A 115,343-nucleotide genomic window follows, 5' to 3' on the forward strand; every position below is an offset into this window, starting at 1 on the left:
GAAGTTTTAGAGCTATAATTGACTGATCGAGGAATGATTTTATTAGTCTTCGTCAGTCCATTCTTGATCAGAAAAAACTAGAAGTCTATTTTCATGTAAATAGTCGTATTGTTGTTTTGTGAGATAAACAACTTGTGCGTCTTGTCCCCCTGTAAATAAATCATAGAAATGCCCCTTAATTTTATTTTCGACTAAAACGGATTTTAAAAATTCAAAGAAATCTACATCGATCCAATCATCATTTATTTTGAAAGTTTTAGAATACGATTTATTTCCTATTTTAAATTTTAAAGTTGTTTTTTTACTTTTTTCAATATCAAAAATATTTGAAATGTTTACTGGATTGAATTCATTATTTGAAATTTTGGCTAATTCTTTTAGAAGTTCTGCATAGGGATCTTCAAGATTGGAAAGTTCTGTGTCGTACCAATATATCATGTTTGCAAAAGCAGACAAAACTTCGTTATAACTTCTGTTTTCCTGCATCGAAACTTTTTCTTTTGCTTCATTAATTTGAGTAGGTGACAGATGTGAAAATAGACCAATTTTAGTGTACTCTTCGATTGCCTTTTCAATTTGTTCGGTGGTTGGCTTGCTTTTAAAGTCTTCATAACTAGGTCTAAAATAAGAATCAGATTCCTGAAGGACTTTTTCTTGTTCTCTTGTCAAAGCGATTATTCCAAAAATTTCATCATTAATAGCTCTTCCGTTATAGGTTTTAACCTCATGAAGTCTGTATGCAGAATGCTGATCAGCCAAAATTTTGTTGAATATTTTATAATATTCCTGAGAATCTATTTTACCATTAGAATATTTGTTTTTACTTGGTGTGTAAAGATTATAAAAACTTTTCTGTTTGTATTTTTTCTCATTTGATTGAAGGGAAACAATAAAATTATAAAATTTACTGTCATCATCAGGCATTTCATTATCGAGTTCAATTTGAAAATCAAAATTAGTAAAAGCCAATTCGGGAATTGTCCCTGCTGTTTCTTTATGGATAAGTTCCAGATATTTTACTGGTTCAGTTGGATAATTATTTAAATTAATAATTACCGACTTATTACAATATGAAAGAAAGTCAATTGGATTTTCGATTTTTTCATTTTCTATTGCGATGATGAGATTGTCATATTGAAGGCCAACTATTCCATTATCCCTAAGTTTGTTAGCAAATTTTTTAAGTTTATCAGAAGACATATAATCTGCCTTAAGTGATTGGTTTGCAATTTCATTTATTAATTGAAGTTGGTAGGTATAAAAATTGTCATTTATTTTTTTCTGAAATTCCAAATACTGTTTTTCATTAATAAGTTCGGACTTTTTCAGTTTTGATAAATACGCACTAAGTTCAAGATTTTCTTTTTTCTGTTCTTCTGTCGTTAATTTAGTGTTTTCAAAAATGTTATGGCTAAAAAAATCAGAATAGAAATTTCCTGTCAATTTTTTGTATTCGATTTGAAATAAACAATATAAATAAGTGGCGTTAGTTTTGGTTTCAATTTTCTCCTGAAACTTTTTGAAGTCTTTCAAATCTTTATTTTCAAGCAATTTATTTTCAAGTAAATTTTGTAAAGCACTATTTTCAGATTGCGCATTAAGACCAATTGATTTTAAAAAAATAAGGAACACTATTATCTTAAGCAGATTTGCCATATTGTCGTTAAATGAATAATGAGAATTGTTTCTTTTTACAATTTTCTGAATGAAAAAGTAATATCAAATAAATGAAATAAATGTTTATGTTTTTAATTACTTCTTCAAATGTTTTGGTTCCTGAATTTCGCCATTCCCAAAAGACCAATTCTCAAGTCCATTATTTTCCAGTAAAACAATGATAACATTGTTTATCAAAATTGGGGTTGAAGACGAAATTCTGGTTGCGATTTGATGATACAATTTCTTCTTCTGTTCCAATGTCCTTCCTTGTCCGGCAATGATTTGAACATAAACGATTTGTTCTGAATGTGAAATTCCGAGATAACTCTCCGGATATTTTATTTGATGATTTTCCAGTTCTTCAATAACATGAAAATAATCATCCTTCGGAATATGAAATTCTTCTATTAAGGATTGATGAATCGATTCTGAAATGGTATTTTTTGTTTCCAATGAAAGTTTCTTCGGAAGACTGATTCTGACAAACGGCATTTTTGTGTAGTTTTTGTTTTCTGTAAAAATAAAGAATTATAAACCTTTAAAAATAAGAAATGGATTAAAAACTTAATTCAATCTTAGCGCCTTTATTTTCAATTCTAAGATCTATTTTATTGCTTTTTGAGGGAATTTCAGTTGGATACCAATTTCGATATGGTTTTACTATAATAAGCAAACCTTCATCATCGCCAATCGCAGCAAAATTTTCACTATTGTAATTTTTAGCAAAAAAAAACAACCCATATTCTTCTATTAATTCTGCACCTAATTCCATTGGGTTTTCGTCAATAATACCAATTTCGCTAATGTTTAATATTGATTTAGAACTAAATTCCTTTATTTGAAAATTATCCAGATCATGTCTGGCAATAAACTCCAGTAAATTCCCATTATTATCATAAAAATAAACAGCATTGGCATTCCAGGTTTCAAAGTTGGCAATGATGCGTTTGTCCTGAATGATTATCAAATCGACTTTGTCAGCACACCATTGAATGGCCTCTTCCAGTTTGTTTTCAGGAATATTAAAAGCAAAATGATAAATAGAATCAAATTCAGGGTTTTCAATAAATTTTAAAATCGAACTTCCCGCCTGAATAGTGAGGGAGTCAGACTTTTTTTCAAGGATTTTAAGACCAAGAATATCGTTATAGAATGTCTCAGTATCTTGAATATTGTTGGTTTGAATTTGAATTTGCTGGAGCTTCATAACGGGTCTATTTTGAGAAGAGCAGAGTTCTTTTCGTTTCAAACAAATTTAAAAAATGATAATTTAAATTTTGTTAAGGACCTATTTTAAACTTCAATGCGTGGATAGTAAATTATTATGAAGATGTAGCAAAGAGACAAGAGCTGGCAATGCTATTTTTGAAAAAAGCCTATTTCAAATTAATGAAATAGGCTTTATATCAATTATAATGAACTGAAAAACTTAGAAAATTTGCTTTTTTCTATTGAAGTTTAGCCAGCCAAAACTCATTAAAATTAAATTGAACAGGAGCAAAGGAAGCAACGCTTTTGCAAAATCTAATTTTGAGTTATCATTAAAAGTTTCAATCTTAAATTCCTCCCATTTTTCCTGATTTACGGGAGCATTGTCGAATATTCTAGGATAAAAATGCAATCGCAATTTTTCATGAAATTGCTTGGTTTCCTTTAAAAATAAAAGCTGATTTTCCAGATCAGATTTAGCAATCTCGTTCAGTTGTATTTGCGTATGAAGCGTTGGTACAAACTGCGCTATAAGTTTGCTGGCCCGATTGCGCTGTTTTAGTTTCAACTCCAATTCTCTGGATTGAATTGCCGATTCGTCGTCGCCCATTTGCTGCATCGCGTAATACCAAAGCCAGCTGAATTCGGTGTTTGGTAAAGGATAGTGTTTAAATTGTGGATAATGCGTGTAGAATTTGTCAAGTGTAATTTGTTTATCCATATCCCATTTTTCATGATAGGCGTTTCTTTGTTTTAAAGTTAGTTCTAAAGCCTCCGGAACAGGGTATTTATTGACAATATAAGAGTTAATAACTGCAGGTAATATGATAATCATAAAAAGCCAGATAGTCAATAAAATTACAGCATTGAAGTTTGAATTTTTTTGTAGTGAAACAATAAAGAAACAGACCGAAAACCAAAAAAGAATATATAAAATACCAAGTCCGTAAAAGGCAAGCAACGATTGATCTAACGGAATATTCAGAAAAAACGCTGCAATAGTGAGTACAACGGTAAGCACCGCAATTAGGCTTACTATTCGGATGTAAAACAATTTTAGGATATAGAAATTTATATTGGAACTCTGTGTGGCAACAATTTTCCATGTACCGCTTTCCTTTTCTTCGGAAATGATATTATACGAAAAGGCGATAATCAAAAGCGGAAAAAGATAAATAAGCACAAAACCAAAATCGAGATTTCCCGCCAACAGATTATTTGGATTATTTAACTCCGAATCATATTTCTGTGCTTCCAAACCACGAATCGTGACACTTTGTATCGACGGATTTACATCACGTTGTCCGATGGCCAGACTGTTTATGGGTAATGTTTTATTGACCAGCGAAAATTTTATGTAATACAACAAGAGCCCCATTTCATCTTTATGAAAAGCCGCATTTCGTGCAATGTTTTCTTTTTGATAAAGCGCTGTTTCTGCTATATTTTGCTGCTGTTTTTGTTGGAATTGACGACCAATTAAAAGGCTTATAAAACCAATGAGCAGTAAAAAAAGCAAACCAATTTTGGTTCCTTTCGAGCGTATGAAATTTTTAAATAATAATACTAACATATTAGATGGCTTTAAGGTTTTTAGCTGCTATTTTAAGGAAGATAAAAAGCAGGATAATCCAGAGAATGAGTGAGATAATAGAAAGAATTTCAGTTTTTAAAACGGCCAGAATTCCTTTTGGATCATAATGAAAAGAATCAATATCGGCCCAATGGTCTTTGTCAATTGTGAGTGGTTTATCTGTTGGTTCCGGCTTTTTATTACTGATATATTTAATTTGTAACGCATTCATTTTTTGCGCCATATTATAACGGTAATTTTCGGCTTGTTTTTGAAAATCGATGTAAGAATCGTAATCCGTGTTGGATAATCCCATTGATAAATTTTTCATGGCGATATAAGGGTTTAGGAACGAAACGGCTTTCGAAAAACTATTTTGCCTTTCATAAATTTGAAGTAAATCTTCCAAGTGCTGATTATAAATTTTTGAGCTGATTTTTTCTCCTTCGGTCATAATAAAACCGGAATAATTAAACGGAAGTTTCTGTACCGAATCTACTTTATAAGCACGAAATAAGGAATCTTTGATTGCTTTATAATGCGGATCATTTGGGTTATGGCTGTCGCCCTGTTTCAGAATATCTTTTTCAATATTACTGTTGAATTGCACTTTCGAAGGTGCTTCAAAAATATAAGCGCCAACGGCCTGTGTTGTTCTCGGCAAAATAATAGTAAAGAGTAGCCAAATTCCAATTAAGGAAATCAGCGCTTTTTTTGATGTTTTGCTTAAAGCAGAAATCAGAACAGCAATGGCGCAGAAAAACAACAGGTAAAGAAAATGAAAGAGAATGAACAATAGCAATTTTATCGTTTCATCCGTTGAAATGGTAAAGTTTTGAAGGAGCATCCAAACTAAAATAAGTACTAAAACTGCAGGTATAAAAAGTATCATAATAACGCTCGCTACCCCAAGTATTTTTCCAAATAAAAGCTGTTTCCAACTGATTCCCTGACTTAAAAGAAGTTTCAATGTTCCGTTTTCTCTTTCGGATGCGACCGAATTAAATCCGAGGAAAAAAATCAACAGTGGTAATAAAACCTGAAAAACCATTGCAATACTAATTTCTCCAAAACGCATAATACTGTTGGAGAATCCTGCTTCAGAGAAATTGGCTGTGTTTTGTTTGTGCGCTTCAAGAAATATGGCATTCCCGAAAAAAGGCTCCATTCCAAATTCAAAAACACTTAAAGACGTGCTTTTACGAAAGGCAAAATTTCCATAGTGCGCCATCCGATGGGGATTTTTATCCGGATTGCTCAGCCAGTCTTCCCGCGACTGATGCTGGTATTTTTCACTGGTTTCGTTTTGGCTGTTGTAGTTTTTCCAACCCGATAGCGCTGCAAATAATAAGAGAGCACCAATAAATAGTGAGATTATAAATACGGCCGAATTTTTAAAAACCGTATTTCTTAGATGTTTTGCTATTAAAAGTTCTATATGTATGGATTTCATGCCAATTAAAATTTATAAGTTACAGTCAGGTTTGCGTTTCGCGGACTTCCGGGAAACAATCTCAAATAGTTTTGAGCGCCTAACCAATACGTTTTATTAAATAAATTGCCTGCATTGACCGCAATTTGAATATTGCTATTATTTGGTTTATAATACAAAGCAGCGTCAAAAATCGTAAAATCTGGAAGTGTGAAATCTCTTGTAAACCAAGGTATTTTGCTGCTTTGATATTGCATACCGAAACCAACGCCAAAACCTTTTAAAACAGTCTCTGCAGCAAAGTTGTAGCGTGTCCATAAATTGGCGCTATTTTTTGGTGTATTTTGCTTTCGTGCACCAATAAGTGCAAGGTTCTGATCATTGATTATCTCAGCGTCAATGAAACTGTAAGAAGCATTAATCTGCCACTGCGGTGTAATATATCCAGCCAGATCACATTCAAAACCACGGCTGCGCTCAGCGCCTCTTGTTACTAATAAGTCCGGATTGGCTGGATCATTAGCATTCATCAAAATATTACGCTGATTGATTTCATAAAATGCAGCATTAAAACTCATCGTATTATTAAGAAAGACGGCTTTTAAGCCTACTTCTTTTAAATTGCTTTCCAATGGATCAAATAAACTTCCCGCAGGCAAAGTACCTGTTTGCGGCATTAAAGTAACGGTATTCGATTGTGGCTGATAACCTTCAAGATAAGTAGTGTAAACGTTTATGGCTTTGTTTATGGCGTAAGTGATCCCAACTCTCGGCAGTAAAGCCGATTTCTTTACGGTCAATTCATTATTTGATTCGTAGTTGGTAATATCTTCAAACCATTCTTGTCGCAGGCCTAGTAAAAAGGTAATTCTTTGCCATTGAATCTGATCCTGAATATAAAGGGCGTTTGTTGTGGTTAAAGCCGATGGCAAAGCAGTTCGAACATTTAAAGTATAATCGTCAGCACTTGTGATTTTATAAGACGGATTATTTAAATTAAAATAATCTACATTGGGTTTCGGCATTACAACGCCATCAATAGTGGTAGTCTGGTAATTATCGGCATTTGCCGGAATAAATGAACCGGCTATAGTTCCGTCTTTTAATAGATAACCACGTGCCGCATTTTGCCCGCCGCCTTTATTTTTGTTCCAACTGCTTAAATTATATCCTGTCAGTAGTTTATGGTTCAGTTTTCCCGTTTTAAAATCAAAATTTAAATAAGCACTTAAGTTATCAATATCCCAATTTTGCTCGCGCTGAACAAACTGCATCATGGCCAGACTTGTTACCGGCTTATTATTCATATCAACTGCAAAAGCATTTGTGGTTCTGTGTTCCTGAAGATCTTCTGTCCAGGTTTGTTTCATATAAGAAGCATTAAAACCAATTTTAGAATTGAATTTATGTGCAAAATTGGTCATCAAAATCATTTCTTTTGATTTGAAAAAATCACTCGCAGCACCTAAATTTAAGCTGATTGGCGTTTTGTTTAAATCGGTTTTTCCCGCCACGGCACCAAAAATAGGCTGACCCCGATCCAGATTGCCGTTCATACTGCTTAAAATTAATTCTGTATTAATAGCTGTTTTTTCATTCGGGATATAACTGAAAGAGGGTGATAGCAGAAATGACTTATTGTTGACCAGATCCCGAAACGATTTTGCTTCCTGATAAGCACCATTTACGCGATATAAAAGTGTTTTTGATTCGTTTAACGGCCCTGTAAAATCTAATGTTCCTCGAAGTGTGCTGAAACTGCCAACGCTTAGACTCACTTCTTTTCGATCTGTCGCCAAAGGTTTTTTGGTCACCATATTGATGCTTCCACCCGGATCTACAGACGAGAATGTGGCACTCGAAGGTCCTTTTATAACTTCTATGCGTTCGATATTAGTTGTCAAAGGCTGTAGAAAGTAATATTGTCTGGTTCGCATTCCGTTAATAATTTGGCCCTCTTCATTTTGACTTATACCACGAATCGTATATTGATTGTAATAGCTGGCCGGAATAACACCACTGGCCATTTTTACGGCATCTGCCAAATAAAAAGCACCTTTATCTGCAATTAATTCTTTGGTAATGGTCGAAATAGATTGTGGAATATCTTTATTTAATGCTGCTGTTTTTGTAGCAGAAAAAGAGTAGTCGCTGTTGTATTTTCGTGTCGAACGGCCAATGATTTCGACTGTTTGTAATTCATTTTTTTCCATTTGAATGGAGTCCTGAGCAATGCTGTCTTTAACTTTTTTGCTGATGCTTTGCGAATGCAGGTTTTGCGCACTTATGAATAAGAATAGAAAGGAAAGTAGATTTTTCATTTTAGGTTGATGGAAACTCTTTTCCCTTTAAACAGTTTGTAAATAAAGCGCTTCCAATTCATTTGCAGATATTTTCTCAGCCTCAATAATGGTGACGAGATTACCTTGTTTCATAATTCCAATATGGGTGGCAACTTCACGTGCCCTGAAAATGTCATGTGTAGCCATTAAAATAGCAGTTCCGTCCGCTGAAAGTTCTTTTAGAATCTGGGAGAATTCGTTAGAAGCCTTTGGATCTAGACCGCTGGTAGGCTCATCTAACAAGAGAACCTTCGCTTTTTTGGCAATAGCAATGGCAATGCCCACTTTCTGACGCATTCCTTTTGAATAACCACCAAGAGGTTGCTGATGTGCCGATGCTTGCAGTCCAGCTTTGCTTAGGAAATAAGTTAATTCTCCATTAGAATATTTAAATCCGGCCAAAGACGAGAAAAACTTCAGGTTTTCCATACCGGTAAGATTCGGATAAAGCATTACTGTTTCGGGAATGTATGCAACGAATTTTTTTGTTTCCTGAGCATTTTCAGCTACTGAAACACCATTAATTTCCAGTTCTCCACTCGTAGGTTCAATGAAGCCCAGAAACAGATTGATAGTAGTCGTTTTTCCTGCTCCGTTTTGACCTAAAAGAGCGAAAATTTCTCCTTCTTTAATTGTTAGATTCAGTTTATTAAGAGCGATTTGATCGCCATATTTTTTAGTCAGATTCTCAGCTGTAAGCATAGTTTATTGTTTAAATTATGAGTTTGAATGAATAGAAACCGTAAAATGACAGAAGCATTCTGTTCGTAAACAGTGCTTTATCGTGTTTTTCGGAAAAAGAAGGATGATGTATGAAGCTAATACAATAGCTTTATTTCAACATTTAAAAAATGCCGTTTTATAACTTATCGATAATTTGGATAAGGGGTATAAATACAGTTTTCTTTCGTCCAGATCTAGAAAATGGACAAACAAGTATGGCTTTTATAAAATGTTGAAGGTAATGCTTAAAGAGCAGGAGGTGCTCTTAATGCAAATAGACTGCCTTTGAAGAAAGTTGAAATTGATTTTGTATATAAAAATACTTCAGAAGTTTCAATTTGTACTTTTTCAAAAGATAAGGACTGAAAAGAATTCGGAATAAAAGTACTAAAAGCAAAATGACAAATAGGACATTTAGTATCAACGGAATGGCTGTGCGTTATTTCCTTTTGATTAGCACTGGTATGATGTTCACAGTGCTTTTCTGTTAATTGTGTTAAAAGATGTTCGTAAGAATGGACCGTCTGAAACAGCATTGCGGACAATACCATTAGAGACATCAAAAAATTAATAATAATAACTTTCTTTTTCATTCTTTTTGGGAGAACTATGCGAATTACAACAAACGCAACAGTGTTGCAAATATAGTTATCTTAATTAGAAACGAAAGGAAATCACTTTATCTTTTTGAGATTTTTAAGTTAAGTTTTCAATACTTTTAAAGATTGCTGTACAACAGCTGCAACGTATGAAAGTCTGATGATCCGTCAAAATATTTATGCAATGCCTCCTGAAATATGGGTTCCGAGTTTTGAATGCTGGCAAATAAAGTCAAACATGATTGTAATTTTTCATCATCAGGATTACCGAATATATCCGTTGCTGTTTTTTCTTCGTTTTTGATTAATTCTTCAGTGATTTCAATCAAATGTTTTCCAAGAATGGGATGCTCCAGAAATGCTATTGCTTCATCGGCATTTTTAATTTCGTAGAATTTTGAGGTATCACAAGAGGCCATTCCTTTAATCTGAGGAAAAATAAACCACATCCATGGAGACTCTTTTTTGCCCTTTTTGATTTCAGAAAGAGCCGAAAGGTATAATTTATTCTGCGCGTCTAAAAAACGCATTAATTCGTTGTTATTGTAGGCCATTATGTACTGATTTTGTTTGGGACAATCAGGCCATAAAACTACTTAAAATTTGTTTAGTTGGACATTATGAAATCTTTTTTTTATTGTGGTTTTTCTAAAAATAGGATAATGAAAAATTAAGCACTTTTTAATCTGCTAAATTTGTGAATTCTTTATTTAAAGAAAGAAAATAATAGAAGAGTAATTAATTACGAAATAGGGAAATAAATATTTAGCACTATTATTCTGATTAACTCTGGTTTTAATTGTTACAAATGCCTCTTTTTACTAGTATTCCTGTGATAATATTTCTATTTTAGCAAGAGAGGATAATTATCAGCTTAGATAATAATTGAATTTTAGACTTGACAAAAACTTCAAAAAATGTCAATTTCTGTTAACGGGTATTTCGCCCAAATAAAAAAATAAATTATGAAAATAGGACTAATCGGATTCGGAAAGACTGGAAAATCAGTAGCATCAATACTGCTGGAGAATAAAAATTTCTGCTTAGAGTGGGTTTTAAGACAAAGTACCGTTTTAGAACACAGATCAGTTCCGGAATTTTTCGGAATTCAGTCAGATGAACCCGGATTAATTTATTCCAGTTCCAAAACATCAATAGAAGAGCTTTTAGACAAACATCCTGTTGATGTCATTATTGATTTTTCTTCGAATGAAGGAATTTATGATTATGGAGAACTGGCAGCGACAAGGAATATTAAAATCATTTCGGCTATTTCTCATTATAAAGAAAAAGAACTTCAGTTATTAAAGAAATTGTCGCTTAAAACCACCGTTTTTTGGTCACCAAATATTACACTTGGAGTGAATTATTTACTTTTTGCAGCTAAGTTTTTGAAGAAAATTGCACCCTGGGTTGATATTGAAGTGAATGAAGAACATTTTAAAAAGAAAGAAGGAACTTCGGGAACCGCAATAAAAATTGCTGAAGCATTAGATGTTGAAAAAGAGAATATTAATTCCGTAAGAGCAGGAGGAATAGTAGGCAAACATGAAGTTATCTTCGGATTTCCTTATCAAACCGTCAGATTAATTCACGAATCAATCTCAAGAGAAGCTTTTGGAAGCGGCGTTGTTTTTGTTGCCGAAAACCTTAAAGACAAACAAAAAGGGTTGTATAATTTTGAAGATATTTTATCGCCTTATTTTGCTGTGTGATTTGCCGCTAAGGCACTAAGACACAAAGTTTTTTTAAGTTTTTGAACTTTAGAAAATGTTTTTAATCTCGCAAAGTCGCGGAGCCGCAAAGTTTTTTAAGTTTTATACTTGGCGCCTTTGTGCCTTTGCGTGAAATTTGGAAGGGAATAAAAAAACTGCAGAAATAATCACGCAAAGGCGCGAAGTCGCAAAGTTTATTAATTTTCACCTTAGAAACCTTAGAAACCTTAGAAACCTTAGAAACCTTAGAAACCTTAGAAACCTTAGAAACCTTAGAACCTTAGAACCTTAGAACCTTAGAACCTTAGAAGAACTCACTTTCTAAAAATCAAAGCTTTAGTATATTCAGCATTCATTTTTGCGATTGAAAGAATAGAAATTTCCTGTGGGCATTCGATTTCGCAGGCTCTGGTGTCTGAACAATTTCCAAAACCTTCTGCATCCATTTGTTGAACCATGGTTAAAACCCTTTTTGAAGCTTCAATTTTTCCTTGCGGAAGCAAAGCTAAATGGGTGATTTTAGCACCCGTAAACAAAGCGGCACTTGCATTTTTGCAGGTCGCTACACAGGCTCCGCAGCCAATACAAGCGGCAGCATCAAAAGAAGCTTCGGCGGTTTCGTAAGAGATCGGAATACTATTAGCTTCCGGTGCCTGACCGGTTGAAGCTCCAATGAATCCTCCAGCTGTAATGATTTTATCAAAAGCGCTTCTATCGATTTTTAAATCTCTTAAAACAGGAAAAGCTTTGGCGCGAAAGGGCTCAATATATATGGTATCGCCATCTTTAAAACTTCGCATATGAAGCTGGCAAGTTGTAGTATTTTTAAGTGGTCCGTGTGCTCGTCCGTCAATCATAATACCACATTGCCCACAAATTCCTTCTCTGCAGTCGTGATCAAATTCGATGACACGTTCTTTCTTGTGAATCAGGGATTCGTTCAAAAGATCCAGCATTTCAAGAAAAGACATATGCTCTGAAACGTTGTCTATTTCATAATCTACCATTTCTCCTTTGGAAGAAGTATCAAATTGTCGCCATATTTTAAGGTATAATTTCATAGCTAATTATTAATTGTTAATTATGAATTGCTTGCAAGTTGTAAAATGGAGCCTTATGGATTGTTAATTAATAATTTACAATTAACAATTCACAATTACTTATAGCTTCGCACAGCAAGTTCAACGGATTCAAATACAAGCGGTTCCTTATGAAGTTCAGGCTGCTGTTCTTTTCCTTTCCATTCCCAGGCCGAGACATAACAAAAATCGGCGTCGTTACGAACCGCTTCACCATCGGGAGTCTGATATTCTTCCCTGAAATGGGCACCGCAGGATTCTTCGCGCTGTAGGGCATCATGGCACATTAATTCGGCTAATTCTATATAATCGGCAATTCTTCCGGCTTTTTCTAATTCGCTGTTGAGTTTGTCATCGCCGGTAATTAGTAAGTCTTTTTCAAAAGAAGCTTTCAGTATTTTGATTTCTTCAAGTGCTTGTTCTAGTTTTTCTTTGCTTCTTGAAAGTCCGCATTTTTCGTATAATAAGCGTCCAATTTTTTTATGAAAATAATCGGTAGAAAGTGTGCCTTTACTGCTTAAAAACCGATTTAATTGCGATTGTACTGTTTTTTCAGCTTCTTCAAAAGCGGGATGCGAAGTATCAATTTTTGGAGCATTTAGTTCTCCTGATAAATAATTCGGAATCGTGTAGGGCGCAATAAAATAGCCATCAACACACGCCTGAAGCAAAGAGTTTGCTCCGAGACGATTAGCGCCGTGATCTGCAAAATTGGCCTCTCCTAAGGCAAATAATCCAGGAATCGTAGTCATCAATTCGTAATCAACCCAAAGTCCGCCCATCGTAAAATGTGCCGACGGTGAAATCAACATTGGTTCTTTGTAAGCGTTGATTCCGGTAATTTTCTCATACATCGCAAAAAGATTGCTGTATTTTGCTTCGATTTTATCTTTTCCCTGCGCTCTGATGGCATCTGAAAAATCAAGATAAATGGCATTTTTCATTGGTCCGACGCCATGTCCGGCATCTATTTGCTCTTTTGCAGCTCTTGACGAAATGTCTCTTGGAGCCAAATTTCCAAAGGATGGATATTTGCGTTCGAGATAGTAATCGCGCTCTTCTTCCGGAATTATATTCGGATTTCGGTCGTCACCGGCTGTTTTTGGAACCCAGATTCGGCCGTCATTTCGCAAAGATTCCGACATTAAAGTCAGTTTCGACTGGTTTTCTCCATGTTGGGGAAGTGAAGTAGGGTGGAACTGAATCCAGCTTACACCCGCCATAAAAGCGCCTTTTTTATGTGCTCTCCAAATAGCAGAGCTGTTACAGCCCATTGCCAAAGTAGAAAGATAATATACTTTTCCATACCCTCCCGAAGCCAATACAACCGCATCTGCCGCATGGCGTTCAATCGCTCCAGTTTCCAGATTTCTCGCAATTATCCCTTTTGCTTTTCCATCAATAACCACTAATTCAAGCATTTCATGACGGGTATTCAAATCAACTTTTCCCAAAGAAACCTGACGTAATAATGCCTGGTACGCACCCAGCAAAAGTTGTTGTCCAGTTTGTCCGCGCGCATAAAAGGTTCTTGAAACCTGAACACCTCCGAAAGATCTATTGTTCAAATAGCCGGCATATTCTCTGGCAAAGGGTACGCCTTGCGCTACAGCATGATCGATAAGATGTGCGGAACATTCTGCTAAACGGTAAACATTAGCTTCTCTGGATCTGAAATCGCCGCCCTTAATAGTGTCATAAAACATTCGGAACGTACTGTCGCCGTCATTTTTGTAATTTTTAGCCGCATTAACGCCGCCTTGTGCCGCTACGGAATGGGCTCTTCTGGCAGAATCCTGAAAACAAAATGATTTGACATTATAACCTTGTTCAGCCAAAGAAGCCGCACAGGAAGCTCCGGCAAGTCCTGTTCCAACGACAATAATGTTTAGTTTTTTTCTGTTGGCCGGATTTACAAGTTTTGCTTTTGCCTTGTAATGGCTCCATTTTTCAGCTAGTGGACCTTCGGGTATTTTTGAGTCAATCATTTTTATTGGATTTAAAATGAATTCATACAAAACTTCTAAAAAACTGTGTCAGTTTTTTGGTACACTAATTTAAGATAAAATATTGATTTTCGTGGAAATTAAAAGAAACTATTATTGATCTGGTTCTTTTGATTAACCAAATGAAAATTTTGCTTTTGATAAGAAAAAAACAAAAGCTATTTACCAATAATTTCTTTTCGATGCAATGTTCCCCATTCATTTAATGCTCCAATAACATCGTATAAAGTGTGGCTGTGAGCTGTTCTTGCGTATTCAACAGTTGGTGGAAAAGTATCATAAACCGTTCTGGTAACCAATTTATTTATCTCCAGATCTTTAAGTTCTTTCGAAAGCATTTTATCTGTAATTCCGTTTATGTCTTTAGAGATTTCCTTAAATCGTTTGGGCCTGTTTGATAAGGCAATCAAAATGGGCAATTTCCATCGGCCGCTTAAAACTTCCAATGCATCTCTCACAGGCAGCAATGCTGCCAGACATTCTTCTGGTTCTCCGCACAACTCTTTTTTTAACTCGCTCTTTGTTTTCATATTTATCCTGTTACTATCCTCAAGGATAGCGCTATCCTTGAGGATAGTACTATAAAAGAGATAGCAAATGTAGATAAGTTTGTATCATAAACAAAATAAATACAATCATGAGTAAAAGAATTCTGAATATAGTAACAAGCATCAAAGGAGATGCTTCGTTTAGTAATAAATTATCCAATGCTATTCTGGAGAAACTGAAAGCAGAACACAATGAAATTCAGGTACAAACACTTGACCTTTCAAAAACGCCTTTGCCTTATTTGACTGATCTGCATATAAGTGCAATTTATGTCCCTGCAGAACTTCATACAGAACCACAAAAAGACGCTCTTAAATATTCAGATGCAGCAGTAAAAGATCTTTTAGAAGCGGATATTATTGTAATTGGTGTACCGCTTTACAATTTTGGAATTCCGGCAGTCTTAAAAGGCTGGATCGATCAGGTTGCAAGGGCAGGGAAGACTTTTAGTTACGATGAGAATGGTCCAAAAGGATTATTGACAGATAAAAAAGTATTCTTATCTATTGCTTCAGGGGCTATATTTTCCGAAGGTCCTTATAAAAGTTATGATTTTTCAGAATCGTATTTGCGTACGGTATTAGGCTTTTTAGGAATTACAGATATTACTACTTTTCGTGTAGAGGGAACTGCGATTCCTGATTTTGCTGAGAATGCTTTGCCGAAAGCTCTGGCAAGTGTCGAAGAATTTGCTTTCTAAATTCAAAATGAAAACCTAACAGTCCCGAGGCTTCGGGACTGTTAGGTTTGACTATGTAAGTTATTATTTCTCAATAATCATTGTAATTCCTTGTCCGCCAGCGGCACAAATCGAAATCAATCCTCTTCCGGAACCTTTTTCGTTTAATAATTTAGCCATAACGCCAATGATTCTTCCACCTGTTGCGGCGAATGGATGGGCGGCTGCCAAACTACTTCCTTTTACATTTAGTTTTTCTCTGTCAATAGCGCCAAGAGGTTTCTTTAAACCTATTTGCGCACTCAATTCCGGGCTTTCCCAAATTTTCAGGGTTGCTAAAACCTGTGCAGCAAAAGCTTCGTGAATTTCATAATAATCAAAATCCTGCAGATTTAATCCCGCTTTTTCTAACATTCTGCTGGCAGCAAATAAAGGCGCTAATAAAAGGTTCTGTTGATTTTTGACATATTCAATCGCGGCTACTTCAGCAAAAGTAATATAGGCCAAAATTGGAAGCCCGCGCTCTTTTGCCCATTCTTCGCTGGCTAAAAGTATGCAGGATGCACCATCTGTAAGCGGTGTTGAATTTCCAGCCGTTAATGTTCCGTTTACTTTATCGAAAGCTGGTTTTAAAGAAGCTAATTTTTCAATTGTGCTGTCTTTTCTCAGATTATTGTCTTTGTCTAATCCGTTGAAAGGCGTTATCATATCATCAAAAAAGCCTTCGTCATACGCTTTTGCCATATTCAAATGACTTTTAAGCGCCAGATTATCCTGATCTTCTCTTGCAATTTTATAATGTTTCGCCGTAATTTCAGTGTGTCCGCCCATCGAAAGTCCGGTTTGTGATTCTTCATTTCGCGGAACCAAAGGCGTCAAATCGGCTGGACGAAGTTTTAAAAACGTTTTGATTTTTTCTCCCAATGACTTTGCTTGTCTTGCATTAAGCAGAATTTTTCTCAGTTTTTCACTAACAGCAATTGGCATATCACTAATGGAATCAACACCTCCGGCAATTCCGGATTCAATTTGACCCAAAGCAATTTTATTGGCAACATAAATAGCACTTTCAATTCCGGTATCGCAGGCTTGCTGTACATCACAGGCAGGAGTTGCAGGATCAAGAGATGTTTTCATTACACATTCCCGAATCAAATTGCTGTCGTAAGTGTGTTTGATCACAGCACCGCCCACTACTTCACCTAATAATTGGCCTTTTAAATTGTATTTATCAATAAGTCCGTTTAAGGCCGCGGTCATCATTTCCTGATTTCCAACATTGGCGTAAGCGGTATTGGCACGTGCAAACGGAGTTCGGTTATAACCTACAATGGCGACTTTTCTGATTGTATTACTATTATTCATCTTTAGATTTTTGTTTCAACAGAAATTTAATTTTCCAGTCTAAAGATAATTAGAAAATGTGGCAATTAGATAATTAGATAATGAGAAAATATGGCAATTAGATAATGATATTGGTGCTAATAATTATCTCATTATCTAATTGGTACATTGACACATTGACACATTTACTTATTCATCGCAATATAATCAGACGGCGACATCGAAAAGTGTTTTTGAAAATTTCTTCCAAAGCTTGTCTGCGATTTATAACCGACCATTTCGGCGATTTCATACATTTTATAATTTTCATTTAATAACAATTCTGCGGCTCTTTTTAAACGTACAATATTGATCAGTTCATTCGGACTTAAATTCGAAATATCCTTGATTTTTCGATATAAAGTAGAACGGCTCATGTTCATGATTTCTGCTAATGATTCGACGCTTAAGTCAGGATCTGTGATGTTTTTCAGAATTTCGTCATCCAGTTTCTTTAAGAATTTTTCATCTGTTTTATTGTGCGCAATACTTTTGATGTGCGAAAGCGGAGAACTTGCATAATAGTTCATGATCTGTTTTCTGTTTTCAATCAGATTATTAACCTGAACTTTTAAATAATCCATTGAGAATGGTTTTGCGATATAAGCATCGGCACCCACTTCTAAACCATCAATTTGTGACTTCAGGGAGTTTTTGGCGGTCAATAAAATTACCGGAATATGACTGGTTTCGAGATTTGTTTTAATCTCTTTACACATTGTAATTCCGTCCATAACCGGCATGGAGACATCGCTAATAACGAGCTGAATGTTTTGGTTGTGAATGATTTTTATGGCGCTTTCGCCATTCTCTGCTTTTAAAATAGTGTAGGTTGAAGACAATTCAGAAGTAATAAAATTTAATAAATCTTCATTGTCTTCCACTACTAAAATTTGTGCTTTTTCATTTTTGGATTCTGTCTCAATTTTTTCAATTTTAGTCTGAACCTCTTCTTTCTCAGAGTCGGTGTACAACATAAATTCTTCTTTTTGGTGCAGCGGTACAATCAGCTCAAAAATATTTAATTCTGAATCCGGAATCAGTTGTAAATTTCCATTGTGCAATTGTGTTAGCGAATGCGCCAGCGAAAGCCCAATTCCGGTTCCGGAAGTCGAATCCATATTATCAACCCTGAAAAAGGGTTCGAAAATCTTGTCCTTTAGCTGAAACGGAATCAAATTTCCATCATTCTTAACCACTAAAGTCAGTTTTTTATCATCTCTGAATAAAGAAATAGAAACCTTGTCTTTGGAGTATTTAATAGCGTTACTAATCAAATTGCTCAGGATTTTTTTGAAGGCTTCCTTATCCACAAAAGCAAAAATGTCTTTTTCTCCTAAATTAAGTTCAAAATCGATTCCTTTTTCTTCAATTAACGGACTGAATCTTAAATGTAAATTGCGAACCTGAGACGAGATATTGGCTTCCACGAAAGTGAGTTTCAATCCGCCAATTTCCGATTTTCTGAAGTCTAGCAATTCATTCACCAATTTCAGTAAACGTGAAGTATTCTTCTTCATTATAGAGAGATTCTGAGGTACTTCAGGCGATTGATGTTCCATCACCAAAAGTTTCTCCAAAGGTCCTTTTATAAGTGTCAAAGGCGTTCTGATTTCGTGTGCAACATTGGTGAAAAAGTCAATTTTAGCCTGATAGATTTCTTTTTCTTTTTCGTCATTCAGGTGCTTTATTTTGCGGTTATTTTTAAGCTGTGTCAGATTTTGAGAATAACGAATGATGTAATAAAACGAACCGCAAATCAATAGAAAATAGAAAAAATAAGCATAAGAACTCGCCCAGAAAGGCGGTAGAATTACAATTTTCAGTTTCACTTCTTTACTCCAGACACCAAAACTGTTTAGTGATTTTACTTTAAAAACATAGTCGCCAGGAGCCAGTTCTGTAAAGAAAACTTTATTGTTTCTTTCGAGATAGACCCAGTCATTGTTGACAGTTTCAAGTTTATACCAGTATTCTGTAAGTTCAGGGGCAGTAAAATTTAAAGAAGCGAATTCAAGATTAAACGAAGATTGATCGTTGTTCAGTTCGAGTTCATCAAGATGCGAAATAGATTGTTTTATAGGTGAATCATTTTCATTGGCGTCAATATCTTTATTGTGGATCTGAAGATTCGTGATGAACATCGAAGGTGTATACTTGTTTTTAGTAAAATTCTTCGGATTGAAGCTGATCATTCCGTTTAAATTTCCAAAATACATATCGCCGTTGGTATCTCTAAAAGCCGAACTATAGTTAAACTGATCGCTCAATAAACCGTTGGCAGTCGTGTAAATTTTAATTTTTTTGTGGTTTGGATTAAATTTCACCAAACCTTTAGAAGTGGTTAGCCATAAATTCTTTTCTCCATCTTCTAAAATAGAATAAACCACACTGCTTGGAAGTCCGTTTTTAGTAGTGAATTTTTTGAATGTTCTTGTTTTCTTATCAAATAAATTCAAACCATTTTCGGTAGCAAACCATAAGTTTTTATGGCTGTCTTCAAAAATCGAATTAATCGAATTGTTGCTAATGCCATCCGGATTTTTATAATCATATATAAAAACCTCTTTTTTATGTGTTTTTGAATTGTAGAAAAATAAACCATCTCTATAACTTCCGGCCCAGTAATTCCCATCACTATCTTCTTTAAAAACGGTATAGTGGGTGGTTTCGGGAAACATTTTTAAGATGTCAAAATTGTCATTTTGTTCATTGTACCGATAGATTCCCATCGTGGTAACAACTATTAAATCTTTGTTTTTTGTTTCACCAAAAGAAAAAATAAAATTACTTCTCAAGCCTGTTGAAGGATCATTGGCGCTGTAATGTTTGATAACTAAACCCGATTTTCTATCTAAAACATCTAATCCGTGTTCAAAAGTTCCAACCCAGATTTTGTCTTTTCGAGGCAATAAACCGTGGATGTTATAATAGGAAACACCACTTTTGCTTCCGTTTGGCAAATACGAAGTAAATTTCCCTGTTTTAGGATTAAAACGGTTTAAACCGGCATCTTCAGTACCAATCCAAAAATCGCCTGCGTCATCTTTATGGATTTCCCTAACGGCGCTTCCGGTGATGGAATTCTGGTTTTTCTGCGGAAAATATTTCTTGAATTGGGTGTATTGTTTTTGATGGTAATTGATTCCGCCAAAATAAGTACCAATCCAGATTCCGTTTTCTTTATCAATGGTAATAGAGTAGGCCGCATTGTCTGAAATGGCGTACGGATCATTGTAGTTTTTTTTGAGGTTAACGCTCGTTTTTGTTTTAAGATTATAAACATAAACACCCGATTCGCTCGCAATCCAAAGTTCTGCAGTATCTTTTTTTCTAAACTGACGCACAAAAACGGGCTCTTTGGAACTGAATTTCAAATCAGAAGTCGTTTTGTTTTTTCTGTTATATAGTAGTACACCGTGATCCTGCGTTCCAATCAGAATATTTTCATTGTCTAAAGCATAAATTGTGGTGATTCTGAAACTGGTTTTATTGGAAGGAGGTGTTAAAGCGATATTTTCAAACGACAAACTTTCCTCAGAATAATGATATATTTTGTTCAGTGAAGAAGCCCAGATCTCGCCTTGTGAATCTCTTGCAATTGAGGTTGCCACAAAATATTTGTTAGGACTAAAAGTTTTGGTTTCTTTTTTGGATGGAGCGTATTTGTACAATATATTGCCTGAAATAAACCAGATATTTCCCTTTTGATCATGATTTATATCGTTGATTCTGTCATTTATGGCCTCATTCAGAACAGTAAAATGATCTGTTTTTTTATCATACTGATACAACCCTTTATCAGTTCCCACCCAAATAGCGCCCCGATAGGCGTGCAATGACTGAACATAATTGCTTCCAAGACTATGAATTGGATCGTTTTGGCTTCTGTAAGTTTTAAAATGATAGCCATCGAACCTGTTCAAACCATCTTTAGTTCCAAACCACATAAAGCCGTCCTCATCCTGGATAGAGGTTATCACGGTGTTGTTAGAAAGTCCTTCTTCAACCTGAAAATGTTTAAAATAATATTCCTGTGCGTGAATAAAATTTGTTGAAAAAGTTAAAAAAAATAGTAAAAGAAAGAATTTACGCATTGTTATAATTTTTATTTAAAAAACAGGCTTCAGCAAATCGTCTCAATCTTATTCCAAATGTTGCAAGAATTTTATTTTTAGTCAAAATTGATACAATTTGAATCATTTGAGAGAGATATTGACACAAATGAATCATTTTATTTTGAATTAAAATCATCTACTTTGAATTTTCAAATAAATCATATTGATAATTTTTAAGCAAAAAAAATAAGCTATCAATAAATTAAAGTTTGAAAAAATACATCATTAATAATTTAACAGAAAAATGAACCAATTCTTATTAAAGAACAATATTAATTATTTTTTTGTTCGCATCCCGGACGATTAAAATTTTTAATATGACTTTACAAAACCAACCAAAAAAATGAAAAACTATCTAAAATGAAAAATCAATGAAAACAAAGTTCACTCAAATTTTAAAGCAGAGATATTACCTCTTGTTTTTCTTTAGTTTATTATTACAGCAAACGTATGCGCAGGAGCAGATTACGATCACAGGAACAGTTATTTCTGAAAATGGAGATCCAATTCCTTTTGCGAATGTTTTAATAAAAAACACAAAAAATGGTGTTGCGACCGACTTTGACGGAAAGTATTCTATTGCAGCCAAATCAAACCAAACCTTGATTTTTAGCTCACAAGGATATAAAACCTTAGAAATAGCTATTAACAATCAAACTACTGTAAATGCTTCTTTAACTGAAGATGCAATGAAACTCGATGAGATTGTTGTTGTAGGTTATGGTTCACAGCAGAAAAAAGACCTTACAGGAGCAGTTTCGCTGGTAAAAGCCGACGAAATCACGAAAAGACAGGTTACAACTGTGGCAGACGGATTACAAGGTTTAGTTACAGGTGTAAAGGTTCGTGGTGGCGGACGCCCCGGACAGGAAGCCAATATTGAAATTCGTGGTTTAAAAAATCTTCAGAGTTCTAATCCATTATATGTAATTGATGGTTTAGTGACAACAGCTAACAGAGATTTTAATCCTAACGATATTGAAAGTATTCAGGTTTTAAAAGATGCATCCGCGGCAGCCATTTATGGTTCAAGAGCGGCAAATGGTGTTATCATTATTACAACCAAAAAAGGTAAAAAAGGGCCACTTCAGGTTGAAGTTTCGGCGAAAACAAGTTTTACCACTATGCCAAGATATGATTTAATGGAAACAGAAGAGTTTGCAAAATACAATAATATGGCGTACGATAATGCTGGATTTACAAGACAAAATCTAAATATGGCAGTGAATACAGACTGGCAGGATGAAGTTTTTGAAACCGGAATGATTCAGGATTACAATGCCAGTTTTGCAGGCGGAGGAGAAAATTCTACTTTTTTCATGTCGGCTAATTATTTTGGAAATCAGGGAACTGTCGTAGGGACTGATTTTGACAGAATCTCTTTCCGTGTAAATTCAAGTGGTTCAAAAGGAATTTTTAGCATTGGAGAAAACTTAGCGATCAGTAATTCCAAAACAGATGAAATGTCTGGAAATCCAATTATTGATGTATACAGATTAACGCCTACAATTCCGGTTTACGATCCTTCGAATCCTGGAGGATATGGTTACGGAAAACAAGGTGTTGCAGATACATTCGGTACAAATCCTTTAGCTATTGCAGATTTTGCTAATACTACAAATGAAAATTTCAGAATCAGAGGAAATGTCTGGTCAGAAATAAAATTCGCACCCTGGTTGAAATACCGTTTCAATTTTGGATACGAAACCAGCGTTGATTCTTATGAATTTTTAAGAAAAATTGGAAATTGGTCCTTAAATCAGCCGGTAGATCAATCATACACAGATCAAAATAGAGGAAGATCACAAACAATGCTGTATGAAAACACATTGACTTTCAAGAAAGAATTTGGCAAACATGATATCACTATTTTGGCAGGTCAGACTTTTCAGAAAGATACTTACGACCAAATTTACGGGACAAAGAGAAATCTTCCAATAAATTCAGCAACAGGTGAATATTATACAGTTTTAAATCAAGGGGATTCGCCGGTAGTTGGGGGTTTCATAAACGAAGCAGCTTTGACTTCTTATTTAGGAAGATTAGAGTACAATTATGATAATCGTTATTTATTCAATGCTGTTATTAGACGTGACGGATCATCAAGATTTAGTGATGGCAATAAATGGGGTAATTTCCCGTCGGTTTCTGCAGGATGGAGAATCAGCAATGAATCCTTTTTTAAATCAGAATTCATTAAGGACTTAAAAGTAAGAGCGAGTTACGGAGAATTAGGTTCTGGAAATATTAGAGAATATGAATCTAAAAGTTTTATTAATAATTTCGGACAGGTTGTTTTAGGAGACGGACAAACTTTATATCCTTCTGCAACTCAGGTAAAACTTGCCAATTCTCAATTGCGTTGGGAAAAATTAAAACAAACCAATGTGGGGTTAGATCTTGGCGTTTTAAATAATGATTTGCGTTTTACAGCAGATTATTTTATTGCCCGTACAGAAGATGTATTATTTGGTTTCCCGATCTTATTAACAACAGGAAATGATGGAGGAAACCCAATTTCTAATGCTGCAACTGTTGAAAATAAAGGTCTTGAGCTTGAATTGGCATACAGCAAAAAAATCAATGATTTCTCTTTTAATGCTTCTGTAAACTTCACAAAAGTAAACAACAAATTAGTTGCTTTAGGGAACGGTCAAAATGAAAACATTGTTGGAAACACAATGACCCGCAGCGGAAACCCGGTAGGAATGTGGTATGTACTTCAAACAGACGGCTTATTTCAATCTGCAGAAGAAATTCAGAATTATAAAAATGCAGACGGAAAAGTTATTATGCCAAATGCTTTGCCAGGAGATATTCGCTTTAAAGATGTTAATGGTGATGGAGAAATTACAACTGAAGACAAAGATATCGTTGGAAGTCCATGGCCGGAATTTGAAATGGGTTTAAACGCCGGAGCGGAGTATAAATCTTTTGATTTCTCTATGAACTGGATTGCTTCACATGGAGCTACTGTTTACAACGGATTTAGAAGTGTGGTAGATCGTTTTGACGACAATAGTAACTACAGAACAGGAATTCAGCCGTGGACACCTGAAAACCCAAATACTGATTTTCCTAGAATTACAAAAGGTTCAACTTTAAACTCAAGAGGAGATAGTGATCGTTTCTTGGAAAGCGGTGACTTTATCAGACTAAAATACGTTGGTTTTGGGTACAATTTGCCTGATAGCGTTTTACAAAAATCAGGAATTACCAGAGCAAGATTAACATTATCTGCACAAAATGTAATTACAATTTCTAAATACAAAGGATTGGATCCTGAGTTCAGCAACAGTAATATTTTTGAGAGAGGTGTTGATAATGGCGCTTTCCCGAACCTTCAGACTTATTCTTTTGGTGTTGAGTTTAGCTTTTAATTTTAAAAAAATAGCATAATGAAAAAAATAATAACAATAACCGTAGTTTTTTTAGGTCTCTTTTTCGCATCGTCTTGCGAAAATGAATTAGACCTGAACAGCCAGACTGATATTGAAACAGAACAATATTGGAAAACTGAAAGTGATGCACAAGCCGGAGTCAACTCAATTTATGCCATGTTTTATAAAGATGGATTATGGGCACGATGGATGTATTTTCGTTTAGATTTGACTTCTGATGAAGGTTATAGTGTAAGCCCATGGACAGAATTGGCAGATTGGACAAGATTCAATTACATCAATTATAATTTTTGGGAAGGGAATAATGTAACATGGAGAGATACTTACAAAGCTGTTTTTAGATGCAATCAGGTATTAGCCAATGTTCCCAATATCCCTTTTCAAAATGAAGATGATAAAAAGAAAATTTTAGCTCAGGCTAAATTCTTTAGAGCATTACATTACTACTATGCTGCCATTCTTTGGGAAAATATTCCACTGGTTTTAGAGCCTTCTACGCCAGCTGATTTACCGCAGCAAAGAAATGTAACAGAAGTTTGGGCTCAGATCGAAAAAGATTTGAATGAAGCTTACGCAGATTTACCAAGAGATTGGGCAGGAGACCAGACAGGAAGACCAGACAAAGGAGCTGCAAAAGCTTTTCTTGCAAAAGTTTATATGCAACAGCATAAATGGACAGAAGCAAAAACGGCTTTAGAATATCTAATTTCTGGTGATGGAGCTAAGTACAGCTTAGTATCGAACTACAGAGACAACTTTACAGATATTAATGAAAACAACAACGAATCTGTTTTTGAAATCCAGTTTGGAGATCAAAGAAAAGGAGGAACGGGTGAAGATCCAAATGCTGCAGTTTCAAGTAATCGTGCTCAGTTTTTTGCTCCAAGAAGTATTGGATGGTCTGACGGACAAGCTCGTTTTTGGTTGATCAATGCTTTCAAAGAGGAGCAAAATAAAGATGGTGATCTTGATATTCGTTTAAGATGGACATTATATTATCCAGATTTATTGGCTGATTTTGGAGACAAAACGTATGGTAAAGATTGGGAATGGAACAATAATGAAGCCTGGTTTAGAAAAGGAAGCCGTGACTACTATAGAAATAATGAAGATTATTACAGTCAGGTCAATTACAGACTAATTCGTTATGCTGATGTTTTGTTACGTTACGCAGAAGTTTTAAACGAATTAGGAAATACGGCTGCCGCTTATCAATATGTTGATATGGTTAGAGCACGTGTAAACATGAATACTCTTGCTGCAGCTCATCCCGAAATAGGTAATGATCACGATAAGTTTTTAGAAAGATTAAAAATGGAAAGAGTTTTAGAATTAGCCGGCGAAAGTGTTCGTTGGGAAGATTTAAAACGTTGGGGCGATTTAGATACGCAGGCTTCTGTTGATAAAATTGCACTTCGTGATCCTGATTTCAAAAACTTTACAGTTGGTAAAAATCAAAGATTGCCAATTCCACAGGTTGATGTAGACAATAATCCAAATCTGGATCAACACCCGGAATATTAAACTATTTTTAAGGGAATCAGATCACTCAATTTGATTCCCTTATCATAAAAGAACGATTGTTCATAATACAAAAAGTGATAATGAGAAAAATAAAATTGTACCTAACGCTTACGTTAGCAGGACTTTTATTGCTTAGCTGCAACAAAACAAAAAGCAATTCTGAAGAAAACAAAAACGAAACAGCCACAGTCGAAAAAAGAGAAATCTGGACCAAAGAACAGGCTAATAAATGGTACGCAGAACAGCCCTGGATGGTGGGTGCCAATTATTATCCGAGCACAGCCATCAATCAGTTAGAAATGTGGCAGGCCGATACTTTTAACGCAAAAAGAATTGATCAGGAATTAGGCTGGGCCGAGGGAATCGGAATGAATGTGATGCGAGTTTATCTCCACGATTTATTGCACAAGCAAGATGCCGAAGGACTTTACAAACGCATGGATACTTTTTTAGGAATTGCAGATAAACACCATATCAAAATACTATTTGTTTTGTTTGATTCGTGCTGGGATCCGTTTCCGGTTTTAGGAAAGCAACGTGCTCCAAAACCGCATACGCATAACTCAGGATGGGTTCAAAGTCCGGGACAAAAGGTATTGCAGGATTCAAAAGAATATCCTCGTTTAGAGAAATATGTAAAAGAAACGATTTCTAAATTTAAAGACGACAACCGTATTTTGGGTTGGGATGTTTGGAATGAACCGGATAATATGACGGGACCTTCTTACGAAAAAGTGGAAATTAAAAATAAAGCCGATTTGGTGCTGCCTCTTCTAAAAGACGTTTTTGTGTGGGCGAGAGAAAGCAATCCGTCACAACCATTGACTTCGGGAGTTTGGGTTGGAGACTGGAGTGATGAAGCTAAAATGAAACCAATGCACAAAATGCAGATCGAACAATCTGATGTAGTTTCTTTTCATAATTACAATACTCCTGCAGATTTCGAAAAAGTGATCAAACAATTGCAACGCTACGGAAAACCTTTGTTGTGTACTGAATACATGGCAAGACCAAACGGAAGCACATTTGCAGGTTTCTTACCAGTTGCCCGCAAGTATAATGTTGCTATGATCAATTGGGGATTGGTTGACGGAAAAACGCAAACCAAATACGCCTGGGACAGCTGGACAAAAACGTACACTGCAGAACCAGAAGTTTGGTTTCACGAAGTATTCCACACAGACGGAACGCCATATATCAAAGCCGAAACAGATTTGATTAAAAAGATGACGGCTGAGGCGAATAAGAAGAATTAGATAATTATTTTTTGCCACAGATTTCACAGATTTAAATGATTATTTAAAATATTAAAAATAGCCACGAATTCACGAATTTTTTTTACTGTATTATGCGCAATCATTCGTGAATTCGTGGCGAAAAAAAGTCATTTTAAATTAAAAATAGCCACGAATTCACGAATTTTTTTTCTACTGTATTGTATTCAATCATTCGTGAATTCGTGGCGAAAAAAAAATCATTTTAATCCATTAATCTGTGGCAAAAAAAACATTTTAATCTTAAGTAAAATGAAAAAACATACAATAAAACAGCTCTTTTTTCTGGCAGCAATTCTGATTGGAATTTCTGCGAAAGCGCAACAACCAGATCCGCCGGGACAGGTGAAGGGAAATGAAAAACCTAAAAATGAAGCCTATCTTTTTGCACACATGACGCACAAAGATTATGGCAGATTGTATTATTCCGTTAGTTTGGATGGTTTGCATTGGGATAATCTAAATGATGGAAAAAGGGTTTTTGAAGACTATAAAGGCCATCCGGATATCTGTAAAGGGCCTGATGGGAAATATTACATCGCAGGAAACACGGGTGACGATGCGAAAAGCATCAATATTTGGGTTTCGGATGATTTAATTACCTGGAAAAAACATTCAGATTATACACCTGATTTAAAAAGCACGCCTGATTATGCGAATGCTTTACAGCGAATTGGTGCGCCAAAACTGTATTACGATGCACCTTCAGGAAAGTTCATCATGACCTGGCATACACCGCATCTTGACGGAACAAAAGAAGATCCGGAGCGTTATTGGGCAAGTCAGCGAACTTTATATGTTTTGTCTAAAGATTTAAAAACTTTTGAAGGAACGCCAAAACGTTTATTCGATTGGGATATGGGAACGATTGATGTTTTCATCCGTAAAGTTGGTGATTCCTATTATGCTGTTATTAAAGATGAAACCTATCCAACTTTGTACTGGACAACTGGTAAAACGATTAGAATTGCGAAATCAAAATCGCTTTTAGGACCTTATTCTTTGCCTCAGCAATCTATCAGTCCAAATTTCAGAGAAGCACCAATGTTGATTCCTTCACCGGATGATAAAGCATGGTATATGTATTACGAGCAATATCCAGGAGTTTCCTACGGATTATCAATTGCAGATAACCTAAACGGACCTTGGTTTCAGGCTTCAGGATATACTTTTTTTGCCGATTGGGACAAATACAGTTTCCCTGAAAAAGTGCGCCACGGTTGTATGGTGACCATCTCAAGAAATGAATATGACAGTTTGGTTCAGCAATTTGGCCTGACCAAAACAGAATCAAAACCTAAAAAGTAAATGAAAAATATAAATAGTTTTTTGCTGGGATTAATTTTTATTCCGTTGCTTTCCTGCAGTGATTCGTCAGGCGATCCAATTAAGGAAGAACCGAATGTTACACCAATTGAATCCAAACCTGTAACAGAAGGCATCAGAATAGCCTGGGATTATGCATCTCTGACTCAAATTTCAGATAAAAACAGTTCTGACTATAATGGTTACGCCAGATTAATTCAGTTAGACAGCAAAAAACTAATTTGTACTTATGAAGCTGGAGGAGCCATTTTGGTCAAAATCAGTAATGATTTAGGTTCAACCTGGAGCGCGCCCATTAAAGTGATTTCAGGAACGGCTTCCGTAAATATGACAACGCCTGATATTTTGCAATTAAAAGATAATTCAATTTTGATTTGTTATAATCCGAGACCTATTGCAAATAATAGCGGAGCAAATTTTTCTATTAATACCATTAAAAGTATTGACGGAGGACTGACCTGGACGGATAATAAAATTGTTTATGAAGCAGCAGCAGAATTTGAAAACGGCTGCTGGGAACCTTCGGCATTACAAATTCCGAGTGGAGAAGTTCAGTTGTTTTTTTCTAATGAAAATGTATATAAAAATTCAAACGAGCAAAATATATCATTGCTTCGTTCTTCTGACAATGGTTCAACCTGGTCAGAAAGCCCTGAAATAGTAAGTTTTAGAACTGGAAAAAGAGACGGAATGCCATCGCCAATTCTGTTGAAAAATCAAAGCGAGATTGTATTTTCAATAGAAGATAATGGTACAAACAATCAGTTTAAACCTTATATCATCCGAAATACACTTTCAGAAAACTGGAAAAAAACGGTTGACGCCTCCAGCAATAACAGAAATTATGCTTTAGCAGAAGAAATAAATGTTGCTGCCTACGCAGGTGCACCTTATTTGGCTCAGCTAAGTACGGGAGAGGTTTTAATGTCTTACCAAGGAACTGAAAATAGAGCCACGAACGAACTGGATAACGCTGAAATGAAAGTCGTAATCGGAACGAATCAGGCCAGAAACTTTGACAGAAAATCGGTTCCGTTTTTAATTACTCCAGGGAAATCAGCTTTATGGAATAGCATTGAAGTTTTAGATGACGATACGGTTATTGCACTGACAACGACCAATCAGTTTGGAAATTCATCTCAGGTTTGGATGATTAAAGGCCGTGTTTTAGCAGAAATTAATGCAGTAAATGCAACAGCTGTAATTGATGGACAAAGCAACGAAGCCGAATGGAAGAAAACAGGTCCTGTTTTTATTGGCCAAAACGGAGCAACGCAACTGGAAGCAAATTTTAGTTATGATGCATTGTTTTTGTATGTTTTTGCAAAAGTGAAAGACAGCGAGGTTGTGAACGGAAACAGTATTGGCGAAAGCGATGGTTTTAATCTGTATTTAGATCCAAAGAATCAGAATTTAGTAGCACCCGGAAATTCAATTTTTAAATTAGAATTTGGACAAACAGCTGCATTTTCAATGTCTGAGGGCGAAAATAGTAAATGGAAGAAATCAGATAAGATTCAGGGAATTGTTTCAACAACTGTAAAAACAGCTACGGGATATCAAATAGAAGCAAAGATTCCATGGAGTTTATTAGGAGGGATGCCTTCAAAACAAACAAGAATGGGCTGTAATGTAGAACTAAGAACAAAAGGCGGCACAAGTTATTTAGAAGGTATTTCGAGCAATATAGCTGAAAAACCGTATTCGTGGTCAAGTCTGAAATTGAATAATTAAGAATAAAGAATAGTGAAGTAAAATTCACGTAAAATTGGTTAGTTAAGTTAGTGTTTGGAATTACCAGGCTTTTGTGGAAATAGCCTGGTAATTTATTTAATGTCTAAAAAAGGAAAATTGTAATGAGAAATAAAACAATAATGCTGGTTGCCCTGTTTTTAGGATTTGCAGCAAATGCACAATGGAAGCCACAAGGAGATAAAATCAAGACAAAATGGGCCGCTCAGGTTGATCCGAATAAAGCTTTACCAGAATATCCCCGTCCGATTATGGAGCGCAGCCAATGGAAAAATCTGAATGGTTTATGGAATTACACTATTCAGGATTTTGGAAAAACGGCACCTTCAAAATATGATGGGCAAATTCTGGTTCCGTTTGCGGTAGAATCAAGCTTGTCTGGTGTTATGAAACAAGTGGGAGCAGAGAAAGAACTTTGGTACGAAACTAATTTTTCAATTGAATCAAATTGGGAAGGCCAGAACATTCTTTTGCATTTTGGTGCTGTCGACTGGAAAACAGAAATCTTCATTAACGATATAAAAGTAGGTTCGCATACTGGCGGTTACACTCCGTTTACATTCGATATTACGCCTTTTATCAAAAAAGGAAGTGCACAAAAATTGGTGGTAAAAGTTTGGGATCCTTCAAACGATGGCCCACAGCCACGAGGGAAACAAGTCAAAAACCCGGAAGGAATCTGGTATACACCTGTTACGGGAATTTGGCAAACCGTTTGGATTGAACCGGTAAACCCCAAAAATATCACCAATTTAAGAACAACTCCAAATATTGATCAAAACAGTATCAATATCAAAGCAGAAGTTGCCGGAGCAGAAACGGGCGATATTGTCGAAATTGCTGTTTTCGAAGGAGCTAAGGAAATCGCTAAAGAAAAAGCGGTTGTAGGGGAAAGTTTGGATATTGTTTTGAATAATCCAAAATTATGGTCGCCTGAAAGTCCATTTCTATATCAGACAAAAATCAGTTTAATCAGTAAAGATAAAGTGGCTGATGAAGTTAAAAGCTATTTTGCTATGCGAAAAATTTCATCAAAAAGAGATGAAAATGGTATTGTTAGAATGCAACTGAATAACAAAGATTACTTTCAGTTTGGTCCATTGGATCAAGGCTGGTGGCCTGACGGATTGTATACAGCGCCAACGGATGAAGCTTTGAAATACGACATTATTAAAACAAAGGAATTAGGTTTTAATATGATTCGAAAACACGTAAAAGTAGAGTCGCATCGTTGGTATACACATTGTGATCAATTGGGAATTTTGGTTTGGCAAGATATGCCGAGCGGAGATGATCAGCCGATTTGGCAAGACAGAAAGTATTTTGATGGGACTGAATTACAGCGTTCTGCAAAATCAGAAGAAATCTACAGAAAAGAATGGAGAGAGATTATGGATCACTTATATTCTTATCCGAGTATTGTAGTCTGGGTTCCGTTCAACGAAGCTTGGGGTCAATTTAAAACGGTCGAAATTACCGAATGGACAAAAAAACACGACCCAAGCCGATTGACGAATTCATCAAGTGGAGGAAATCATTTTCAGACCGGAGATATCTTAGATTTACACCACTATCCTGGACCGGAAATGTATTTATATGATGCAAGAAGGGTAACTGTTTTAGGCGAATATGGTGGAATTGGTTTGCCAATTGAAGGCCATTTATGGAGAGCCAATGATAATTGGGGATATGTAAAATTCAAAAATGAAAATGAGGTTACTACTGAATATATCAAATATGCTCAAGTCTTAAAAAGCTTTGTAAAATCAGGATTTTCGGCAGCGGTTTATACACAAACAACCGATGTTGAAGGCGAAGTAAACGGATTTATGACGTATGACAGAAAAGTAGACAAGATGGACTTTAAAAAAATAAACAAAATAAATACTGAGGTAATTAACGCCTTAAATAAAAAATAGGATTTTTTTAAACACATAGATACATAGGATTTAGTGTTGAAAAAAAGAAGGTAGAAGAAACTAGTTTCCACACATAGCATTAGTCAAAGTTTTAAACTGTAACAAAGCTTCCCGTTAAGCTATGTTTTTTTAAACAAGTGAAAACGCCTTTTTCAGACAAAGAAAAACTATGTCCCTATGTGTTTAAAACAGGCCAAAAAATAAAAAAATAAAAATGAAAAAGCACTTAATTCTCTTTTTGCTAATGGTTGTTTCTGCTGGATATTCACAGCAAAAAACATTCTCGAATCCGCTTTTGCCTTCGGGGGCAGACCCTTACAGTACATACTACAAAGGCTATTATTACTATACCAATACACTGGGAAACAGATTGGTTTTATGGAAGACCAAAGATTTGTCTGATTTAAAGAATGCCGAAAGTAAAACAATTTGGGAAGCTCCAAAAGGAACGGATTATTCGGCAGAAATATGGGCTCCTGAATTTCATATAATTAACGGAAAGTGGTACGCTTATTTCGCCGCAGATAATGGCGATAACAATAATCATCGTATGTATGTTTTGGAAAATAAAGCATCAGATCCGTTTAAAGGAAAATGGGAATTTAAAGGAAAAATTGCTGCAAAAACGGATAAATGGGCCATTGATGGAAATGTATTTGAGTACAAAAAACAGCTGTATATGATTTGGGCAGGCTGGGAAGGCGACACAAACGGGCAGCAGAATATTTACATCGCCAAAATGAAAAATCCGCTTGAAATTGAAGGGGATCGTGTTTTAATTTCCTCCCCAACACATGGGTGGGAAACGCACGGAGCACTGAATGATCCTGTTAATCCGCCTCAGGTAAATGTTAATGAAGGCCCCCAGTTTTTGCAAAATGGCGATAAAATTTTCATAGTGTTTTCGGCCAGTGGTTGTTGGACAGATTTTTATGCTTTAGGATTATTAAGCTTCAATGGCGGTGACAATTTATTAGACACAACTGCCTGGAAAAAAGCCGATGAGCCAATTTTCAAGCAATCGGATAAAAACAAAGTCTACGCACCGGGGCATAATTCTTTTTTTAAATCTCCGGACGGAAAAGAAGACTGGATTTTGTATCACGCCAATTCAAATCCGGGCGAAGGATGTGGTAACAAGAGATCACCAAGAATGCAAAAAATCAGCTGGGATGCAAACGGATTTCCGGTTTTGGGAGAACCAGTAAGTGAGGAAACGCAATTGGCTATTCCATCAAAATAAAAACATTTTAAAATCATCAAAATGAAAAATATTCAAATAGCAGCAGTCGTTTTGCTGGCTCTTTTTCAATTTAATTGTAAAGACAATAAAAAGGATGTTCCATCTTCTGAAACAACTTCTGAAATAAAAACAGATTCGCTTAAAGCCGTTTTAGAAACTAAAAATTTTGATACTATAATTGATGGTAAAAAAGTCAATTTATATTGGATCGAAAATAAAGGAATAAAAGCTGCTTTTACCAATTATGGAGGAAGGTTAATTGGACTTTGGGTTGCTGATAAAAATGGTAAACAAACCGATGTTGTAGTGGGAATGAGCAGCGCAAAAGGCTTTAAAACTTCAACGGAACCTTACTTTGGAGCAACCATCGGCCGTGTTGGAAACCGCATTGCTAAAGGACAATTTACTTTAGAAGGAAAACAATATCAGATACCTTTAAATAACGGAAAAAATGCATTGCACGGCGGTGTAAAAGGTTTTCAGGATGTGGTTTGGGATGTCAATAAAACGAATGAAAACACTTTAGTTTTTAGTTATGTTTCTCAAGATGGAGAACAAGGTTTTCCTGGGAATTTAACAGTAAAAGTAACGTACACGCTTGAAGCAGATCAAACCATCAAAATGGAGTATGAAGCTACGACTGATAAAACTACTTTGGTGAATTTAACCAATCATGCCTTTTTTAATTTGAATGGAGAAGGAAGCGGTTCCATTTTGAATCACGAACTTCAGATTTACGCGAATGAATTTACGCCTGTCTATGAGGGATTAATCCCGTCAGGCGAATTAAAATCGGTTAAAAATACGGCTTTCGATTTTACTTCAAAACATACTATTGGCGAAAGAATTGAAACGAAGGATGAACAGTTGAAATTTGGAAAAGGCTATGATCATAATTATGTTTTAAACGGAACTAAGAAAAACGGACTGAATCATGCGGCAACAATTTCTGGAGATAAATCAGGGATTACGTTGGATATTTATACCGAAGAACCGGGTTTACAGTTTTACAGCGGAAATTTCATGCAGTCTAAAAACACTTTTAAGTCGGGAGCCAAAGATGATTTTAGAACGGCTTTTGCCTTAGAGACCCAACATTTTCCAGATGCTCCAAATCAGCCAAAATTTGCGCCAATTGTTTTGAAACCGGGACAAAAATACCATACGGTTTCGTTGTATCAGTTTTCTGTGAAATAATTTTAATTAGAAAATGAGATAATTAGAAAATGAGATAATTAGATAATTAGAAAAATGTGAGATGCGCGGTGCGATTGTCATCCTGAACAAAGGATCGAAAAGAAATTCGACAAAGATTAAATGCGCAGACCTTTGTCAAAGTTCAAAACTTTGACAAAGGTTCTTAAAAGTCTCATTAACACATCTAAAAAATATAAAAATGAAAAAAATATTAACCCTAGTAAGTTCGCTATGCATTTTCGTGTGTTGTTCTCAGGAAAATAATCCTCCAAAAACAACAGAGCCTGAGCAAAAGAATATTCTTTTAGCAGATCCGACTATATTTTATGATAACGGAACCTATTATTTATACGGAACTACCGGAGGAGAAACGCCATTAAACGGACAAGGATTTATGGTTTATAAATCATCCGATTTACAAAAATGGAAAGGGCCGGCAGGCTCTCAAAATGGATTGGCTTTAAAGAAGGGCGATGCTTTTGGTGACAAAGGTTTTTGGGCACCACAGATTTTAAAGTATAACAATAAGTTTTACATGATTTATACGGCTAATGAAAATATTGCGATTGCAAGCAGTAATAGTCCGTTGGGGCCATTTAAAAATGAATCTCAAAAGCCAATTATTGAAACAGGAAATCAAATTGATCCGTTTATTTTTATTGATGAAGATGGAAAGAAATATTTGTATCACGTAAGATTGACAAAAGGAAACCGAATTTTTGTAGCCGAAATAAATGATGATCTTCAAAGCATTAAACCAGGAACTTTAACCGAATGTATCTCAGGAACCTTACCTTGGGAAAACACTCAAAATACAGACTGGCCCGTTACAGAAGGACCAACGGTTTTAAAACACGATGGTTTGTACTATTTGATTTATTCTGCAAATGATTTCAGAAATCCTGATTATGCTGTTGGTTATGCCACAAGTAAAAGTCCACTTGGTCCTTGGGAAAAGTCGGTTGACAGTCCAATAATCAGTAGAAAAAATGTAAAACAGAATGGCATCGGCCATGGTGATGTTTTTTGGGGTAAAAACAATAAAATGCATTATGTTTTGCATACCCATTTTAATGAAAGTACTGTTGCGCCAAGAAAAACTGGGATAATTTCTATTGATTTTGATGGAAAAACTTTAAAAGCTGATTCTGGTAGTTTTATTTTTTTGAAAAACTAAATGTAAAATTCGGTTATGTTAATTTAACTTAAATTATCAGGGTTGCACTATTATGATTATTTAGAATATTAAATATTTAACAAAGGCCTGTTTCGAAAGAAACAGGCCTTTGTCGTTGTTTTTCAGTTGTTTGTAACACTAGGTGATAAAAAAAGACTTGTTCTTATTTAGAATAAGTAAAAATAATTTGGAAAACAAGATATTAGGAATTACTTTTGCCAACGAAATTTAACAACTTATTACAATGAATATAAAAACCATTAAAAAAGTTTTCTTCTATATGTTGCTATTAACCTCATTAAATATGGTTAGTCAGGAGCTGGGGAAAGTGACTGGAAAAGTTTCCTTAAGTGGAAACGTCCCTGCAGAAAATATTGCAGTTGCTCTTAAAGGAACTAAATATACTGCCGTTACCAATTCGAACGGACAATATGAAATTAAGAATGTAAAACCAGGCAGTTACGTAATTAGCATTCGTGCTGTCGGAATTCAGCCAGTTGAAGACAATATTGTAGTGAAATCGAAACAAACTACAAATAAAAGCTTCTCACTTTCTGAAAGCCAGGAAGATCTCGATGAAGTTGTTATTACAAAAAATAAATACAAGCAAGACAAACCTTCTTTGTCATTGCGTCTTCAAACTCCCGTTTTAGAGATTCCTCAAAACATACAAATTATTAGTGGTCAGACTTTAAAAGACCAACAAATTACGAGTATGAGTGATGGTGTTATTCGTAATGTGAGTGGTGCTGTACGTTTAGAGCACTGGGGTGATTTGTATACTAATATTACAATGCGTGGTTCTCAAATTCAGGCTTTCCGTAACGGATTTAATGTAGTTTCTTCTTTCTGGGGACCCTTAACGGAAGACATGAGTTTTGTAGACCATATTGAATTTGTAAAAGGACCGGCAGGATTCATGCTTTCAAGCGGAGATCCAAGCGGACTTTATAATGTGGTGACGAAAAAACCAACCGGAATTACAAAAGGGGAAGTTTCTGTACTTGGTGGAAGTTATGACTTTTACAGGGTTAGTATTGATCTTGACGGTAAATTGGATAAAAAAGGAAAATTACTATACAGATTCAATGGAGCAGCACAAAATAAAGGTTCTCACCGTGATTATGAGCATAATAACCGTTATGTAATCGCACCGGTAATTTCATATCAATTTGATGATAAAACAAAAATTACAGCTGAATATAATTTTCAGTATGCAAATATGACTGAGGTAGGTTCTTATTATGTATTTGGACCTGAATCAGGTGGATACGGAACATTACCTGTCGGATTTACAATGACACAACCAGGTTTGCCAGATACGAACATACAAGATCATAGTGGCTATTTAATGTTCGAGCATAAGTTTGATGACAATTGGAAATTAACTGCTCAAACTTCTTATTTTAAATACATTCAACAAGGATATAGTTCTTGGCCAGGTGTTGTTGGTCCAGGTCCTGTAGATAGAGATTTTGATGGTGTGCCGGAAGGAACGCTTGCAGCTGGTGAAATTATAAGAAATGTAGGTATCTGGGATGCAGAAAGTAATATGTATTTAGGACAAGTTTTTGTAAACGGAAAATTCAATACTGGAGCGGTTAGCCACAAAATTTTGGGTGGTGTCGATTTAGGAAGCAAGGATTATGCAGCAGATTGGGGACAATCACACGATCTTGATACTGTTGATAGCCCATTCAATGTTAACAGCCCAAATTATGGTCCACCGTCTAATGGTTTCCCTGCTTTTGATCATACAACGCCACTTTCAATCAGAGCTAAAAATGCCGGAGGCTTGATGAGTTCAGAATATGCTGCAGGATATATTCAGGATGAACTTGGTTTCTTCCAAAATAAATTAAGATTAACACTTGCAGCAAGATATACATGGATTAGTCAGGCAAGCTGGGGTGGAGCTCCAATAGCAGACAACCATATTACGCCACGTGTTGGAATTAGTTATTCTGTAACTGAAAGTTTGGCAGTTTACGGATTATACGACCAGGCTTTTACACCTCAATCAGGAATTATTAAAAGCGGAGAAAGTGTAAAACCATTAACAGGTAACAATGTTGAAATTGGTATCAAAAAAGACTGGTTCGACGGTTCATGGAGCACTACTTTAGCGGCATATAGTATCTTAAAGAAAAACGAACTTACTTCAGATCCTGCTAATACACCAGGTGAACAATACAGTGTAGTTTTAGGAGAGAAAAGAGCACAGGGAATTGAGTTTGATTTAAGAGGAAAATTATTCGACGGACTTAATTTAATTGCGAATTATGCTTTTACAGAGTCTATCGTAAATAAAGTGGATCCGGCAGTTTCTGCAGCAACAGGAATTATGGTTGGAGATATTGTACCGGGTTATGCAAAACATGTAGCAAATGCATGGTTAAATTACACGGTTCAAAGTGGTAAAATTAAAGGATTTGGAGTGTCTCTTGGAGGAACTTTCCAAGACGGACGTCAAACAGATACATGGAGTGAAGGACTTCAAAAATTACCATCTTACTTTAAATTAGACGGAGGTTTATCTTACGAAACAGGAAAAGTAAAAGTTACAGCGAATGTTTTCAATATTTTGGATAAATACCTTTACAGTGGTTCTTATTATGAGTGGCTTTCTGCTTATTACTGGCAGACGGAAGCACCAAGAAACTTTAGAGTTGGGGTAACTTATAAATTCTAATTTTTAGAAAAAAAGATTAAATAAAAAAATATCCGCCAATTGGCGGATATTTTTTTATTTAATAGGTTCAAAGGGGCAGAGTGACAAAGGTTCAAAGGGTTTAGAGTCTTGTTTTTAGTTTCTAAAATCCTTTTAATCAGTGCAATCTGTGCCAAAAAAATTAACCTTTTTTAATTAGTGGAATCACTTTTGTACCGATGAGTTCTATCGCATTCATTAATTGTTTGTGTGTTAATCCCGCATTATCCATTTGGAAAGTAAATCGGTCTACGCCGCCAAGGGATTCGCTGTGTCTTAATAGTTTTTCAACTACACGTTCCGGACTTCCCACAATTAAAACACCATCGTCATCAATAAGTCCGTCAAATTTGGCTTTGGTAACCGGCGGCCATCCACGCTCTAATCCTAATTTTGTCCAAAGTTCGGCATAACCAGGGTAGTATTCGTCTATGGCTTTTTCAGTAGTTGTTCCAACAAAACCTGGTGAATGTATTCCAACTTTTAACTCTTCGGGTTTATAACCTGATGCTTTTCCTGCTTCACGGTATAAATCGATTAAAGGGCGAAAACGGTGTGTCTGTCCTCCAATGATAGCCACCATTAATGGCAAACCTAATGATCCAGCTCTTACAAAAGATTCAGGAGTTCCTCCAACACCCAGCCAAACAGGTAATTTTTCCTGCAATGTTCTCGGATAAATTGGTAGATTATTTATGGCAGGGCGAAATTTTCCTGACCAGGTTACAAATTCATTGTCCCGAATTTGTAGAAATAATTCTAACTTTTCTTTAAAAAGCGCATCGTAGTCATTTAGATTAAATCCGAAAAGGGGATAAGCTTCAATAGAAGAGCCGCGGCCCACTACAATTTCGGCGCGACCTTTTGAAATCAAATCCAAAGTAGCAAAACTTTGGTATACTCTTACAGGATCGGCAGCACTAAGCACTGAAACAGCACTAGCCAGTCGGATATTTTTTGTTCTCGCGGCGGCAGCACTTAAGATTACAACGGTAGCCGAATCTAAAAACTCTTTTTTATGGTGTTCTCCAATTCCAAAAACGTCAAGACCAACCTGATCTGCCAGTTCGATTCTTTGAAGTAATTGTTCCATTGCATCAACACTACTTAAATTGTTGCTGCCATACATTGCCGAAGCAAAACTGTCTATTCCTATTTCCATAATTTTAGGTTTTTGCCACGAAGGCACGAAGTCACAAAGTTTTTTTGCTTTAGGCATCAGGCAATATGCTTTAAGCTTTTTGGAAAGCCTATAGCTTAAAGCTTATAGCCTACATCCTAATTAATGAGAGAACCCAAATGAAACACTGATCAAAATAATCAGAATTACAATCAGCGTAATAACAACATAAAGATAATCTTTCTCCAGAAGGAAAGAAAATAAAGAAAGCAAAACACGAAATACAGGCGTCAGAAAAAGTAAAATGATTCCGAAGAAGATCAGCGATTCTCCTTTTCCCTGAATAACTCCATTGTAAATATCTCCAATTACTTCAAAGATGTTTCTGTCATTTTCATGAAATACCGAGTAATTTTCGATATCTGTAGAATGTCCCATCAAATAAACAATTCCGCCAATAAAGGCGACTGATAAGGAAGTCCAAACGCCGTAACGCAATAAATTACCTACGATGTTTTGAAAATCTTTTTCTCCAAATTTTTCTTGCTGCATACTGTTAGATTTTTCCACTTAGTCCGTTATAAATCATATTTACTGCCAAAACAAAAATCAGGCAGGCAAAAAATATTCTGAGTTTTTTAGGGTTTGTTTTTACTAAAACTTTAGCTCCGGCCATAGCACCGAATAAAACACCAATAACTACCGGCATACAAATTCCGGGTTCGATATAACCTTTCTGAATATAAATGACAGAACTCGCCATCGCTGTAACACCCATCATGAAATTACTGGTTGTAGTCGAAACCTTAAATGGGATTCGCATAATGTTATCCATCGCAATTACCTTAAAAGCCCCGGAACCAATTCCGAGTAATCCCGACATCATTCCGGCAATTCCCATCATACTGAAACCGCCAATTACATTTTTGGTTCCATAACTAATAACTTCGCCATCATGTGACGGATAAGTACCTTGTAATCTTAGTTTTTTTGCTAACGGACTTGATTCTAAAACAATATGTTCTTCTTTTTTTCGAAGGGAATTAATAGCTGAAAATATTAAAGTCATCCCAAATAAAACGGCGATGAAAGAAGTAGGAGCAATAGTGGAAAGGAGAGCCCCGCAAACAGCACCTATTGTGGTGGCGATTTCAAGAAAAATTCCCAAACGCATATTGGTAATTCCTTCCCGAACGTAAGCTGCTGCAGAACCAGATGAAGTTGCAATTACAGAAACCAAAGCGGCACCAATAGCATAATGAATATCAACTCCCAAAATGACAGTTAAAAGCGGAATAATAATGATACCACCCCCCAATCCTGATAATGAACCAATAAAACCTGCTAAAAAAGCGCCAAGAATCATAATCAGGGTAAACGTAAGTACTGTCATGCGGATCAATTTTGTTTTTGCTAATTTACGAATAGAAATTTGGTGAGAGAATTTTTAGGTGCTTAAAAAGTCCTTAAAAAAGCGAAAACGTTTTATTTTTTTTTAATAATTTAGGGAGAATAAAAGGGTATTAAACTTTCATTAACAGCAACAAAAAAAATTATCGGCTACATTTGTATGGATAATTCAGAAACAAATAATTCTATTGTATGTTAAAAATTCAGACATTTAGTATTTCCGCCTTTTTATTTGTGGCTATTTCATCTTCGGCATATAGCCAAAATGTTAAGCTGCTCAATATCGACCAGCTTAACGAAAGAGTAAAAAATGGCAAAGACAGTACTTATGTGGTCAACTTTTGGGCTACCTGGTGTGCACCGTGCATTAAGGAATTGCCTCATTTTGAAAAACTTCAGGCCGATTATAAATCGGATAAGGTGAAAGTATTGTTGGTGAGCGTTGATTTTAAATCAAAGTTGACTTCAGCTGTTGTACCGTTTGTTAAAAGAAAGAATTTAAAAAATGAAGTTTTTCTATTGAATGAAAGCAGTCCGCAGGAATATATTGATCGTATAGATTCTTCATGGTCTGGAAGTATTCCGGCAACTCTTTTTATCAAAGGCGATAAGCGAAAGTTTATGGAAAACGAATTTACCTATGAGCAATTAATAACTGAATATAAAAAACTATAAATCATGAAAAAGATAATCCTTTTAGTTATGCTGGCATTTTCTGCCTTTCTTACGCAGGCACAAAATGCAACCCTTAAAGCTGGAGATACTGCACCGGACTTTAAATTGAAAAATGTTGATGGCAAAGAAGTTTCGTTTGCCAGTTTTCCAAAAGCAAAAGGATATATTGTAGTTTTTACCTGCAATAAATGTCCGTACGCGATAGGTTATGAGCAAAGAATAATTGATCTGGATAATAAGTTCAGACCGCAAGGTTATCCGGTGATTGCCATCAATCCTAATGATCCGGAAGCTTCTAAAGCAGATACTTTCGAAAAAATGCAGGAACTGGCTAAAAGCAAAAAATATCCTTTCCCTTATTTATTTGATGCAGGCCAAAAGGTAACGGATCAATACGGAGCAAAACGTACGCCGCATCTTTTTATAGTATCAAAAACGGCTAAAGGAAATGTAGTGGAATATGTTGGAGCAATCGACAATGATCCGGAAGGAAACAATCCACAAAAAACGAAATATGTAGAGGATGTGATTGCATCATTAAGAAGCAATCAAAAACCAGCGATTACTCAGACAAAAGAAATTGGCTGTACGGTTAAAAGAAAAGCAAAGACTTAATTTGTCTTTCATTTATATACAAAAAACGCTTCAGATTTCTGAAGCGTTTTATATTTCATAGCATTTCTTACGTATTGTTTGTCATTCCTGGAATGACAATAGTACGTTACAAACTCTTTAATTTCTTCATAAACACAGGAAAAACCTCGTTTAATTCGTCAAATAAAGGATTTTTACGATGCTTCAATTTCATCTCCCCAAACAATTTCAATCCCAATGCAAATTGTATTGCTTCAGATTCATTGTCGAATAAGTTTTTAGCCTTTATTCTTTCGATGATATCAAATATTTCATCGTGATTGCTAAATTCTATTCCGAGTTCTTTTGCAGGCTGTGTTTCGCCATTTGCATATTCTTTTAAACTTAATGTTAAGTAATATTTGTTTGATCTTTTTTCCATTTTATTAGAAGCTAAATTATTTTATCCATTTGTCAACGATTACTTTAAAAGTCTCTTTGTATTGTTCGCCGACGGTAATTTCTGTTTTATTAATGAAGATTGAATTCTTACTGATCGCGCTTATTTTTTCAAGGGAAACGATAAAAGAACGGTTCATTCGCATGAATTTTGAAGAGGGTAGTTTTTCTTCCAACGCTTTTAATGAAATTAGCGACATCAAAGCTTTATCTGAATTTTCAAGATGCACTTTGACATAATCTTTTAAACTTTCGATATATAAAATGTCTTTTAAATTCACTTTCACCCATTGATATTCTACTTTCAAAAAGATAAAATCATCTTCAGCATTGGCTTGCGGATTTTCATTTGAAGTTTCTTGTGCTAACTGCAATACCTTGTTTGCAGCACGTAAAAACTCTTCATAGCTGAAAGGTTTTAAAAGATAATCAACAGCATTCACTCTATAACCTTCGATAGCATAATGATTGTAAGCCGTCGTAAAAACAATTTTTGGCAATGATCCCGGCTGTTCCTGTAAAAGGCGTGCCAATTCCATTCCGGTTAAATTGGGCATATTAATATCTAAGAAGACTAAATCAGGCTGTTTTTCCCTGATTACACCCATGGCTTCAACGGCATTGTCACAACTGGAAATTAATTCCAGAAAAGGCGTCTGCTCGATAAAAGTTTCGACCAATTTTAACGCCAGAGGCTCATCATCAACTGCTATACATTTTAATGTTGTCATTAGTCTAAAGTTATTTGCAGTTTTACGTTATACATTCCGTTTTCGGCAATTCCAGCTTTCAGGGAATGTTTGTTTGGATAAATTAAATGAAGTCTTCGTTTTGTATTGGTTAGCCCGATACCGCCTTCATTTGTTGTAGAAGATTTCTCGAAATAAGTGTTTTCTACTTCAAAAGTAAGATCACTTCCATTTTGCACAAGTGAAATATGTATTTCGCTTTTATCTGTGGCGTGAACACCATGTTTAAAAGCATTTTCTACCAAAGGTAACAACAACATGGGAACAATTGGATAGTCGTGTATTTTTTCAGGAATGTTTGTGGTAATCGTTAGTTTGCTATTGGCACGAAGTTTCATCAGGGCAATAAAATCCTTCATAAAATCGGCTTCTTTTAGTAATGTGGTTCTTTCTTCTGTACTGTAAAGCAAGTAGCGCATCATTCGGCTTAAAGTGTGCAGAGCATTTCTGGAATCTTCAATGTCTGTGTAGGTAAGCGAATAAATACTGTTAAGCGAATTGAAAAAAAAGTGTGGATTAATCTGGGCTTTCAGCATTGCCAGTTCGGCCATGGTTTTATCCTGTTCTAATTTTTGTTTGTGCTGTGCAGCTTTTTGCCAATGCTGCAACATGGCAAAACTGGTACTGATTCCTAAAACCAATAAGGTTAAACTGAAAACATAATTATCAAAATAATCATTTCTATATTTTTTAAAGCCTAAAAGAGCTGCCAGTTGATCACGCAGATCGGTATTGTAATTATATAAATAAGAGACAAGCTGCAGGGCAAAAACGATCCAGAGCGCCCACAGTAAAAACGGTGTTACGTTATCTTTTATGATTGTTTTTGGAACTATAATCAAGGCATTATAATAGAAAATAACGATCAGGAGAAATAAGACAAGAGATTGCCAAAACCAAAAAATGCCAGGAAGATTAATATTCCAGGTAAGCGGTATGTAAAACAGCTGAATGTATCCTAACAATATCCAGGTCAGGATATGTATTACGGGGAACATATAAGGTTTAAAAAAATTAAATGTCATTATACTTTCTGATTTTAAGGACAATATTACTTTTTATTGCAATATAACAGAAAACCAATCGCTCAAAATGGAATCACAATCCATAAAAACCATTTTACAGCCGACGAGCCTTTATCAAAATTACGGTTTTTTACTCAAACAACTTTTATCGGTTCTCACTCTATATTTATCGATTGTATCTGGCGCTTCGTCTATTGGGAAAATTTTGTGTGAATAGTTTTAGTTCTTTTGTATCTTAGTAAATAGACAATCTCATATTTCATCAAAATGAATAAGCAATCTTTTTTAAGCATTCTTGCTGCTTCAGTTATCATCGCTTCTTGCGGAAATAAAAATGATAAATCAGCTCAGGCTGGCGGTGCGCCAGAAATTAAGGAATATAAAACGTTAACTTTAGAGCCTAAAACAGCGACATTATATGCTGATTTCCCGGCAACTATCCAAGGACAACAAAATATAGAAATCCGCCCTAGGGTTGAAGGGTACATCGACAAAATTTTTGTTGATGAAGGTGCTGTTGTAAAAACAGGACAGCCTTTATTCAAAATAAGTGCTCCCGAATACGAGCAGGAAGTTAGAACGGCTTCGGCAAGTATTAAAAGCGCGCAGGCTTCTGTAAGTGCTGCGAGACTGGCTGTTAATAAAGTAAAACCTTTGGTTGAAAAAGGAATTATCAGTAAATACGATTTAGAATCGGCACAATACAATTACGAATCGGCTATGGCTACTTTAGCACAGGCAAATGCCGCTTTGGTAAATGCTAAAACCAATTTAGGGTATACAACCGTAACAAGTCCGGTTAATGGAGTGGTTGGTTCTATTCCGTTTCGTTTAGGAAGTTTGGTAAGTTCAAACACAGCTGATCCTTTAACGACAGTTTCAAGCATTGGTAATGTTTACGCGTATTTTGCTTTAAATGAAAAAAAGCTTTTGGATTTTACTCAAAGTACAGCATCTCCAGGAACTACGCTGGCTCAAAAAATAAAAAATATGCCTGAGGTTTCGTTACTTCTTTCAGACGGTACAACGTATCCGGAGAAAGGAAGAGTTGAAACCGTAAATGGATTAATCAATACGGAAACAGGTTCGGTTACTTTTAGAGCGCGTTTCGGAAATCCAAAAAGCATCATCAGAAGCGGAAGTAGTACTACAGTTAGAATTCCAAATGAAGTTGTAGAAAAAATAATAATTCCGCAAAGTGCAACCTTCGAACTTCAGGATAAGATTTTTGCGGTTACAGTTGGAAAAGATGGAAAAACTAAAAACGTCAATATTACAGTTTTAGAAAATACAGCAGGTAATTATTATGTGGTTACAAGTGGTTTAAAAACAGGAGATGAAATTGTATTAGAAGGAGTTGCTTCTTTAAAAGACGGAAGCCAAATTAAACCTCAAAATCAGAATCCAGAAACGGTATACGCCGACTTAAAATAAAATAAAAATGTTTAAAATATTCATACAAAGACCAGTACTTTCTACAGTAATATCGGTCATCATCGTAATTCTGGGTGTTTTAGGCCTTGTTGAGCTGCCTATTTCTCAATACCCTGATATCGCTCCGCCAACCGTAAACGTTTCAGCCAGTTATACGGGTGCGAATGCGGATGTGGTATTAAAAAGTATCGTAATTCCGTTGGAAGAACAAATTAATGGTGTAGAGAACATGACTTACATGACCTCTTCAGCAACAAACGACGGAAATGCGTCTATCAAAATTTTCTTTAAAGTTGGGACAAATCCTGATTTAGCAGCGGTAAACGTGCAAAACAGGGTTTCGAGAGCTACGAGTTTATTACCGGTAGAGGTAACTCAGGCAGGGGTAACAGTAACAAAGAGTCAGAGTAGTAACTTGTTGATATTCTCTTTGTATAGCGACGATAAAGCATACGATCAGACTTTCCTTCAAAACTATGCTAAGATTAACCTTGTTCCTCAAATTCAGCGTGTCGTTGGAGTAGGAGATGTAACGGTTTTTGGTGCAAAAGATTATTCTATGAGAATCTGGTTAAGACCGGATATCATGCAACAATATAAATTGATTCCGAGTGATATTTCGGCTGCTTTGGCAGAACAGAATATCGAAGCTGCTCCAGGTAAATTTGGTGAAAATGGCGATCAGGCTTTTCAATATGTAATTAAATACAAAGGACGTTTAACCAGCCAAAAGGAATTTGGTGAAATCATCATCAAATCTGTTGGTAACGGACAAATGTTACGATTAAAAGATGTTGCCAAAGTAGAATTAGGATCGCTAAGTTATTCTTCAACGATTAAAACAAACGGTGTAGAATCTGCGGCGATGGCCATTAGCCAGACTCCGGGATCAAATGCTCGTGACGTAATCAACAATTCTAAAAAACTGATTGAAGAAGCGGCTAAAAACTTCCCGAAAGGAGTAAAATATACCATACTTGTTGACGTTAATGAAAATTTAGATGCTTCTATCGAAAAGGTAATTCACACTTTAATTGAAGCTTTTATATTGGTTTTTATCGTTGTATTTATCTTCCTACAGGATTTTAGATCGACATTAATTCCGGCGATTGCGGTTCCGGTTGCTATTGTAGGAACGTTTTTCTTCCTGAGTTTATTCGGATTTACGATTAACTTATTGACACTTTTTGCGATGGTACTTGCGATTGGTATTGTGGTCGATGATGCGATTGTCGTCGTCGAGGCCGTGCACGCCAAATTGGATCACGGATATAAATCGTCTAAAAAAGCAACGATTGATGCGATGGATGAAATTTCCGGAGCGATCATTTCGATTACGCTTGTAATGGCCGCGGTATTTATTCCGGTAACGTTCATTAACGGATCTACAGGGGTTTTCTACAAACAATTTGGTATTACATTAGCGGTTGCGATTATCCTTTCTGCTATTAATGCATTGACATTGAGTCCGGCATTGTGTGCTTTGCTTTTAAAACCACATGCTGACGATCATAAACATAAAAGTTTTATTCAAAGATTTTATACCTCGTTTAACGTTGCATTTGATAATGTAACAAACAGATACAAACGTTCGGTTAGTTTCCTTTCTGTTAAAAAATGGATTGTATTGGCCTCTATTCTTATTGCCAGTGCCGCATTATTTTATATGATGAAAACTACTCCATCTGCTTTCGTTCCTTCGGAAGATCAGGGAACTGTTTTTGCCAATATTAGTTTACCGCCATCGGCTTCTATGGAGCGTTCTGATGTAATAGCGAAACGAGTTGACAGTATTGCCAAAACGATTCCGGGAGTTAAAAACACGCTTCGTATTGTGGGGCAAAACTTTACAGCCGGAGCCGGTAGTGCTTACAGTATGGTTATTGTAAAATTAGTACCTTGGGATGAACGTGAGTTAAGCGTTAATGATGTAATTGGTCAGCTTTTTGCCAAAACAAGCGGAATTCGCGAAGCTAATATCTTCTTTATTTCACCACCAACGATTCAGGGATTTGGACAAAGTGGTGGATTCGAATTTCAGTTGCAGGACAAAGGAGGTCATACTACGGCGGAATTCTATAAAGTGAATACTGACTTTTTAGAAAAACTATCCAAACGTCCGGAAATACAATATGCGACAACACCATTTAATCCTGGTTTTCCACAATATATGATGGAAATTAATTTGGCTAAAGCCAAAGATGCAGGAGTTGCCGTAAACTCGATTTTGTCGACGATGCAAGGTTATTATGGTGGATTGTATGCTTCGAATTTCAATAAATTCGGAAAACAATATCGTGTTATGATACAGGCTTCTCCGGAATTCCGTACCAATACAGAAGGATTAAATAAAATTTTTGTTCGTAACAATGCGGGAACAATGGCTCCGATTACAGAGTTTGTAAAAATGACCAGAGTTTTTGGACCGGAATCGATTTCAAGATTTAACTTATTTACTTCTATTTCGATTACAGGAGCACCAAACCCGGGCTTTAGTTCAGGAGATGCTATTAAGGCAATTCAGGAAGTGGCTGCTGAAAATTTACCAGCAGGTTATGGTTATGAATTCTCAGGTTTAACACGTGAAGAATTAGCTTCAGGAAGTGAAACTATTTTCATTTTTATTCTTTGTCTGGTGTTTGTTTACTTTTTATTAAGTGCACAATACGAGAGTTATATATTGCCATTTGCGGTGTTGTTCTCCATTCCGTTTGGATTGGCAGGAGCTTATTTATTCTCGATTATTTTCAAATTAAACAGTAATATTTATTTGCAGATTTCCTTAATCATGTTGATTGGATTGCTGGCGAAGAATGGTATTTTGATTGTCGAATTTGCATTAGACCGAAGACGAAAAGGATTGCCAATCGTTCAGGCAGCAATTGAAGGAGCCGTAGCTCGTTTACGACCAATTTTGATGACTTCTTTCGCTTTTATTCTTGGACTTGTTCCTTTAATGTTTGCTACCGGAGCGGGAGCTGTCGGAAATAAATCGATCGGAACCGGAGCGGTTGGAGGTATGTTAATTGGAACCATTTTGGGAGTATTTGTTATTCCGGTATTGTTTATCATTTTCCAGACTTTACAGGAAAAAGTAAGTGGTCCTGCTAAAGACGGTTATGATGATGACGATGATGATGATGAAGAAGTGCAATTGATCGAAGCTCATAAAGAGTAAATAATTTAATTCAAAAGAAATGACTCATAGTTCAAATAAATATATTGTACTGGTATTGACAGCCGCACTTTTAAGTGCGTGCTCGATTACCAAAAAGTACGAACGTCCGGAAACTATTTCGACAGATAAATTGTATCGTGATCAGGCTTCCGCCGATTCGACTACGATTGCGAATATGCCCTGGCAAACTGTTTTTAAAGATGAAAAACTGAATGCGCTAATTCAAAAAGGATTAGATCAGAATTTAAATCTGAAAAATGCGATTGAAAATATTGTACAGGCTAATGCTTCTTTAGTTCAAAGTAAATTAGCTTATTATCCAACGCTGAATGTAGATGCTAATGTAACTCGTAATAAACAGTCACAAGCGGGATTAAATTTCCCTGCTGGAATAAACATCAACACGTTGACTACAACTTATAAATTAGGTTTGAGTACATCTTGGGAAGCGGATATCTGGGGAAAATTGAGCAGTTCTAAAAGAGCAGCTTTGGCCACTTATTTAAGTACTGATGCTGCAAGACAAGCGGTTCAAACCCAACTGATAGCTGATATTGCCAACAATTATTTTTTATTATTGGCTTATGATAAACAATTGGAAATCACAGAGGAAACCTTAGAAAGCCGAATCAAAAATGTGCAAACCATAAAAGATCTAAAAGAAGGTGCGATAGTTACCGGCGCAGCGGTTGTACAAAGTGAAGCCAACCAACACGCAGCAGAAGTATTGATTCCAGACTTAAAACGCAATATTCGTGAAGTAGAAAATGCAATTCATATTTTATTAGGAGAAGCTCCGGGGCCAATTGACAGAGGTGTTTTAGGAACTCAAAATATACCTGAGAATCTGGCGACTGGTTTGCCTTCTCAATTATTAGAAAATCGCCCTGATGTTCGTCAGGCGGAATTTAATTTGAGAACGGCTTTTGAAATGACAAATATGGCCAAAACTTATTTTTACCCAAGTTTGACATTAACAGCGAGTGGCGGATTTTCGAATCTGCAATTGACAGACTTTTTTACCAATTCAGTCTTCTATTCGTTAATTGGCGGATTGACACAGCCTTTATTTAATCAGGGAATTAATAAAATGAGACTGACAACAGCGCAGTCACAACAAGTACAGGCTTATAATAATTTCCAACAAAGTCTTTTGGTTGCCGGACAGGAAGTTTCGAATGCTTTGTACGCTTATCAAATGGCGGCTGACAAAGAAGATTCAAGAGAAAAACAAATTGAAGCCTTAGAAAAAGCAGTTGATTATACACAACAGCTTTTAGAATACAGTTCGGCTACAAACTATACAGATGTATTGACATCACAGCAAAATCTTTTAGCGGCACAATTGAGTGGCGTTAACGATAATTTGCAAAAATTACAAGCGGTGGTTGATTTGTACCGCGCTTTAGGCGGAGGCTGGAAATAAGTTCTTTATACCGAAAAGCAGTATTGGTCGATAAAATTGGCTGATCGGTATAAAGAATTATGCTGAAGTTGAAGTTGTTATTATTTTTGGAAAGTAATAATAAAAGTCAAAGAAAAAGATCTGAAGTTCCACACAACGATCTCTATTATTAAAAACATGACTAATGAAGAGCGCCTCAATTTTGAGGCGTTTTTTTATACCTCTACATCGGTTAAAAAGTGCTCTCCGTCGATTGGTTTGGTGGTTCTGTATAATGGATGCGATAAACGAAATTATTGGCATTACTTTCGATTACTATTAAATGAAATTAAATTTTAAAACAAAAACGATGAAAAAATTAGTATTCGCCTTAGTGCTATTTATGAGTATATCTTTTGCTCAGGCACAAGTTTCAATTAATGTAAATATTGGAACTCCTCCAAGCTGGGGACCGGAAGGAAATGACGACAGCAGATATTATTATTTACCTGATATTGATATTTATTATGATGTTGCCCAAAGGCAGTATATTTATGATAATAACGGTAGATGGACCCGTGATAAAAGACTTCCTTCACAGTACAGAAATTATGATTTGTATAAAGGCTATAAAGTGGTCTTAAACGATTATAAAGGAAATACTCCTTATTCGTATCACAAGAAACACAGAGAAAGTTATCCAAAAGGATATCATGGAAAACCGCAAAAAAGCAGAGGCAATAAACCGGAGAAAAACAAATCAGATCACAAAGAGAAACATGAAAACCCTAAAAATTCAAAAGGGAATTCTAATAATGATAAGAAACATTCTCACGATGATCACCATTAATTAAAATAGTAGTAATGAAAAACGCCTCAATTGTTGAGGCGTTTTTTATAATTTGGATTATCAGTTTTTAACTCGAAAAAGTCAATCCTTTAGCTTTAAAACTACTAAAAAGAACCTGACGGGCAGAGCTTACGGTTTCTTCAGTACGATAAATACTGCACCAGAATTTTACCAGAACTTTATATTTTCCATCAGAAATAGCATTATAGAAAATTTGCGGTGTTTTGGTTGTATTTACCAAAGACAAACTTTCCAGCGCCTCTATGATCGTTGCATTGATATCGTCTGGAGTAGTGTCGCCACTAATGTCTATTGAAACTTCAACTAATTTAAAATTGTCTGTATACGTCCAGTTGGTGATGTTTTGAGACAATAAATTTCCATTCGGGATAATGATTTCGGCACCGTTTGGCGCATTGATTTTAGTGGTACGCAATCCCATCGATTTCACTCGGCCGGATTCAGAACTGATTTCAATAACATCCCCAATCTGAATCGGTTTATCAAAAATTAAGATAATACCCGAAACGAAATTATTAACCACATTCTGAAGTCCAAGTCCAACACCGACACCTAAAGCTCCTAAAAGAATACTCAGTTTATCCAAAGGCATTCCGGAAGCGGCAACGGCCAAAAGATACCCGCCAATCAAAACAATTAGTCTCGTAATGAGTAATTTAGAATGTTGCCTTTTGTTGACATTTTCTTCGTTTTCATCATCAATTTCGCCAAAGAAATAGGCAACATATTTTTGAAGTAAATGGGCAATCCAAATGATGATAAAAAACAAAACAATGTTTCCTAACGTAAAAGTTATGCTTCCAATATTGTTTGGACGGCTTAGTAACTCTCCTAAAGAAGTTCGAAGGGATTGCCAAATATTTAAATTCGAGGCAATTACCACCACCCACATATAGCCAATTACCAAAACGAAAGGCTTTTTGAGTGTATTGGATAAACTTTCGTGATCAAAAATCTTTTCAATTCCACGTTTTACCCTGGTCGTATATATCTGTAGAAGAATGATTTCTAAGATTATTTTCAATAGCACACTAAGTGCTACTATCTGCGTAAGCGAAATAAAAGCAGTGAGGCTAAGCATATTCGAAAGTGAAACTCTTCCGAAAAGATTGTAAAGTATCGACAGACCATTAAACCCGATAAAAATTATACTCGCCCATTTGAAAAATCCCTGTATGTACAATTGCTCTTTGAGCGTTTTGATTTGTACCAGGCCATAGCGTATTCCTAAAACATTTATGACAATGAATGCGCAGCGTTGCAGGAATCCAACTTCAATAAAAAGATCCAGGAAACAAAGCGTGAAGAACAAACCTAGAAGAAATAGCCAATTTTTCATCGCTACTTTTGACCATTGATTCTTGAAAAGAATTGTCAAAATTCCGAGCAAAAGCATTTGAAGTAATTCTATAAACAAAGCCGGTGCAAATAAATTACTGACAACGGCAATATTAAGTCCGATTACAGCAACCGGAATAAGAAACCCTCTGTTTAAATATTTGAAATTAAATAATGAAAGGTTTTCTGAATGTCCATTTGTTTTAAGGTATTTTAAATTACGTGAAACATACCAGGCCAGAAGTCCCATAAAAAAGAGCAGTGTAATGAGTCCGCCTGTACGGTAACTCAAGTAGTAAGCAGCAACCTTTTCCTCAATTACTATTTTGGCTCCTATGTTTTGTGCCACAGTTTTTTTAGGAACCGAATCGTTAATACTCCATAAAAAAGGATATTCTTTATGCAGCATACTAATTCCAGACTTTTCAAGCTTACCTTCAACAACCAGCAATGCGTTCGAAACGGCTATTTTTCGTTGTACAGTTATTCTTTTTTTCTTGTTTAAGATTCCCTGATTTTTCGTCATCAGGCTATCTGTACTAAGATATTTTTTTCTTAGGTTGGCAAATTCTTTTTTGAACTGCTTGCGGCGGATAGTATCTTTTAAAAGCGCCATTAGATTTTTGTCTTTACGCAGCTCGATAAATCGGCCTTTAATCTTCTCCAGATTTTCATTGCGTAAATTGATAGCCTTATTCTGTTCTTCCAGCTGTTGCTGAATTTCTTCCAACACGGTTTGATACATTTGCTGGTTACGCACATTTGGATTGGCACCTTTCAGGCTTTCAAGAATAAGGTCAAGTTTGCCTTGTGTTCTTTTAATTTCTCCAAACAAATGATGAGAAGCACTATCAAAATCAGCATCATTATAAGCTGATTCCATCATTTCATTGGCCTTTTCAATAGCCATAAGATACTCACTGTCTGTGGTGGCTTCTTCAAATAATTTTGAACGGGTTTCCTTTTTGGGAGCAGTGGTTTGTGAATAGGAGAGTGGTGCGTAAAATAACGCAAGAAGTAAGGCTAATAAACAAAGAAAATTTCTTTTTTGTAACATAATTGCAATGAATTTAGGGTTTCCAAATTTAATTGTTTTTAAAACACTTTAGCAGAAAATATCGAAATATTCTGGTACAAAACAAGTAAAAGTGTTTTCAATTCTGTGTTGGATTATTTAATGTTTTTTATAATAAAATATTATATTAGTTCTCTATTTTGAGTATAATCAAAAAATCTATAAACAGCAGTAAATGGAAAATATTACAGTAATCATTATGTTACTATTTGGCGTTGCTTTTCTTAGCCTGATCAGTAAGAGATACAATTTTCCAATTCCAATTGTTTTGGTACTTTGCGGGGTTGTCATTAGTATTGTTCCCGGGCTTCCGGTTATTGCCCTGAACCCTGAAGTCGTTTTTATTATTTTTCTACCTCCGCTTTTATATCATGCCGCCTGGTATACGAGTTGGTTTGAATTCAAAAAAACGATTCGGCCAATAACGATGGCAGCTGTTGGTTTAGTTTTATTTACCACGATAGCAGTTGCTCTCGCAGCACATTGGCTTATTGAAGATATGTCCTGGCCTTTGGCTTTTTTACTAGGCGCTATTATTTCACCTCCAGATGCGGTTTCGGCTACTTCAATAACAAAAGGTCTGGGTCTTCATCCTCGTCTGATTGCGATACTCGAAGGCGAAAGTCTGCTTAATGACGCCAGTGGATTAGTAGCTTATAAATATGCATTGGCAGCAATTCTGGCTGGAAATTTTGTGCTTTGGGAGGCTGGTTTGAATTTCTTTATCATGTCAACACTTGGTATTGCCATTGGTTTAGTGGTAGGTTTTGTAATGAGCATTGTTCATAAAAAATTTGTTTGCGATGATATAATAGAAGCGACATTAACGCTCTTAACGCCTTTTGCTTCTTATTTAATTACAGAACATTTTGAATGTTCCGGTGTACTTGCCGTGGTAACAACCGGGCTTTATCTTTCGGCACGATCCGGAAGTATTTTTACACATGAAAGCCGTATTATGGCCGTAACCATCTGGAGTATTTTGACTAATATTTTAAATGGTCTTATCTTTATATTGATTGGTTTACAGCTTCGTCATATTATCATCGGAATCAGTAATTATTCTGGCAGTTCTTTGTTGCTATGGGGAGCGAGTATTAGTGCAGTTGTTATTGTAGTACGTTTTCTATGGGTAATTCCGTCAACATTGTTGCAGAAGTACTTAAGCAGTAAAAATAAACAGAAAGAAGAATTTGATTATCGAAACATGATCATTTTTGGGTGGTCGGGAATGCGAGGCGTAGTTTCGATGGCAGCCGCTTTGGCATTGCCCTTAATGATGAATGAAAAAGAGGCGTTCCCTTTGCGTAATCTTATTATTTATCTGGTTTTTTGTGTCATTCTTTCGACATTGGTCATTCAGGGATTAACACTTCCGTGGCTGATCAAAAAATTAAAAATTCACCCTTATTCAATTATAGCCGAAGAATACGAGATCAGGAATGTTATAGTTTCTGAGACAATTGCCCATATTGAAGATAACTTTTCATTGCTTAATGACGATTTACTTCATAACATTAAAAGTAAATATGAAGTGAAGTTTAATCGTTTGCAGAAAACTGAACTACCGGCTAATTTTTTTGGCAATGGTAAAGTAATGGGAGGACAGATTTTTAATGAGTTTACTAAACTTCAAATTGATCTGCTAAATATTGAGCGGGCAAAACTGGAAGTGATGCACAAACAAGGGTCAGTGAATGAAGAAATTTTTCGAAAAATAGAAAAAGAACTGGATCTTGAGGAGACCCGTTTGTGGATGGAAATGTATGAGGAGTGAGGTTAATTAGATAATTAGATAATTAGGCAATTAGATAATTAGGCAATTAGGCAATTAGATAATTAGACAATTAGATAATTGGAAGTTGGATAATTGGAATGTTGGAATGTTGGAATGTTGGAATGTTGGAATGTTGGAATGTTGGAATCTTGGAATGTTGGAATCTTGGAATTTTGGATGTTTGGAATACTGAAATGTTGAAATGTTGGAATATTGGATTTTCATCATTAGATAGTGATATTGGCTGATCGTAAAATGGAAGGTTAATTTGGAAAAATATACTTGTTGTAAAATACTTATATTTACATTTTATATATTTAATTCATGGAAGAAAATAAACACGTAACGATCTATGATATTGCAGAAAAGCTTAATCTGGCAACTTCTACAATTTCAAGGGCTTTAAAGGATCATCACTCAATAAGTGATAAGACGATCAAGAAAGTTAAAAAGGCTGCAAAAGAAATGGGATTTGTACCCAATACTCTTGCTGCAGGTTTGCGTGGAAACAAAACAAAAACAATTGGCGTACTGATACCAACAGTTACACAACCCTTTTTGTCATCACTAATTAGTGGTATCGAAATTACGGCTCAAAAATCGGATTATTCGGTAATCATTATGCAATCGCATGATTCTTATCATGATGAAGTGAATATGGCGAAATCCTTATACAGTAACCGTGTGAGTGGCGTTATTTGTTCGCTTGCGATGGAAACCAGAGATACTTCGCACTTTCATCAATTTTCAAACAATAATATTCCGTTGGTTTTTGTCGACAGGGTTCCCAAAGATTATAATACCTTCAGAGTTGTAATTGACAATTATTCAGCTGGTTATAAAGCGACTAAACATCTAATAGAACAAGGCTGTCTTCGTATTGCGCATTTAACAGCAGGTTCAGAATTCGGTAATTTATATAATGAAAGAAAAAGAGGCTATGTTGAAGCTTTAAGAGATCACAATTTACCTGTTGATGAGGAATTGATTATTGATTTGAAAGCCGTTACTTATGAAGAAGGAGTAAAGGCAAGTAATAAATTGTTTGACATAAAACCACTTCCTGACGGCGTTTTTGCTTCTGGAGATATCATTGCGGTCAGTGCGGTGCAAACAGCCAAGAAAAGAGGTATAAAAGTACCGGAAGATATTGCTATTATTGGTTTTAATAATGACCCTATTTCTCAAATTATTGATCCAAATTTATCGACTATCACGCATCCTGCTGAAAAAATGGGAAAAGCGGCTGCAGATATTATTATTAAGAATCTTAAGTCTGCGAAAAATGAAGATGTACAGGAAATTGCTTTCTTAAATACGGAAGTACTTGTACGGGAATCTTCAAGAAGAAAAGAATCTTAAGCTTTATCGGGTAAAAGTTAGTTCTTTTCAGGATTAAATATTTATCAAATAAACTACTATTGATATTATATTAAACTCCTTTCAATTTAGTTTGAAAGGAGTTTTTTTATGCTTAATAAGCAACCGATTGCCCTTTTGTCTTTTTTTGGAAAAATTTTGTGATTTAAATCCTTCTTAAAATTTTCTCTAACTTATTGAAGGGTCTGCTGGAACGTTTTCTCTTTTTGTACGAATTATTTGTATTTAATTTTTTACTAAAACCAAGGACAGGAAAAAAAATATATAAGATACTCATTTTTGCATTTTCTATAATTTTTTTAATCATACATAATTTTATCTACAACGTTTTCGTTGTTTTAAATCTTGATTTTAATAAATATCTAAAATTTTATTAATAAAAATATAGATACTGTTTTTTTTGGAGAGTTTTTTTTAGAAATTCAAATAAAAAATTTACACAACCGATTGCGTATTGTTGTAATTTATATATATTTGTTTTCAGGAAAGGTTCTTTAGTGATTTATTTCTAATAAGATTTGAGAAGTAAAGAGTCAATCAATAAAAACGAACTAAACCATATATTAACTATTAAACCAATCATTTATGACTAACTTTTTACTTACTAAAAGCAAATCAAAATACTTTAAAAATTTGGGTTTTATGATCCTGTTGTTAGTGTTTTCTGCTTCGGTAAATGCTCAGACAACTGTGTCAGGAACAGTTTCAGATAATAGTGGACCGTTACCGGGAGTCAATATTATTGTAAAAGGAACAAAAACAACTGCAGCTACCAATTTTGATGGCACTTATTCCATTCAGGCCACACCAAATGCGGTTTTGGTTTTTAGCTTCATCGGTTTTAAATCAAAAGAAGTTTCATTAAATAATCAAACTCAGATTAACATAATTCTTGAAGAAGATTTAAATAGCTTAAAAGAAGTTGTAGTTGTAGGATACGGTACAATGAAAAGATCAGATTTAACCGGAGCTGTTTCTACAGTTACCAGTGCGGCTGTACAACAATCTGTTGCAACAACAATTGATCAGGTTTTACAGGGTCGTGCAGCTGGTGTTCAAATTCAGTCGAACAGTGGTGCGCCAGGCTCAAGCTCTTCTATTCGTATTCGTGGTATCAGTTCCTTAAACGGATCAAATGAACCCATTTTTGTAATCGATGGTGTTATTATAGACGGATCTACAAGTTCTGTAAATACAAATCCGCTTGCGAATATCAATCCGGCCGATATTGTTTCGATGGATATTTTGAAAGACGCTTCAGCAACAGCTATTTACGGATCAAGAGCGGCAAATGGAGTGATCATGATTACAACAAAACGTGGTAAAAAAGGAGATATGGTTCTGAATTTCGACAGCTATGTAGGCTGGCAGGAAATTCCGAAACATTTAGATTTATTAAATCTTAAAGAGTACGGTACCCTTAAAAATACCCGTTCTGATTTAGGAATCGTACAACGTGATAATTATTTCATTAGAACTGATTTATTAGGAGAAGGAACAGATTGGCAAAAAGAACTTTTTGACACAGCTTTGATGCAAAGCTATAATTTATCAGCTTCAGGAGGTACTGAAAACACTACTTACGCCATGGGAATAGGCTATTTAGATCAGGAAGGCATTGCGATCGGATCTGGATTTGATCGTTTTAATCTTAGAGGTGTTGTGGATTCTCAGGTAAAAAGCTTTTTGAAAGTGGGAGTAAATTTCGCTTTAAGCAAAACCAATCAAACCACTACAGTGCAGGATGATGCCCTAATATTAACAGCCCTTAAACAAACGCCAAACGTTGCAGTTCGTAATGCTGACGGTACATTTGATGGTCCGGATACTAAAGAATTTGTTCAAAACAATCCAATAGGTTTAGCTTCTATCAAAGACAATCATAATATCAATTACGGAATAAGAGCGAATGCTTATGCTGAGATTGGTTTTACCAAAGACCTTAAATTCAAAACAACTTATTCGCTAGATTATGGTTTTGCCAATAATTACACGTTCAATCCATCGTATACTTTTGGAGCATTAGTAAATGACGTGAGAGAAGGTTCAAGAACGAAATCTAATAGTGAATTCTGGAGCTGGAACAATGTTTTAACCTACGATAAAACTTTTGGGGATCATAAAATTATAGCTATGTTAGGTCAGGAGATGCAGGAATCAAACTGGGAAAACCTTTATGGGTACAGAACAGGATATCTGACAAATGGCGCAACAGATCTAAATGCAGGAGATGCTACAACAGCTAAAAACTCAAACGGAAGTAATACAAGTTCATTAAGTTCTTATTTCAGCAGAGTCCAATATTCGTTCAATGATAAATATTTCGTGACCGGGACAATAAGAAGAGATGGTTCTTCTAAATTTTATAAAGACAATCAATGGGGTTGGTTTCCATCAGCGGCCTTAGCCTGGAAAGTTTCAAATGAAAATTTCCTAAAAGAAAGCAAAGTAATCAGCAATATGAAATTACGTTTGGGTTGGGGAGAAGTTGGTAGTCAAAATGTACCAAACTATGCCTATACATCAACGTACAATGCTTCTGCAACCAATTGGGGAACAGGGTTGTTGGCAGCAAATACAGCTAATAAAGATTTACAATGGGAAACAACAAGTTCAAGCAATTTAGGTCTTGATATTAGCTTCTTAGACAACAGAATCGAACTTGTTGCTGATGTTTATTACAAAAAAACAGATAATTTATTATTGCAATTGCCTCTTCCGGCTTACGTGGGAACAACGGGGCAAGGATCAACTTCTGCTCCGTGGGTAAATATTGGCTCTCTTGAAAATAAAGGGCTTGAGTTCACATTGAATACTTTAAATATGGACAGAAGAGACTTTACCTGGAGATCAAATGTGACCTTCTCTATGAACAGAAGTAAAGTATTGGCATTGAATACAGAAACCGGAATCTTAAATAAATCACTTCAACAAGGTTCTGATGTAACTATTGTTACCCGTACAGCAGTAGATCAGGCAATTGGTCAGTTTTATGGATACAAAGTAATTGGACGTTTTGAAAAAGCTACTGATTTTTATTATAAAGATGCAGCCGGAACTGTGAAACCTACCGCTTTACCAGAAGGAATGGCGATCGGCGAAAATGGTGTCTGGATTGGAGATTATATTTTTAAAGATGTTAATAATGATGGTGTAATCAACGAGAAAGACCGTGATTATATTGGTAATCCTAATCCTGATTTTACTTTCGGAATCAACAACTCATTTTCTTTCAAAGGATTTGATGTGAGTATTTTAGTAACAGGTTCTTATGGAAACGATGTGGCAAATTATCAAAGACGCTGGTTAGAAAATCCTCGTGAAAACACGAATTTATTGTCATCAGCTTTAGGATATGCACAATTGGGATTAATTGATCCTGCTGGTCCTAATGATTACCGTAATGTGCAAATTGTAGGCGGAGATCCTTATATGCCAAGAATTGCAGCTTCATCAGCAGCCTCGGCTTCTAATTATCGTTTTAGCGACAGATTTATAGAAGACGGATCGTATGTAAGAGTGAAGAATATCTCGATTGGTTACAATTTACCAAAATCATTGTACTCAAAATATGGTATTTCGAACATCAAAGTATATTCAAACGCTCAAAACGTATTGACATTCACCAAATATAAAGGTTACGATCCGGAAGTTGGTTCTCTTAATCAGGATGCGCTTTTAACCGGTATTGATAATGGACGCTATCCATCGCCAATGATCACGACTCTTGGATTAAATGTTAATTTCTAAAATATTGCAAACTATGAAAACAAAAAATATATTTTACTCGGTTCTTATGATCGCATTGCCATTTGTTTGGACTAGTTGTAGTGATCATTTAGACGTTGAACCAAACGATCAGATTACAAAAGAGAATTTTTATAAAACAGAAGCCGATTTTCAGGCTGCAACTGGACCCTTATACAATAAAGTTTGGTTCGATTTTAATGATAAATTTTATTACGGTTTAGGAGACGGACGTGCCAATAATTTATACGCTCCGTACTCAGATTATATTTATCCTTTTACCGATCTGTCTGAAACCGGATTAACAGGGCCTTTGGTTTCTGCCTGGGGATCTTTGTACAATGTAGTACAACAATCAAATAATGTAATTATCGGAATCTCTGATAGTGAAGTTAGTGCTGCGGTTAAGAATAAATATATTGCTGAAGCCCGTTTTATGAGAGGTACAGCCTATTGGTATTTGGCTTCACTTTGGGGAGATGTTATTATTTCGACTGACCCGAGAGAATTGGTTAAAAATCCAATAGTGAACAAAAATCCATTAAAAGATGTTTATGAATTTGCTATTCGCGATTTAGAATTTGCAGCTAAATTTCTTCCTGAAACTGCTGGTCAGGCTGGTAGATTGACAAAATATAGTGCTTACGGAATGTTGTCTCGTGTGTACTTGTCATTTTCAGGAGTAAGTGAGAATCCAAATAGTGGAACGAGAAAACAAGAATATCTTGATTTGGCTAAAAAAGCTGCTGAAAAAGTAATCACTGCCGGGCCATATAAACTGTTAGCTAATTATGACGATTTATTTAAGATCGATAATAATAACAATACAGAATCTATGTTTGCGCTTCAATGGGTTCCAAACGGGGATTATGGCGTAACAAACACACAGCAGGCTTATTTTGCATTGGGATCTGACATTACAGGAGATGATACCGGATGGGGTTATTGGACAAGAGCATCTTATAATGTTTTACAGGAATACGAGTCAGCAGACAAACGCAGACAAGCAACCTGGATGGCGGATAATGATTTTTATCCTGAAATCAATAAAGCAAATGGAGGTTATACGGTTGATCATACTAATGATTTCCTTACGGTTAAAAAAGGTGTTGTAGGTTCTACAAAAGACAATGCTAAAACATCTCGTATGAACTCAGGGTTAAATACCTACATGTTACGTTTAGGAGAAGTGTATTTAAATTATGCCGAAGCAGCTTTAGGAAACAACGCTACAACTGCTGATGGTCTGGCTATTGCGTCAGTAAATGAACTTCGTACACGTGCAGGTCTTAATCCTAAAACAACACTTTCTTATGCTGATATTATTCACGAAAGAAGAGTAGAGTTGTGTATGGAAGGACAATATTGGTATGATTTAGTTCGCAGAGCCTATTACAAACAACAAGAAGTAATCAACTATGTGACAAGCCAGAATAGAGGTACTATCGTTCCGATTTTGTATGACAATACAATCAATAAAGTAACAATCGATGATACAGGAAGCAGCAGTACGCGCTCTATTGGTGTAATTGATGCAACGATTTTTCTTTTGCCTTATCCGGAATCTGAATTGGTTCAAAATCCTTTGTTAAGAGAAAATCCAGTTCCTTATGAGTTTACAGAGGAAAAAATAAAAGACTTGTTCTAGTATTATGAAAAATAATAATTTAAAAAGATTGATCAATATGAAGCAATATATATTAAATAAAAGATATTGGGCAGCCCTTGCATTTATTGGAATGATGTTCTTTGGGTTACTGTTTACCTCTTGCGATAATAACGATTCAGCAAGTAGCTCAATAGTAGTCAAAAAAGTTTTCTTAGAAGATGTAAATTCAGCTGTTCCGGACAGAGAAGTTAATTTTGTAAGATTAGGACAAACAATACGAATTGAAGGTTCTGGATTTAGTGGACTTAAAAAAGTGTACATCAACGGCTATTCGACTTATTTTAATGTCGTTTTTGTATCGGATAATTCGATAATATTGACTGTTTCCGGTGATACACCAACTATAGAAGCAGAGCCGGCAGACAGAAATACAATTCGTTTTGTAAATGATAATACCGAAACAGTATTTCCATTTCAGATTCGTGCCTCAAGTCCAACTATTAGCAGTATTTCTAATACAATGCCAAATCCGGGTGAAAAAATTACAGTTTCCGGTGCTGGTTTAACTGAAATAAACAAAGTAGTTTTTCCTGGAAATGTTACAGTAACGACCGGAATCGTATCAGATCCTGATGGTGAATTCTTTACAGTTACAATGCCAGGCGGAGTTTCAGATACTGGAGGTTCAATATTTGTTGAAGGTTCAAATGGAGGTGCTTATTCTCCAGCTTATTTTAACTTTAAAAAAGGTCTTTTATTAAATTTTGACGGAAGCGGCTCTCACGGCTATTGGGGAACTTCAACTAGTATGATTCAACCGGAAGATTTAGAGTCAGGAACTATTGGAACTGATAATATTTCGCAAGGCAAATATGTTCCGCATCGTCCGGCGCGTATCGCTTCTTTTGATGCTGCCAAAAACCGTTGCACTGAAGTTTGGACAGCAGGAAATGGCGTTGACAACTGGAGAGCACAATTAACACCTTATATTCCGGCAAACACAGCATTAGATCAAGTGGCTTTTCAGTTTGATGTTTATGTACCGGATACCTGGAAAGATTCAGGGTTTTTAAAAATATGTACAATCAATAATTTTAATGGTGGAGAATGGACTGGAGGTTGTTACAATTATGTGCCTTGGATTGTAGACGGAAAATCGGTTGCTTTTCAAACTACTGGCTGGACAACGGTTACGATTCCGTTAAACAAATTTTATGCATGGTCTAAAGAAGCTTTTACTTTCGAAACTGTTTTAGCATACCGTGAGGCTGCAACGTATCAAAATTTTGGTATTTTCTTTGAAAACTCTGATGTTAAATTGAAAGATGTTACAGGAAATGATAGTACTGTAGAGTTTCCTTCAAAAGCAACTTCTGTGAAAGTATATACAGACAACTGGAGAATTGTTTCCTTAAACACACCAACTTATAATGATTTCCCTAACTAGTATAAATCTGTAAAAGAGGAATATAAAAAAGAAAAATCATATAATTTAAAAAATAGAACAAATGAAATACAAATATATAATCCCAATAATTGCTTCCTCTCTAATGATCTTAGGATCATGCGATGATAATTTAATGGAATGGGAAAAAGACCCGGAACACGGCGCCATAACCGGAGCAGAATTGCCTTTAGAACTGGTTGAAAAAATCAGCCGTTATGAACCATTAAAAACCTATACTGATTTTGTTTTAGGAAACGGAATCGGAACTGATTTATACATGAGCGATGCCGCATACCGAAAATTAGTCAATGAAAATTTTGACGAAGTTACTCCTGGTTATGCGATGAAACATGGTGCCATGGTAAATTCAAAAGGAGAAATTAATTTTACGACTATGGATGCTTTTATTGCTGCTACTAAATCGGCTGGTTTAAGCGTTTTCGGACATACTTTGGTTTGGCATTCGAATCAAAATGCAAGTTATTTAAATAGTATTATTGCGCCAACCGTAATTCCGGGTTCAAGCGGAGCAAATGCAATGGATATTGCGGGTTTAAAAAATGGCACTTTTTCTAATTGGAGTAGAAACAATCCGGGTCAGGGAATTACAATTGTGGATAATGCGGGATTAACGGCTAATTCTAAAGCAGTGCAATTAATTTCATCTGCATCATCAGCCAATTATTGGAATTTACAACTTGCATCTCCAAGCATTCCGGTTGTCGCTGGTCATAGTTATGAGGTTTCTTTCTACATCAAATCAGATCAGGCCGGTAAAGGACGTATTTCTTTTACAGGACTGACAAATGGTTACCCGTGGATCAATTGGGATGGTACAGGTGGAGCAGAAGCATTTATGACAGGTTCACAATGGAAACAAATCAAATTTACATTAAATGCAAATGATTTTGCTGTCGGAAGTAATAGCCTGCAATTAAGCTTTGATTTAGGATCTCTTCCAAACGTAACTTATCTTATTGATGTAAATACGTTAGCTGTTACAGATCTTGACGCAGCACCAACTGTAGTTAATTTGGTAGCCAATGGTACTTTAAACACTGATATCAATGGCTGGGCAAAATACAATGGAGCTGATAATGCTTTAAGTTTTGCCGGAGCAGCAAATGCGTATGAAGGAAATGGCGCGATGAAAGTGGTTAATGCAACAAGTGATGCTGCCAATCAGTGGAAAACACAAATTCATGCTGATTTTACAAGTGTAATGACTTTAGATAAAGATTATACGATTTCGTATATGATTCGTTCAGAAGCTGCGGGATCTGTTCGTTGTTCAACAACAGGTACATCAGCCCATTATCAGGGCGATCAGACTACTTCTACAACATGGAAATTAGTAGAGTGGAAGTTTAAAGGAAACGGGACTGAAACAGGTTTGAATTTTGATTTGGGCGGAACCGCAGGCACTTATTACATTGACAATGTTGTGGTGACTTCAGGTGATTCAAATGGAGGACCAACTGCACCAGTGACGATCGAGAAAACAGATGCTGAAAAAACAATCATTATTGGCAAGTCTATGGAGGATTGGATTTCTAAAATGATGACGCATTACAAAACTTCTGTTTTTGCCTGGGATGTGGTTAATGAACCAATGAAAGAAGACGGAACATTAAGAACCGGAAATGAAGGAGATACAGCAGCAGACTATTTTTCATGGGCGAAATATCTTGGAAAAGATTATGCTGTAACAGCTTTTAAACTGGCACGTCAGTACGGAAATGCAACCGATAAACTGTTTATTAATGATTACAATTTAGAGTCAAGCTTAAGCAAATGTGATGGTTTAATTGAGTATGTAAACTATATCGAAAGCAAAGGTGCTACTGTTGACGGTATCGGAACGCAAATGCACATTTCGTTAACAACAGATAAAGACAAGATTGCTCAAATGTTCCAAAAATTAGCTGCCAGCGGAAAATTGATTAAAATTTCTGAATTGGACATCAGGTTAGGAACAAATGCACCAACTGTTGCACAACAAGCCGCTCAGGCAGAAATGTACCAGTATGTGATCGATATGTACAAAAAACACATTCCGACAGCACAGCAATATGGAGTAACCATTTGGGGACTTTCTGATAGTGTCAAAGAACATGAAAACTGGCTTCCGGATGAATCTCCAAACCTTTGGGATGCCAACTACGTTCGTAAACATGCATACAAAGGAACCGCTGATGGTCTTGCCGGAAAAGATGTCAGTAAAGATTTTTCAGGCGAATTAGTAAAAAATTAAAACCCTTTTTACCTTAATCCATCTTATAATGCCAGATGTTGGTTTTATAGGATGGATTATTTATTTGATTTAATATTAAAATGAGAATTATGTTTAATCTTCTAATAATGAGATTTTTTTTATTGCTGGTAATGGCAATGCAATTAGGCTTTAGTCAGGAAAAAACAACTCATCTTCAAAAAAAAGGAAATAAGACACAATTGATCGTTAACGAAAAACCGTTTCTTATTTTGGGTGGAGAATTGGGAAATTCTTCGGCTACCAGTATGGAAAGTATGGAGCCTATTTGGCCAAAATTGAAGGATATGAATCTCAATACAGTTTTAACCCCGGTTTATTGGGAATTGATTGAAAGGGAGGAAGGCAAGTTTGATTTTTCTTTGGTTGATGATTTAATTCTTCGCGCCCGAAAAGAAAATTTGAAATTATTTTTTCTTTGGTTTGGATCCTGGAAAAACAGTATGTCAAGCCACGCTCCGGCCTGGGTAAAATTAAATCAGAAGAAATACCCGAGAGTAAAAGATGATAAAAACATAAGCCATGAAATACTAACGCCTTTTAATGAAAACAATCTGAAGGCAGATATAAATGCTTTTCAGAAATTAATGGCGCACCTTAAAGACTTTGATCAGAAAGAACAAACCGTAATCATGATTCAGGTTGAAAATGAAATCGGAATGCTGCCAACAGCGAGAGATTATTGTCCACAGGCAAATGAAGCTTTCAATAAAGAAGTGCCGGCAGAATTAGTACAATATCTTCAGAAAAATAAAGAAAAATTGGTTCCAGAATTTTTAGAAGTATGGAAGAAAAATGGTTTTAAAGCAAAAGGAAATTGGGAAGCTATTTTTGGAAAAAGCCTCCAAACCGATGAGATTTTTATGGTCTGGTATTTTTCTAAATTCACCAATGCTGTTGCTAAAGCCGGAAAAGACAGTTATGCCATTCCAATGTTTGTAAATGCTGCTTTGAATGCTGCTGAAAAAAAACCGGGAGAATACCCAAGTGCCGGACCTTTGCCACATTTGATGGATGTTTGGAAAGCCGCTGGAAATTCGATTGATTTTCTTTCTCCAGATTTTTATAATCCATCATTTAAACATTGGAACGATTTATTTACTCGTCAGGGTGATCCTTTATTTATTCCGGAACATAAATTTGATAAAACAGCGGCATTCAAGGGGCTTTATGCAATTGGACATTATGAAGCAATTGGTTTTTCACCGTTTTCTATTGAATCAGTTGAAGATGGAAAAAAAGAACCTCTGGGAAAAATATATGATTTAGTAAGACAATTAACGCCGGTTATAGAAGCCAATAAGGGATTACATAAAATAGACGGTGTTTTGTTAGATAAGGAAAACCAATTGCAGGTTATTCAGTTAGGAGATTACGAATTTACTTTTAAACACGATTATACGCTAAATTGGTCTGATGGAGCCAAAGAAGAAATCTGGCCAACGACAAGCGCCATTATAATTGAAATTGCACCAAATGAATTTTATATTGCCGGTTCGGGAATTGTGATCACGTTTAAACCATTAAAAGATAAAACAGCTAACGCAGGAATCTTAAAAGTCGATCAGGGAACTTTTGAAAATAAGGTTTGGAAAACATTTCGTCATTTCAATGGCGACCAAACACATCAGGGGAGGCACGTGAGAATTGCCGTTGATGATTTCGAAATTCAGAAAGTGCAATTGTATACTTATGAATAATGCTATGTTGTAGTAATAGTTAAAAAGTACCTGAAAGTTTTAGGTACTTTTTATTTGTAGTGGAAGCCCATTAACCACTCAAATTGAATTTGAAAAGTGACTTTCTATGATATACCTTACATGGACAATAAAAACATCCGTGTTTTTAATCTGGTGTTTGATTAAAGAATCATAATCCGTTAGGTTAAACTGTTGGATCATGTCTTTTTTCAAATATTTTATAATGGATTCAATACTGCGAGTATCACTATCCTGCTGTTTTTTTAATTCTCGCTGTTTGCTTTCCAAATATTGCAAACTTTTTTTTAATCTCTGAATTTCAGGCTTTTCCAATCTTTTACGGCTTTTATAAATTTAACGAAATAAAACGATAACCCGGAAGGTCATTAAACTCAATATGCTCCAAAAACTTCACCATTTGAATTTAAGCCATTCCAGAGTATTGTATATTGATACATACGTACAATTTGAGATTTTGGTTTTGTTAAAAATTATAGAATTATTGAAAAATGTTGTAAAATTTCTATATTTATGTTTTAAGTAATTGATTATGGGTTTTTTATGTTTTTGTCGAAAAGAATTTTTTTAATAAATTTTTTATTTGATGTAACAACTTTGAGGTTTAACCGCAAAGTATGCTAAGAATTACGCAATGTGCACAAAGTTATATTCACATAGCTTTATGAACTTTGTGTTTTTACAAAGCCGTCCACATCAAAAAATCTTCGTGTACTTTGTGGTAAAATCTCTACAGTTTTATAATCAAAATTGATATTTCTGTATCTTTATAAAATAAAATTATAATCAATGACGATTCAGCAATTAAAATATATCGTAGCCTTAGACGAAGAACGCCATTTTGCAAGGGCTGCCGAAGTCTGTATGGTAACCCAGCCCGGATTAACAATTCAGTTAAAGAATCTGGAAGAGGAAATCGGAATTAAGATTTTTGATCGGAATAAAGTACCCTTGACACCAACTATATTAGGAACCGAAATTATCAACCGGGCAAAGAAAATTCTCCGTGAAGCAGATGAAATTCGGGATTTTGTGGTGAATGAGAAAAATCTGCTGGAAGGGGAGATTAAAGTGGGTATTATTTCCACTTTATCGCCTTATCTGATTCCGTTGTTTATTAAAGCGATGAAAGAGGCGACTCCAAAAGTGCATTTTATTATCAGAGAATCGAATACCGGTCAGTTGATGAAAGATGTAGAAACGGGAACGATTGATGTTGCTATTATGGCAACGCCAACCGGAAATCCGAATTTAATTGAACATCCCATTTTTAAAGAACCTTTTGTGGCGTATTTGAATGAATCCCATCCCATGGCGAAAGAAGCGTTTTATGAAATGCAGCCCGGAGATAAAACCGAATTATTGTTATTACATCACGAGTTTTGCTATAATGCACAATTACTGGATATCTGCGGTTTAAAATCCTCAGATAAAATAAAAGAGCAGTTTACTTACGATATCAGTTCGATTGAAACTCTAAAAAATCTGGTCAGAGCCCATTTGGGATTTGCGATTATTCCACAGCTTTCTATTTTGAACGACGCACCATCAGGGCTTTTTAAACCTTTCACAGAACCCATTCCCGTAAGAGAAATCAGTTTGGTGGTTTCCGATTCTTTTTCAAAGAAATTAATATTGGAGAAAATGAATGAAGCCATCTGGAATTCCCTCCCGGATTCCCTTAAAAAAGACTTCGCCTATCGAAAAATCCGTTGGAACGATTCGCCTTATTTTGTGAAAGCGGTGAGTAAGTTTATGTAATTTTAAACACATAGAAACATAGTTTTCCTTTGTCGAGAAAGGCGTTTCACTTGCTTGAAAACACATAGCTATGTGTCTCGAAACAAGTGAAACGCCTTTTTGCAGTATAAAAATCTATGTTTCTATGTGTTTAAATACTTAGCTCAAAGCTGAAACAATTATTATTTTTTCGATGCCTCAATAATCACATTAGCAACTTTTGCTGGTTGTGAAATAAAAACCACATGGCTTCCTTTTATTTCTGTGATTTTTGTGTTCGAACGTTTGTACATCGCACGTTGAATATCTGGTGTGATACTTTTGTCTTCTGTTGCTACGATTCCGTATGAAGGTTTATCTCTCCAGGCTGCTTTTGTAATAGGCGTTCCAAAACCTTGTGCGTGGAAAGCACCTTGAGAAGCGTACATAAAATCAGCTTGTTCTTTGCTTAAATCTCCGGCAAAACCAGCGTGGAATTTAGCTTTGTCATAATAAGCTATTCCTTTATCATCTGGAGCTAATACACCATTTTCAGGAGCAGGAGGCGCAGTTTGCAACCATTGAATAGAGTTTTCTCCGTTATCAGGCTGTAAAGCGGCTACGTAAACCAATGCCGCTACTTTTGGGTGATTCCCGGCTTCTGTAATTACAGTTCCGCCCCATGAATGTCCAACCAAAATAGTTGGTCCGTCTTGTCTGTCTAACGCTAAGTTTGTAGCAGCAACATCATCTGCTAAAGAGCTTAATGGGTTTTGAACAATAGTCACGTTATATCCTTTTTTAGTCAAAATTTGGTATAACCCCTGCCATCCTGAACCGTCTGCGAAGGCACCGTGTACCAATACAACGTTTTTAATTTGTGGAGCAGCAGTTTTAGTTTGTGCGCTAACATTTACAGTTGTAAATACTAAACTTAAGATTAAAGCAGCAAATGCGAAATAGCGATTAATTGTTTTCATAATAATAAAATTTAAATTTTAGATTTTGTGTTGATGTTTTTACTGATAAATTCCAACTTTCGTAATCTTTGTCAATTCCGACGAAGGAGGAATCCCCGCAAGTAGCTCCGTTCCTAATAGTCAATCTTTGTCGAGCTTCTCGCAAGGATTTCTCTCCCGAAGCCTCGGGATCGAAATGACAAGACTGTGTTGATTTTGTCTTTAAAGTAATTGGAATTTGGAATTTAAAAAATTTGGAATTTATCTAAAAGTTGTTGCTATTTAATTAATTTAATGTTACAGATAAAGTAATTTCAGTGTTTAATAATTTTGAGATCGGACAAATTTCTTTTGCTTTTTGAGCTGCCAGTTGAAAGTCTTCTGCAGAAATTCCAGGAACTTTTCCGGTCAATTCCAATTGAATTAAAGTTATAGTTCCGTCCTCGAAAGTAACTTTCGCTACTGTATCTAAATCTTCCGGAACAAAACCAGCTTCAGATAATAAAAAGCTTAATTGCATGGTGAAACAGCCTGAATGTGCCGCTGCGATTAATTCTTCCGGGTTAGTTCCAACTCCTTGTTCAAAACGGGTTTTGAAAGATAATTGTGCTTCGTTTAAAGTTGTGCTTTGTGTACTGATGGTTCCTTTTCCTTCCATTCCTGTACCTTTCCAATTTGCGTTTGCTCTTCTTGTAAATTTCATGATTTCTATTTTTTTAAGTTGTTTTAATTATTTAAAATCAATTGTTTGATTTTGATGAGACAAATTTATGGTGAGTATTTTTATTAATCAAATTAATAATTTTTGAGTGTTATTAAAATAATTTATAATGATTGTGTTTAGAGGTTTTGTAGAAGGAAGCGTCGTTATGAAAATTTTTGAGGATTGAATAGAATAAAGAGTCAAGAGTCAAGAGTCAAGAGTCAAGAGTCAAGAGTCAAGAGTAAAGAGTCAAGAGTAGAGAGTAAAGAGTAACTAATAACTAATAAAATTATTTAATCTACTATTTTGATAGGTTAATAAAAGTTTTAATGATTTATGAGGTAAAATTGAAAATTACTCTTTAAATTTGCAAACGCAATGAGAAATAAGAGCCACAATATGAAGAATTATTATAACAGCAACAAAATGATGTGCTGGGATACTGTAATGATTATAGGGGCTTCTATATAAAATAATACTATTTTTTCAAAAAGCCTTTCATGAGTAATTTGAAAGGCTTTTTTGTTTTTAAACTAAAATTAAAGAATGATTGAATTAAAAAACGTTAGTAAAACTTTTCATCAGAAAGACCGAATTGTTTCGGCGCTATCGGATGTCTCGCTAAAGGTTCCGCCAGGGAAAATTTTTGGTGTAATTGGAACTTCGGGAGCAGGAAAAAGTACTTTAATCAGATGCGTTAATTTACTGGAAAGACCAACTTCAGGAGAAATTATCGTGGATGGAAAATCCCTGATACAATTATCAAATGCTCAATTGGCTATTGAAAGAAGGCAAATCGGAATGATTTTTCAGCATTTTAATTTACTTTCTTCGAGAACAGTCTTTGAGAATGTTGCTTTTCCTTTGGAATTAGCCGGAACATCAAAAGCAATAATTAAGGAAAGAGTTTTAGAATTACTTCAATTGGTTGGTTTATCCGAAAAAGCAAATGATTATCCGGCAAGTCTTTCGGGAGGGCAAAAACAAAGAGTTGCCATTGCGAGAACATTAGCCAATAATCCAAAAGTTTTATTGTGTGATGAAGCAACAAGCGCATTGGATCCTGCAACCACAAGATCTATTCTGAATTTATTGAAAGACATTAATCGCCGACTTAATATTACAATTTTACTGATTACACACCAAATGGAAGTGGTAAAATCAATTTGTGATGAAGTAGCCGTAATTAGTCACGGAAAACTGATAGAGCAGGGAAGTGTAGGCGAAATTTTTGCCGACCCAAAACACGAACTGACAAGAGAATTTATAGCTTCTTCTTTGCATCTGGATATTCCTGCTGTTTATCAGGAAAGATTACAAAAGGAAGATGGAGAAAATTTAAACCCGTTATTAAGACTTGAAATGACAGGGAAATCAGTAAATGAGCCTGTTATTTCAGAAGTTTCACGATTATTTGATACTAATTTTAAAATTATTAGTGCCCAAATGGATCAGGCGGGTGAAGTTAATTTCGGGATTATGCTGATCGAGTTATCCGGTAAGCGCGAAAACTACAAGGCTGCCATCGAATATTTTATATCAAAACATATTAAAACTGAAATCATAGGTTATGTCTGAATCCATTATTGAATTATTATTAAAAGGAACCTGGGAAACGATCATCATGACATTTTTGTCTGGCTTTTTCGGCTTCCTGCTAGGACTTCCAACAGGTATTTTCCTTTTCCTTACCCGAAAAAATCAAATATTAGAACAGCCTGTATTAAATAGAGTTTTATCTGTTTTGGTGAATATTTTCCGTTCTATTCCCTTCATTATCTTAATTGTCTGGATGATTCCGTTTACCCGCGCGATTGTTGGAACATCAATTGGCGTTAGTGCGGCATTGGTTCCGTTAAGTATTGGGGCAGCGCCCTTTATTGCACGATTGGTAGAGAATAGTCTTTTAGGTTTGCCATCAGGATTAATTGAAGCGGCAAGAGCTTTAGGTGCAACGCCTTTTCAAATTGTATATAAAGTATTATTGCCGGAAGCATTGCCTTCTTTGATAAATGCAGCCTCTATCACTTTAATCACTCTTGTAGGATATTCTGCAATGGGCGGAGCAGTAGGAGCAGGCGGTTTAGGACAAGTGGGCTATCAGTACGGTTATATTGGGTATGATGCGGTAACCATGAATTCGGTATTGGCTTTATTGGTGATTCTGGTATTCCTGATCCAGTTTGCCGGTGATACCTTATCAAAACGATTTGATCACAGATAATTGCCAATTAAAAACTTAGAATTAAAAATTAAAAAATATGAAGATGAATACGAAATTAAATTTCTTTAAAACAGCCGGAATTATTGCCTTATCACTTGTTTTATCAAACTGTGGAGAAAACAAGAAGAACGATCCGCACCACATTAAAGTAGGAGTTGCTTCCGGACCAGAATTAAAAGTGGCAGAAGCTGCTAAAAAAGTAGCCAAAGAAAAATACGGACTTGAGGTGGAATTGGTTTCGTTTAATGATTATGTTATTCCAAACGAAGCGTTGAGTCAGGGCGATATCGATGCCAATGCTTTTCAGCACAAACCTTATTTGGACGAGCAGTCGAAACAACGCGGTTATAAATTGGCCATTATTGGAAAAACATTTGTGTACCCGATTGCGGCTTATTCTAAAAAAATAAAAAGCCTTTCTGAATTGAAAAACGAAAGCACTATCATTATTCCAAATGACCCAACAAACGGAGGACGGTCGTTATTGCTTTTAGAAAAAAACGGTTTATTGAAATTGCGCTCTGGAGTTGGTTTGCTGCCTAAAGTAACAGACATTGTAAGTAATCCTAAAAATCTAAAAATATTAGAATTAGAAGCGCCTCAGTTGCCTCGTGCTTTAGACGATCAAAATGTTTCGATTGCTATTATCAACAACACTTTTGCTTCTCAGGCAGGTTTGGTTCCGGCGCGTGATGCCTTATTTGTAGAAGATAAAGATTCTCCATATGTAAATCTTGTAGTAAGCCGCGAAGACAATAAAAATGAAGAAAAGGTAAAACAATTTCTTCAGGCATTCCAATCTGCAGAAGTAGAGCAGGCAGCGGTTCGTGAATTTAAAGGTGGGGCTGTGAAGGGCTGGTAGTTGTGGGTTAAATGTTAGAATAAAAAAAACTCCGTAAAATCCTAAAAGGATTTTACGGAGTTTTGAAGTTTTAAAATGTTGCATTTATAGTTGAAATTGTGTTGTTATAAAAAATCCTACTTTTATTGGTCAGTTTCTAAGTTGGATAATACTTCTCTCATTTTTAGATTGATATTGATCTTTAAATATAAAGTTCGAATTTGTTTTTGTATTTTTAAGACTAACTTTTATTGCATCATTATGGTCATTTACGACTAGTTCTAAAACCAGTGAATCTACTGAATCTCTATTACTACTTTCTTTTCTGAAAGCTTCTAAGGCCTCATCTTCATCAAAAGAAAATTGTGTAGTAAACCTTTTTTTTCCATTGCTCCATTCCAAATCAAATTCTTTTGGTAGAAAATCAAAACTTAATACTGTTTTTAGTTCTCGTTCACTAAAACGCCAAATGTGCTGATTAAATAATTCGAAGTAAGAATTGTTTAGGATATATCCTTCTGGTAATGAAATATTTAATTTATAAAAATGTCGTTCCATCACTAAAGCCACTTTTTTAGAAATATCGATTTCTGATATTTTATTGGTTTCTGAACTATCATCAAAAATATGCCAGCCAGCTTTTGTCTCTTTGGCGTGGTAAGTAGCAATTTTTAATTTTGTTGAATTACGGTTTTCATCAAATTTTTGTATCCATACTGCAATCTTTCCTTTTTGCTGAACTTCAGCAATAAAGTGAAGGACTCTATAATCATTATGATCATTCTGAACGCTGGGAAACATACCCATTTGTATTGCTTTTGTCTCAATAGTTTCGTTAGGTAAAGCAAAACTACCATTGTAAAATTTTTGCTCACTGTACGAAAACCATTTTATTGATAGACTATCTGGAAAAAAAGTATCTTTCACATTATTTTCAGTATCATTTGTTTTATCCCAGCCATTGTCGAGTATTATATTTTTATTAATATCGTATGGGTTACCTTTAAAAGTACAATTTGAAACCTGTACTATATTTCCTTTGCTACTTATAGCATTAGTTGTCCAGTCATATCTTTTGTTTGCTTTGAAATAATAGCTTTGAACACAATTTGCAATTACAATAATTATCAATAGCAATAAAAGTAATTTGTTTGTTGGATCACTATATTTACTTTCTCTTTTCATAATTAATTTTTAAAAGCTTTGCCTAATTGAAATAAATATCCAAAAAACACAAAATAGATTGCTGAAATAATTAAGGAATATTTTAATATAGTTTTTATGGAGTCATTGTATTCCGAATTTTCTTTATGAGTAATGTAAATCAAGAATAACAGTATATTAATCGTTATAGGAACTGCAAATAATATAGCCTCTTCAGAATGTCTTTCACCATTTAATAAGTAAGTTTGCATTGATATCGCGATTAATATCAAGAGAAAATGGGTCTTAGTTAATTTATCCATTGTATTTTCTTTTTGTTAATTGTTGTATGTCGCAATTATTTATAAGATTCTTTAAATTCCCTATCAGTTGTAAAAACTCTTTTATTGACTGTTTCTAAAGGGTAGCCATTTATTAGTACTTCAAAATCGCTATTGTCAGGATTAATTTTTATTTGAATTTCATTATCCCCATTATCTTCATTTTTAAATTGTTCGTTTGTTTTCTCCCAATTAAAAAATGCCCTGCCTTCGAATTTTTCTCCTTTACCGGTTTCCCAAAAAAAAGTAATAAGACTTGGAATAGCCCTTTCTCTTTTGGCAGGATGCAATAAAATTGGGCGAACTGCATTCTCAGTCTCAGCATTAAAATATTCTGTTAATATCCAGAAAAGTTTAAAGTTTTTATTTTCAGAAGTTATGTCAGGACGCCAGACATATTTTTTACGGTAATTGTCCAATTTTTGAGGACTGGCATCTGCAATTAAATATTTTTCACGTACTTCTTTTCGATTCATTGACCAGGAAGCAAATAACTTTTTCTCAAGGATCTTATCATCTTTTATGACCTCAGCCTGATAGCGCCCCAGTTCTTTTTGTGAAGCACCATATCGCAGCCAAACCACGACCATTCCCTTTGGCGCAAAGCCAAAAACAAGATCTCTAAATTCTGTATACGCTCCATACTGATTAGGTTTACGTTCATATACATATTCCTTTAGTTCTTCATCATTTTCTAAATCTTCATCAGTAGCATATAACCTTTTGGCTAAATCTACAATCGTATCTACCTGGAAATCTACATTTAGGCGATAAAAAATATCTTCATATCCTACATAATACGTAATGTCTGCGCCAATAGGGGTACCATATTGCTCTGTCCATGATTTATGAGAATCTCCCCATACGCCGGAGGAACCTCCATAGGGGAATGAGGCAGAAATACCCTCCAAAGTTTTTATTTTATCATAAACAAGCTCTATTCTGTATTTGCTTTCAGCATGGCACATTTCTACATGAAACTGCGGTAATTCTTTTTTCATTTGGCAACTGATTAATTGGGTAAAAATAATGGTAAGTAAACTACAATGCAGTAATAGTTTTTTTCTTTTATCCATGATGTATTTCTCTTTTTCTATATTGTTGTTTTAGGGCTCCTTCTTTAGATGGAGCCTGACTTTCACGTGTTTTCAATCCCAGTCTATTGGCTTTAACAGACCAGTGAAGGTATTCGTTTCGAAGAGTTTTTAAATCCTCAGGATCTATATAGTCAAGGTATGATATTTGGCGCAGCTCTTTTAAGTATTCCTGATCTGACGTTGGTTTATTCTTGATATACTCATTACGCAGATTGTTGCATGCTACCATATAGTTGAATAACTGATTATACACTTGCTGTAAAAAAGCATGGTTAATTCCATGTGTTTTTTTTACAATATCTTCATCGTACATCACTCCAAATTGACCGGAGTAATACAGCATTTTTTTTAGTGGGATCTTGTCATAAATATTGCGCAGGCCTTTTCTTGTACCGACAACGGTGTAAAAAGTTTCTGTATCATCAATGCTTCCTTTTGTTTCTGTACCCAGGTCTGAATCGCGAAGAACTCCGGCAGTAATTTGATAAGGTTTGTACCAGCCTTCGTTAATTACTATTTTCCTAAATTTTTCTATTTCGGTATCAGTACCATGAATTATCCTGTTGTAAACAGATTCTCTTTTATAATATAAAACAGAAACTTCGTCTTCGAGATCATTATAAGCACCGCCAATATCACAATGGACGCCGGGCAGTGTATACTCCAGCCCATTTAAACCTGCACTGGTAATATCAGTAAGGTCAAAGTTTTCCCGGTATTCATCATCTGCCGAAAGCTGAAAAACAAAATGTGAATTTTTAATGGCATCAAGATCTAAATCACTTACATCATTTCCATGATAAACCCCGTAAGAAGCAACGGTATCATAAAGCCCTGTAAAATTGAATTTAATTTTTTTTGGATTAATTTGGTTTTTCAATAAGCAGGCGGCAAAATAACCATGTTTGTCTAATATAGGGCTGTAAGGTACCTTAAACCTAAAATCCTGAGTTTCCATCCCCTGATAGCTTCGAGGTGTATTTATTGTTATATTATTATTTCCATCTGTATTAAAAACAATAGCAGGACTATTGGCGATATGCAAAAAATGTCTGGCAGCTGCCGCGCCACGGCTAAAACCAAAAACATTTACTTTTAATTCATCAATCTCTTTTCCTTTATACTTGAAGGCTCTTTTGCCAGCTTCGACACAAGCCTTAACAACTTTTGCTACTATACCTCTGTCACCCATACCCGTGGCAACATCAGGAAGAACATCATCACTTTGCTCATCATGGGTTCCTATTCCTTCAATATAAATACTTTCCTGAAAAGGTTCATCGGCCTTTATAGTGTCATAACCACGTGCCACGTTCGAGAAATCATTGGTATAACTGTCATTTTCATGGTTCGACTCCTTGTAATCCCTGCCTTTTGTTGTATTGGTTTTATTGTTTTGTGTGCCGTCAAAAAATATATTTAAAGTAATATCGATTGTAGTGGCTAATGTATCTGATGGATGAAGAGGTTCATAATCATGATAGATAATTCCTTCTTCTTGCCCATGCCAAATATTATGCTGAGCAGCAATAAAATCTATATTTCCTTCTGTTGCCCGTATGTCTATATTTCCGGTTGTGGCGGTTTTAGTTAATGTTCCGCCAATAATTCTTGTAATGCTCATAATTAACCGTTTTTAGATGTTTCGCCACTGTGGTTGTTTACGTTTTTGGCACCTCGTACATTTATACTTTTCTCGACGCTGTTTAACAGAACTTCCTGAGCTATTTCTTTAATATCTTTACTCTCTGTTTCTTTATTTCCTTTTATCCATTCAGCCATATTCCCTATAACATTTAGCATAAAATTGATACCAATAGAAATGGTTTTCGAGCCAGTAATAGTTTCAGTATGATTACCGCCAATAGTATCCGTTTTATTGAGTCCTATTGTTGTGGTCATGTTTTGCCCTGCATTCATATTGATGTCCTCTCCTGCATTGAATGTCATATTTTTAGGAGCTTCTAACTCTATATTTCCATTTCCGTCCATGAAATATTTGTTTCCGCTTGGGTCTTGGATTAAAACGCTTCCATCAGCATCGTTAAGAATTATTATAATTCCGGATCGCGTTCGTATGACTTTTAAATCATTTTTGGGAGTGTTGTAGCCAGAAAATGCTTGTCCGTTATATTGGGTTCCCATCACAAAAGGACAATCAACATTGCCACCTTCAAAACCAACTAGTACTTCTTCGCCAATTTCAGGAATGAAATAAAAGCCTTTTCCTGAACCGGAGTGAGGTTGTATCATACGCATCCACTCACTCGTATTTCCCCAGCCGGGCCAATAGAAATCGACTTTGATGCGTCCCATGCCTTCGGGGTCGTTGTTATCTTTTACCAAGGCGGACTGGCTTTCGGCGGTTGCGAAAGAGGTAACGTCTGTGTAATGGGGCGCGGCGACATCGGCGGGGATGGCTTTGAATTCGCAGCTGTAGTTTCCGTTTACTTCTGAGTGGTGGGTTATTTCGATGGCTATTAGTTCGTGTTCTACGGTTTTGTTTTGGATGGTGAAAACTTGTCCTACGCCGATTGGTAAATAGGAGGTACCACTGTAAAAAATACTGTTGGCATCTCTGCCTGCGGTTTGCAGTTTGACCATTTCGTCGATTTCGTCTTTGTTTTGGGCATTGTTGGTATAGGCGCCATTGCTTAAACCCTGGCGGACGATTGATCCCTGATTGAAACCAACCGATTTTGCAAAACGATCCTGACTTCCGCTGGTGCTTTTTTCGGAGGCGTTTTTGATGTTGGATGCGTTGTTGGGGTCGTATCCGCCAAAAGAAGTTTTATGCGAAACTAACTGTGCCTGAATCTTAAAGTGATGAAGCGAAGAACCGTTGATGAGTTTTACTTTGCTGGTTTTGGTTTGCCCGAATTGCATGCGCATGCCGTCGAAGTAAAACCATTGTCCGTAACGTGTTGCTAATCGTTTCAGGAATTCAAAACTGGTTTCGTTGTACTGTGGTTTGTATTTGAAGGGTTTTGTGAAAGTGGGCAAAATAGCTTCACGCTGATAAAACTCTCCGAAACTTTCTTCTGAAAAGATTTCCAGTGCAATATCCTGAAGGTTCTTTTCGAGAAAGATTCTTGATTTTTTCATGTCATCAATGACTACGGTGTGGCTTATTCCCGAAACTAATATTCCCGCCGGACTTCCGTGGCGGTCAACGGATTCTACGCCGTTTATTATGCCTTTAGACATTAATTGAATGCCGTTGACTTTAAACGTAAAAATGACTTCAGCGCCTATATGTTTGCTTAAAGCAGCCGCTTGATCAGCGGGTTCGATTACGGCTTTGGATGTATACTGCCACATAAAAGAGAAATAATGATGCTCTGCCATTTTTTGTGAAAGCTGCAAATCGTAATAAATAACGTTTTGCGAAAAACTGCTGATAGCAATATGTACCTGCTCGGAAAATTTACTCATGATTGTATTGTTTTGATTAGATCGATTCGTAAATATAGGCCTAGCTATTTCCAATGGATTGCTAGGAAAAGGTATTAGAATAGTAGTAAAAGGTTTTTTAAATGGATTGATTATAAAATAAAGTAGGAGAGAAGTACAAAAAGAAAAACCTTAAAAGACGATACTTGGGAGTACTGTCTTTTAAGGTTTTGTTTGATTCTATTTTTAAGTAAAATTTAGTTTAAAGTCGGAGACTTTGAGGAGTTCTTGTTTTCAATTGTGGGCTTTGTTGAAATGGCGCAAAGTCAGAGACGTTTGCGCAGCGAAAGTAGAGAACACTTAGGAGAGCAGGGGTATTTCTAAGGGATTACTAGTAAAAGTTATTATAGTGGTAGTAAAAGGTTTTTTAAATTGAATAGTTTGTAAGATGAGTAGGATAGTAGTATAAAAAGAAAAACCTTAAAAGATGGTACTTTTGGAGTACTGTCTTTTAAGGTTTTGTTTGGATTGTATTCTAAACAAAATTTAGCTTAAAGTCGGAGACTTTGAGGTGTTTTTATTTTCAATTGTGGGCTTTGTTGAAATGGCGCAAAGTCAGAGACGTTTGCGCAGCGATTGACAAGAACACTTTTGGGAGCGGGGGAGTGGGGTAGAATGAATATTTCATAGAATTTTAGTGATGTTTTTATTCACTTTTACAGATTACCACACTCTTATTAGTGAAATATTCGATACTTTAGCCATTTAATAAAAATCAGAATAAATACAAGTTTTTACAATATTTCATGACCCAACAACAAATAAAAAATTTAGAAAAAGAACTCTGGGATGCTGCTGACGAACTAAGAGGGAACTCCAAACTTACAGCTGCCGAATATAAAGACCCTTTGCTAGGATTAGTGCTCTTACGTTTTGCACAAAACCGTTATGAAGATGTCAAAATTATTTTAGCCAATTCTTTAGCTATAAATCCGCGTACAGGTAAACAACTGGAACCAACTAAGAATGACTATGCTGGAGCTGGAGCGATTCTTTTACCTGAAAAAGCTAAATATGAATACTTAGTATCTCTACCAGAAACTGAAAATATATCGGAAGCCATCAACAATGCTATGAAATTGATTGAAGCTGAATATCCAGATTTAGCAGGTATTTTACCAAAAAGTTATCAGGAATTTGACGAAAAATTATTACGTGATTTGGTTCGTGTGTTTAATAAAGATGCTGTTCGACATGCCAAAGGAGATGTCTTTGGGCGTATTTACGAGTTTTTCTTGATGAAATTTTCTATGCAAGGTGCTGGTGCGCAAGAAGGTGGAGAATTCTTTACGCCTCCATCACTGGTAAACCTTATTGTGAATTTTATTCAGCCTAATCATGGAATCATACATGATCCTGCTTGTGGTTCTGGTGGAATGTTTGTTCAAACCGCTCATTTTGTTCAGGACCATGAAAATAAAAAGGTAAATGAAGCCATTCATGTTTATGGTACAGAGCTAAAAAGCAACAATGCCAAATTAGCTAAAATGAATTTAGCCATTCACGGTATCGAAGGCAAAATTATAGAAAGCAATAGCTTTTATACTAACCCGCATAATCTTACCGGAAAATGCGATTTTGTTATGGCAAATCCTCCCTTTAATGTGGATAAGGTCGATGCCAAAAATAAATTCTTGGCCGAAGACGAGCGCCTTCCTTTTGGAGCACCACTTACAGGTAATGGAACTGTAAGTAATGGAAATTATTTATGGATGCAATATTTCTATTCCTATCTAAACAGTACAGGACGTGCAGGATTTGTCATGGCTTCCTCGGCTACGGATGCGGGTAATGCCGAAAAAAGAATTCGTAAAGAACTAATAGAAACCGGAGCTGTAGAATGTATCGTTTCGGTAGGGAATAATTTTTTCTATACCCGTTCTTTACCCTGTCATGTATGGTTTTATAACAAAGGAAAAAAGAAGGAAAACAAAAATAAAATACTGATGATTGATGCTCGTAACACTTTCCGTAAAGTAAGTACGACCATCAATGATTTTAGTGAAGAACAATTAGAAGGACTTACCGCTATCATGCAGTTATTTCGTGGTGAAAAGCCAGAACTTAGTGCTAATAATACATGGTTTAACGAAAAATTCCCAACAGGCAAATATGAAGATGTAGAAGGCTTGTGTAAAATTGTAGATCTTAAAGAAGTTGCTTTGCAAGATTATAGTTTGACTCCCGGTCGCTATGTAGGTGTAGTAGTTAATCTCGATATGGATTTTGATTACCAAGGGCGTATGATCGAAATTCATGATGAATTGACAACTTTGAGTGAAGAAGCTAATCGATTGATGCAACAAATTCAAAGTGTGCAATTATGAGAGAGGGTTGGAAAGAGATAACTATTGGAGATTTAGGTCAGGTAATTACGGGAAATACGCCCCCAAGAAAACAACCTGATTTATATGGAAAACATACAATATTTGTAAAACCAACTGACATGGAGGTTGATAAAAAATATTGTTATAACCCAGAAGAATATTATTCGGAAAAAGGATTTATTAAGTATAAAAAAAGCCTTATTCCTAAAGGATCTACTTGCGTTGTCACAATTGGGAGTATTGGTCAAAAAATGATAAAGGCGCATACCGAACTCTTTATAAATCAAGCCGTAAATGCAATTGTTCCAAACAATTATTACGATGAAGATTTTGTGTATTATTTATTAAAAATTAATTTATTTCAGTTAAAAACTTTTGATTCCGGGACCGCTTCAGGTAGAGAAAATGTTTCTAAATCTTCATTTTCGAATATTAAGCTTATTGTACCTAAATCCAAAAGAACCCAAAGCAAAATTGCATCAATTTTATCATCTTATGATGATTTAATTGAGAACAACCTGAAACGAATTAAATTATTGGAAGAAAAAGCCCAAATTACTTATGAGGAATGGTTTGTGAAAATGCGTTTTCCGGGTTATAAAACTGCTAAATTTGATGAGGTTACTGGATTTCCTGAGGGTTGGGAAAGAAAAAATATTGGGCTATTTACAGATATATTGAAAGGGAAAAATATTACTAAAAGTACAATTTGTGATGGAAAGATTCCTGTAGTCGCTGGAGGATTAAATCCTGCTTATTATCACGATACGGCTAATACATTCAATCCAGTCATAACTGTAAGCGCATCTGGTGCAAATGCAGGTTTTGTTAATTTATATTTAGAAGATGTATGGGCGTCAGATTGTTCTTATGTAGATTCAAAAATGTCCAAACATGTATTTTTTATATATTCTACATTAAAACAAAATCAAGATATAATAACTAATTTACAACAAGGTGCAGCTCAGCCTCATGTATATCCGAAAGATTTAAAAAAAATTGAGATTTTAATTCCCGAATTAAAATATTTGAATCAATTTGAATCAATTGCATTATCAATTTTTGATTCAATAAGAAATTTTAAGATGCAAAATAAACTTCTAAAAGAAGCAAGAGGCATTTTATTACCGAGGTTGATGAGCGGTATGATTGATGTTGAACAATTACAAATAGAAACCTTAAATGTCTAAAATGAAAATATTTTTTGGTAAGATATCGGGGAACTTCGATACAAAACAAATTGATGACGGATATTACCAAGCACCTAAGGAAAGTACATGGTATAATGGTATTGATGTGGGAGATTATGCTTTTATCATAGGAGGAAATCGTATTCAGTTATGGAAGGCTAGAGCTTGGAATAAAATGACTACTAATCAAAATGATAAGCTTGAGTTTGATATTTTAATTTCTGATACAGGATTAAAAATAAAAGATTTAATTGCGTTTAAATTTTTAAAATTAACAGTCAGTTTAATTGTAAAAACTACGAGGTCAACTGGTGGTGAGAAAAAAGCATTTTTTGAATTAGAAATGGAACCCACATTTTTAGAGACAGACCTTTTAAATCCTGAAATATATAGGAATAAAGATAATTTTAGAAATATTAGAACTGTTTTACCTAAACAGAGTATAGATTTTAATTCCTACGATGTTCAATTGCAATTTAAAGAAGGACGATTGATTCTTCATCCAATTAAGAATTGCGAACAGGGAATTATAGATAAATATATAGATAATACCTCAAAAATAGGAAAAGGCCAGCCTTTAAAAGACAAGACATTATCTATATTAAGAGCATCTAAAAATATTTTAAGACCTTTAGATATTTCGATCAAAGATCTTTATGATGCTTGTATGTGTAAATACAAAGTAATAACCCAAAAGACAAAATATTGGGTAGTAAATGGCTATGAGCAAGAAAAAATAAATTATGATTTAGAAAATGATAGTTTTGTTATGTATTTTCAATACACAGTTCAAAAGCAAGGACCAGTAACGCAAACTCTTAATACCGCTAAAAGAATAAAACCTGGCGATAAGGTACTCCTATTTAATCAAAATAAATTTTTTGGACATTCAACCTTTATTGAAACAGAAGTTGAAAGTACTTTAGAAACAACTCTAGATGATTTATTAAGAAATCGATCAAGGAATGATGACGGTGAAATCGTAACTTTTACAGATGCTCCCTGTATTTATGAAGATTTGACAGTTGAAAATGGTTTTAATGGAGAATGGGGTCAAAGACTTTCATTAGAAGTTTGGGAAGATGTACATAAAAGTGGAATTAATGTTCCAGGTATTATGGACAACCTGGGGCCAAATAGTATAATTACAAATACAATAATCCAACTTAGTGATAATTCCTTTTTTGATCTAGTTAAAAAAATCCTTTCGGGAGAAGTTCAAAATAGTAAAGAGTATAAAAAGATGAATTCAATAATAGACTTACTTCAATATAAAAAACAAATTATTCTTCAAGGGCCTCCTGGAACTGGGAAAACCTATTCGGCAAAAAAAATGGCATTTGAACTTTTGGGAGGTGATATTCCAGATAGGTGTAAACTTATTCAATTTCATCCTTCTTATACTTATGAAGATTTTGTTAGAGGAATTGTTTCTGAAATAGATGAAGAGGGAAACATTTTCTATCAAACAAAAAATAAAATTATTGCGGAATTTGCTGAAACGGCAGCAGCTTCTGAAGAAAATCATGTTTTAATAATTGACGAAATAAATAGAGCTAACCTTCCATCTGTTTTAGGAGAATTAATCTATGCTTTAGAGTATCGTAATGAACCTGTACAGAGTCTGTACGATATTGATGGAGATAACACCATAATTATACCGGATAATTTATTCATCATAGGTACAATGAATACAGCAGATAGAAGTGTAGGTCATATTGATTATGCAATAAAAAGACGTTTTGCATTTGTTGATGTTTTTCCGAATGTAGACGTTATCAATACAGCAAAGGGGAAAGCATTATTTATTTGTGTTGCAAATCTTTTTGTAAAAGTAAAAGACGGGATAAATATCAATTCAGATTTTTTAGCTTCAGATTTTAATTTTAAAGAGATTCAGTTAGGGCATAGCTATTTTCTATTGAAAGGAACAAGCACAGAGGAACAGAAAGCTGAACTCGAAATGCGATTAACGTATGAAATAATTCCAATCTTGAACGAATATGTAAAAGATGGCTTATTACTTGAAACAGCAAAAGAAGAAATTAAAAAAATAGCAGAATTTGAGTGTTAATTTACTAACATATCGGGAGCATGACGAGGAATCATTTCTAGATGATATGCTTGTAATACCAACAGATCTTTATGAGCCACTTTTTACAAAAAAGCACAGAGGTAAAGATACTAGTTTACCTTGTTTTTCAATTAGAAAATCTCAAACAGCGCTTAATTCATATAGAATAAAAACAGGTTACTTCATTGGTGTTGATTGGATTCAAACAAACCACTCAGCTTTACATGTTAGGCCAAAACTGAATGAATTAGACAAAGAAGTTGATTTTATTAAAATGCTTTTTTCATCTCTTCGACATACTGATGTAGCAAAGGAAATAAATGAATTATTTGAGGTAAAATGGGACTTACCCACTATTGAAATTGATCAAAAGCAAGATTTGTTAACGCCTTTTTTGGTAGTAGAGTTTTTAAGTTTAATTAAAACGATTGTTAGGAAAGGATTAAAGAAATCATATTATAAGGTTGAGCAAAATCTTCATAGTAAAGTAAAAGGAAAGATTTTGGTTGGTAAATCAATTAAACTTAATCTTCAGCAAAATAAAAATTTATATACTTATTGTAGTTATGAAGAGTTTGGATTAAATAATAAAGAAAATCGTTTGTTGAAAAAAGCATTAACTTTTGTAAAAAGATATTTGCCACATTATCCAAACTTCACTAATAATAAAGATTTACAGGATACTTTTAATTACATAAATCCTACATTTCATGAAGTTTCAGATAAAATTGATTTAAACGAAATTAAGCATAGTAAAACAAATGCGTTTTATAAAGAGTACGAACCTGCAATTCATTTAGCAAAACAAATTTTGCGACGATTTGGGTATAATATTTCTAATACAGAGAAAGTTACAATTAAAACGCCTCCTTTTTGGATTGATATGAGTAAATTGTTTGAACTCTATGCTTTAGGATTGCTAAAAGACCGATTTCAAAATCAAATAAAATTTCAATTTAAGCATTATGGAAATGAACTTGATTTTTTACTAAAAACGCGTGATTATCAAATGGTCATAGATGCTAAATATAAAATGATTTATCTAAATGGTAGTCATGATGAAGACATTCGTCAAGTTAGCGGATATGCCCGTTTACAAAAAGTTTATGAAGAATTGGATAAAAAGCAAGGTGAGGTTATTGATTGTTTAATTATTCATCCAGATCAAGAAAATGGATTAGAAGACTTAATAAATGTTGATCTGAAAAGTGCTAAAATTCCAAGATATTTTGATGTTTATCAAATTGGATTAAAATTACCTTATATCAAATAATATGAGCTACGAATATTCAGAAGACGCCCTCATAGAACAAGCCACTCAGGATGTATTGGAAGAGCTGGGTTGGAAAGTGGTTACGGCATGGACAAAAGAAAGCTTTGGAGAACAAGGTTTATTAGGCCGTGAAAACAAATCGGAAGTAATTTTAAAACGTTTTGTTATTAAAGCGTTAGCAGATCTAAATCGTGATTTACCTCTTTTTGTCTATGAACAAGCGTATGAAATTCTAGCTCAAAAAGCGGCTGACAAAACGTTAGCCAGCACCAATAAGGAAAAGTATGAACTTCTCAAAAATGGTATTCCTGTAAGTTATACCAATGATAAAGGCGAGCTGATAAAAAAGAAACTTAAAGTATTTGATTATTACGATTATACAAACAATAATTTTTTAGCTGTTCGACAGTTAGAAATTGTTGGAGAATTATATAGTCGTCGTCCGGATGTAATCGGATTTGTAAATGGTATTCCCTTAGTTTTCTTTGAACTAAAGGCCCATTGTAATGATTTACGTAATTCCTATAATGATAATATCAAAGATTATAAAGATACCATTACACAGGTTTTTCATACCAATGCTTTCATCATATTGAGTAATGGCGTTGACAGCAAAGTAGGAACTGTGACAAGTCCTTACAAATTCTTTTTGGATTGGAAAAGAATCGAAGAAGAACAAGAAGGAGTAGTAAGTTTGGACACAATGTTAAGAGGTACTTGCGCACCGCATCGCTTGATGGATTTATTCGAAAACTTTTTGTTATTTGATGATAATAGTGGCGATGTAGTCAAGTTAATGGCGAAAAATCACCAGTATATTGGTGTAAACAAAGTATTAGAAAACGTTCGCAATATCGAAGATCTGCAGGGAAAACTGGGAGTCTATTGGCATACTCAAGGAAGTGGAAAATCTTATTCAATGGTTTTTTTATGCGAAAAAGTACACCGTAAATTTGGCGGCGCATTCACATTCTTAATTGCTGTCGATAGGACTGAATTAGAAAATCAGTTGTATGATACTTTTTCTGGAGTTGGAATAGTCAATGATAAAAATATAGTTGCAGGAAAAAAAACAGGACTCACGGGACGTGATCATCTTCGAGAATTACTTGCAGAAAATCATCGTTATGTTTTTACTTTAATTCATAAATTTTCTATTGATCCTGAAAAGGAATCTGAATATCCGTTAATTACTGATCGTAAAAATATTATCGTAATTTCGGATGAAGCACATCGTACGCAAGGAGGAACTTATGCTCGAAATATGCGTTTCTTTGGTTTGCCAAATGCTTCTTATCTTGGTTTTACAGGAACTCCAATCATTAAAGATGAAGAGGAATTAACTAAAAATATTTTTGGTGAATATGTTTCAGTTTATGATTTCAAACGAGCAATCGAAGATGATGCAACTTTATCATTGTTATATATTAACCGAGGCGAAAAATTAGGAATTGAAAATCCTGAGCTTGATGAAAAAATGGCTGAAGTTTTGGAAGACGAAAATCTTGATGAAGATAAAAAGAAAAAATTAGCTTATTTATTTCAAAAAAATTACCCAATACTTACTGCAGAACATCGATTAGATGCTATTGCAAAAGATTTAGTTTGGCATTTTAATGAAAGAGGTTATCAAGGAAAAGGGATGTATGTTGCACTCGATAAGCCAACTGCTGTACGCATGCATCAATTGATCGTGAAATATTGGCCAATCTATTTAAAAGAATTAGAAGATAGAATTTCTAAAGCACAAGATCAACAAGAAGTGCAAGAATTAAGACGTAAATATGATAAAGTCGCTGAAACAGAAGTTTGTGTTGTAGTTAGCAGTGAGCAAAACGAAGTAGATAAATTCCGCAAAATGAATTTAGATATTGAGCAACATCGCCGTAAAATGGTTGAACGTAATTTAGAAAAAGAATTTAAGGATGCCGAAAACCCTTTTCGTTTAGCCATTGTTTGTGCAATGTGGATTACTGGTTTTGATGCACAATGTGTCTCGACTGTTTATTTAGACAAGCCTATAAAAGGACATACACTCATGCAAACGATTGCCAGAGCCAATCGAGTTTATGACGATGAAAAGGAAAATGGTTTGATTGTCGATTATGGGAATGTGTATAAACAGTTAGAATTGGCATATTCTGTTTACGGAGAAGGCGGAAAGGGCGACAAAGATAAGGAAGGTGGAAAAGCTGTTGAAGAGATTGAAGATTTAGAAATTGAATTAAAAAAAGCAATCAAAGAAACAAAAGATTATCTGCATTCTGTAAATTTTAAACTTTCTGATTTATTTAATGTTAAACCAATGGAAAAAATTGGTCTACTTAAAAAAGCAGGAGATTGCGTTTGTTTAAACGAAACAACTCGTACAAGTTTTGAGATTATGGCTCGTAATGTTTTTAGAAAGTATAAAGCCTTATTTCCTGAAGAACAATCAAAACTGTATATCAAAGAATTTAATGCTATTGACGCTATTTATAATTTACTAAATCAAAGTGTAAAATCGGCAGATGTAACTGAAATAATGATGCAATTGCAAAGTATTGTGAACGAGAGTGTACATTTAAAAGAAGAAGTAAATGAGCCAAAGAATGAAGTTTATGTTGATTTAAGTAAGTTAGATTTTGAAAAGTTAAAAGCTGCGTTTGCAAAAGTGCCAAACAAAAACACTTTAGTTTATGACTTACAACAAGCTATCGATCAAAAGTTGCAACAAATGCTAAAAGAAAATCCAATGAGATTGGATTTTTATGAACGATATAAAAAAATCGTTGAGGAGTATAATAAAGGAAAATCGCTAGAAGATACGGTAACAGCTTTTAATAATTTAAATAATTTTTTTAAAGATCTAAGTTTTGAAGAACAAAGAGTTGTTAGAGAAAATCTGGAAGATCAAGAAACTTTGGCAATTTTTGATTTGCTTCGAGAAGGGAAAGAATTAAAAGGTAATGATCTTAAACAAGTAAAGAAAGTTGCTCAAGAAACATTAACAAAGCTTAAAACAGAAAAATTAAAAATTGATCGTTGGCGAGAAAAAAGAGAAGTTACAGCTCAGGTAAAAAGTGAAATCTATAATCAATTGCTTTGGCTTCCTCAAGAACTTTATACAGATGAAGAAGTAAGTTTAAAAACGGTTACTATTTACCAACATATTTATTCAAATTATTACGGAGCTGGAAATAGTGTTTATAGAAATGCTGTTTAAATAAGAATTTTTAGTAAAATTTTTAAACATAAAACTTCTTATGAAAAAAACTCCCCTAGCCCCGATAGTAGCGTAAATCCTTTTGTGCCGGTGTTCGGCACAAAAGATTGCAGCGGATAGCGGGAAACAGCTCCTAATAAAAAAAACGAGACCTTCTCTAAAAGAAACATCTCGTTTTATATTTTTATTCTTCAATACTACTTAAAATCGTCTTCGGGATTTCGGCGAAAGCCTCGTAGGAGTAGGGCTTAATGAGATAGCCTTTTACGCCCAGTACATCGCATTTTTGTTTGTAAGAAGGGTTTATGCTCGTGGAATAGACAAAGCAGGGAATGTTTTTGAGGTCGTTGTGGTTTAAAATTTCCTGCAGGGCTTCGATGCCGTTGAGTATGGGCATGTTAATATCAGTCAGGATCACGTCGGGGTTTTCGTTTGCCGCATTTTTTAGGAAATGGAGCAGTTCTTCGCCATTGGCTACGAGGCTCACTTTCGCAAAACTGGGGTTGTTGTTGAAGATTTCACGGATTACATCGGCATCGTCATCGTCATCTTCGGCAATTATGATATGAAGGTTTTTTTGCGGCATTTTATACAATTGGAAAGTAAAGATTAAAAGTTGTTCCTTCGTTCAGTGTACTTTCGACAGTGATGTTTCCGGAGTGGTTTTCCATAATTTTTTTACAAATCGCGAGGCCAATACCGTTTCCGGAATATTCGTTTCGGGCATGGAGGCGCTGAAAAATCGTAAAAATCTTAAGAAGATGTCCGGACTCCATTCCAATACCGTTGTCCTTGATCTGAATCTTTACAAATTTACTATTTTGATTTGGTATTTCAACGTCTAAATCAGCTGCCTGAAAAATTTGTATTACGGGAGGCTTATCGGGCCTGCAATATTTAATGGCATTGGATATTAAATTCGAGAAAAGCTGGCGCATTTGCACGCGTGACGCTTTGATAACAGGCAGGTCGCCGATTTTTATTTCGGCATTTCTGTCAGTGATCGTTACTTCAAGATCTTCTGTTACTTCGGCAATAACAGAGGCGAGATTAATTTCGGTGCGTTCTTCCTGTGCGGTATGCGAGGAGTATTGCACCAAATCATCAACCAGGGAATTGAGTCGCAAGACCGATAATTTTATGATTTCCATCGATCTGGCGTCTACTCCGTTTAAATAAGTACCGTCAATTTTTCCGTTGTGCATGACGATTTTACGCAGCGGTTCTTTTAAATCGTGCGAAATCACGTGAATGAATTCTTCCAGATTGCTGTTGATGCGGTTGAGCTCGTTGATTTTTCCTTCGAGTTCCTGCTGATGCCTGATTAAAGCTTCTTCGTGTTTTTTCTTTTCGGTTAAATCAATAACGATGATTCCGATCGCGTCTACAGACGGTTCAAGGTCTGTCAGCGAAATATAAGCCGTAAAGGTAGTAGGGGAGCCGCCATCACTTTTAAAAAGGATTTCGTGCGTGCCCAATCCGTACTTTAAACCTTCAATGAGCGTTACAAATTGCGAGGCATTATCGAAATATTCCTGAAGGTAATTCCCAATGATTTTTTCTGAGGGCGTATTGACCAGTTTTGCAAAATAATCGTTGCAATATAAGATCAGGCCGTTTTTGGCGATACTTAGTGCACCCTGTCTGAATTTCTCAATCAGGAGTCGGTAGGTATAATCGGCTGTTTCCAGTGAGTACAGCTGCGGTGTTCCGTTGGTGTTGACCACAAGGGCATCAACATCTCCTTCTTTTATGGCATCAATGATACTGTTTGATTCGTAAAGCTGTTGCTTTAACGATTCAATTTCTGCCAATAAGGAGTCAATATTTTTATCGTTTACTATCAAATTCTATTCACTTAAATTAAGTATTCTCAATACCTTTTCCTTGTCTGACAAATCGCCTAAAATGATTCGCCTAGGAGCGGGCTGTATTTTTATTAAAGTTGGGATCGCTACAATTTGATGTATGACGGCCTGTTCTGTATCCCGGCTAATATCTATGATTTCCAGTTCATAGTTTTCGCGGAGGTGCTTGTCGCATATTTTGCGTAAATTTTCGATAGCATGTCCTGATTTAACAGACATACCCGAAACAAAAAGCATGAACTTATGTTTGGTTGTACTTGTCCCATCAGCTGAATTATCCATTTTTTTTAAGTGTTTAAGGGTTTAATATTAAGCCCTACAAGTACTCTTTCCTCATTCGAAAGATCGCCAATGATCTTGCGAATAGGTTCGGGAAATTTTCTGACTAAGGTTGGTACCGCCAAAATCTGATCACCTTCGGCCAATTGGGGATTTTTCAGCAAATCGATAATTTCGATGCTGTATTTCCCGGCCAGGTGTTCTTCTGCGTACTTTTTTATGTTTTCAAGCGCCTTGATCGATTTTGGTGTTTGACCTGCTATATAGAGCAGTAACTGCCATTCGGCTACGACTTCTTTTTTCATCTTGTTGTTATTTTTTCTTAGAAAATGATGCCTGTAATTCTTCTGTGGCTTTCAGGGAGCTTAATTCTTCCTGTGCCGATTCGAATTCGTTTCTAAGTGCTTCTATATTGGCTTCCAGAACTCTGCGTTTGCGTTCAATTTCTCTGTCTTTACGACTAATTTCGTTCTGAAGCTTAATATCTGATATTGTTTTCTTGAATTTCTGAGTTTGTCTTGCAGTACCGGTCAGGATTCCGTTTGGACCTAGTTCTACATCCAGCAATTCAATTCCTTTACTGGTAATCACAAATTCCCTCACCTGATTGGAATGTCCCATTCCTCTCGCTTTGATAATAAAGATCCCGCGGTTTCTTTCGCCAATACCTTCCATATCGCGCACCGTGATCCAGGTATCGACTAATGACGACACGGATTCTTCAGCCAAATCGGGTCTGAAATTATCGGTTTGTTTATTTAAAGACGTAAAAAGAGCGGTTATATTGTGTGCTTTCAGCATATCAATAAGCCTAACCAGCATCGAACGTACTTCGTGTTCGCTTCCTACCGTGATCAAATTACTGATAGGATCAATAATGATGGTAGTGGGTTGAAACTCTTTAATTAGTTTTCTAAGCGTTAGCAAATGCAATTCTAGGCCGTTTAATGAAGGACGGGAAGAATGGATTTGCAATGTTCCTTTTTTGATGTGTTTTTGAAGATCAATACCAATCGATCTCATATTACGCACCAATTGCTGTGGAGACTCTTCAAACGCGAAATAGATCGTTTTTTCGTTCTTTTCGCATTGTTCATTGGCAAAGTAACAGGCTACGGTTGTTTTGGCTGTTCCGGCTGTTCCTGAAATTAGGATATTGCTGCCACGGAAAAATCCACCGCCATGAAACATATCGTTTAAGCCCGGAACTCCTGTCGAAACCACATCAGAACTTACTTCATTATCGAGTTTTAAAGACGTAATAGGCAATACTGAAATTCCTTCTTCGTCAATTAGAAACGGATATTCGTTGGTTCCGTGAGTAGATCCTCTGTATTTTACGATTCGCAGTCTTCTCGTCGAAACCTGTTCGATTACACGATGATCGAGTACGATAACGCAGTCTGAAACGTATTCTTCCAAGCCCTGACGGGTTAGGGTTGCTTCTCCGCGTTCTCCGGTTATGATTGCGGTTACGCCTTTGGCTTTAAGCCAATGAAATAAACGGCGCAGTTCGGCTCTCAGGATCGCCTGATTGTCCAGTCCTGCAAATAAGGATTCTATGGTATCTAATACTACTCTTGTCGCTTTTACGGAATCAATAGCATAGCCTAATCGGATGAATAAACCATCGAGATCGTATTCGCCTGCTTCTTCAATCTCTGATCGCTCTACGCGCACGTGATCGACTACGAGTTTTTTGTCTTTTTTTAGTTTTTCAATGTCGAAACCTAGTGATTTGACATTTAAGGTAAGGTCGTCCGACGGCTCTTCAAAAGACATAAAGACCCCGGTTTCGTTATGATCGGTGATTCCTTTTATCAGGAATTGCATTGACATTAATGTTTTCCCACAGCCAGCACCTCCGCAGATTAAAGTAGGGCGCCCTTTTGGGAATCCTCCATTCGTAATCTCGTCCAGTCCGTCTACTCCGGTTGGAGTTTTGGGGAATATAAAACTTGGTGTTTTTGTTTTTTTCTGCACTTTATTTAAATATACTGTTTACTCAAATATACGTTTTCTTACAGAATTAACGATTAGTTTTTATTGAAAATTTAACAGCTGTTTAAAGGAAATGTCAAGAATTACGGGAAAATAAGGGTTTTGATTGATTTTAAATTGGAAATGGAGTTAAATTTTTGAGATTATGGATAGGGTTTGAGGTGGGGATTATGTAAGGTTTTTGGGGGAAGATGTAATGGCGGTTGTTTAGGGGGATTTTTAGAGGAAAGAGGCAAGAAGCAAGAGGCAAGAATTTAGAATATAGAATATAGAAAATGGGAAATAGAAGAAAGAGGCAAGAAGCAAGAGGTAAGAAAATAGAATATAGAACATAGAATATAGAAAATAGAATATAGAAAATAGAAAATAGAAAATGGAAGAAAGAGGCAAGAAGCAAGATGCAAGAATTTAGAATATAGAGCATAGAAAATAGAGCATAGAAAATAGAGTATAGAAAATGGAAAATAGCAGAAAGAGGCAAGAAGAAAGATTTGAAATTTAAACTTTCATTTATAACCGGTTTAAGAAATAATCTATTTAAGAAATAATCTAATATAAAAACTGCTGCTTAAATTGAAACTTGAAACCTGAAACCCGAAACCTGAAACCCGAAACCTGAAACCTGAAACTTGAAACCTGAAACAAAACAAAGCAAAACCAAAAAAACGAGACCATTTCCTAAAAAGAAACAATCTCGTTTTGCAATCAACTTAAAAAAAAATTATCCGTGTGCTGCTACAGAAACGTCATTCCATTCTTCCCAGGTGGCTAGTTTTTGTTGATAAACTTGTTTGGCTAGTGGTAAAGCTACTTTTCCTAAGAATAGGCGTAGAGGAGGGTTTTCGGCTTCGACTAGTTTGATGATGGCCGGAACAGTAGCGCTTGTTTGTCCGAAAGTATCAGGATCATGTCCTTCTGCAATGGCTTTTTTAAGTCCGTCGTAAGCTTCAATTTTTTCGCTATTGAATCCGTTACCCCAGATATCGGTGAAATAACCGTTTGGTTCTACCAAAGTCACGTTGATTCCGAATTGTTTTACTTCCTGAGATAAGGTTTCAGTAAGACCTTCAACCGCAAATTTAGAGGCATTGTAAAGACCTAAAACCGGTAAAGTGGTGATTCCTAAAATAGATGAAACCTGAATAATATGACCGCTTTGTTGTTTTCTCATAATAGGCAAAACAGCTTGTGTTAACCATAAAGTTCCGAAGAAATTGGTTTCGAATTGTGCTCTTGCTTCTTGTTCTGAAGCTTCTTCAACTGCACCGTTTAAAGCGTAACCTGCATTGTTGATCAGGATATCAATGGTCCCGAAATGTTGCTGTACTTTTTCTACTACTGCTAAAGATTCTGCGCGATTGTTTACGTCTAGTTTAAGAGGTAAAATAGCGTCTCCGTATTGCGCTTTTAAGTCGGCTAAGGTGTCGATATTTCTTGCTGTTGCAGCTACCTTGTATCCTTTTGCTAAAAATGCTTCTGCCCAGGCTCTTCCGAATCCTTTTGATGCTCCTGAAATTAAGATTGTTTTCATAATTGTTACTTGTTAGTGGTGAAATGTGAAATGTGAGTTGTTAAATGTTAATTGTTATATGTTAATCGTTATATGTTAATCGTTATATGTTAATCGTTATATGTTAATCGTTTAACGGTTTATGCTTCCTTGGTAGCTATTGACCTTTGCCCCTTTGTAACTTTGCCTCTTTGAACCTTTTTTAAAAAGTGACCGAAAGGTCATTTTTAAAACAAAAAAAATTAGAGACTGTTTTCCTCTATTGTTTTTTTGAGGGTTTTGACGATGATTTGCATTTTATCATTGTTGCCTGACATTCTTGAAATTAGGTGACCGCCTTCCATCATGGCGAAAATTACGGTGGCGAACTCTCCGGCGTTCCAGTCTGGTTTAAATTCACCGTTGGCGATGCCTTTTTTGATGCTGCTTTCTAATAATTGCTGATTGTATTTTATGCCCTGATTGATCTTTTCTTTTACAACAGGGTTGGTGTCATCGGCTTCTGTTCCGAAATTCAATAACGGACAGCCTCCGGTTAGGGGCGGATTTACCGCATTGCTGAAAAAATCGATATACGTGAATAGTTCTTCTTTGGCTGTTTTGCTTTGGCTGATTTTAGCCATTAGTTTATCGCCTAATACTTTCATATTATGATCTACGGCGGCGCAGGCCAGAACTTCTTTGTTTTCAAAATGAACGTACATGCTGCCTTTGGACAATTTGGTTGCTTCCATAATATCGCTCATAGAGGTTGCTGCAATCCCTTTTGTGTTAAAGATGGGTGCTGCTTTATCGATGATGAATTGTCTGGTTTCTTCTCCTTTTGCCATGATAGCTTTTATTTTACAGAACAAATATATGACCGATTGGTCATGTAATCTAATTTTTTATGATTTATTTGTGATTGCGTGAAATGTGAACTGTGAAATGGGACACGGATGACGCGGATTTAGGCAGATTTAGGCTGGTAAAAAAAAAGATCGCCACGAATTCACGATTTTTTTTATTACTATGCGCAATCATTCGTGAATTGCTTCGCCTGTTCACTATCGCTCGGGTCGTGGCTATTTAAGCGTATAGAAACTAATCCTTTAAATCTGTGGTAAAAACTTTAATGATCAGAGAGTATAATATTTGTTTTTGGTTTTTTGGATTTGTTCATTACTAACAATAATAGGGGCAAGGTGAGGGCGAAAAATAAGCCGACGAGGAAAAAAGCATCTCTGTAACTTAATAAGGAAGATTGTTTGGTTACGATGTTTTCCATTAGTTTTAAGGCTTTTGCCCTTGCTTCGTTGTAGGCAAAACCTCTGTGTTGGAAATAACTGATGTAGGCGTTTATTCTGTCCATTGCGTTGGCGTTGTCTGGTGTTACGTTTGAAATTAATACGTTTCGGTGTTCAGCATAACGATGCGCGATATACGTGTTGATGATTGAGACACCAAAGGAACCGCCCAATTGTCGCATCATATTGTTGAGGGCTGCGCCTTGTCCAACATCTTTATCGTCAAGTGAAGAGACGGCCAGCATTGTTAGCGGAACGGTTAACAAAGCCAATCCCAAAGCGCGGAAAATAAGCGCGGTTGCGACTTCAAAAGCGCTGGTGTCTAATGATATTCCGGACATTCTCCAATTAAAATAAATGAACAGCAGAAAACCAGTTGCGATAATGAGGACAGGAGAAACACCTTTTTGCAGTAAAGTTCCACAGAGTTTTAGCGCGACCAAAGCAAACAAAGCACCCGGAAGCAAAAGTAATCCCGTTTGATAGGGCGAAAAACTCAAAAGACGCTGTGCCACAACGGGACTGATGTAAATCGAAATAAACATTCCGAAACCGGTAACGAAAGTCAGAATCGCAGCTATACTTAATGATTTGCTTTTCAGTACACGCAGATTCACGACGGGTTTATCGATTTTTAATTCCCAATAAATAAAAGCCAGTAAAGTGACTGTGGCAATGGCGGTTAAAACTACAATATAGCGGGTTTCGAACCAATCTTCGACTTCGCCTCTTTCAAGAACGGTTTGCAAGGCACCAACTCCGATGGCTAATAAGGTAATTCCGGTCCAGTCGACTTTTGAGCTTTCGGGTTTTACGGGTGGTTCTTTTAGTAGAAAATAACACGAAATCGCAACCAGAATTCCAATCGGAATATTAATTAAGAAAATCCACGGCCAGTCGTAATTCTCGGTAATATATCCACCCAGCGTTGGTCCGATCGTTGGTCCGATGAAAATTCCGGCTCCGAATAAAGCGCCGGCGGTAGATTGTTTGTCTTTCGGAAAAAGTTCAAAAACGACAACCTGAGAGATGGACAATAAAGCACCACCACCAATTCCCTGAAGAAATCTAAAAAAGACCAACATCCAGATATTCGACGAATGCCCGCACATAAACGAACAAAACGTAAAAAGAATAATCGATCCGATATAATAATTGCGACGCCCCAAATTGGCGCTCAAAAAGCTCGTAATCGGAATGACAATAACATTGGCAATAGCATAAGCGGTAATGACCCAGGAAGTATCTTCCAGCGTCGCACCCAAATTCCCGCTCATGTGCGAAAGCGCCACATTGACAATAGAAATATCAATAAGCTCCATAATCGCGGCGAGGATTACGGTAAAGATGAGTAATTTTCGTTGTAGAGATGTCATAATAATATTTTTATACCAATCGGTATATTTTTGATTAAAAAAAAGCGTAACTATTTTATAAGCACATTTCAAACCTGAAACCTGAAACTTGAAACCTGAAACAAAAACTTAAAGTTCCTGTTTCACCAAATTCGTCTTAAATAAATTAGAGTACGCAGTCGCAATTAACCTCGTCTGGGCTTCGTTCCAGATTTCGCATTGCGCATTCACGAATTGTCTTCCTTTTTTAATAATCGATGTTCTGGCGATAATGGTATCGCCCACACGCGCCGGAGCAAAATAATCAACATTTAGATTGATGGTGGTATAGAAATTCTGTTCATTCAAAGAAAACATCGTAGCACCAATACAATCGTCCGCAATAGCTGCAATAACACCTCCATGAAGTGATTTAACCGGATTTGACATTTCTTCTCTGACTAAGTATTGAAAAGTAACACTTCCGTCTTCAGCGGCTAATACTATTGGTCGCATCCAAAGCATAAAAGGCGATGGCGAAGCGGTAAATTCTCTGTCGATGTGGTTTTGAAGTACTTGTAAACGTGTCATTTTATTTTAGATTTTAGATTTTAGATTGTTGGATTTTAGATTGTTGGATTGTTGGATTGGAATTGACATTAAATATTTTTTATACCTATCGGTATATTTTATTTGATAAAAAAAGAAATATCCTTGAAATTATTGCTTTATTCTAATTCTTCTATAATTTGAGTTACCGAAAGCATTACAGTGGACAAATCTTTTACATTTCCGGTTACTTTTGCAATCATAACGGCGCCTTCAATCAAAGCAATTATGGTCAAGGCTGTTCTTTCGACATCAATTGATTTGGCTTTGAATTCGCCTTCAAGAATGCCCTGCTCAATGAAATACATTATTTTTTCTTTCCAAAAGAGGATTACTCTTTCTACACTTTTTCGCAGTACAGGATGCGTATCATCTGCTTCTGATGCTGTGTTTAGAATCGGACAGCCGCCTTTTGTGACTCTTAAGTCATAATAATGAGAATACAAGCGTGGGTAAACTAATAATTTATTTTTGAAAGTCTTTTGTTTTTCGATTTCACTTCCAAAAGCATCCTGAAGTTTCTTGATGTTGTATTTAAAAGCAGCAAGGGCAACCTCATCTTTATTCTCAAAATTGCCATAAATACTTCCTTTTGTCAATCCTGTTGCCTCTGTAATATCACTCATAGATGTACCGCTGTAACCCTTTGTATTAAAAAGAGGAGCTGTTTTTTCTATGATAAACTGTTTGGTTCTTTCTGCCTTACTCATGATTTCGTATGATTTACGACTGCAAATATATACCAATCGGTATAATTATTTATAATTTTTGTGAATTATTTTGATAAGCTAGTCAAAAAATGACATCAGAATTTTTAAGTAGATTGTAGGCAAAACATTTGAAAGAAGGGAAATGTAAGTGTAAACAAATGTTGTTTTCTAAAGGTTTATTTTTTTTCGTTTTGCCTTCTAATTTTTCATTTTTTATTTAAATAAAGCATCATAAATAAAATCGATAGTAGTTTTTTATTGTTTTGTTAGTCTGATACATATGTAGTTCTTTATAATGTGATACTTTATGTTATTTTTGAATTTAAAACTTATTAGGTTTGCTTACATATTTATTGTCTTTTACGAAAAATCTCCAGGGCAAAAAAGCGTCTTCCTGTGCGTATGCGACACCTATTCTTGGGGTTGCGGCTATGTCATTTTCTGAATATCGGATGCCGTGGTCTTCAATCCAGATTTCTTCTCCGCCTAAATCTTTTTGATTAAAAGTCTTGTCAATTCCTAAAGCTTTAGCCGCAGAACCGGGACCCGATGAAATAGCGCTTTTAGTGATCGGCATATTGCGTCGTAATTCCATTGTTTCTGTGCCAATCAGGGGCTCAATAGCCCGTATGAGCACAGCATGCGGTTCATTTTTAACGGAAGTTACGATATTGAATAAGTGATGAATGCCATAACATAAGTACACATAGGAGACGCCGCCTTCGCTGTACATGATTTCGGTTCGGTTGGTACGTCGGCCGCCGTAGGCATGGGAGGCTTTGTCTATTTCGCCAAAGTAGGCTTCAGTTTCTACGATTATACCTGCCGTTATTTGGCCTTCGATTTGAGTGAATACCACTTTTCCGAGCAAATCTTTGGCCAGAAAAAGGACGTCTTTATGGAGATAATAGGATAATGGTAACTTCAAAATGACTTAATTTAATACTTTAGTAAATGATTTTTAATTATATGATATTTAGTTTTTTATGATAAAATTAAAACTTGTCTTAGCTTAGTTTTTTTCTAAAATAGCTTTATTTTGGAATTGCATTTTAAGGATTAAAAATAAAGAAGCTCAATTGTTTAATTGAGCTTCTTCATGAAATAAATTTCAAATTTAGTTATTGCGACTAAGATTATATTCAGGAATCAGATTTGTCTCTTTTATCAAAATCTTCATCTGAAAAATTTATAAGATCTTCATCTAAAGCGTCATCAAGAGCATCATCAGGATTTTTGTCGGGTTCGGTTTCTAAGTCTTGTTTTAATCTTTTGTTTCTCTTTTTTTTACTGACAGAATGGATTAACTGTTCTTCCGGGTGAAAATTGCGATCGTCCAGACCGAAATCTTCGTTGATTTCTTTTGGCATAATCTAAAGGTTTTATGGGTATTAATTATTTATTTATCTGAACTGATTTTCTGGTTTCAATGCTTGACTTCTCATTACTTCTCGCCGAGGTTGCTATTATTTTAGTTTTTTTAGCAGAGGTTCTGGAGCTGTTTTCAACGTTGTTTTTCTGATTTGAAATATTCATCTCGTTGTTTTTATAAATTGATACTACAAATCTAAAAAGCATTAGAAACAAAATCTTATACTTTTTGTGTTTTTAATTGTATTATTATCAGAATGTTATATCGTTTTGTTTGTTCTTTAAAGGTACTCTTTTCTCTTTTACGAATGATGCATTTTACAACATTTAATAAATATCAGGTTTCAACTTATAATATGAAACGGAGTTGATTTAGATTTTGTTTTTTTAAAATCTATTACAGCATAACTTTATACTGTTCTTAAAATTAGGGGAGTTTTAAGAATTTGATTTTTGTTTTTTATAAGGTGCTTTTTGAAGTCTTAAATTTAATCAATTTAAAAAATCACATAGTATGGCTGTTCCTAAAGAGTTGTATAATGCAAAATTCGCAGAGTATATAGAATCGCTTAAGATTTTATATTTAGTAGACGACAAGTTTAAAATGATTTGTGATGACTATTGTACCAGCAGGCTGCAAGCGGATAAGTTTAAGAAAAAATTCGAAAAGTACTTTCAGCATAAACTGGAGTGCGAGAATCTGTCAAAAGAATTAGAAGATGAAATATTGATTTATCTCATCAGAAAAGGATAGTGATGGGGTCTTTTATATAAAAATACTGCAATTCCAATTAAATTTTAAAATCTATTACTCTATGAGAAAAATCTATTATAGTAAAAAAAAATCCAATAATAAGACATTATGTTCTTTCCTATTTATTAGAAAAAAGATTTTAATTCTATCCTTTCTATTAGGATCATTTGTTAATCTTCAGGCACAGGATGTGTTACCATTTCCGCCCGTTCCAAGTGCCAGTACGGCCAACGAAACACTTGCAGAAAGTACGCACAAACGAAGAGCGCAGCCCGATCATTTGCCAAAAGATGCACCAAATATTATTATTGTTTTAATGGATGATGTGGGTTTTGGAACACCAGGTACTTTTGGCGGTGGTGTCAATACGCCAACATTGTCAAAAGTATATAGTGAAGGAATTGCTTATAACGAATTCCATACCACTTCTATATGTTCCCCAACCAGAGCAGCCCTACTTACAGGACGTAATCATACCAGAGTCAGCAGCGGAACTATTGCGGAAAGAGCGGTAGACTGGGATGGCTATACCAGAATTATTCCGAAAGAAGCCGCAACAGTTGCCGAGGTTTTAAAGAATTATGGCTATAGTACATCCGCCTTTGGAAAATGGCACAATACGCCAGCCAACCAAACTACCGTTGCCGGACCATTTGATTATTGGCCTGTAAATTATGGTTTTCAACATTTCTACGGTTTCCTTGCGGGAGAAACTTCTCAATACGAACCGCGCTTGGTTGATGATTTCACGCCAGTTGAGCCTCCAAAAACAGAAAATTATCATTTAACAACCGATTTGGCTGATCACGCCATCACCTGGATGAATCAACATAAAGCGTATGCTGCAGATAAACCCTTTTTACTTTATTTCGCCCCTGGAGCTGGTCACGCACCGCACCATATTTTTAAGGAATGGGCAGATAAGTACAAAGGAAAATTTGATGACGGCTGGGATGCATACCGTGAAAAAGTTTTCAAACGTCAAAAAGAATTAGGTTGGATTCCGAAAAGTGCACAACTTACACCACGCGACAAAACTATGGCTTCGTGGGAAAGTATTCCGCAGTCTGAAAGAGCTTTTCAAATCAGAATGATGGAAGTTTTTGCCGGATATGTAGAACACGCCGATCATGAAGTTGGCCGAGTTTTAGATGCGCTTGAAGCAAACGGACAAAAAGAGAATACCATCGTATTTTTTATTTGGGGAGATAATGGATCAAGTGCCGAAGGACAAAACGGCTCTATAAGCGAATTATTAGCGCAAAACGGAGTCTCCAATACTATTGAACAGCAATTAGCGGCTTTAGATAAATTGGGAGGTTTAGATGCTATTGGCGGGCCTTTATTAGAAAACAATTATCATTCTTCCTGGGCTTGGGCTGGAAATACGCCTTTTAAGTTTACAAAACTGGTTGCTTCTCATTTTGGTGGAACTCAAAACGCCATGGTGGTAAGATGGCCAAAAATGATCAAACCAGACAAAACACCACGAAGTCAATTTCATCACATAAATGATATAGTGCCAACGATTTATGATATTTTAAGTATAAAAGCACCAAAAGTGGTAAACGGTTTTGATCAAATGCCAATGGACGGTGTGAGTATGAAATACACTTTTAATGATCCTAAAGCCAAAGAAGTTTCGAAGGTTCAGTTTTTTGATAATAACGGAAGTCGTGGTGTTTATAAAGACGGCTGGTATGCCTGTACTTTCGGACCTTTATTTCCTTGGATTCCGGCTCAAAAAGGTTTAGCGCAATGGGATTCGAGCAAAGATGTTTGGGAACTGTATAATATCAAAGAAGATTTTACGCAATACAATGATTTGGCAGCTAAAAATCCGGAGAAACTGAAAGAACTAAAGGATATTTTCAATAAACAGGCAAAAGACAATAAAGATTATCCTATTGGCGCCGGAATCTGGCTTCGTATTCATCCAGAAGATGTAATCAGATCGCCTTATAATTCATGGGTTTTTGATGAAAATACGAAAAGAATGCCAGAGTTTAGTGCGCCCGGTTTAGGAAAAAAGAGCAATAAAATTGTAATTGATTTGGATGTAAAAGAGAATACGTCCGGTGTTTTATATGCATTGGGAGGAAACGGCGGTGGCGTTACTTTATTTATGGAAAACGGAAAATTAGTATACGAATACAATATGCTGATAATCGAAAGATATACAGTTGAAGCCGATCAAAAAATATCAGCAGGAAAGCATATAATTGAAGTCTTGACAACAATTGCAAAACCCGGAGCTCCAGCAGAAGTAGTTATTACGCTTGACGGAAAAGAATATGCCAAAGGTGAAGTAAAAAGAACAGTTCCAGCGGCATTTACCGCCAGCGAAACTTTTGATGTTGGAGAAGATCTTGGAGGTTCTGTTTCGATGCGATATTATAAAAAAGCGCCATATAAGTTTGAAGGCAAAATCAACAGTGTGAAAGTGAATTTGTTATAGTTTAAAACATAAAGTATGAAAAGAGTACAGCTAAATTTTAAGTATTTTATTTTATTATTTTTAATGATCAGCTTGCCAGCTATGGCGCAAGGAGACGGACCTAGGAATTTATTATGGAGCCCAAAAAACACCTTTGCTTTTCTGCCGAAATGGATGAGTATGAATCAAAATATTACACCGGGAAATGTACTTATTGAAGATGCCGATTTGCATATTAATGCTTTTCCGCTTACGTTGGTTTATAATTTTGGTCTTGCAAATAGATTTGCTCAGGTAATGGTAAATGCCGTTCCAGGTGATGTTTCGGGAAGTTTAACAGCAAGTCAGCCCGGACTTCCGGCACCACATATAAGTTCGTCCGGTTTTGCAGATGGTTTTATAGGTTTTAAACTTGGATTGGTAAATCAGCCTGCTTTGAATGTTATTGAATATAGTCAATATGAGAAAAAGACATTTTCGATGATGTTTTATGGTAGAATATGGTATTCAGGATCATACGATAGTGCAAAACCTCTTAATTTGGGATCAAACAGGTTAACTTTTCAAGTGGGTTTTCCAATTGATATTTGGCTCAGTAAAAATCCGAAAAGACCAACATGGCTGGAAATTTATCCTTCAATTCATATGTACACGGCAAATAATGATCCGACATTTATAACAATGGCTAATAAATCACAACAACATGCTTTGTATTCAATAGAGAATCACTTATCTCATAATTTTACTGATAATTTTTGGTTAAGTGCAGATCTCGGATATCAATATGGAGGTGATCTAGAATTAGACGGTGTGGATCAGGATGATAAACAGAATCTTTTTTCCGGAGGTATTACGGCAGGTTATCAGGTAATGAAAATGTTAGGATTAAATGCAACGTATGGAGGAATAATTGCCGGCGATAACGGTGCGCAATCCAATATGATTAGAATTACTGCTGTTATATCTTATGCTAATTTGAAAAAGTTGCAGAAGCCGGAGTAGTTTTTATTTTAGATTAGAAGAAAGAGGCAAGAGGCAAGAGAAAAGAATATAGAATATAGATTTTTGAGATAAAATGGTTTAGAGTTTAATTTAAAAATGATTAAAATGAAACATGTTTTAATATTGATTTGTATTGGTGCTTTTAGTTTTAATAATCTACAAGCGCAAAAAGTTATTCATCCCAAACATAATAACAACGTCAAAGCTGGAAGCTGGCGTGTTTTAGGGACCGTTCATGCTAAACACACGGCAGATCATGATGCGCTTGCGGTTCCGGGACCACATGATTATTATAGAAAAATAAAGTTTAAAGTGACAGATTCGCCTGTAAACATTCAGCGATTAGTGGTTCGCTACGATGATGGTGCGCCTGAAAACATCAATACCAGAGTAGAAATTCCGAAAGGTGGCGAAAGCAGAGTCATTGATTTACATGGAGGCAAAAGAAAATTAAAATCAATTGAATTTTGGTATGATACTAAAGGTTTTTTAAACGGTAAAGCTGATGTTACAGTGTTTGGAATGAAGTAAATTAAAATTCAATTAGCTATAAAAAATAAAGCTCCTCTATCTAGAGGAGCTTTATTTTTTATAGCTTAAAAGGCTATTGCTTAATAACCTGTGGAATTTTATATTTTCCGCTTAAAACTTCATCTGTTGGCTGGTAAAGTCTTAAAATTAAATAAAAACCACCATCAGGAGCTGGAAGCCAGTTGTTTGTGTTGGTCGGTTTTGCATGCGAAATGGTAACTTCAAAACTACCATCTGCTTTTTTGACAAACCCTTTTATATCATTACTTATTTTGTATCTGTTAAGATCATTTTTAACTAACAGTTTGTTATTGGCGTCGTACATAGTCAATGACCAAAAAGCATTCACAGGAGGTTCTTTATCAAAGGTTATCTTATAAGTGTTTTTACCAGTCAATGCATTGTTTTCGCTATCTGCAAACCGAATAGGGTATAAGGCTTCTTTTTCGCCCTGTCCGCCTAAATAAGGTCCTGCAACAACAGAACGCAAGGCATAATCGTAACCAAAATTATCTAATTTCGTTACCCATTGCCAACCGTTTACTACAGCTGCGGCAGATCGAATAGACGCAATAATGGTTAGTGGTGCTTCAAGAGTAGCATCGTACAAACCTTTTAATTGCTCTTTATTCAGCTTTGAAGGATCAAATTTTCCAGGAGTCAAACCTATTTTTTCAAATTGCCCCACTAAACCTTTATCAACTTCAGAAATTGGATTTTGCGACATTGCAAAGGCTAATTTTTTGTAAAATACTAAACTATCTTTAGTATTAAGTTGTGGAAATGATGGCAAACTATAATTTCCATTTGCCTTACCACCATTAAATTCAGTCTGAGTCTGAAGTTTAAACTGATCCTGTAATTTATGAAGTTCATCAATATTATCTCCGTCTTTAACTGCTAATCGACCCCAAAGCCATACTTTAGGAGTTGTAGCTGTTATTACTTTTGTAACGCCCTTCGGAATTGCTCCTTTCCATCCAGGAGGAACAATAGCGAATTTGCCTGATTTTGTTCCTGTTGTTCTTCTTCCAATATAACTGATAAGATTTTGGTACATATCAAATACGTCTACGACATAATAGCGGTCTTTTGTGTCGGGAGTTATTAAAACCATTGGCTCCTTAAGATCGACAACTGCACTTAAATAAAAAGTATCATTATTTGCTGTTGGCATATCAGCATCTGCCGCAGTTGGGAGAGATCTTGCCCAACCTATTTGGTTTAACGGTGCTCTGTAACTTGTAGCAGGTTTCGGATTCGGAACTTTTACATATTCCCTCATTGTTTCTTCCATTCTTACCGGAGCATATCCCCATTGATAAGCTAATATCCCAATTGTTTTTGCAGCGGCATAATCTCCTAATTTTTGGACTTCATCACTGCCGGCAATTTCAATTACAGGGTCTTTTTTAGATGCAGCTTGCTTTAATAAATCAGTTGAATCAGTTGGTTTTTCTGCGTTTTCTTTTATAATTGAATCATTTTTGTCTTTACAGCCAACCGATAAAATTGAAAACGCGATTGTCATAACTATTGGTGTAAATATTCTTTTTATCGTTCTGATTGTCTTCATCATAGACTTTCTATTTTAAATTACTTTTTAATATAAGATATAGTTGTTTTCCCAATTTTTCCATTAAAAGTAAATGGCGCCTGATCATAATAATCCAGAGAAACCGGAGAATCAATATCAGTACCAATATCAAAAGTAGCGTTTGAAGTAAAGTGTAATGACATCGCTCTTGGAACCTGGCCTTGTGCAACCACTTTATTGTTTACTTTTAAAACAACATTCATGGCACCGCCAATTTTATCTACTAGTTTTGATTCCACTTCAATTTTAGCTTTTCCGGAAGCTATTTTGTCTTTTGATTTAATCTTTGTTCTTTCTACTTCAAATAAATTAAACTCATAATTAAGATAGCCATCTTTCATATAACAAGTTACACCGCCAGAAAAACCAGCCAATGCGTACAAAACTCCATTTGCATTTTCAGGAACTTCGACATCCATGTTTACGGTACTGCTGTTTTTACCCAATTTAGGCGCAGCTGATTCCGGCATTCCCACAATTGGAGATTCAAAATCCCAGCTGTTATAAGGTGGAGCAGGAGCATCTTCAGGATGGTATAAAGCGGTTGACCATAAACCGCCGCCAATTGGCAGGTTTTTGTTTTTAGCCGATTCGGTTAAGAAAAGCGCTTTCATTTCTTCCAATTTTTTTGGCTCTTTTGCTGCCAAATCGGTTGATTGAGACCAATCGGCATCTATATTATACAATTGCCAGGTATCGGTTAAGGGTGTCCAGGATTTAATGCCTTTTGGGATACCGCCAACCCAAGGTTCGCGAGGCCCGCGTGCAGAAGCAAACCACCCATTATTATAAACACCTCTACTGGCCATAATATCAAAAAACTGAGTGTGACGTGTATCTTTCGCGGAAGCGTCATTTAAAGAATAAACCATACTCACGCCATCAATTTCATCTTGGGCAAAACCATTTACAATTTGCGGTGCTTTAATATGCGCTATTTCATAAATCGTAGGAACAATGTCAATTACATGATGAAATTGAGGATGCGGTTTTGTATCATGTTTGATTCCTTTTGGCCACGAAATTGCCATTGGCTGACGTGTTCCTCCAAAATAAGCACCCTGCAATTTTGTTCCCTGATAAGGCGTACTCATTGCCCAGGCCCAGCCAGCGTGAAACATATTGTCCGTTTTTGGTCCACCAAGAACATCTAATCCGCCCAATTTATTTAAGGCATCAATATGTTCTGATATTTTGGTCGGAATACCATTCTGAGCTAATTGCTCGCTAATAGTTCCGTACAATCCTTCTGCTGAAGAACCGTTATCTCCCCAAATATAAATGATGATTGTATTATCTAATTTTCCTTGTTTTTTGATTTCATCAATAACACGTCCTGCATTATAATCAGCATGTTCAGCAAATCCTGCCCAGATTTCCATTAATCGGCGTTGAAAAGGTTTTTCCGTTTCCGGAATTGATTCCCATGAAGCCATCGATTCAGCTCTTGGTGAAAGCAAGGTGTTTTCTGGAATCCAACCTAATTTTTTCTGTCTTGCAAAAACGCGTTCTCTGTATTTATCCCAACCATCATCAAATTTTCCTTTGTATTTGTCTGCCCATTCTTTCATAACATGATGTGGACCATGTGCCGCACCAGGAGCCCAATACATGAAAAAGGGTTTATCCGGAGCATAAGCTTTTTGTTCCTGAAGCCAATGAATAGCATCATCCGCTAAATCTTCAGATAAATGATAATAGTTATGACCGCCCGATGTTTTAGGTGTTTCTACATAAGTTGTGTTTCTTACCAAAGTGGGTTCGTATTGAGAAGCTTCTCCAGCCAAAAATCCATAGAAATATTCAAAACCGTATCCGGTAGGCCAGTAATCAAACGGACCTTTGGAAGTAATTAATTCTTCGGGTGTATTATGCCATTTTCCAAAAGCAGAAGTATTGTAACCGTAATCCTTTAAAACTTCAGCCATTGTTGCTGAGTTTTTCGGAATAGTTCCGCTAAAACCATCAAAATCATTGGCTATAGCCGCAATTTGCCCGTTTCCGACTCTCGTATGATTTCGCCCGGTAAGCAGAGAGGCTCTTGTTGGTGAACACATTGCCGTAGAGTGAAATCTATTATAAGAAACACCCTGATTGGCAACACTGGCTAAAACCGGAGTATTAATCTCTCCCCCATAAGCAGAAGGTGCTCCATAACCGGCATCATCAATCAAAATAATTAAAATATTCGGAGCGTCTTTGGCTAAATGTTTGGGTTCTTCCCTTTTTTTATAGAAAGAGGTTTCTATAGTTACTCCGGCTTGTGAAGCTGATGGAGCAGGAGGGAATGGAAGTACATCTTGTGCACAAATTGTTCCTGTTCCTGATAATAAAACTAACAATAATAATCGGGATTGAATTGATTTCATATTACAGTGGTTTATAAAATGGATTGTTATAGTAAAAGTAGAAACTTATGAGAAAGGAAGTTCGAAACTGCTGAATGTTAAAGGTTTCAAATTATAAGATGCAACCAAATTTTGATCAAAAGAATGTGTATAGGTACTGTTATTGTAACATTTGTTTATATTTTTTTTCGATAAATTCTAAGACAAAAGCAGTTTTTAAAATGTATTAATTTAATATTCAAAAGCTATGATAACAAATAAGCAAATGAAAATTGGGGCAGCTATAATGGCTGTGATTTATATAGTAGTTCAAACCTTTCAATGGTGGGTTTTTGTAAAAGTACCCGAAACCGGAAATGTAATTACTGATTTTCTTAATGGCGGAAATAAACTCAATATTTACAGGTCCTGGCTGATGCTTTTGAGTATGTTTGGACTACTGTATTTGTTTTTTACTATTTGTTTTGATGATTTTAGGCAGGATAAAGGCTGGCGGATTCTTGCTTTTTTAGGTTTTTTTATCTTTTGTTTATTAGAACTTTTTATCCGTTCGATTGAATTGTTTTTTGTACAGGGTTATTTAGTTGATACTTATGCAACCTCAATTGCAACAGATCGGGCAGCAATAATTAAAACCGTTACATCGATACAGCAAGTTTGGTGGGCGTTGTATTTTCCGTTGGGACTCTCTCAATTGTTAGGAAGTATTATTTTGGCGGGTTTGTATTTGAAATCAACGGGAATTGATCGTCTGATAAAAGTCGTTTTCATTATCAACAGTTGCCGATTATTTTTACGAATGCTCGATTCTTATCTCGATATTAATATTCTGGGTATAAGTACTTTATTGAACAATGAGTTATACTTGCCATTGGTGATCATTATGTTTGGATTGAAGGCAGTTTGGCTGGTCAAATCGCCTCTTAAAGAACCGTCCTGATTTTTGTTAGTATTGCTTTAGATTTATATGAAAAGAAAATACGCCATAATGACTCTGGCGTATTTTTTTAATGTATTTTGACGTTCTTTTTCCAATAAAAATAAACCGTAAAAACAGTTATCAAAACTAAAATCCATAAAACCGGACTGCTGAAAAAGCTTTGATAACTTCTGCCATTTGGAATTTCTACAAAAGGCACTGTTATAAAAATATCCAATAACAAGGCTGTTCCTGCTATTATAATTCCAACTATCATTCCGTTAGTTTGATATCCTTTTTTATAATAAAACTGAGCCGCCAGAAAAACATAAAATGAAATAACAATCATAACTATAAAAGCTTGCGCGAAGAATGAATCTTTAATTACTGGAATACTTCCCAAAATATAAAAAGATAAACTCACACAAGTCCAGACGAATAAACCAGACAACATTCCTCTCAAAAAATGCATTTTGATTTAATTATGAGGTACAGTCTGATTCCAAATGCCGGTTTTAGCTGTTTCTAAAGCATAAGCAGAGAAATCTTTGGCTTTTCTGCCTAAAACCTTTTCTATATCTGAAGTAATGGATGAATTTCGGCCATCCAAAACCTGTTCAAATAAATAGTTAACCAGCCAAATATGATCTTCCGGAACCTGGTATTCTCTCAGCATCTGAATATATTCTTCTAAAGTTAGAGATTGAAAAGCGATTTCTCTATCCGTAGCTTTCGCAATTTCTGCAATAACTTCCTTGAAAGTTAATAATCTTGGCCCTGTAAGTTCGTAGGTTTGTCCGTTGTGCTTGTCATCTAAAATCGAAGCTACAATTACATCGGCAATATCATCAGCATCTGTAAAAGGTTCTAGTGCTTCGGCTCTTGGTAATGCAACGTAACCTGCTAATATTGGCTCCAGAAAGAAGCTTTCGCTAAAGTTTTGGTTGAACCAGCTTGCTCGTACGATTGTCCATTTTTTGGCATTGGTTTTCACTATTTCTTCACAAATTTGCGCTTCTTTTTCGCCTCTTCCGGAAAGTAAAACCATTTTCTGAACGCCCATTTGCGTAGCTAAGCCACTAAAAAGCTGAATAGCAGTTGTTGCTGAAGGAATAGCCAAATCAGGCTGGTAACTAATATAAACGGCATCTATGTCCTGAAGCGCCGCTTGCCAGGTTTCCGGTTTTTCCCAGTCAAACGGAATGGCGGCAGATCGTGAACCTGCGCGAACTTCAACATCAGTATTATTTTCTAATCTTTCCAATACTCTGCGTCCTGTTTTTCCATTGGCTCCCAGAACTAAAATTTTTGTAGTTTTCATATCAATTCGTTTTGTGATTAACTGATACAAAATTGGGTTGATTAGAACGAAATCATTTGTCGGAAAAGAATTAAGATTTGTTTGAAAAGAATTGTTGTTTGACATCATTCGGTCGTGTCCCAAATTTAGTATAAAATGCATTCGAAAAAGAACTCAAACTTTCATAACCCACTTCCCAAGCCGATTCCTGTACGGTTTTTTCACTATCACGAAGCAATTCATAGGCTTTATGCAGTCTTTCTTCCTGAATGTATTTGAAAACCGGAATTCCGAAAAGCTCTTTAAAATTCTTTTTCAGTTTATTGCTGTTGAGGCCGACCATTTTGGATAATTCGGTAATCGATGGTGGTTTGGAATAGTTTGTTGTTACAATTTCTTTCGCATGAAACAATTTGTTTTTGTCGTATTCAGATAAATCCGCTTTTTTGTCTGTGGTTAGCAAAGCAAAAAAATGGGCTAAAAGTTCGTTGACCTGACTTTTTAAAAATAGCAGTCGGGTAGTCCCGGTGTACGACGTATTGAAGATTTTCTGAACAGCCACTTGCATGTCCAGCGTCATATAAAATGCAGGTCCTTTTACAAAATGCTCTTTTGGATGCATCAAATCTGAAAGATGATTTTCGAAGATTTCTTTTTCAGCCTTAGGCAATGAGTTAATATATTTAAGTTTGGCAAAAATACTTATCGATTGTAATGGTTTATCCGGTTCGATTTTATGGGCGAATTCTACTTTCTGATTTCCAAAGAAACAAATCGCTAAACCGGTAGTATTCGTGAGGTATTTGGTTTGATTGTTATGTTTGATTTCCAATTCGACATTGCCGGAACCATAAAAAGCAAAACCAATGGAATCGCCGTCAATTTCGCATTTCTCTACTACCGTTTTTGTCGCGTAAGACTGCTCAATCAAAACAATAAAATCATTTACTTCTAAAATATCTGTTGTCATACGAAATCAGGATGTTTTGATAAAAGTATGAAAAGTTGCTGTTTTTTAAATAGTAAAAGAATTAAAAATTTAGAATTAAAAATCTGCTAAATCTGTGGGAGACAAAAATTAAACACATAGAAACATAGTTTTTGTGTCTAAAAAGAAGGTAATGGAAAGAAACTAGTTTCTCACACATAGCTTTGCGTTTTTAAGGAATTAAAAATTAAAAATTAAAAATCTGCCGAATCTGCCGAATCTGCGTGAGAAAAAAATTAAACACATAGAAACATAGTTTTTGTGTCTAAAAAGAAGGCAATGAAAAGAAACTAGTTTCTCGCACATAGCTATGTGTTTTTAGGTAAATGAAATGCCTTTTTAAGCGGTTTCAAAAGCTATGTTTCTATGTGTTTAAACTTAAGCGCATTTCTTTCACACAAAGCATATTTAAAAAGAACCTAGTTTTTTAAATGAAACTTCGTCTTATTAAACTTCTTCGATTTAATAATTTTCCCTTTATCTGTAATCATAATCCAGCGGTATTCCGGATATTTATTGATGAGTTTGATTCCGGCTTCTTTTCCTAAAACCATAATCGAAGTACTAAATCCGTTGGCTGTTTCGGCATTGGGACCAAAAACAGAAACGCTGCAAAGTCCGGTTGAAGGGTATCCGGTCGCAGGATTGATGATATGAGAATATCGTTTTCCATCTAAAACTACAAATTTTTCATAGCTACCTGAAGTCGTTACCGCGCCATCGTGCAACGGAACAACGGCAAAAAGATTATCAGTATCAAAAGGATTTGTCATTCCGATGTTCCAGTCTTTGCCATTGGGTTGTTTTCCCCAAACGGTCATATCTCCGGTTGCATTTACGATTCCGGCTTTGATGCCTTTGGAAAGCATTAGATCTTTGCATTTGTTAGTAGCGTATCCTTCACCCAAAGCGCCAAATCCAATTTTCATTCCCTTTAATTTCAGGAAAATAGTCGATTGCGTGCTGTCTAAAATGATGTTTTTGTAACCGACTTTCTCTACTGATTTTTTTATGGCTTCCGCCGAAGGCATTTCGGTCATTGAGCCATCAAATTTCCAGATGCGGTCCATGGCAGCAAAACTGATATCGAAAGCACCATTTGTAATTTCAGAAAAATGCAACGCTCTTTGTGTTAGCTCAAAAACTTCTTTGTCGACTTTTACAGGACGAATTCCTGCATTCTGATTGACTTCTGAAACTTGAGAGGTAGGTTTCCAGTCCGAAATCAGGTTTTCAATTCTGGTGATTTCAGCAATAATTTCATCAATTGATTTTTCTGCTGTCAAAGAATCGTTTGCTACAATTGAAATATCAAATCGGCCTCCCATAAGCATTGTTGTTCTTTTTCGTAACGTTTGAGCTTCAGTATTGAAACTGCAAACCAATACCAAAAGGAAAAGGAATGGATTGAAAAGGGATTTGTAATTCGTTTTCATAAAGCTTTTTGGTTTAATAACAATCCGTCAATATTTGATCCTTGTTTTTATAATCGCTTAAATGTTTATTTTTCTCAGATAATAAAGCATCAAGTGTTGATTCAACATCTTTTTGCATAGCCAATGAACCACAAATCATGATTACGCCATTATTTTCTAATAAATCCAGAAAAAATTCGGCATCACGTTTGATCAAATCCATCACATAATAATGATTTTCTTCACGGGACAAAGCTAAATGAAAACTTTGTAAATGTTGCTTTTGCATCATTTGGGATGCGAAGGTTTTATAACCTGTAACCGTTTCCGTTTCCATTCGGAAGCCGGCGTATAAATGCGTTTCGGTTTTTTTCTTGTTTTGTTCGATTATTCCAAGGAAAGGCGCAATTCCGGTTCCGTTGGAGATAAACGCCACTTTTGAAGCTTTTTTAGGCAAATGAAAAGCATGATTATTGATGATTCGTGCTTTGATGACATTGCCGGGTTTTAACTCATTCAAAAAGCCGGAACCTAATCCGTTTGGATGTAGTTTTACAACCAATTGAATGTTACCGGAATGGTTTCCGATAGAGTAGAGGCGCTCTCTGGTATCATTGGCAGGATAAATGGCCAGTAAGTCACCAGAGGTAAATTTAGCTCTCATATTAGCTCTAAGCGTAAGAATAAAAGTATGTTCTGTTTCAG

The 115,343-nt window shown here is 35.6% G+C and carries 87 protein-coding genes (2 of these 87 cut by a window edge); 40 read left to right on the forward strand and 47 right to left on the reverse strand.

Annotated features, from left to right (window positions below; all coding sequences use genetic code 11):
* Positions 1–10, forward strand: the 3' end of a protein-coding gene (locus IRZ99_RS02715) for a heavy metal translocating P-type ATPase (RefSeq protein ID WP_194655799.1). 1,985 nt of this gene lie to the left of the window's left edge; only the last 10 of its 1,995 coding nucleotides appear in the window; the start codon falls outside the window, past its left edge; its stop codon occupies positions 8–10.
* Between the two features lie 32 nt (positions 11–42).
* Here the strand turns inward: IRZ99_RS02715 and IRZ99_RS02720 are convergent, their stop codons facing one another.
* The 9 genes from IRZ99_RS02720 to IRZ99_RS02760 all read right to left on the reverse strand — a co-directional run bounded on the left by IRZ99_RS02720 (position 43) and on the right by IRZ99_RS02760 (position 10,091).
* Positions 43–1,533, reverse strand: coding sequence for a hypothetical protein (locus IRZ99_RS02720; protein ID WP_194655800.1), 1,491 nt, complete (start codon positions 1,531–1,533; stop codon positions 43–45).
* 219 nt (positions 1,534–1,752) lie between these two features.
* Positions 1,753–2,151, reverse strand: a complete 399-nt coding sequence (locus IRZ99_RS02725) for a tautomerase family protein (protein WP_194655801.1) — start codon at positions 2,149–2,151, stop codon at positions 1,753–1,755.
* A 64-nt stretch (positions 2,152–2,215) separates the two neighbouring features.
* Entirely contained in the window at positions 2,216–2,866 is a 651-nt protein-coding gene (locus IRZ99_RS02730) for a VOC family protein (RefSeq protein WP_194655802.1), read from the reverse strand.
* 222 nt (positions 2,867–3,088) lie between these two features.
* Positions 3,089–4,441: a DUF3526 domain-containing protein gene (locus IRZ99_RS02735; protein ID WP_194655803.1), complete on the reverse strand. Its 1,353-nt coding sequence runs from the start codon at positions 4,439–4,441 to the stop codon at positions 3,089–3,091.
* Position 4,442: 1 nt separating this feature from the next.
* Positions 4,443–5,894 carry a DUF3526 domain-containing protein gene (locus IRZ99_RS02740; protein ID WP_194655804.1) on the reverse strand — a complete coding sequence of 484 codons (1,452 nt, stop codon included), beginning with the start codon at positions 5,892–5,894 and terminating at the stop codon, positions 4,443–4,445.
* Positions 5,895–5,899: 5 nt separating this feature from the next.
* Positions 5,900–8,194, reverse strand: coding sequence for a TonB-dependent siderophore receptor (locus tag IRZ99_RS02745; protein ID WP_194655805.1), 2,295 nt, complete (start codon positions 8,192–8,194; stop codon positions 5,900–5,902).
* Positions 8,195–8,221: 27 nt separating this feature from the next.
* Positions 8,222–8,917 carry an ABC transporter ATP-binding protein gene (locus IRZ99_RS02750; protein WP_194655806.1) on the reverse strand — a complete coding sequence of 232 codons (696 nt, stop codon included), beginning with the start codon at positions 8,915–8,917 and terminating at the stop codon, positions 8,222–8,224.
* 266 nt (positions 8,918–9,183) lie between these two features.
* Positions 9,184–9,531: a hypothetical protein gene (locus tag IRZ99_RS02755; RefSeq protein ID WP_194655807.1), complete on the reverse strand. Its 348-nt coding sequence runs from the start codon at positions 9,529–9,531 to the stop codon at positions 9,184–9,186.
* A gap of 125 nt (positions 9,532–9,656) precedes the next feature.
* Positions 9,657–10,091 (reverse strand): DUF1810 domain-containing protein, encoded by a 435-nt coding sequence (locus IRZ99_RS02760; RefSeq protein WP_026985386.1) that lies wholly within the window; start codon positions 10,089–10,091, stop codon positions 9,657–9,659.
* A gap of 411 nt (positions 10,092–10,502) precedes the next feature.
* Here IRZ99_RS02760 and IRZ99_RS02765 point away from each other — a divergent pair, with 411 nt between their 5' ends.
* Positions 10,503–11,252, forward strand: coding sequence for a 4-hydroxy-tetrahydrodipicolinate reductase (locus tag IRZ99_RS02765; protein WP_194655808.1), 750 nt, complete (start codon positions 10,503–10,505; stop codon positions 11,250–11,252).
* 314 nt (positions 11,253–11,566) lie between these two features.
* Here IRZ99_RS02765 and IRZ99_RS02770 read toward each other — a convergent pair whose 3' ends face one another.
* The 3 genes from IRZ99_RS02770 to IRZ99_RS02780 form a co-directional block, all read right to left on the reverse strand.
* Entirely contained in the window at positions 11,567–12,313 is a 747-nt protein-coding gene (locus IRZ99_RS02770; RefSeq protein ID WP_194655809.1) for a succinate dehydrogenase/fumarate reductase iron-sulfur subunit, read from the reverse strand.
* 95 nt (positions 12,314–12,408) lie between these two features.
* A complete protein-coding gene (locus IRZ99_RS02775) occupies positions 12,409–14,319 on the reverse strand; it encodes a fumarate reductase/succinate dehydrogenase flavoprotein subunit (protein ID WP_194655810.1) in 1,911 nt (636 codons plus the stop codon).
* A 176-nt stretch (positions 14,320–14,495) separates the two neighbouring features.
* A complete protein-coding gene (locus IRZ99_RS02780) occupies positions 14,496–14,867 on the reverse strand; it encodes a helix-turn-helix domain-containing protein (RefSeq protein ID WP_194655811.1) in 372 nt (123 codons plus the stop codon).
* A 107-nt stretch (positions 14,868–14,974) separates the two neighbouring features.
* Here IRZ99_RS02780 and IRZ99_RS02785 point away from each other — a divergent pair, with 107 nt between their 5' ends.
* Entirely contained in the window at positions 14,975–15,586 is a 612-nt protein-coding gene (locus tag IRZ99_RS02785) for an FMN-dependent NADH-azoreductase (protein WP_194655812.1), read from the forward strand.
* 63 nt (positions 15,587–15,649) lie between these two features.
* Here IRZ99_RS02785 and IRZ99_RS02790 read toward each other — a convergent pair whose 3' ends face one another.
* The gene (locus tag IRZ99_RS02790; RefSeq protein WP_194655813.1) at positions 15,650–16,930 is read right to left on the reverse strand and encodes an acetyl-CoA C-acetyltransferase; all 1,281 of its coding nucleotides are present in this window, start codon (positions 16,928–16,930) and stop codon (positions 15,650–15,652) included.
* Between the two features lie 164 nt (positions 16,931–17,094).
* Positions 17,095–21,045: a hybrid sensor histidine kinase/response regulator transcription factor gene (locus tag IRZ99_RS02795; RefSeq protein WP_194655814.1), complete on the reverse strand. Its 3,951-nt coding sequence runs from the start codon at positions 21,043–21,045 to the stop codon at positions 17,095–17,097.
* 392 nt (positions 21,046–21,437) lie between these two features.
* On the opposite strand from IRZ99_RS02795, the gene IRZ99_RS02800 reads away from it, so the two are divergent.
* From IRZ99_RS02800 to IRZ99_RS02845, 10 genes are all read left to right on the forward strand, one after another.
* Positions 21,438–24,446, forward strand: a complete 3,009-nt coding sequence (locus tag IRZ99_RS02800) for a TonB-dependent receptor (RefSeq protein ID WP_194655815.1) — start codon at positions 21,438–21,440, stop codon at positions 24,444–24,446.
* Positions 24,447–24,464: 18 nt separating this feature from the next.
* The gene (locus tag IRZ99_RS02805; RefSeq protein ID WP_194655816.1) at positions 24,465–25,991 is read left to right on the forward strand and encodes a RagB/SusD family nutrient uptake outer membrane protein; all 1,527 of its coding nucleotides are present in this window, start codon (positions 24,465–24,467) and stop codon (positions 25,989–25,991) included.
* A gap of 80 nt (positions 25,992–26,071) precedes the next feature.
* A complete protein-coding gene (locus IRZ99_RS02810; RefSeq protein ID WP_194655817.1) occupies positions 26,072–27,247 on the forward strand; it encodes a cellulase family glycosylhydrolase in 1,176 nt (391 codons plus the stop codon).
* A 270-nt stretch (positions 27,248–27,517) separates the two neighbouring features.
* Complete coding sequence (locus IRZ99_RS02815) at positions 27,518–28,573, forward strand: glycoside hydrolase family 43 protein (RefSeq protein ID WP_194655818.1); 1,056 nt, start codon at positions 27,518–27,520, stop codon at positions 28,571–28,573.
* Positions 28,574–30,325 carry an exo-alpha-sialidase gene (locus IRZ99_RS02820; RefSeq protein ID WP_194655819.1) on the forward strand — a complete coding sequence of 584 codons (1,752 nt, stop codon included), beginning with the start codon at positions 28,574–28,576 and terminating at the stop codon, positions 30,323–30,325.
* A 122-nt stretch (positions 30,326–30,447) separates the two neighbouring features.
* Positions 30,448–32,262: a glycoside hydrolase family 2 protein gene (locus IRZ99_RS02825; RefSeq protein WP_194655820.1), complete on the forward strand. Its 1,815-nt coding sequence runs from the start codon at positions 30,448–30,450 to the stop codon at positions 32,260–32,262.
* Between the two features lie 214 nt (positions 32,263–32,476).
* Positions 32,477–33,505: a family 43 glycosylhydrolase gene (locus IRZ99_RS02830; RefSeq protein ID WP_194655821.1), complete on the forward strand. Its 1,029-nt coding sequence runs from the start codon at positions 32,477–32,479 to the stop codon at positions 33,503–33,505.
* 21 nt (positions 33,506–33,526) lie between these two features.
* The gene (locus tag IRZ99_RS02835; RefSeq protein WP_194655822.1) at positions 33,527–34,702 is read left to right on the forward strand and encodes an aldose epimerase family protein; all 1,176 of its coding nucleotides are present in this window, start codon (positions 33,527–33,529) and stop codon (positions 34,700–34,702) included.
* Positions 34,703–34,901: 199 nt separating this feature from the next.
* Positions 34,902–35,879: a glycoside hydrolase family 43 protein gene (locus IRZ99_RS02840; RefSeq protein WP_194655823.1), complete on the forward strand. Its 978-nt coding sequence runs from the start codon at positions 34,902–34,904 to the stop codon at positions 35,877–35,879.
* A 280-nt stretch (positions 35,880–36,159) separates the two neighbouring features.
* Positions 36,160–38,571, forward strand: coding sequence for a TonB-dependent receptor (locus tag IRZ99_RS02845; RefSeq protein WP_228518995.1), 2,412 nt, complete (start codon positions 36,160–36,162; stop codon positions 38,569–38,571).
* Positions 38,572–38,731: 160 nt separating this feature from the next.
* On the opposite strand, the gene IRZ99_RS02850 is transcribed toward IRZ99_RS02845, so the two are convergent.
* From IRZ99_RS02850 to IRZ99_RS02860, 3 genes are all read right to left on the reverse strand, one after another.
* Positions 38,732–39,751 carry an LLM class flavin-dependent oxidoreductase gene (locus tag IRZ99_RS02850; RefSeq protein ID WP_194655825.1) on the reverse strand — a complete coding sequence of 340 codons (1,020 nt, stop codon included), beginning with the start codon at positions 39,749–39,751 and terminating at the stop codon, positions 38,732–38,734.
* Between the two features lie 120 nt (positions 39,752–39,871).
* A complete protein-coding gene (locus IRZ99_RS02855; protein WP_194655826.1) occupies positions 39,872–40,261 on the reverse strand; it encodes a DUF1634 domain-containing protein in 390 nt (129 codons plus the stop codon).
* A 4-nt stretch (positions 40,262–40,265) separates the two neighbouring features.
* A complete protein-coding gene (locus tag IRZ99_RS02860) occupies positions 40,266–41,102 on the reverse strand; it encodes a sulfite exporter TauE/SafE family protein (RefSeq protein WP_194655827.1) in 837 nt (278 codons plus the stop codon).
* Positions 41,103–41,311: 209 nt separating this feature from the next.
* On the opposite strand from IRZ99_RS02860, the gene IRZ99_RS02865 reads away from it, so the two are divergent.
* Together IRZ99_RS02865 and IRZ99_RS02870 are read left to right on the forward strand one after the other, a co-directional pair.
* Positions 41,312–41,794, forward strand: a complete 483-nt coding sequence (locus IRZ99_RS02865) for a TlpA disulfide reductase family protein (RefSeq protein WP_194655828.1) — start codon at positions 41,312–41,314, stop codon at positions 41,792–41,794.
* 3 nt (positions 41,795–41,797) lie between these two features.
* Entirely contained in the window at positions 41,798–42,409 is a 612-nt protein-coding gene (locus tag IRZ99_RS02870) for a thioredoxin family protein (protein WP_194655829.1), read from the forward strand.
* 106 nt (positions 42,410–42,515) lie between these two features.
* On the opposite strand, the gene IRZ99_RS02875 is transcribed toward IRZ99_RS02870, so the two are convergent.
* From IRZ99_RS02875 to IRZ99_RS02885, 3 genes are read right to left on the reverse strand one after another with little or no spacing between them, the layout of a single operon-like run.
* The gene (locus IRZ99_RS02875; RefSeq protein ID WP_194655830.1) at positions 42,516–42,809 is read right to left on the reverse strand and encodes a DUF3861 domain-containing protein; all 294 of its coding nucleotides are present in this window, start codon (positions 42,807–42,809) and stop codon (positions 42,516–42,518) included.
* A gap of 16 nt (positions 42,810–42,825) precedes the next feature.
* A complete protein-coding gene (locus tag IRZ99_RS02880; protein ID WP_194655831.1) occupies positions 42,826–43,557 on the reverse strand; it encodes a LytTR family DNA-binding domain-containing protein in 732 nt (243 codons plus the stop codon).
* Positions 43,557–44,600: a sensor histidine kinase gene (locus tag IRZ99_RS02885; protein ID WP_072970997.1), complete on the reverse strand. Its 1,044-nt coding sequence runs from the start codon at positions 44,598–44,600 to the stop codon at positions 43,557–43,559. Before IRZ99_RS02885 ends, IRZ99_RS02880 begins: the two co-directional genes overlap by 1 nt.
* 267 nt (positions 44,601–44,867) lie before the next feature.
* Here IRZ99_RS02885 and IRZ99_RS02890 point away from each other — a divergent pair, with 267 nt between their 5' ends.
* The 4 genes from IRZ99_RS02890 (at position 44,868) to IRZ99_RS02905 (ending at position 51,446) form a co-directional block, all read left to right on the forward strand.
* Entirely contained in the window at positions 44,868–46,034 is a 1,167-nt protein-coding gene (locus tag IRZ99_RS02890; protein ID WP_194655832.1) for an efflux RND transporter periplasmic adaptor subunit, read from the forward strand.
* Between the two features lie 7 nt (positions 46,035–46,041).
* Positions 46,042–49,212 (forward strand): efflux RND transporter permease subunit, encoded by a 3,171-nt coding sequence (locus IRZ99_RS02895; RefSeq protein ID WP_194655833.1) that lies wholly within the window; start codon positions 46,042–46,044, stop codon positions 49,210–49,212.
* Positions 49,213–49,231: 19 nt separating this feature from the next.
* Complete coding sequence (locus IRZ99_RS02900; RefSeq protein WP_194655834.1) at positions 49,232–50,638, forward strand: efflux transporter outer membrane subunit; 1,407 nt, start codon at positions 49,232–49,234, stop codon at positions 50,636–50,638.
* Between the two features lie 328 nt (positions 50,639–50,966).
* Positions 50,967–51,446 (forward strand): hypothetical protein, encoded by a 480-nt coding sequence (locus IRZ99_RS02905; protein ID WP_194655835.1) that lies wholly within the window; start codon positions 50,967–50,969, stop codon positions 51,444–51,446.
* 67 nt (positions 51,447–51,513) lie between these two features.
* On the opposite strand, the gene IRZ99_RS02910 is transcribed toward IRZ99_RS02905, so the two are convergent.
* Positions 51,514–53,862 (reverse strand): mechanosensitive ion channel family protein, encoded by a 2,349-nt coding sequence (locus IRZ99_RS02910; RefSeq protein ID WP_194655836.1) that lies wholly within the window; start codon positions 53,860–53,862, stop codon positions 51,514–51,516.
* Positions 53,863–54,055: 193 nt separating this feature from the next.
* On the opposite strand from IRZ99_RS02910, the gene IRZ99_RS02915 reads away from it, so the two are divergent.
* The 8 genes from IRZ99_RS02915 to IRZ99_RS02950 all read left to right on the forward strand — a co-directional run bounded on the left by IRZ99_RS02915 (position 54,056) and on the right by IRZ99_RS02950 (position 69,591).
* Positions 54,056–55,657 carry a Na+/H+ antiporter gene (locus IRZ99_RS02915; RefSeq protein WP_194655837.1) on the forward strand — a complete coding sequence of 534 codons (1,602 nt, stop codon included), beginning with the start codon at positions 54,056–54,058 and terminating at the stop codon, positions 55,655–55,657.
* 324 nt (positions 55,658–55,981) lie between these two features.
* A complete protein-coding gene (locus tag IRZ99_RS02920) occupies positions 55,982–57,019 on the forward strand; it encodes a LacI family DNA-binding transcriptional regulator (protein WP_194655838.1) in 1,038 nt (345 codons plus the stop codon).
* A gap of 660 nt (positions 57,020–57,679) precedes the next feature.
* Positions 57,680–60,787 carry a TonB-dependent receptor gene (locus IRZ99_RS02925; protein WP_228518996.1) on the forward strand — a complete coding sequence of 1,036 codons (3,108 nt, stop codon included), beginning with the start codon at positions 57,680–57,682 and terminating at the stop codon, positions 60,785–60,787.
* A gap of 13 nt (positions 60,788–60,800) precedes the next feature.
* Positions 60,801–62,432: a RagB/SusD family nutrient uptake outer membrane protein gene (locus IRZ99_RS02930; RefSeq protein WP_194655840.1), complete on the forward strand. Its 1,632-nt coding sequence runs from the start codon at positions 60,801–60,803 to the stop codon at positions 62,430–62,432.
* Between the two features lie 37 nt (positions 62,433–62,469).
* A complete protein-coding gene (locus tag IRZ99_RS02935) occupies positions 62,470–63,840 on the forward strand; it encodes a glycan-binding surface protein (RefSeq protein WP_194655841.1) in 1,371 nt (456 codons plus the stop codon).
* A gap of 61 nt (positions 63,841–63,901) precedes the next feature.
* Positions 63,902–66,094: an endo-1,4-beta-xylanase gene (locus IRZ99_RS02940; RefSeq protein ID WP_194655842.1), complete on the forward strand. Its 2,193-nt coding sequence runs from the start codon at positions 63,902–63,904 to the stop codon at positions 66,092–66,094.
* 107 nt (positions 66,095–66,201) lie between these two features.
* Positions 66,202–67,812 carry a DUF5597 domain-containing protein gene (locus IRZ99_RS02945; protein ID WP_228518997.1) on the forward strand — a complete coding sequence of 537 codons (1,611 nt, stop codon included), beginning with the start codon at positions 66,202–66,204 and terminating at the stop codon, positions 67,810–67,812.
* A gap of 807 nt (positions 67,813–68,619) precedes the next feature.
* Positions 68,620–69,591: a hydrogen peroxide-inducible genes activator gene (locus tag IRZ99_RS02950; protein WP_194655844.1), complete on the forward strand. Its 972-nt coding sequence runs from the start codon at positions 68,620–68,622 to the stop codon at positions 69,589–69,591.
* Positions 69,592–69,752: 161 nt separating this feature from the next.
* Here IRZ99_RS02950 and IRZ99_RS02955 read toward each other — a convergent pair whose 3' ends face one another.
* Positions 69,753–70,529 carry an alpha/beta hydrolase gene (locus tag IRZ99_RS02955; protein WP_194655845.1) on the reverse strand — a complete coding sequence of 259 codons (777 nt, stop codon included), beginning with the start codon at positions 70,527–70,529 and terminating at the stop codon, positions 69,753–69,755.
* Between the two features lie 265 nt (positions 70,530–70,794).
* Positions 70,795–71,211, reverse strand: coding sequence for an OsmC family protein (locus tag IRZ99_RS02960; RefSeq protein ID WP_194655846.1), 417 nt, complete (start codon positions 71,209–71,211; stop codon positions 70,795–70,797).
* Positions 71,212–71,757: 546 nt separating this feature from the next.
* On the opposite strand from IRZ99_RS02960, the gene metN reads away from it, so the two are divergent.
* From metN to metQ, 3 genes are read left to right on the forward strand one after another with little or no spacing between them, the layout of a single operon-like run.
* Complete coding sequence (gene metN, locus IRZ99_RS02965) at positions 71,758–72,789, forward strand: methionine ABC transporter ATP-binding protein MetN (RefSeq protein ID WP_194655847.1); 1,032 nt, start codon at positions 71,758–71,760, stop codon at positions 72,787–72,789.
* Entirely contained in the window at positions 72,782–73,435 is a 654-nt protein-coding gene (locus IRZ99_RS02970; protein ID WP_194655848.1) for a methionine ABC transporter permease MetI, read from the forward strand. The genes metN and IRZ99_RS02970 overlap by 8 nt, the downstream gene beginning before the upstream one ends.
* Before the next feature lie 43 nt (positions 73,436–73,478).
* Positions 73,479–74,297, forward strand: coding sequence for a methionine ABC transporter substrate-binding lipoprotein MetQ (metQ, locus tag IRZ99_RS02975; protein WP_194655849.1), 819 nt, complete (start codon positions 73,479–73,481; stop codon positions 74,295–74,297).
* Positions 74,298–74,426: 129 nt separating this feature from the next.
* On the opposite strand, the gene IRZ99_RS02980 is transcribed toward metQ, so the two are convergent.
* From IRZ99_RS02980 to IRZ99_RS03000, 5 genes are all read right to left on the reverse strand, one after another.
* Positions 74,427–75,461, reverse strand: a complete 1,035-nt coding sequence (locus tag IRZ99_RS02980; RefSeq protein WP_194655850.1) for a DUF2931 family protein — start codon at positions 75,459–75,461, stop codon at positions 74,427–74,429.
* 2 nt (positions 75,462–75,463) lie between these two features.
* The gene (locus tag IRZ99_RS02985) at positions 75,464–75,742 is read right to left on the reverse strand and encodes a hypothetical protein (protein WP_194655851.1); all 279 of its coding nucleotides are present in this window, start codon (positions 75,740–75,742) and stop codon (positions 75,464–75,466) included.
* A gap of 35 nt (positions 75,743–75,777) precedes the next feature.
* Complete coding sequence (locus IRZ99_RS02990; protein ID WP_194655852.1) at positions 75,778–76,761, reverse strand: DUF2931 family protein; 984 nt, start codon at positions 76,759–76,761, stop codon at positions 75,778–75,780.
* 67 nt (positions 76,762–76,828) lie between these two features.
* On the reverse strand, positions 76,829–78,481 hold the full coding sequence (locus IRZ99_RS02995; RefSeq protein ID WP_194655853.1) for a phospholipase effector Tle1 domain-containing protein: 1,653 nt from the start codon (positions 78,479–78,481) through the stop codon (positions 76,829–76,831).
* A 2-nt stretch (positions 78,482–78,483) separates the two neighbouring features.
* On the reverse strand, positions 78,484–80,292 hold the full coding sequence (locus tag IRZ99_RS03000; protein WP_194655854.1) for a type VI secretion system Vgr family protein: 1,809 nt from the start codon (positions 80,290–80,292) through the stop codon (positions 78,484–78,486).
* A gap of 764 nt (positions 80,293–81,056) precedes the next feature.
* On the opposite strand from IRZ99_RS03000, the gene IRZ99_RS03005 reads away from it, so the two are divergent.
* From IRZ99_RS03005 to IRZ99_RS03025, 5 genes are read left to right on the forward strand one after another with little or no spacing between them, the layout of a single operon-like run.
* Positions 81,057–82,637 carry a class I SAM-dependent DNA methyltransferase gene (locus tag IRZ99_RS03005; RefSeq protein WP_194655855.1) on the forward strand — a complete coding sequence of 527 codons (1,581 nt, stop codon included), beginning with the start codon at positions 81,057–81,059 and terminating at the stop codon, positions 82,635–82,637.
* Positions 82,634–83,827 (forward strand): restriction endonuclease subunit S, encoded by a 1,194-nt coding sequence (locus tag IRZ99_RS03010; protein WP_194655856.1) that lies wholly within the window; start codon positions 82,634–82,636, stop codon positions 83,825–83,827. The genes IRZ99_RS03005 and IRZ99_RS03010 overlap by 4 nt, the downstream gene beginning before the upstream one ends.
* 1 nt (position 83,828) lies before the next feature.
* Positions 83,829–85,901 (forward strand): McrB family protein, encoded by a 2,073-nt coding sequence (locus IRZ99_RS03015; RefSeq protein ID WP_228518998.1) that lies wholly within the window; start codon positions 83,829–83,831, stop codon positions 85,899–85,901.
* Entirely contained in the window at positions 85,891–87,174 is a 1,284-nt protein-coding gene (locus IRZ99_RS03020) for a hypothetical protein (protein ID WP_194655857.1), read from the forward strand. The genes IRZ99_RS03015 and IRZ99_RS03020 overlap by 11 nt, the downstream gene beginning before the upstream one ends.
* Position 87,175: 1 nt before the next feature.
* Positions 87,176–90,379, forward strand: a complete 3,204-nt coding sequence (locus tag IRZ99_RS03025) for a type I restriction endonuclease subunit R (RefSeq protein WP_194655858.1) — start codon at positions 87,176–87,178, stop codon at positions 90,377–90,379.
* 184 nt (positions 90,380–90,563) lie between these two features.
* Here the strand turns inward: IRZ99_RS03025 and IRZ99_RS03030 are convergent, their stop codons facing one another.
* The 12 genes from IRZ99_RS03030 to IRZ99_RS03085 form a co-directional block, all read right to left on the reverse strand.
* Positions 90,564–90,965 (reverse strand): response regulator, encoded by a 402-nt coding sequence (locus tag IRZ99_RS03030; RefSeq protein WP_074657897.1) that lies wholly within the window; start codon positions 90,963–90,965, stop codon positions 90,564–90,566.
* 1 nt (position 90,966) lies between these two features.
* On the reverse strand, positions 90,967–92,226 hold the full coding sequence (locus IRZ99_RS03035; RefSeq protein WP_194655859.1) for an ATP-binding protein: 1,260 nt from the start codon (positions 92,224–92,226) through the stop codon (positions 90,967–90,969).
* Positions 92,227–92,229: 3 nt separating this feature from the next.
* The gene (locus IRZ99_RS03040) at positions 92,230–92,529 is read right to left on the reverse strand and encodes a circadian clock KaiB family protein (protein ID WP_072970964.1); all 300 of its coding nucleotides are present in this window, start codon (positions 92,527–92,529) and stop codon (positions 92,230–92,232) included.
* 5 nt (positions 92,530–92,534) lie between these two features.
* Complete coding sequence (locus IRZ99_RS03045) at positions 92,535–92,831, reverse strand: circadian clock KaiB family protein (RefSeq protein WP_026985338.1); 297 nt, start codon at positions 92,829–92,831, stop codon at positions 92,535–92,537.
* Between the two features lie 7 nt (positions 92,832–92,838).
* A complete protein-coding gene (gene kaiC / locus IRZ99_RS03050; protein WP_194655860.1) occupies positions 92,839–94,509 on the reverse strand; it encodes a circadian clock protein KaiC in 1,671 nt (556 codons plus the stop codon).
* Positions 94,510–95,248: 739 nt separating this feature from the next.
* A complete protein-coding gene (locus tag IRZ99_RS03055) occupies positions 95,249–96,058 on the reverse strand; it encodes an SDR family NAD(P)-dependent oxidoreductase (RefSeq protein ID WP_228518999.1) in 810 nt (269 codons plus the stop codon).
* Positions 96,059–96,279: 221 nt separating this feature from the next.
* Positions 96,280–96,867 (reverse strand): TetR/AcrR family transcriptional regulator, encoded by a 588-nt coding sequence (locus IRZ99_RS03060; protein WP_194655861.1) that lies wholly within the window; start codon positions 96,865–96,867, stop codon positions 96,280–96,282.
* A 281-nt stretch (positions 96,868–97,148) separates the two neighbouring features.
* On the reverse strand, positions 97,149–98,699 hold the full coding sequence (locus IRZ99_RS03065) for a DHA2 family efflux MFS transporter permease subunit (protein ID WP_194655862.1): 1,551 nt from the start codon (positions 98,697–98,699) through the stop codon (positions 97,149–97,151).
* A gap of 108 nt (positions 98,700–98,807) precedes the next feature.
* A complete protein-coding gene (locus IRZ99_RS03070) occupies positions 98,808–99,248 on the reverse strand; it encodes a PaaI family thioesterase (protein ID WP_194655863.1) in 441 nt (146 codons plus the stop codon).
* Between the two features lie 137 nt (positions 99,249–99,385).
* Positions 99,386–99,976 carry a TetR/AcrR family transcriptional regulator gene (locus IRZ99_RS03075; RefSeq protein ID WP_194655864.1) on the reverse strand — a complete coding sequence of 197 codons (591 nt, stop codon included), beginning with the start codon at positions 99,974–99,976 and terminating at the stop codon, positions 99,386–99,388.
* Between the two features lie 322 nt (positions 99,977–100,298).
* A complete protein-coding gene (locus IRZ99_RS03080) occupies positions 100,299–100,904 on the reverse strand; it encodes a DNA-3-methyladenine glycosylase (RefSeq protein ID WP_194655865.1) in 606 nt (201 codons plus the stop codon).
* A 214-nt stretch (positions 100,905–101,118) separates the two neighbouring features.
* Positions 101,119–101,346 (reverse strand): hypothetical protein, encoded by a 228-nt coding sequence (locus IRZ99_RS03085; RefSeq protein WP_194655866.1) that lies wholly within the window; start codon positions 101,344–101,346, stop codon positions 101,119–101,121.
* Between the two features lie 515 nt (positions 101,347–101,861).
* Here IRZ99_RS03085 and IRZ99_RS03090 point away from each other — a divergent pair.
* The 4 genes from IRZ99_RS03090 to IRZ99_RS03105 all read left to right on the forward strand — a co-directional run bounded on the left by IRZ99_RS03090 (position 101,862) and on the right by IRZ99_RS03105 (position 106,071).
* On the forward strand, positions 101,862–102,101 hold the full coding sequence (locus IRZ99_RS03090) for a hypothetical protein (RefSeq protein ID WP_194655867.1): 240 nt from the start codon (positions 101,862–101,864) through the stop codon (positions 102,099–102,101).
* Between the two features lie 61 nt (positions 102,102–102,162).
* Entirely contained in the window at positions 102,163–104,559 is a 2,397-nt protein-coding gene (locus IRZ99_RS03095) for an arylsulfatase (protein WP_194655868.1), read from the forward strand.
* Positions 104,560–104,574: 15 nt separating this feature from the next.
* A complete protein-coding gene (locus IRZ99_RS03100) occupies positions 104,575–105,540 on the forward strand; it encodes a transporter (RefSeq protein WP_194655869.1) in 966 nt (321 codons plus the stop codon).
* 105 nt (positions 105,541–105,645) lie between these two features.
* Complete coding sequence (locus tag IRZ99_RS03105; protein ID WP_194655870.1) at positions 105,646–106,071, forward strand: hypothetical protein; 426 nt, start codon at positions 105,646–105,648, stop codon at positions 106,069–106,071.
* A 73-nt stretch (positions 106,072–106,144) separates the two neighbouring features.
* On the opposite strand, the gene IRZ99_RS03110 is transcribed toward IRZ99_RS03105, so the two are convergent.
* Positions 106,145–107,650: a DUF1254 domain-containing protein gene (locus IRZ99_RS03110; RefSeq protein ID WP_194655871.1), complete on the reverse strand. Its 1,506-nt coding sequence runs from the start codon at positions 107,648–107,650 to the stop codon at positions 106,145–106,147.
* A 17-nt stretch (positions 107,651–107,667) separates the two neighbouring features.
* Positions 107,668–110,037 (reverse strand): arylsulfatase, encoded by a 2,370-nt coding sequence (locus IRZ99_RS03115; protein WP_194655872.1) that lies wholly within the window; start codon positions 110,035–110,037, stop codon positions 107,668–107,670.
* Positions 110,038–110,263: 226 nt separating this feature from the next.
* On the opposite strand from IRZ99_RS03115, the gene IRZ99_RS03120 reads away from it, so the two are divergent.
* Complete coding sequence (locus tag IRZ99_RS03120; RefSeq protein ID WP_194655873.1) at positions 110,264–110,956, forward strand: hypothetical protein; 693 nt, start codon at positions 110,264–110,266, stop codon at positions 110,954–110,956.
* 67 nt (positions 110,957–111,023) lie between these two features.
* On the opposite strand, the gene IRZ99_RS03125 is transcribed toward IRZ99_RS03120, so the two are convergent.
* The 5 genes from IRZ99_RS03125 to IRZ99_RS03145 form a co-directional block, all read right to left on the reverse strand.
* Entirely contained in the window at positions 111,024–111,407 is a 384-nt protein-coding gene (locus tag IRZ99_RS03125) for a DUF5367 family protein (protein ID WP_194655874.1), read from the reverse strand.
* A gap of 6 nt (positions 111,408–111,413) precedes the next feature.
* Positions 111,414–112,256, reverse strand: a complete 843-nt coding sequence (locus tag IRZ99_RS03130) for an NAD(P)H-binding protein (RefSeq protein ID WP_194655875.1) — start codon at positions 112,254–112,256, stop codon at positions 111,414–111,416.
* A gap of 70 nt (positions 112,257–112,326) precedes the next feature.
* Positions 112,327–113,205 (reverse strand): AraC family transcriptional regulator, encoded by an 879-nt coding sequence (locus IRZ99_RS03135; RefSeq protein WP_194655876.1) that lies wholly within the window; start codon positions 113,203–113,205, stop codon positions 112,327–112,329.
* Between the two features lie 437 nt (positions 113,206–113,642).
* A complete protein-coding gene (locus IRZ99_RS03140; protein WP_194655877.1) occupies positions 113,643–114,659 on the reverse strand; it encodes an FAD:protein FMN transferase in 1,017 nt (338 codons plus the stop codon).
* 13 nt (positions 114,660–114,672) lie between these two features.
* Positions 114,673–115,343, reverse strand: the final stretch of a protein-coding gene (locus tag IRZ99_RS03145; RefSeq protein ID WP_194655878.1) for a PepSY domain-containing protein. 1,516 nt of this gene lie beyond the right edge of the window; only the last 671 of its 2,187 coding nucleotides appear in the window; its start codon lies off the right edge, out of view; it ends in the stop codon at positions 114,673–114,675.

Source organism: Flavobacterium sp. LC2016-12, from assembly GCF_015351595.1.
In the GTDB taxonomy this organism is placed as follows: Bacteria; Bacteroidota; Bacteroidia; order Flavobacteriales; family Flavobacteriaceae; genus Flavobacterium.

Coding starts and splice junctions, on each gene's coding strand:
- IRZ99_RS02725 (WP_194655801.1), bottom strand. CDS start 2,151: ATGCCGTTTGTCAGAATCAGTCTTCCGAAGAAACTTTCATTGGAAACA.
- IRZ99_RS02730 (WP_194655802.1), bottom strand. CDS start 2,866: ATGAAGCTCCAGCAAATTCAAATTCAAACCAACAATATTCAAGATACT.
- IRZ99_RS02735 (WP_194655803.1), bottom strand. CDS start 4,441: ATGTTAGTATTATTATTTAAAAATTTCATACGCTCGAAAGGAACCAAA.
- IRZ99_RS02740 (WP_194655804.1), bottom strand. CDS start 5,894: ATGAAATCCATACATATAGAACTTTTAATAGCAAAACATCTAAGAAAT.
- IRZ99_RS02745 (WP_194655805.1), bottom strand. CDS start 8,194: ATGAAAAATCTACTTTCCTTTCTATTCTTATTCATAAGTGCGCAAAAC.
- IRZ99_RS02750 (WP_194655806.1), bottom strand. CDS start 8,917: ATGCTTACAGCTGAGAATCTGACTAAAAAATATGGCGATCAAATCGCT.
- IRZ99_RS02755 (WP_194655807.1), bottom strand. CDS start 9,531: ATGAAAAAGAAAGTTATTATTATTAATTTTTTGATGTCTCTAATGGTA.
- IRZ99_RS02760 (WP_026985386.1), bottom strand. CDS start 10,091: ATGGCCTACAATAACAACGAATTAATGCGTTTTTTAGACGCGCAGAAT.
- IRZ99_RS02765 (WP_194655808.1), top strand. CDS start 10,503: ATGAAAATAGGACTAATCGGATTCGGAAAGACTGGAAAATCAGTAGCA.
- IRZ99_RS02770 (WP_194655809.1), bottom strand. CDS start 12,313: ATGAAATTATACCTTAAAATATGGCGACAATTTGATACTTCTTCCAAA.
- IRZ99_RS02775 (WP_194655810.1), bottom strand. CDS start 14,319: ATGATTGACTCAAAAATACCCGAAGGTCCACTAGCTGAAAAATGGAGC.
- IRZ99_RS02780 (WP_194655811.1), bottom strand. CDS start 14,867: ATGAAAACAAAGAGCGAGTTAAAAAAAGAGTTGTGCGGAGAACCAGAA.
- IRZ99_RS02785 (WP_194655812.1), top strand. CDS start 14,975: ATGAGTAAAAGAATTCTGAATATAGTAACAAGCATCAAAGGAGATGCT.
- IRZ99_RS02790 (WP_194655813.1), bottom strand. CDS start 16,930: ATGAATAATAGTAATACAATCAGAAAAGTCGCCATTGTAGGTTATAAC.
- IRZ99_RS02795 (WP_194655814.1), bottom strand. CDS start 21,045: ATGCGTAAATTCTTTCTTTTACTATTTTTTTTAACTTTTTCAACAAAT.
- IRZ99_RS02800 (WP_194655815.1), top strand. CDS start 21,438: ATGAAAACAAAGTTCACTCAAATTTTAAAGCAGAGATATTACCTCTTG.
- IRZ99_RS02805 (WP_194655816.1), top strand. CDS start 24,465: ATGAAAAAAATAATAACAATAACCGTAGTTTTTTTAGGTCTCTTTTTC.
- IRZ99_RS02810 (WP_194655817.1), top strand. CDS start 26,072: ATGAGAAAAATAAAATTGTACCTAACGCTTACGTTAGCAGGACTTTTA.
- IRZ99_RS02815 (WP_194655818.1), top strand. CDS start 27,518: ATGAAAAAACATACAATAAAACAGCTCTTTTTTCTGGCAGCAATTCTG.
- IRZ99_RS02820 (WP_194655819.1), top strand. CDS start 28,574: ATGAAAAATATAAATAGTTTTTTGCTGGGATTAATTTTTATTCCGTTG.
- IRZ99_RS02825 (WP_194655820.1), top strand. CDS start 30,448: ATGAGAAATAAAACAATAATGCTGGTTGCCCTGTTTTTAGGATTTGCA.
- IRZ99_RS02830 (WP_194655821.1), top strand. CDS start 32,477: ATGAAAAAGCACTTAATTCTCTTTTTGCTAATGGTTGTTTCTGCTGGA.
- IRZ99_RS02835 (WP_194655822.1), top strand. CDS start 33,527: ATGAAAAATATTCAAATAGCAGCAGTCGTTTTGCTGGCTCTTTTTCAA.
- IRZ99_RS02840 (WP_194655823.1), top strand. CDS start 34,902: ATGAAAAAAATATTAACCCTAGTAAGTTCGCTATGCATTTTCGTGTGT.
- IRZ99_RS02845 (WP_228518995.1), top strand. CDS start 36,160: ATGTTGCTATTAACCTCATTAAATATGGTTAGTCAGGAGCTGGGGAAA.
- IRZ99_RS02850 (WP_194655825.1), bottom strand. CDS start 39,751: ATGGAAATAGGAATAGACAGTTTTGCTTCGGCAATGTATGGCAGCAAC.
- IRZ99_RS02855 (WP_194655826.1), bottom strand. CDS start 40,261: ATGCAGCAAGAAAAATTTGGAGAAAAAGATTTTCAAAACATCGTAGGT.
- IRZ99_RS02860 (WP_194655827.1), bottom strand. CDS start 41,102: ATGACAGTACTTACGTTTACCCTGATTATGATTCTTGGCGCTTTTTTA.
- IRZ99_RS02865 (WP_194655828.1), top strand. CDS start 41,312: ATGTTAAAAATTCAGACATTTAGTATTTCCGCCTTTTTATTTGTGGCT.
- IRZ99_RS02870 (WP_194655829.1), top strand. CDS start 41,798: ATGAAAAAGATAATCCTTTTAGTTATGCTGGCATTTTCTGCCTTTCTT.
- IRZ99_RS02875 (WP_194655830.1), bottom strand. CDS start 42,809: ATGGAAAAAAGATCAAACAAATATTACTTAACATTAAGTTTAAAAGAA.
- IRZ99_RS02880 (WP_194655831.1), bottom strand. CDS start 43,557: ATGACAACATTAAAATGTATAGCAGTTGATGATGAGCCTCTGGCGTTA.
- IRZ99_RS02885 (WP_072970997.1), bottom strand. CDS start 44,600: ATGACATTTAATTTTTTTAAACCTTATATGTTCCCCGTAATACATATC.
- IRZ99_RS02890 (WP_194655832.1), top strand. CDS start 44,868: ATGAATAAGCAATCTTTTTTAAGCATTCTTGCTGCTTCAGTTATCATC.
- IRZ99_RS02895 (WP_194655833.1), top strand. CDS start 46,042: ATGTTTAAAATATTCATACAAAGACCAGTACTTTCTACAGTAATATCG.
- IRZ99_RS02900 (WP_194655834.1), top strand. CDS start 49,232: ATGACTCATAGTTCAAATAAATATATTGTACTGGTATTGACAGCCGCA.
- IRZ99_RS02905 (WP_194655835.1), top strand. CDS start 50,967: ATGAAAAAATTAGTATTCGCCTTAGTGCTATTTATGAGTATATCTTTT.
- IRZ99_RS02910 (WP_194655836.1), bottom strand. CDS start 53,862: ATGTTACAAAAAAGAAATTTTCTTTGTTTATTAGCCTTACTTCTTGCG.
- IRZ99_RS02915 (WP_194655837.1), top strand. CDS start 54,056: ATGGAAAATATTACAGTAATCATTATGTTACTATTTGGCGTTGCTTTT.
- IRZ99_RS02920 (WP_194655838.1), top strand. CDS start 55,982: ATGGAAGAAAATAAACACGTAACGATCTATGATATTGCAGAAAAGCTT.
- IRZ99_RS02925 (WP_228518996.1), top strand. CDS start 57,680: ATGATCCTGTTGTTAGTGTTTTCTGCTTCGGTAAATGCTCAGACAACT.
- IRZ99_RS02930 (WP_194655840.1), top strand. CDS start 60,801: ATGAAAACAAAAAATATATTTTACTCGGTTCTTATGATCGCATTGCCA.
- IRZ99_RS02935 (WP_194655841.1), top strand. CDS start 62,470: ATGAAGCAATATATATTAAATAAAAGATATTGGGCAGCCCTTGCATTT.
- IRZ99_RS02940 (WP_194655842.1), top strand. CDS start 63,902: ATGAAATACAAATATATAATCCCAATAATTGCTTCCTCTCTAATGATC.
- IRZ99_RS02945 (WP_228518997.1), top strand. CDS start 66,202: ATGAGATTTTTTTTATTGCTGGTAATGGCAATGCAATTAGGCTTTAGT.
- IRZ99_RS02950 (WP_194655844.1), top strand. CDS start 68,620: ATGACGATTCAGCAATTAAAATATATCGTAGCCTTAGACGAAGAACGC.
- IRZ99_RS02955 (WP_194655845.1), bottom strand. CDS start 70,529: ATGAAAACAATTAATCGCTATTTCGCATTTGCTGCTTTAATCTTAAGT.
- IRZ99_RS02960 (WP_194655846.1), bottom strand. CDS start 71,211: ATGAAATTTACAAGAAGAGCAAACGCAAATTGGAAAGGTACAGGAATG.
- metN (WP_194655847.1), top strand. CDS start 71,758: ATGATTGAATTAAAAAACGTTAGTAAAACTTTTCATCAGAAAGACCGA.
- IRZ99_RS02970 (WP_194655848.1), top strand. CDS start 72,782: ATGTCTGAATCCATTATTGAATTATTATTAAAAGGAACCTGGGAAACG.
- metQ (WP_194655849.1), top strand. CDS start 73,479: ATGAATACGAAATTAAATTTCTTTAAAACAGCCGGAATTATTGCCTTA.
- IRZ99_RS02980 (WP_194655850.1), bottom strand. CDS start 75,461: ATGAAAAGAGAAAGTAAATATAGTGATCCAACAAACAAATTACTTTTA.
- IRZ99_RS02985 (WP_194655851.1), bottom strand. CDS start 75,742: ATGGATAAATTAACTAAGACCCATTTTCTCTTGATATTAATCGCGATA.
- IRZ99_RS02990 (WP_194655852.1), bottom strand. CDS start 76,761: ATGAAAAAAGAATTACCGCAGTTTCATGTAGAAATGTGCCATGCTGAA.
- IRZ99_RS02995 (WP_194655853.1), bottom strand. CDS start 78,481: ATGAGCATTACAAGAATTATTGGCGGAACATTAACTAAAACCGCCACA.
- IRZ99_RS03000 (WP_194655854.1), bottom strand. CDS start 80,292: ATGAGTAAATTTTCCGAGCAGGTACATATTGCTATCAGCAGTTTTTCG.
- IRZ99_RS03005 (WP_194655855.1), top strand. CDS start 81,057: ATGACCCAACAACAAATAAAAAATTTAGAAAAAGAACTCTGGGATGCT.
- IRZ99_RS03010 (WP_194655856.1), top strand. CDS start 82,634: ATGAGAGAGGGTTGGAAAGAGATAACTATTGGAGATTTAGGTCAGGTA.
- IRZ99_RS03015 (WP_228518998.1), top strand. CDS start 83,829: ATGAAAATATTTTTTGGTAAGATATCGGGGAACTTCGATACAAAACAA.
- IRZ99_RS03025 (WP_194655858.1), top strand. CDS start 87,176: ATGAGCTACGAATATTCAGAAGACGCCCTCATAGAACAAGCCACTCAG.
- IRZ99_RS03030 (WP_074657897.1), bottom strand. CDS start 90,965: ATGCCGCAAAAAAACCTTCATATCATAATTGCCGAAGATGACGATGAC.
- IRZ99_RS03040 (WP_072970964.1), bottom strand. CDS start 92,529: ATGGATAATTCAGCTGATGGGACAAGTACAACCAAACATAAGTTCATG.
- IRZ99_RS03045 (WP_026985338.1), bottom strand. CDS start 92,831: ATGAAAAAAGAAGTCGTAGCCGAATGGCAGTTACTGCTCTATATAGCA.
- IRZ99_RS03055 (WP_228518999.1), bottom strand. CDS start 96,058: ATGAAAACAATCTTAATTTCAGGAGCATCAAAAGGATTCGGAAGAGCC.
- IRZ99_RS03060 (WP_194655861.1), bottom strand. CDS start 96,867: ATGGCAAAAGGAGAAGAAACCAGACAATTCATCATCGATAAAGCAGCA.
- IRZ99_RS03065 (WP_194655862.1), bottom strand. CDS start 98,699: ATGACATCTCTACAACGAAAATTACTCATCTTTACCGTAATCCTCGCC.
- IRZ99_RS03070 (WP_194655863.1), bottom strand. CDS start 99,248: ATGACACGTTTACAAGTACTTCAAAACCACATCGACAGAGAATTTACC.
- IRZ99_RS03075 (WP_194655864.1), bottom strand. CDS start 99,976: ATGAGTAAGGCAGAAAGAACCAAACAGTTTATCATAGAAAAAACAGCT.
- IRZ99_RS03085 (WP_194655866.1), bottom strand. CDS start 101,346: ATGCCAAAAGAAATCAACGAAGATTTCGGTCTGGACGATCGCAATTTT.
- IRZ99_RS03090 (WP_194655867.1), top strand. CDS start 101,862: ATGGCTGTTCCTAAAGAGTTGTATAATGCAAAATTCGCAGAGTATATA.
- IRZ99_RS03095 (WP_194655868.1), top strand. CDS start 102,163: ATGAGAAAAATCTATTATAGTAAAAAAAAATCCAATAATAAGACATTA.
- IRZ99_RS03100 (WP_194655869.1), top strand. CDS start 104,575: ATGAAAAGAGTACAGCTAAATTTTAAGTATTTTATTTTATTATTTTTA.
- IRZ99_RS03105 (WP_194655870.1), top strand. CDS start 105,646: ATGAAACATGTTTTAATATTGATTTGTATTGGTGCTTTTAGTTTTAAT.
- IRZ99_RS03110 (WP_194655871.1), bottom strand. CDS start 107,650: ATGATGAAGACAATCAGAACGATAAAAAGAATATTTACACCAATAGTT.
- IRZ99_RS03115 (WP_194655872.1), bottom strand. CDS start 110,037: ATGAAATCAATTCAATCCCGATTATTATTGTTAGTTTTATTATCAGGA.
- IRZ99_RS03120 (WP_194655873.1), top strand. CDS start 110,264: ATGATAACAAATAAGCAAATGAAAATTGGGGCAGCTATAATGGCTGTG.
- IRZ99_RS03125 (WP_194655874.1), bottom strand. CDS start 111,407: ATGCATTTTTTGAGAGGAATGTTGTCTGGTTTATTCGTCTGGACTTGT.
- IRZ99_RS03130 (WP_194655875.1), bottom strand. CDS start 112,256: ATGAAAACTACAAAAATTTTAGTTCTGGGAGCCAATGGAAAAACAGGA.
- IRZ99_RS03135 (WP_194655876.1), bottom strand. CDS start 113,205: ATGACAACAGATATTTTAGAAGTAAATGATTTTATTGTTTTGATTGAG.
- IRZ99_RS03140 (WP_194655877.1), bottom strand. CDS start 114,659: ATGAAAACGAATTACAAATCCCTTTTCAATCCATTCCTTTTCCTTTTG.